Raw genomic sequence first — 115,343 nt, forward strand, 5'->3', positions numbered from 1 at the left:
AGTGGCTGGAACCATGAAAGCCGATTCCAGCAGCTGCTGTGTGTATGGATGTTGGGGAGCGGCAAAGATTGCCTCTGCCATTCCCTGTTCTACGACTTTGCCTTGCTTGACCACCATCATCTGGTGGCTCATCGCCCGTACCACCGCCAAATCATGACTGATGAACAGGTAGGTCAGGTTGTACTTGGCCTGGAGTGAGCGCAGTAGCTCCACCACTTGGCGTTGCACCGTTCGGTCCAATGCCGAGGTCGGTTCATCAAGCAGAATCAGGTCCGGCTTGAGGACCAACGCCCTGGCTATTGCAATTCGCTGCCGTTGACCTCCAGAAAACTCGTGGGGGTAGCGGTGCCGACTTTCAGGGTCGAGTCCAACCTCCACCAGTGCATCGATGATTGCTTGTGCTTGTTCCTCGGAAGAACCCAAACCATGGATGCTGAGTCCTTCCCCGACGATCTGTCCCACCGACATGCGCGGGCTCAGGCTGCCGAAGGGATCTTGAAAAACGACCTGCATTTGCCGCCGCAGTGGGCGCACCGCCCGTTGCGACATGGTTTCCAACGCCTGGTTCTGAAAACGGATTTCGCCGCTGCTCGAAATCAGGCGAAGAATAGCCAAACCCAGCGTGGATTTCCCCGAGCCGCTTTCGCCCACAATGCCCAGCGTCTGGCCTTTTGGCAGGTTGAACGTGACGCCATCGACTGCCTTGATATGGTCGACGGTGTGTCTGAAAAGTCCCTTCTTGATAGGGAACCAGACCCGAAGATCATTCACTTCCAGCAGTGTCGGCGCCGACGCTTCGACCGTTACCGGCCCGCCGCTAGGCTCTGCTCCAAGCAGCTCCTTTGTGTAGGGGTGCTGCGGTGATCGGAACAATTCCTCGCAAGGTGCTTGTTCGACGACGCAACCACTCTTCATGACACATACATGGTTGGCGATTCGGCGAACCAGGTTCAGGTCGTGGCTGATCAGTAATAGGGCCATGCCCAGGCGCGCCTGAAGCTCCTTGAGCAGCTCAAGTATTTTCAGCTGCACCGTCACGTCCAGCGCCGTTGTCGGTTCGTCGGCAATCAACAACTCGGGTTCGTTCGCCAGTGCCATGGCGATTACCACGCGCTGGCGCTGACCGCCCGAGAGTTCGTGAGGATAGGCTCGGATCCGCTTGGTGGGTTCAGGTATCCCAACCAGCTCAAGCAGCTCGAGGGTGCGGGCCGTAGCTGCCTTAGCGTTGAGACCCTTATGGATCCGCAGCACTTCGTTGATCTGCTTGCCTATGGTGTGCAGCGGGTTGAGCGAGGTCATCGGCTCCTGAAACACCATGGCGATCCGATCTCCACGGATGCCGCGCATGCGTTTCTCGGACGCCTGGAGTAAATCTTCACCTGCATAGCGAATTACACCTGCCGGGTGTTGCGCGATGGGGTAGGGCAGCAGACGCAGGATTGAGTGCGCTGTGACCGACTTGCCCGAGCCGCTCTCACCCACCAGCGCCAACGTCTCGCCTTTGCGGATATCGAAGCTCACGCCCGTTACTACGCGCTGGGCCTGCCCATTGGTGACGAACTCGACCGCCAGATCGCGGACCTCAATAAGGTTCTCGGTCATGCTATTTCCTTGGGTCGAAAGCATCGCGAGCCGCCTCGCCGATAAACACCAGAAGGGTCAGCATGACAGCCAGGACCATGAATGCGCTGATTCCAAGCCACGGCGCCTGCAGGTTCGACTTTCCCTGTGCCACAAGCTCGCCTAGTGAAGGGGCCCCGGGCGGTAAACCAAAGCCAAGAAAATCCAAGGCGGTCAAGGTGCCGATCGCTCCGGTTAGGATGAACGGCATGAATGTCATGGTCGACACCATGGCGTTGGGCAGGATATGTCGGAACATGATGGCGCCGTTGCGCATGCCCAGCGCGCGCGCCGCTCGCACGTATTCCAGATTGCGACCGCGCAGAAACTCGGCCCTGACCACGTCGACCAAACTCATCCAGGAAAACAACAGCATGATGCCTAGCAACCACCAGAAGTTGGGCTGCACGAAGCTGGCGAGGATGATCAGCAGATAGAGCACCGGCAGGCCGGACCATATTTCCAGCACTCGCTGACCCACAAGGTCGACCCAGCCGCCGTAGAAGCCTTGTAGAGCGCCGGCAATCACACCGATAACCGAGCTGATCAGGGTAAGTGTCAGCGCGAACAAAACCGAAATCCGGAAACCGTAGATGACTCTTGCGAGCACGTCGCGCCCCTGGTCATCGGTGCCCAGCCAGTTTTCCCAGGACGGCGGAGCGGGGGCCGGTACCTGCAGGTCGTAGTTGATACTGGAGTGATGAAAAGGAATCGGTGGCCAGATCATCCAGCCGTCTTTCTTCTCGATCAGTTCCTGGATGTAGGGACCTTTGTAGTTTGCCTGCAGGGGAAACTCGCCACCAAAGACGGTTTCTGGATAGCGTTTGAATACCGGGACATACCAGTCGCCGTCGAAACGAACCAGGATCGGCTTGTCGTTGGCGATCAGTTCGGCACCCAGGCTCAGGATGAACAAGGCCAGAAATACCCAAAGCGACCACCAGCCGCGCTTGTGGGCCTTGAACAGGGCGAAGCGGCGCTGGTTCAACGGCGACAGCGTCATCTCAAGCCTCCCTGCTTTCGAAGTCGATTCTCGGGTCGACGAGCGTGTAGGTCAGGTCACCGATGAGCTTGACCACCAGACCGAGCAAGGTGAACAGGAACAGCGTGCCGAACACGACGGGATAATCGCGATTGATGGCTGCCTCGAAGCTGAGCAGGCCCAGGCCGTCGAGGGAGAAAATCACTTCGATCAGCAACGATCCTGTGAAGAACATGCCGATGAAGGCTGATGGGAAACCAGCGATGATGATCAGCATGGCGTTGCGAAACACATGGCCGTACAGCACGCGATTCTTGCTCAGGCCTTTGGCGCGCGCAGTGATCACGTACTGCTTGTTGATCTCGTCGAGAAAACTGTTTTTGGTCAGCAGGGTAAGCGTCGCAAAGTTGCCGATGACCAATGCTGTCACGGGAAGTGCCAAGTGCCAGAAGTAGTCGATTATCTTGCCGGTAAGCGACAATTCATCGAAGTTTCCCGAAGTAAGTCCCCGCAGCGGAAACCAGTTCCAGTAGCTGCCACCCGCGAACAGCACGATCAGCAGAATGGCGAACAGAAACGCCGGTATTGCATAGCCGATGATGATGGCCGAACTGGTCCAGACGTCGAATGCACTGCCGTGCCGAGTTGCCTTGGCGATCCCCAGGGGGATCGACGCCAGATACATGATGAGCGTGCTCCACAGCCCCAGCGAGATCGATACCGGCATCTTTTCGATGATCAGATCGGTCACGCTGGCGTCACGAAAAAAGCTTTCCCCGAAATCCAACCGCAGGTAGTTGCTGAGCATGATCCAGAAGCGCTCGGGTGCCGGCTTGTCGAAGCCGTAAAGGCGTTCGATCTCGGCAATCAGGTCCGGGTCCAGGCCTTGCCCGCCGCGATAGCTATTGCTGCCAGTCGCGACTTCGGATCCTCCACCGGCAATCCTGCTGGTTGCGCCTTCGAAGCCCTCCAGTTTAGCGATCGCCTGTTCGACAGGCCCTCCGGGTGCGGCCTGGATGATGATGAAGTTGATGAGCAGGATGCCGAACAGAGTCGGGATGATGAGCAGAAGGCGCCGGAAAACATACGCGAGCATGCTTATTGCTCCGTCGCACGGGTGGCGCTGGTCTCTGTTTCGGCCGCTGCCCCCTCGCCGATCTGTTCTGGCTCAGGCTTGCTTACATCTGGCTTGTTCCACCAAGTCATCAGCCCGACATCGTAAAGGGGAGTGATCTCTGGATGGCCCAGATGACTCCAGTACGCAACGCGCCATGTCTTGATGTGCCAGTTGGGAATCACGTAGTGACCTGAGAGCAATACGCGATCCAGCGCGCGAGTGCGCGTAATAAGCTCGTCTCGCGAATCAGAGGCAATCAGTTTTTCTACCAGCACGTCGATGGCGGGATCTTTCAGTCCGATGTAATTGCGGCTTCCCGGATTATCGGCGCTCGCCGAGTGCCAATACTCACGTTGCTCATTTCCGGGTGAGCTGGACTGGCCGAAGCCGCTGACAATCATGTCGTAATCGCGTGAACGCAACCGATTGATGTATTGCGAGACGTCGACGCGTCGAAGCTCCAGTTCGATACCCAGGCTGGCAAGGTTTCGCTTGTAGGGCAGCAGCACGCGCTCGAAATCTGCCTGCACCAACAGGAACTCGAGTTTGACCGGCTTGCCTTCGGCGTCGACCATTTGATCATTTTCGATTTTCCAGCCCGCCGAGGTAAGCAGCTCGTAGGCCCGGCGCTGCTGCGCGCGAATGATGCCGTCGGCGTTGGTTTTCGGAAGTTCGAAAGGTTTCTCGAACACCTGATCGGGAATCTGGCCGCGCAGAGGTTCGAGAATACTCAGCTCCTGCTTGCTGGGCAGGCCTGAGGAAGCGAGCTCGGAGTTATCGAAATAGCTGGTGGTGCGTGTATAGGCGCCGTTGAACAGCTGGCGATTTGTCCATTCGAAGTCGAACAGCAGCCCTAGGGCTTCACGGACTCGGGCATCCTGCAGCCGATCCCTTCGGGTGTTGAAGATGAATCCCTGCATGCCCTGCGGATTGTGATTGGCGATATCTTCCTTGATGATCCGGCCGTCTTTGACGGCGGCGATATCGTAAGCAGTGGCCCAGTTCTTCGCGCTGGTTTCCAACCAATAATCAAAATGACCTGCCTTGAAGGCCTGAAGAGCCACGGTGTTATCGCGGTAGTAATCGATGTTGATGTGGTCAAAGTTATAGAAACCTTGATTTACCGCCAGGTCCTTGCCCCAGTAATCTTCGACTCGGGCATAGCGGACTGATCGACCCGCTTCTGCACGCTCGATGCGATAGGGGCCGCTGCCCAGCGGCGCTTCCATGCTGCCCGTGGCAAAGTCTTTTCCTTCCCACCAATGCTTGGGGAGGACGGGCAGCTGTCCGAGAATCAATGGCAGTTCTCGATTGCCGGCGTGCTTGAAATCAAATCGGATGCGCCGTGGGCTTTCGATCACGGCTTTTTCGACATCAGCGTAGTAACCGCGGTAATGCGGCGCGCCCTTGCTGATCAGCGTTTCGAAGGAGAACACGACATCTTCCGCTTCAACCGGCTCGCCGTCATGAAACCGCGCCTCTGGCCGCAAGTAGAAGCGTACCCATTCGTTGTTCGGACCCTTCTCGATCTTTTCTGCCAGCAGCCCGTAGACCGTGAAGGGCTCATCCAGGCTGTTGGTGGTCAGGGTGTCATACACCAGGCCGATATCGTCTGCAGCTACGCCTTTGTTGATAAAGGGGTTGAGCGAGTCAAAACTACCAAAGCCCGCCTGGCGCAGCGTTCCACCTTTGGGCGCATCCGGATTGACATACTCGAAATGAGCAAAGCCAGGCGGGTATTTGGGTTTCTCACCGTATAGCGTCAGCGCATGTTGTGGTGCCGCTTCAGCCAGACCTGTGAGCAGGAGGAGGGCGAAGGTGCCCGCATGTAGAAACAACCGTCGTGTGTTGCTTGTCATTGAGCCTTCTCCAGGTCCTTTAACCACCACGCTCGCAATCCTAGGGTGTAGGGCGGTGTAGTGATGTGGGCGAACCGATTGCGGTATGCCAGACGGTGGTAACTGATGTACCAGTTGGGGATGGTGTAGTGATTCCAGAGCAGCACGCGGTCGATGGCGCGTGCGGCGGCAATCTGCTCATCACGGGTCTTGGCTGCGAGTAACTTCTCGATCAGTTCGTCGACGATGGGGTTGGCAATGCCGGCATAGTTGCGACCGCCTTTTACATTCACCTGGCTGGAGTGGAAATACAGCCACTGTTCCAATCCCGGACTGAGGCTCTGCCCCAGCGTTGTCAAAATCATGTCGTAGTCGTATTGGTCGAGCCGCTGCTTGTACTGCGCACCATCAACAGTTCGCAAGCGGGCCGCTATGCCAATCCGTGAAAGGTTCTCGACGTAAGGCTGAAGTATCCGCTCCAGCCCTGGATTGACGAGCAGAATTTCGAATCTGAAGGAATGCCCGGCCTTGTCGCGAAGACCTTCGGGGGTGAGTTTCCAGCCGGCATCCTTGAGCAAAGCCAGCGCCTTGCGCAAGGTGTCGCGTGGAATCCCTCGGCCATCGGTTTTCGGTAATTTGAACGGCTCTGTGAAGAGCTGCGCCGGCAGTTGCTCTCGAAACGGCGACAGCAGTAGCCACTCACCGCCTTCCGGCTTCCCGGTCGCGGAGAACACGCTGTTTGGATAGTAGCTCTCGCTGCGCTGGTAGGCGCCGTAGAACAGCGCTCGGTTGGTCCATTCGAAATCAAACAGCAGACCGAGTGCCTGGCGCACCCTGATGTCAGCAAAGGTCGAACGGCGCCCGTTCATGAACAGTGCTTGGGTCTGGGTAGGAATCTCATGCGGAATCTCTGCGCGAATGACATCGCCGCGCAGAACAGCCGGAAACTGATAGCCGTTGGCCCAGTTTTTGGCCTGATGCTCGATATAAAAGTCGAACTCACCGACCTTGAACGCTTCGAAGGCGACCGTCGTATCGCGATAGAACTCGACGTCGACCTGGCTGAAGTTGTATTTGCCGCGATTGGCAGGCAGGTCGGCGCCCCACCAATTCTCCACCCGTTCGAAGGTAACTCGACGACCGGGTTGCACATCGCTGATTCGGTAAGGACCACTGCCGAGTGGCGGCTCGAACGTGGTTGCGCGGAAGTCTCGGTCTTTCCAGTAGTGTTGCGGCAGTACCGGCAGTTCACCAAGACGCATGATCAGCAAAGGCTGACCCGGTTTGTCGAACACGAAACGGATTCGATGACGATTGAGTATGTCGACGCGTTCGACGCCCTGCAGATCCGTGCGATAGCGAGGGTGTCCATCTTTGACCAACAGCCGATAAGAAAAGGCGACGTCGTAAGCGGTGATTGGGCGTCCGTCATGAAAGCGGGCCGAATCACGCAGATTGAAGACCACCCAGCTGTGGTTGTCGCTGTATTCAATGGTCTCGGCAATGAGTCCATAGGAGGAAGCAGGTTCATCGCCCGACGGATCGTAAACGCCGGTGCCAACCATCAGCGGCTCGTTCAGTTCGGAGATGCCGTACTGGAAGAATCCGGGTGTGGCGGTTGGGCTGGTTCCCTTGAAGGTATAGGGATTAAGCGTGTCGAACGTGCCGGAAGCCATCAGCCGCACGTGGCCACCCTTGGGCGCATCGGGGTTCACCCAATCAAAATGAGTAAAATCCTCAGCATATTTAAGGGTGCCGAACTGCGCATAACCGTGACTTTCGCTGATGGTGGCGAAAGAGGGAAAGCTCAGTCCCAGGCAGCTCAGCAGTAATAGGATGGGTCGCATCAAACGGTGAATCCGATCCATGGCGCTTTCGGTCTTTTCGGCCGGGTACAGTAACAGCTTGTATCCGCTGGAAAAAGGCCGGTTATCTGGGCAAACTGCCTTTCCCCTTCAGCCGCCCGATCATTGGGTGAGGTCTCAGATTTTGAGCGAAACCAGTTACGGTCTACAGTCCTGGATCGACCGCCTTAACCAATCCGAGCTGCCCGCATTAGCGGCGGTCGTGCAGGATTTGCAGCGCCTCACCGAGCAGGAGCACGCATCCGTTCAGCAGCTGGCCGACGTGCTCCTGCGCGACGCTGCCCTGACCTCGAAGGTACTTCGAGTCGGCAATAGCAGCTACTACAACCCCTCTCAGGAAACGATCAAGACCATCTCTCGCGCTATCGTCATGATCGGCTTCGATAATGTTCGGTTGATCAGTCTTTCGGTCAGCCTGATTGACGGCTTGCTTGATCGTGCGCCCCGCCAGCAGCTACAGGAATTGCTGGCGCGGTCTTTCCATGCGGCAGTGCAGGCTCGCAATATTGCGGGCTACGTTCTGACCAAACATGAGGAGGAGGTCTTCATTGCCGCGTTGCTCCATGAGGTTGGTGAGCTCGCGTTCTGGGGCTGCGGTGGTCAGCAGGCCGATGAATTGGGCGAGGTACTGGCGGGCAGTACGGATCATGACGAGGCTGTCGAGCAAGTGCTTGGTACAAGTTTCCGCCAGCTTAACCTCGGTCTGATCAAGAGCTGGAATATCGGTGAGCTGGCCAGCTTCGCTCACGGGGCTGGCAACCTGCGGGATCCCGCCGCGCATTCGGTCAGCCTGGGGGTTCGCATCGGTGCAGCGGCGTTGAACGGATGGGGCTGCCCGGAAATGGAAGGTCTGGTGAGAGAGCTGGCTGATTTCGGCGGTATCTCTGAAGCGGATGCGATGCAGCAGATCCTTGCCAGTGCGGATGAGGCTGTGAACGTGGCGACGACGTTTGGAGCGAGTCGACTGTGCAAGCTGATTCCATCGACTGATCCGGAGCAAGTGCAATTGCAGCAGGCACAACGCGCTGCGAGTCTCTTGCAGCCCGACCTGTTGCTGATGCAGCAGGCCATGCAGGACCTTGGGATGATGGCCGCTAGCCGGGGTGACGTCGGCTTGATTCTCGATGCGTTGCTCAAGGGGTTACACCAGGGCGCGGGGCTGGAGCGCGTAATGCTCACAGTGCTCGCCGACCAGCAACGTTCTTTTCGGGCCAAATGTGCAGCGGGAGGGCAGACCGCGACCTGGCTTGAGCAATTCGTGTTGCCCGTTGATCCGTCAGGCCAATCGCATATTTTCAGTTATGTGCTGCGCCAGCGTCAGCCACTGTGGATGGGCGTACCGGCAAGCAACAACCTTGATGAGCTGGTTACTTTGCCGCTTCGCCAGCAGCTGGGAAAAGGGATGTTCTTCATCGCGCCTTTAATGGCGGGCACGCGCGAAATCGGTGTTCTCTATGCCGACAATCGAATATCCGGCCGAGCGCTGAAGCACGAGCAATTCGTTGCTTTCCAGCGATTCACTCAATTGGCCGGGCGCTGCCTGGATGCACTCAGCAAACGCAATTGAGCAGGGCGCCCGGTCCGTTCGCGCGATGCCTCAGCGTGGAATATATAGCGTAAGGGTCTGGCCCGGCTTGAGCATCGCGCTGTCTCTGGGGTTCCAGGTCTTCAGGTTGTTGATCTGAACATTGAAGCGTTTGGCGATCACATAAAGTGAATCACCTTTCTTGACCTTGTAATAAGTCGGCGCGGGTTTGCTCTGCTGGTTATTGCCTGCAGCCTGAAGAAACAGCGCCTGGCCCACCTTGAGGTTGCTGCCAGAAAGGTTGTTCCAGCGCTGCAGATCACGGACTGAGATCTTTTGTTTTTTGGCGATATCCCAGAGGTTGTCACCCTGGCGGACCCGGTAGCTGCGCGGTGCCGGTTGGCTTCGCGCCACGGCATGCAGAAGCTCCGGTGATTGAGCTGCGCCGACCGACTGCGGAATGCTCAGAACTTGCCCGATTTGCAGGCGATCGCTGCGTAGACGATTGATGTCACGGATGATATTGACCGATAGCCGATATTTGTTGGCGATTGCGCCAAGGCTGTCGCCGGGACGTACCTTGTACTGCTGCCAGTCAACCAGATCCTGTGGCTTCATCAGCGCCAGGTTGGCTGCGAACATCTCGGCCTTGTCACTTGGCACTAGCAGGTGCTGTGGACCATCCAGTGTAATGCGCCGGGTAAACGCAGGATTCAATTGGTAGATCTCGTCTTCATCCAGGTCGGCCATGTCGGCGACCCTGGCGAGATCCATGCGTTGCTTCAGTGCGACTACTTCGAAATAGGGCTCGTCGGCGATCGGGTTTAGATTCAGCCCATATGCCTCTGGGCTTTGGATCATTTGCGAGAGGGCCAGCAATTTGGGCACGTAATCGCGTGTTTCTCGGGGCAGGGGCAGATTCCAGTAATCCGTCGGTAACCCGAGCTTCTGGTTACGCTCGATGGCGCGACTGACAGTGCCTTCGCCCGCGTTATATGCCGCCAAGGCAAGCAGCCAGTCGTCGCTGAACAAACCGTGAAGATAGGTAAGGTAGCGCAGTGCCGCGGCAGTTGAAGCGGTGATGTCGCGTCTGCCGTCATACCAGCTGGTTTGTTGCAGATTGAAATGTCGGCCTGTCGAAGGAATGAACTGCCAAAGGCCGACGGCGTGAGCTGGGGAATAGGCAAACGGGTTGTATGCACTCTCGATAATTGGCAGTAGCGCCAGTTCAAGCGGCATTTCGCGCTCTTCGAGTTGCTCGACGATGTAGTGGATGTAGGGACTGCCACGCTCGCTCGCCATTTCAATGGAGTTCGGGCGACTGGAAAAAAGCAGGCGCTGTTGCTCGATGCGCGGATTGCTGTCCAGGTGATCCTGCAGCTTGAATCCATGCCTGATGCGATCCCATATATCCGCATGGGTCGTCTCTGCCGGCGCGTTGTCCGTGAGCCAGAGGGTGTCCTGTACCGTCGGTACAGTCCGGGTCTGGGCATCGCTGTCTGCCGGAGACCGGGGAGCGGTGCTCTGGCAGCCGGTTATAGCGAGACAGATTGCCAGCGCCAGGGCCCGGCCGGAGGCTGCCAAGGCGTCCGGCTGTGGGCTATTCGAAGAGTCAGACGGCATTGGCTGATGGGCTCCCTAGGCGCAAATTCGAGCGAGTGTAGGAATGCCGTTCCGGTGGGTCAACCCAGTGCCTTGGTTTTTGGCGACTGGTCGATCTTCATCAAAAGCTGTCTTTCCACCCTCGAAGGACCGCAAACACTGCTTCCGCTGTCTCCAGCGAGCAATCTGCATGTTGACTGGCTGCAGCTATAACTGACGGCTCGCTACAACGCAGGAAGGGGTTGGTGGCCCGCTCGATGCTCAGCTCAGAGGGGAGGGTGAAGTGCTTTGCCTCGCGCTGGCGGGTGACCTGTTCGAGACGTTCGGCGATGTCAGGGTTTTCCGGCTCGACCGCCTGGGCAAACCGTAGATTGCTCAATGTGTACTCATGTGTGCAGTACACCTTAGTAGACGCAGGCAGCGCGGCAAGTCTCTGCAATGACCGGAACATTTGACTGGCGGTGCCCTCGAACAGACGGCCACAACCTGCGGCAAACAGCGTATCGCCACTTAAAAGCCATGGGTGTTGAGCATCATCATGAAAATAGGCGATGTGACCGCTGGTATGTCCTGGGACCTCGAATACGTCCAGCTCATGGTCGAGGATGCGAATGCGCTGCCCATCGACCAGCGCTTCATCCCTCGCTGGAATCTTTTCCAACGCCGGGCCGTGGACCGTGGCGGCGTATCTGGCTTTAAGCTGCTCAACGCCACCTACATGGTCATGGTGGTGATGGGTGATCAGAATGTCGGTCAGTTGCCAGTCGGGGCGAGTATCGAGCCATTTCTCAACTGGGCCCGCCTCACCCGGATCTACCGCAGCGCAGAGCCGGCGTTGTGGATCCTGCAGCATCCAGATGTAGTTGTCGGTGAAGGCGGGCAGAGCGTCTATTTTCAACATATGCACGGGTCGCCAATTCAATAGCAAAAGCGCATCCTAACAGCCGAACTGGAGAGTTGAACCGATCGGACACATTGATCGGGTCGACCCAACCGACGAATGGAGGCTAGCCATGAGTGAGTCTTGTACCAAGTCGGACGAACGCTGGCTGTCGCTGATGAATAAAGCCAGTGCCTGGTTCGACGGCCCATCAGGGCGACAACTGCTTGAGCATGAGCAGCGTGTGATCAACCAGCAGCTGTCTCGGTGTTTCGGCAGCTATCTTGTGCATTACGGGCCCTTCGCTAATGCCCCGATCGAACCGCAGAAGATCAAGCGCAGCGTTCGAGTGGGTCCGCCACTTGCGGGTGTCGACATCATTTGCGAGGAGCAGTCCTGGCCCATCGGCGAACATGCTGCAGACGTCGTTGTGCTCCAGCATGGCCTGGATTTCAGTTTGTCGCCGCACGCCCTGCTGCGTGAGGCTGCCCGCAGTGTGCGGCCAGGAGGGCATTTGTTGATCGTCGGGATCAATCCATGGAGTGCCTGGGGGGCGACTCGTCTGCTGTCACGCAAGGCGTTTCGCCATGCTCGTTGCATTCGTCCGACCCGAGTGAGCGACTGGTTGAACCTGCTTGGATTCTCGCTGGAGAAACGACAGTTCGGATGCTATTGTCCGCCGCTTTCGTCGCGCCAGTGGCGCACGCGGTTGTCCGGCCTGGAAACTGCGGGACAAAGGTCGCAGCTGCCTACCGGTGGCTTCTACATGCTTGTGGCAAGAAAGCTTATGGTAGGCCTTCGACCCGTGCGGCAAAGCCGTCGAGAGCGAATGGGGCAGCTGCTACCAATGCCCGTGGCGAAGGTCAGTCGCCGCGATGCCGAACACTAATAGTCAAAGAATTCATTATGAGTGACGAAACGGTCGAGATATACACGGACGGTGCCTGCAAGGGCAATCCGGGTCCGGGTGGCTGGGGCGCACTGCTCGTCTACAAGGGCGTGGAGCGAGAGCTCTGGGGTGGCGAGGCGGAAACCACCAACAACCGCATGGAGTTGATGGCTGCCATCCGTGCGCTCGAAGAGCTGAAGCGGTCTTGCCAGGTCAAGCTGGTGACCGATTCCCAATACGTCATGCAGGGCATCAATGACTGGATGCCTAATTGGAAGAAGCGTGGCTGGAAGACTGCCGCCAAACAGCCTGTCAAAAATGCCGATCTCTGGCGGTTGCTGGACGAGCAGGTTAGCCGTCACCAGGTAAGTTGGCAGTGGGTCCGTGGGCATACTGGCCACCCCGGAAACGAGCGCGCTGATCTTCTGGCCAATCGCGGCGTAGTGCAAGCCAAACGACAACCAGCTTGAGTGAGTTGAAACATGCGTAGCGTAGTACTCGATACCGAAACCACTGGTATGCCAGTGACCGATGGTCACCGGATCATCGAGATCGGCTGTGTCGAGGTTATCGGCCGCCGCCTAACCGGCCGGCACTATCACGTTTATCTGCAGCCGGATCGTGAAGTGGACGAGGGTGCAATCGCCGTTCACGGAATTACCAACGACTTCCTGACCGACAAGCCCCGCTTCCGGGACGTTGCCAACGAGTTCTTTGAATTCATAAAAGGCGCGCAGCTGATCATTCATAACGCTGCGTTTGACGTCGGGTTCATCAATAACGAATTCGCGCTGCTTGGCCAGCAGGACCGTGCAGAGCTGAGCGATCACTGCAGCATCCTCGACACCCTGCTGATGGCTCGTGAACGCCACCCGGGCCAGCGCAACAGCCTCGATGCATTGTGCAAACGCTATGGTGTCGACAACTCGGGCCGCGATCTGCATGGCGCGCTGCTCGATGCGGAGATTCTCGCCGACGTCTATCTGACGATGACAGGCGGGCAAACCAACCTGTCCCTCGCCGGTGACGGTGCTGATTCAGAAAGTGGTGGTCGTCAACAGGCTACGCCGATCCGTCGGTTGCCAGCCGACCGCGCCAGTACCTTGGTGATTCGCGCCAACGCGGAGGAAGTCGCTGCCCATGAGGTGCGCATGCGCGCAATCGAGAAGGCCGCGGGGACAGCGCCTCTCTGGCTTCAGTTGGAGCAGGCTGCCAGCGACGAGCCTGAAGCACTGCCAGCCTGAGGCCTTGATGTCGACGCGCACATCGGGCGCGTCGGCACTGCGTGACAATTCTCGCTTGGTGCTTGGGGGCGGAGCCTCTACGCTGGAGATGAATGTCTCCAGGAAACCCCCATGTATAAAGACCTCAAATTCCCCGTCCTTATTGTTCATCGCGACATCAAAGCCGATACGGTTGCTGGTGAGCGTGTGCGTGAAATAGCGGCCGAGCTTGAGCGGGACGGCTTTCACATTCTTCCCACCGGCAGCGCCGCAGAAGGCCGAATTGTGGCCTCCACCCATCACGGGTTGGCTTGCATCCTGGTTGCTGCAGAAGGCGCGGGCGAGAATCAGCGGCTATTGCAGGATGTGGTGGGCCTGATACGGGTTGCCCGGCGGCGCGCACCTCAACTGCCGATTTTTGCGCTTGGCGAGCAGATCACCATCGAGAATGCGCCGGCCGAGGCCATGGCGGATCTGAATGAGCTGCGGGGTTTGCTCTATCTGTTTGAAGACACCGTGCCGTTCCTGGCGCGGCAGGTCGCTCGGGCGGCCCGAAGCTATCTGGACGGTCTGTTACCACCTTTCTTTCGGGCGCTGGTGCAGCATACAGGTGATTCGAATTACTCCTGGCACACACCAGGCCATGGTGGGGGCGTCGCCTTTCGCAAAAGCCCGGTCGGACAGGCGTTTCACCAGTTCTTTGGCGAAAACACGTTGCGCTCTGATCTGTCCGTATCAGTGCCTGAACTCGGTTCGCTGCTCGACCACACGGGGCCGCTGGCGGCGGCCGAGGCTCGAGCGGCGCGCAATTTCGGCGCAGACCACACGTTTTTCGTCATCAATGGAACCTCGACCGCCAACAAGATCGTTTGGCATTCGATGGTGGCGCGGGACGACCTGGTCCTAGTGGATCGCAACTGCCATAAGTCGATACTGCACTCGATCATCATGACTGGGGCTATTCCCCTCTACCTCACACCGTCACGCAATGAGCTCGGCATCATTGGCCCGATTCCGCTCGAAGAGTTCTCACCAGAATCGATTCAGACCAAGATCGACGCCAACCCGCTTACCCGTGGTCGTTCGCCCAGGGTGAGGCTGGCGGTCGTAACCAACTCGACCTACGACGGCCTTTGCTACAACGCCAACCTGATCAAACGGACCCTTGGCAACAGCGTTGATGTTCTGCATTTTGACGAGGCCTGGTACGCCTACGCCGCGTTCCATGAGTTTTACGACGGGCGCTACGGGATGGACACCCGCGAGCAAGGGCCGCTGGTATTCACCACTCATTCGACGCACAAGGTGCTTGCGGCATTCAGTCAGGCATCAATGATTCATGTACTCGACAGTGAGCAGCGTCAGCTGGATCGTGATCGCTTCAACGAGGCCTTCATGATGCACATCTCCACATCCCCGCAGTACGGCATCCTTGCCTCGCTCGATGTCGCCTCGGCGATGATGGAAGGGCCCGCGGGGCGCTCCCTCATTCAAGAAACTTTCGATGAAGCGCTAAGCTTTCGCCGCGCGTTGGCTAACCTCAGGCAGCATCTGGCGCCCGAGGACTGGTGGTTCAGTATCTGGCAGCCAGGCGAGGCGGATGGAGCGGACGAGCTGGTCACCAGCGACTGGTTGTTGCAGCCAGAAGCGGATTGGCATGGTTTTGGGGATGTCGCCGATGATTACGTGCTGCTTGATCCCATCAAGGTCACCTTGGTGACTCCAGGACTTACCGCTGATGGCAAACTAAGCGAGCAGGGCATTCCGGCGGCTGTGGTCAGCAAGTTTCTCTGGGAGCGGGGGCTTGTCGTCGAGAAAACCGGTCTGTACTCCATCCTGGTGCTGTTTTCCATGGGGATCACTAAGGGTAAGTGGAGCACACTGCTGACCGAGCTACTTGAATTCAAGCGGCATTACGACGACAACGTACCGTTATGCGATGCGCTTCCAACCGTAGCTCAGGCAGGAGGCAATCAATACCTTGGTATGGGGTTGAGAGATCTGTGCAACTCGCTCCACGATTGCTACCGAGACAACGCCACCGCGCGGGCCATGAGGCGAATGTATACCGCTCTGCCTGCATTGGCGATGAAGCCGGCCGATGCCTACGACAAGTTGGTACGGGGCGAGGTTGAGGCCGTTCCCATTACTGAATTAGAAGGCCGTATCGCTGCAGTCATGCTGGTGCCGTACCCGCCAGGAATCCCCCTGATCATGCCGGGTGAACGCTTCACCCCGGAAACGCGCTCGATACTTGATTACCTGGCCTTCGCTCAGCGGTTCGCCGCGCAGTTTCCCGGCTTCGATGCAGATGTGCATGGGCTGCAGCACGAGGAGCAGGCTGGTGGGTACACCGTCGACTGCATCCTTGAGGGATAGCGCACCAGTAAGCTTAATCCGGCCGGTATTACGGCTTGTCAAAGAAGATCATGTGCGAGGGCGTGGGCTGCTTCACATCGTCCCGCATCGACTTTCAGTTCGCTGTTGTTATAGTTGTTCGGCTGAGTACAGTCCTCTTTCTATGGGGCTGTCGAACCCGTTAAGGCACTGAGTGCCTCGGCTGTCGAGGATGATAGCGTGACCGACTACCAAGCCTTTCGTGTGGAGTTGAAGGACAAAATCGCCCATGTGGCGATTAATCGACCTGAGAAGGTCAACGCCATGAATGCCGCATTCTGGAGCGAAATTATCGACATATTCCAATGGGTCGATGATACGGACGACATTCGAGTGGTGGTGCTGTCGGGCGAGGGCAAACATTTTTCTGCCGGCATCGACCTTCAATTGTTGGCACAGGCGGCGAGCCAGATGGGTAGCGATGTCGGGCGCAATGCCGAGCGCCTTCGTCGCCAGATTCTCAAGCTTCAGAGTTCGTTCAACGCGGTGGATAGCTGCCGCAAGCCGGTCATTGCGGCGATCCAGGGATATTGCATCGGTGGTGCGATCGATCTGATTGCCGCCTGTGATATGCGTTACAGCACGCTGGACGCACAATTTTCGATCAAAGAGATTGATATGGGCATGGCGGCGGATGTTGGCACGCTGCAACGTCTGCCGCGAATCATTGGCGACGGCATGATGCGTGAGCTTGCATACACCGGACGTACCGTTGACGGCCAGGAAGCGAAGTCCATCGGCCTGGTTAATCGAACTTACCCTGACCAGCCATCACTTATGGCTGGTGTGTTTGCTATGGCTGCAGATATCGCCAGTAAGTCGCCAGTGGCCATTCGCGGCACCAAGGAGATGATTCGTTACATGCGCGACCACCGTGTCGATGACGGTCTCGAATACATCGCCACCTGGAACGCGGCGATGCTTCAGTCGGCGGACCTGAAAGTGGCGATGGCTGCCCATATGAGCAAGCAGAAACCGGATTTCGCTGACTGATGCATCATTCAAACGTTGCGCGGGAGGCGCGCTAGGCATGGTTACCGGAGCTACTTCACTCAGCCTGGTTCGCGATGAGCTGTTCGCTACCATGGAGGAAGCCGAGCAGAGCCTCGAGCATTTCATCATCGACAGGAACAACGGCAGCTTGTTGCAACAGGCTGTCGAGAATCTCAAGCAGGTTCGCGGAACCCTGCGGCTCATCGAGCTTACCGGTGCCGAACTGCTCGCACAGGAAATTCTTCAGCTGGCGACAGACATCCCTGTAGGCGCTGGTGAGGATCGGGACACTCAGCTCGCGTCGCTGAGCAACGCGCTTTATGTCCTCGGACGCTATCTGGAAAGCGTCGACGCCAGTCGACAGGAAATGCCCGAATTGCTGCTGCCACCGATCAATGCATTGCGGTTGGTCAGTGGGCAGTCGCCACTTCCGGAGAGTTTCTTCTTTAGCGTTCGTCTCGACCATGCGCGTCCGCCGATTGAAGCCGCGGTGCGCCAGCCAACTATGCGTGCGGCCGAAGCGCGGCGGTTGCGCCAAATGTATCAGGTTGGCCTGCTCGGCTTCATTCGGGAAGATAATGCCTCGGCAAGTCTAAAGCTGATGGCGCGAGCGCTGGGTCGCTTGGATCTGCTGTTTGCCAACACGGCGGGTGGTCGCCTGTGTTGGTTAGGGAGCGCAGCGGTGGAGGCCCAATTGGATGGACAGTTGTTGCCTCGCCAATCACGTAAGCACTTATTCTCCAGGCTTGACCGAGAACTTCGACAGCTCAGCAGTCATGATGCCTATGAACCGCCACGGGTGCTGCTCAAGGAACTGCTTTATCTCGTTGCGTTGGCCGAAAGCAGTGGGCCATTAGCAAGTGAGGTCCGTGAAACGTTTTCGCTTGGTTCGTTACCCTTCACCGATCATCTTCTTGAGGACGAGTCTCAGCGTCTGGCCGGCCCGGGGCAGGCCGTAATGCGCTCGTTGTCCTCGGCGATCCGCGAAGAGCTGGCAAGTCTCAAAGACTTGCTCGACCTGATCGAGCGCCAGACCGCACCGGCTGAGTCTTATCCGAACCTGCACAGTCTGCTCGGCAAGCTGGCAAAGACATTGGGGATGGTGGGCTTGTCCTCCGCATCGAGCACCCTCCATGCTCAGCTGTCAGTGGTTTCCGGCTGGAGCGTTGAGCAGATGCCCGAGCCCCAGGCGTTGCTGAAACTGGCTGATGCGGTGCTCTACGTCGAGAGCATGGTTGCTAGCCTGGAGCGCGGCGAGCGTTATGATTCGCGGCCTCAGATAGCGCATCCGGGCCAAGAGGCTGAAGCCTTCGCCAACCATCAGCTCACCGAAGCCTGTATTGTCGTTATTGGCGAGGCGACTGCCGGCCTGGCCTTGGCCAAGCGAGCCATCACAGCCTATCTGGAATCCAATGGTGAGAAATTGCATTTGGCCAACGTCCCTTTCAGCTTGATGGCTGTTCGTGGAGGGCTGCGTTTTCTAGAGCAAGATCGCGCCGCAGACTTGATTGGCGCGTGTGCGGAGTTCATTCAAAAACAGATGCTTGAGGGCGTGCAGATGCCACCAGAGCAAATGCTAGAAACCCTAGCCGATGCGTTGACCAGCCTCGAGTATTACCTCGACGGCGGTGCGATATTGCGGCGTGATGACTCACGCGTCAGCGTATTGGATCTCGCAACCGAAAGTGTCCGCGCACTGGGCCTTCCGGTGGCCGCCTGATGAGTTTACGGTGGCAGCCGGCGCTGCTCGATACGGCAGCCGGAGGCGGATGGGCAGTCGTGCATTGCCAACAGGGGTTCCTCTGTGACTCGAATGGCGTTCTGTTTCCCAGGGATTGGTTAAAGCGCCTCGAGTTGCCGTTGCTCAGCGAGCAGGGCCTGGGTTATTTCGATGGTGACCAGGTATTTCTCATGGAGTTGGCCCACCCTGTCGAAGTGCCTGGCTCGGACTGGCAGGGGCTGCGTCAATTCATGATGCAGGATGACGATACCGAAAGGTTTCGTATGCTCGGTTTCGCTGCGCAGATTGGCACCTGGGCAAACCATCATCGCTTCTGTGGCAGCTGCGGCAACCCGATGCGCCAGCATGCTACCGAGCGCGCTATGCAGTGTGAGAGTTGCGGCATTCATCACTATCCTCGTATCTCGCCAAGCATGATCGTCTTGGTGACCCGTGGCGACGAGCTGCTCCTCGCCCGCTCACCGCGCTTTGCTCCTGGCGTATACAGCACACTTGCAGGGTTCGTTGAACCCGGAGAGTCAGTCGAGCAGTGCGTCAGGCGGGAAGTACACGAGGAGGTTGGTGTATCGATTGCTGAACCCAGATATATCTGCAGTCAGGGTTGGCCGTTTCCGCACTCGTTGATGCTCGGCTTTCACGCCGAGTACGCAGCGGGAGAGATAGTGATGCAGCCTGAAGAGATTGAGGATGCGGGCTGGTTTTCCATCCACGACCTGCCTGCATTGCCGGCTCCAAAATCCATCGCTCGTTATTTGATTGACCTCTATCTCGCTCGGCGTTTAGGCCGCCCCGAACCAGTGCTGCCAAGCTAGCCGCAGACTCAGGATAAGCACTACCGAGATAAAGATCGGCCGAATGAATTTCGACCCACCCTGAATTGCCGTGCGCGCCCCCAGGTACGCGCCGACCATCAGCGCCAGCCCCATACCGATCCCCAGCCCCCAGGCGACCTGCCCGCCGGCAATGAACACGGCAAGTGCAACACCATTGCTGACAAAATTCATGCTGCGAGCCACTCCGCTGGCTTTTAGCAAATCAAGCGGGTAGAGCAGCATGTTGCTGACGGTCCAGAAAGCTCCTGTGCCGGGGCCTGCTATACCGTCATAGAAGCCTAGTGTCAGGCCTTGTGGCCACTGTCTGCGTACGTCTACTGGCAAGGCGTCCGTTCGAGGTGTGGTCGGTACCCGCCCGAAAAGCAGATACAGGCCGCAGGCAAATACCACCAAAGGCAGCACCTGATTGAGCCAGCGCGCTGGGATCATGTGGGCCAATCCCGCGCCTAGCGCCGCCCCGATGGCGGTTGCCAAAAGCGCGAAGCGCCATTGCCGTGGATGGAACAGTTTCCTGCGATAAAAGGTGAAGCTTGCCGTAGCCGAGCCAAAGGTTGCGCACAGTTTATTGGTGCCTAGCACCAGATGCGGCGGCAAGCCCGCCGTAAGCAGCGCGGGCAGTGTCAGCAAACCACCCCCACCGGCGATGGCATCGATAAAGCCGGCAAGAAAGGCGACGGCCATGAGGGCGGCCAATACCATTGGGTCCGTCGCAAGCTCAAACATCAGCATGTTGAACACTCATAACAAAATCGGCAAAGAGGGTAAGGCATCATGCCGGCTGTGCTTCCTAAGCGCCAACAACAAGTCGCTCAGAAGGTTGCGGTATCGATCGCTTAGGCAGATGGCCAACAGCAGAATGTCGACTCGTCTCCAGTGTTCCGTTCTGGCGCTGGCTGCTCCGATTGCCCGTATCGATAATGCCCTCTTGGATTTCAGTGGGAATGTCGATCAATGCAATATGTCGGGCTTGCAGTGGTTGTTGCGTTGCTCGCAATCGTCACTGCACTTGTTGCGGTGCGGATGCTCGCAGGTGGGCAATGGTTGCTGGGCTGGCTACGCGGCACTCTAGGGATGCTGGTACTTTCGCTGGCTGGCCTAGTTGGCCTAGTCGCCTGGGACTTCACCACCTACCAGTCGCTGGGGCACAGCTCGCCGCTGGTTTCGCTGACCTTTCAGGCCGATGGTCAGCAGCGTTATCAGGTGAAGGTGAAAGAGGGACAAACTACTCGCTTCGTCACGCTGGAAGGTGATCTCTGGCAGCTCGACGTGCGAGCGCTTCACTGGAAAGGGCTGGCCGCGCTCATTGGATTGGAGCCAGGCTATCGGCTGGAACGGCTCTCTGGCCGCTACCTCGCGGTAGAGCAACAAGATCAGGCGCGCCATCCTTACGTACAGCTGGGGAACAGCTGGGTTGGGGTGGATTTCTGGGCGTGGTTGAATCAGTGCCAGTGCGCTCCGCTGATGCTTGAGGCGCAATTGCGCAGGGTTAGCTATCTGCCGATGGTAGATGGCGCCGTCTATACGGTCGAAATGGCGCCAACCGGCCTGTTAGCGAAACCGGACAGCGTAGCAGCAGAGCAGGCAATGAAGGGCTGGTAGCGGTGGAATGTTGCACAGAAGAAAGGGAACCCGAAGGTTCCCTTTTTCATGTCGGCACAAATCAGGCGAGGTAGCCACCGTCCACGTTGAGCGACAGGCCGGTGGTGTAGCTCGATGCATCGCTGGCGAGATAAAGCACAGCGCCCGCCATTTCGCTTGGGTCAGCGACACGGTGCAGCGGAATGTGACGTAGCGCTTCTTCGCGAATCGAATCGTTCTTGACCAGAGCCGAGGCGAACTTGGTATCGGTGAGACCCGGAAGCAAGGCGTTGCAACGGATGCCCTGTGGCGCGCACTCTTTGGCGAAGGCCTTGGTCATGTTGATCACCGCTGCCTTGGTGATGGAATAGATGCCCTGGAAGTTGCCCGGGGTGACGCCATTGATTGATGCCACGTTAATAATGCTTCCGCCGCCATGCTCACGCATCAACTTGCCGGCCTCGACTGACATGAAGAAATAGCCGCGGATATTCACGTCAACAGTCTTCTGGAAGGCCGATACGTCCGTGTCGAGGATGTGGCAGAACTGCGGGTTGGTAGCCGCGTTGTTAACCAAGATATCCAGCCGACCGAACTGCTCGCGGATTTGAGCGAATACGGTCTGAATCTGTTCGAGCTCACCAATATGGCAAGCGACTGCAGTAGCCTTTCCGCCGCCAGCATTGATGGCATCAGCAACCGCTTGGCAGCCTTCGATCTTGCGGCTGGAAACGATAACGTGGGCCCCTTGCTGCGCCAGCAGTTTGGCGATGGCTTCGCCGATGCCGCGGCTGGCGCCAGATACGAATGCAATTTTGCCGTCCAGGTCAAACAGGGTCGTCTTGCTCATGGAGTCGATTTCCTCTTGGTGAGCTGTGTTACAGCTTCGAGTTGTTAATAACCTGCAGGCTCACTTGCTCGAGCAGGGCGTTCATTTGTACGAATTTTGCGAATCGCTTGTCCTGGGTCTGACCGTGGAAAAAGCGGTAGTAAATTTGTTGCACGATGGCCGCCAGGCGGAACAGGCCATAGGTGTAGTAATAATCGAAGTTGTCGATGCGAATACCGGCACGCTCAGCGTAGTAATCGACAAACTGCTGGCGAGTCAGCATGCCGGGCGCATTGCTCGGCTGCTTGCGAATCAGCTGCATCGGCGGCGGGTCAGTTGCTTCGATCCAGTAGGCCAGCGTATTGCCGAGATCCATGAGTGGATCGCCCAGGGTTGTCATCTCCCAATCGAGGACGCCAATGATTTCCATCGGGTTATCTGGATTGAGGATTACATTATCAAAGCGGTAGTCGTTGTGGATGATGCCAGGCTTGGGGTGATCGGCTGGCATCTTGTCCCGCAGCCAAGCCTTGACCGGCTCCCAACCGGGCGCGTCAGCCGTGATTGCGCGCTCATACCGATCGATCCAGCCATTTATCTGCCGCTGGACGTAACCTTCTGGCTTGCCCAAGTCGCCTAGACCGCATGCGTTGTAGTCGACGTTGTGCAGGTCGACAAACTTATCGATGAAACTCTTGCACAGCGCGGTGGTTTGCTCCGCCGTGAAACCCAGCTCGGCGGGCATGTCCTCGCGAAGAATGATGCCCTTGACCCGCTCCATGACATAAAACTCTGCACCGATAACCGCCTCGTCGGTGCAGTAGGCGTAGGCCTTCGGACAGTACGGAAAGCCAGCGTTTAGCTGGTTGAGAATTCGGTATTCGCGGCCCATATCGTGGGCCGACTTGGCTTTGTGCCCAAAGGGAGGGCGGCGGAGTACGAATTCCTGCTTTGGATATTCCAGCAGATAGGTCAGGTTGGACGCGCCGCCTGGGAACTGTGAAATAGTCGGCATCCCTTCCAGCCCTGGAATTTGGGCTTTCAGGTACTGGTCGATGGCCTCGGTGGGCAGTTCTTCGCCGTCGCGTATGCGGCTGGTCTGATCGGTAAGCGCCATGCTTTTCCCTTTTCTGTAATCGATGCCTCAATGACCAGTTTCGGCTGCCGTCTAACCTCGGCGCCACTGACCATTCGACATCTCTAATCTAATGCGCCCATCTGGCATCACCAAGGGAAGTCGGCCGTTATTGGCCGGGGTGTTGCCGCGTAATCAAGGTGCCTGATGCGCGGAAAACACTAGAAAAAGCGCATAAAAAAGCCGAAGTCGCGGGACTTCGGCTTTTTCATTCCGGCAGATCAGGCCGGAAACAGTTCGCTCAGCTTCAGCGCGAGCATCATGTCACCCTCGGCGCGCAGCTTGCCTGCCATGAAGGCCTGCATACCGTCGGTTTCACCACTGATGACGCCCTGCATGGTTTCGCTATCCATGATCAGCGTAACGTTGGCGTCGGCCGATTCGCCCTTGTGGAAATCACAGGTGCCATCTTTTACGACCAGGTAGTAGTTTTCGGCATCGGTGATGTTGAACTGGAAAACCAGATCCAGACCGGCAGCAGCGCTGGGATTGAATTTGGCCTTCATGCCCTGGATGGTTTCGTCGACATTGCTCATCGGATATGACCCTTTATTGTCGTGGGAAAAGCGTGCGGCTTGAGCCGCAGGTGGCAGGAGCTTATCTATAGGTGACGAGCTCCGGATTCTTTAGCAGTTCCAGGTGTGCGTGACTATTAAACGAAGCCAGCGCTACATCCTGATCCCGATACTTCAAGCGGCTGAGCGACGTGTTGACGATCTGCCAGTTCAGTTCGAATGCCTTGATGGGCGATACGCCGATGATCAATTGCAGCAGCGCCGTGATCGTGCCGCCAGATGTGAAAACAGCGATGTTATCCTTCTTGTCTGCCTGTTCGAGTAGACGGCTCAATCCAGCCCGTACGCCGTTTACGAAACTCTGCCAGCTTTCAAGGCCCTGTTTTTCGTGGTCGCCTGAAACCCATCGCTGGATGACATATTTGAAAAGTCGTTGGAACTCGGCGCGATGATTGGCCGCATTGGCAAAGACCTGCATGGCACCCGGTTCGGCGGCCAGTAGATCGTCCATGTGGGCACGAATCACCTCATCGGCGCGAAACTCATTGAAGGCTGCGTCAATCTCCAAAGGTGGTAGCTGGCTTTCGACACGAGAACTCATCTGTTGGAGCGTCGCGCGAGCTGTATCTTGCTGTCGGTTCAACTCCCCGCTTACGCAGCGGTCGAAGCGAATGCCCATTTGGTCTAGATAGTCCCCCAGCGCTGCAGATTGCTGGAATCCGAGCGGGGACAAAACATCATAGTTTTCTGCGCCGAACGACGCCTGGCCATGTCTGATCAGGTAGATACTGCCCATGCGCTGCTCCGGGACTCAGTTTTCGCGAGCGTAGGGGGATCGTCCTAGAGTGTCAACGATAAATCATACGTTCGTTTGAATCTGCTTCTGCTGGCTCACGCGACGTCCTAATCGGTATGCTTGAGCGATTTTGCCACTCAGGTTTCTGTTGGCGGTCGTGGTTAATGAGGAGGATCTGTGGAATTTCTTGCTGACTATGCAAGCTTTCTGGCGAAGACAGTAACGCTGGTAGCCGCCGTGCTGGTGGTGCTGATTGCGCTTGCCTCGCTGCGTCGTGGCCGGTCCAAGCAGTCGGGTGGCCATCTGGAGGTACACAAGCTCAACGATTTCTACAAGTCGATGCGCGAGCGCCTCGAGCAATCGATCATCGAAAAGGATCAGCTGAAACTACAGCGCAAGCAGGAGGCGAAGGCTGCCAAGCTGGCCAAGAAACATCCAGAAAGTCGTTCGCGAGTCTTCGTGCTCGATTTTGATGGGGATATAAAAGCATCGGCCGTCGAGAGTCTTCGTCACGAAATTACCGCTCTACTGACCATGGCCACTCCGCAGGATGAAGTCGTCTTGCGCCTTGAAAGCGGCGGGGGGATGGTCCACGGTTACGGTCTTGCGGCGTCACAGCTGGTGCGTATCCGTGATGCCGGCGTGCCGCTGACGGTGTGTGTCGATAAGGTGGCTGCCAGTGGTGGCTACATGATGGCATGTATAGGTCAGAAGATTCTCAGCGCACCTTTTGCAATTCTTGGCTCCATCGGCGTCGTTGCGCAATTGCCCAATCTCCATCGGTTGTTGAAGAAGCATGACGTCGATGTCGAAGTGCTTACTGCAGGTGAGTACAAGCGGACCCTGACCATATTCGGTGAAAACACTGAAAAAGGCCGGGAGAAATTCCAGGAGGATCTTGAAACGACACATGAGCTGTTCAAGAACTTCGTTGCGCGGTATCGCCAGCAGCTAAGTATCGATGATGTCGCTACCGGCGAGGTATGGCTCGGAATTGCGGCGCTCGGCAAGCAACTGGTTGATGAGTTGCAGACCAGCGATGAATACCTGGCTTCCCGCGCACGTGAGGCCGACCTGTTTCAGCTGCATTATGCAGAGAAGAAAAGTCTGCCTGAGCGATTCGGCATGGCTGCAAGCGCCGCTCTTGAGCACGGTGTGTTGAAAGGCTGGACCCGTCTCAATGAACAACGTTTCTGGCAATAAGGGGTTTACTGATGGCTCGTTTCAAAGCACTGCAAACCAACGAGACCGACGGGCGTTTCGCAACAAGCGTGATCGAGCGGGACACCAATGATTTGCCGGCTGGAGAGGTGCTGATACGCGTCAGCTTCTCTTCGCTCAACTACAAGGACGCCCTGTCAGCGAGTGGCAACCGCGGCGTCACCCGCAATTTTCCACATACGCCGGGTATCGATGCGGCCGGGACTGTCGCCGAGTCAAGCGTCAGCGACTTTGCCGTCGGTGATGAAGTCATCGTCACCGGTTATGACCTCGGGATGAACACGTCGGGTGGTTTCGGCCAATACATTCGCGTGCCAGCTGCGTGGGTGATCAAGCGTCCGGTCGGGCTGTCTCTGCGGGAGGCCATGGCTCTCGGAACGGCCGGCCTGACCGCTGCACTATGCATAGACAAGCTTGAACAGGCAGGTCTCGAACCGACTGATTCGCCGATCCTGGTAACAGGCGCGACCGGGGGTGTCGGCAGCATTGCGATAGCCCTGCTGTCCAAGCTTGGATACAGGGTGGCCGCAGTGACGGGCAAGGCTGAGCAAGGCGACTTCCTTCGCAAGCTTGGCGCTACGGAAATCGTTGAGCGTAGTGCGCTGCAGGCCGGTACCGAGAAGCCGTTGCTCAAAGAACAATGGGCGGGAGCGGTCGATACGGTGGGCGGCGACATATTGTTCAACGCAGTGAAGTCACTGCGACGTGGCGGGAGTGTCGCCTGTTGCGGCCTAACCGCCGGAACAAATTTTCAGGCCAGCGTGCTGCCATTCATCCTGCGTGGGGTGAATCTGTTAGGGGTTGATTCGGTTGAAATCCCGTTGGTCGTGAAGGCGTCCATGTGGGACAAGCTTTCCGTGCAATGGAAGCTGCCTAATCTTGATGACCTGGTACAGGAGATTTCGCTGGATCAGTTGCCTGAAGCGATTGAACGAACCCTGGCAGGGCAACAGACTGGAAGGATATTGGTTCGACTCGACTGATGGCGGCTGCTCTGACGCCATTAGCGTTTTGCTTGTTGAGCATAGTCAAAAACGATTTATCAGCCTTTATCGATTGAGCGAAGCTAACGCCACTTCAACATAGCAGGAGCCGCTCATGAAAATACTGGCCGAGAAATTCAAGGCAGCGTTCGGTAAGCATCCGATCGTTGCCGCGGAGCGGATAGAGCATCCGAACTTCTGGATGTACCAGTAATAAAAAACCCGCCGAGAGGCGGGTTTTTTTATAGCGCAGCGTTGGCCTCAGCCTTGTCTGCGACGAAACAGCGGAAGGGGTTCGTCTGCGGCAGACTGGTAAGTAACCGAGAAGTCGTTCAACCCTTCCAGCGCATCATAAGGGTCGCGATCTGGACGCACTGCGAAGGCGTCGAAACCACAACGGCGCATGTAGAACAACTGGTCACGAAGCACATCCCCAATGGCACGTACTTCCCCTTTGTAACCGTAGCGATCACGAAGCAGGCGTGCGCTGGAGTAATGGCGGCCGTCGGTGAACGCCGGGAAGTTGAGCGCGATGACCTGAAAGTTATCCAGCTCTTCGGCGATCTCTTCTACGGCCTCGTCGGAGTCGAGCCAGATGCCAAGACCGCCATCACGAGCTTTCAGGGCATGAGCATGATCGAGCCATAGCTGGAAGGGTACGATCAGATCGTCGCAGTTGGACAGGCCGTCAAGGGTCACGTCTTTAGGCAGCAGGTGCCAGGTCTCATCAATGACCTGACCGTCCTTAATGATTCGCTGCATAGACACGCTCCTTGAAGGGGTCGATACCGATTCGGCGGAAAGTATCGAGAAACTGTTCATCTTCTGTACGGTGCTCCACATAGACGCCGATGACCTTCTCGATCACATCTGGCATGACATCCTGGGCAAACGAAGGGCCGAGTATCTGGCCGAGGCTCGCGTTACGGCCGGAACTGCCGCCGAGTGAGACCTGATAGAACTCGGCGCCTTTCTTGTCCACGCCCAGGATGCCGATGTGGCCTACATGGTGGTGACCACAGGCATTCATGCAGCCCGAAATATTCAGGTCGACATCCCCGATATCGAACAGGTAATCCATGTCATCGAAGCGGCGCTGGATCGCTTCGGCAATCGGGATCGATTTGGCATTGGCCAGGGAGCAAAAATCGCCGCCCGGGCAGCAAATGATGTCTGTCAGCAAGCCGATGTTCGGCGTGGCGACACCCAGTTCCCGCAGCTCATGCCACAATTCGAACAGACGTGACTGCTCGACATCGGCCAGGATCATGTTCTGTTCGTGTGAATTGCGTACTTCGCCAAAGCTGTATCGGTCCGCCAGATCGGCAATGGTGTCGAGCTGCTTGTCCGTCACATCACCCGGGGCTACGCCAGTGCTTTTCAGGGACAGCGTCACGGCTGCATAGCCGGGCTTTTTGTGAGCAACGACATTCCGTTCCCGCCAGCGAGCGAAGCCTGGATGCTCCGCGTCAAGCTGCGCGAGTGCAGCGCTCTGGTCATCCAGAGGCTTGTAAGCGGGATCGACGAAGAACTTGCTGACCCGGTCGACTTCGGCCTCGGTCAGTGTATTTGCGCCGTCTTTCAAATAGGACCATTCAGCCTCGACACGTTCGGCGAACACTTGCGGGGTAAGCGCTTTGACAAGGATCTTAATCCGCGCCTTGAACTTGTTGTCACGACGGCCATAGCGGTTATATACGCGCAGGATCGCATCGAGATAGGTCAGCAGGTGCTGCCATGGCAGGAACTCATTGATGAAGCTTCCTACGATCGGCGTACGGCCAAGGCCGCCGCCGACAGACACGCGGAAGCCCAGCTCGCCGGCGTCGTTGTTTACCGCTTCGAGACCAATGTCGTGCACTTCGATAGCAGCACGGTCGTTCACGGCGCCGTTGACGGCGATCTTGAACTTGCGCGGCAGGAATGCGAATTCCGGGTGGAAGGTCGACCACTGACGAATGATTTCGCACCAGGGCCGTGGGTCGATGAGCTCGTCCTTGGCAACGCCAGCGAACTGGTCGGTGGTGGTGTTACGAATGCAGTTGCCGCTGGTCTGGATGGCATGCATCTGAACAGTTGCGAGTTCGCCAAGGATATCGGGTACGTCTTCCAGTTCCGGCCAGTTGAGCTGAACGTTGGTCCGGGTGCTGATATGGGCATAACCCTTGTCGTACTTGCGAGTGATGTCGGCCAGCTTGCGGATCTGAGTAGACGACAACAGCCCATAGGGCACAGCAATACGCAGCATCGGCGCATAGCGCTGGATGTACAGACCGTTTTGCAGGCGAAGAGGCAACAGTTCTGCGTCAGTCAGTTCACCGGCGAGATAGCGGCGAATCTGGTCACGGAACTGACGCACGCGATCCTCGATGATGTGTTGGTCATACTGGTCGTATACGTACATAAATGTCCTGTTTTTTCAGGCTGTCTACAGCTTCTGCGCGCACGGCCGCGCACCCGTTGATGGGAGGCCGGCACGATACCAGCTAGCGTTTATGCGCAAAAGTGATGTTTGGGAATATGTTTAGAACGAAACGCTGCTTTTCAGGCATTTCAATCGCTGGCCTTGAGCGCTCCGTATGCATGGTCTTAACTGCAATCAATGCGATCCTCCACAACAAGGTATACCGCTGTGTCAGAGCATTTTAAACGCCATGATAATGACAGCCGCGCAGATGCCGCCGCGATCTTCTTTCTGATCCTGCTAGCGGTAGCAACAGCAGTGTTCTGGGTAAGTCACCAGTAGACGAGGCGGCTCCGGCTAACCGTGTCAGACGCCGACCAGATAGAGCACCAGTTTGACGACGCCGAGTATCACCAGAACGAACGCTACGGTGAAGCCGATGCCCAGAAGAATGAAATGGCTGGGTTTACCGTGGCTGAAGTCTCGTTCTCGATTTTTCCCGCTTTGCACGCCCAAAGCGCCGGCTAGCATGCTTTGAAGCATCTGCCGCAGCGTGAGCGATTTGGGTTGCCGGTCTTCACTCATATCTGTCTCCGCAAGGCTCGCTGCCTGAAGTCTAGTCAGCAATCCAGCTTCTGCAGACATCGATCCTATTACCAACTGAGCCGTTGTATCGTCAGGCTTGTGTTTGCTTGATCTTGCCCAGACCGGCGCGTAAGGTGCGCGGCTTGGCCGCCCAGCGGTTGAACACATGAAGTGCGTGGTGCCCGGATCATGGTCCGGGTTAAATGGGAAATCAGTGCAAGCTGATGCTGCCCCCGCAACGGTAGAGTCGATTCGACTGAGCCCGATACCAGCCCGTACTTCCCAGGAACTGTCGCGGTGGGCGACGTCCTCAGAGCGTGCCGTCTGCCTGTCTGGCAATAGCAGCTCTGTTGCCCACTGCATCCGGATGGAGTGGGCATGTCTTTCGCGTTTCGCTGCGTGTTTCTAGCGCTTCTGCTGCTGGCTCCAACGGTGCCGGCCAGTGCCAATCAGATCAATGCGATCATTTCGCAGTACAGCGCTGCCGAGTTCGCTTCGGCGGCTGCCACCTTCAAGCAACGATACCCCGACCGTACCGTCAGTGCGCGGACCCCCGAACAGCTGGCTGAGCTGGACGATGCCGAGGTCGGTCAATGGCTTGCCAGCGGAACGCGTTTGCTCGTGGTCGGCGTATTCGGGCCTGAAGCGGAGCGTCTGCGCCCGCTGATCGACCAACACAGCACTGGCGAACGCTTCATCATGCACAGTGACCAGGCGCTGGTGGCTCTAAGCCGTAGCGCTGGAAACATGCTGTTTGCCAACCGGGACCAGGCGGTACGCCTCGGTGCTGAGAAGCCCGGTGGCGATCTGGGTGACTGGGTGCAGGCGCTAGCGGCGGCCAATCCGATCCAGGCGCAATGGATAGAAGCGCGCAGCTATTGGCTGGCCGGTGGCAGCGACAACATTGCGCGTTTGCTGGCCTGGTTGACGGCTCGTGACACTTCGCGCGGCAGCGCCGAGCCTGCACAGGCGAGGCCGGCGTTGCGCTTCTATCAGGACGGAGTGGTAAAGGAGCCGTCGGAACTGGCGTGGCGCGGTGAGCGAATGGTCGCGGTGATCGACCATGGGCGCGCTGACCGACGCGGAGATTCCGACCTCAACGATGCGCTGTGTCAGACCCTGCAACAACGCGACATCGCGTGCGTCAGCCTGTTTGGCAGCTGGGGCGACGGCACGCTACAGGCGCTGCGCTGGCTCAACAGCGCAGAACATCCACCGCTGTCGGCGGTCGTCGTGCTGCAGGATTTTGTCCTTGGTGGCGGCGAGGGTCGTGAAGACGCAACGGAGCTGCTGGGTCAACTCAATGTGCCCGTGCTCAAGGCCCTGCGTCTGGATGACCGAGACGAGAACGCGTGGCAGCTGTCCAGTGATGGCCTCGCTCGTGACAAGGTGCATTACCAGCTTGCGATGCCGGAATTGCAGGGCACCAGTCAGCCGATGGTGCTGGCGGCGTGGGAATCGTCCCAGATCGACCCAAACTCAGGGATTCGGTTTGGCTTCAGCCAGCCGATGCCATCCCGTGTCGAGGCGATGGCGGCGCGCCTGGCCCGCTGGCATCAATTGCAAACCAAGCCCAATGCGGACAAGCGGCTGGCGCTCATCTACTACAACCATCCACCGGGGCGGCACAACATCGGCGCAGACAACCTGGATGTACCGCAATCGCTATTTGCCATTCTTAAACGCTTGAAAGCCGAAGGCTACAACACCGGTACCTTGCCGGACTCGCCGGAGCAATTGCTGGAACAGCTGCAGGAGCAGGGCGTCAATCTACCTGAACAGGGCGACGCGCTGGCTGCGATGGCGAAAAAGGCTGTTACCGTCAACACCCATAGCTACCGTCGCTGGTTCCGTACGCTGCCATCGGCAGTGCAGGCCGAAATGGTGCAGGGCCCGTTGGGATACTGGAACGCACAAATGCGCCGTGCGCTGCACGCTTCCCATCTCGAAAGCGTCCGGTTGACGCTGAAAACAGGTTCCAGCGAGTTGCACCATGTGCTCGACGGTGTTGTGCATCCGGCACGCGAGCGCGCGCTGGATCTACTGGCTCAACTCGAAGCGTTCTATGAGCAGGCACTGAGTCAGCCGGGCCTGGCTGATTGGGAGCAGGCCGAAAGCCTGATCCAGGCGCTGGCTGATACCGGTATCGAGGGGCTGCGTGGTTGGGGTGAGGCGCCGGGTCAGGTCATGGTGCATGACGGCCAGATGGTCTTGCCGGGGGTGCAGTTCGGCAATATTTTCATCGGGCCGCAGCCACCCCGGGGCTGGGAGGTCGATGAGGAGCTGCTGCATGCCAACCTGGTATTTCCACCGCCCCACCAATATCTGGCCTTGTATCACTGGCTGCATGACGAGTTCAGAGCGGATGCGCTGATCCACCTCGGTCGCCATTCCACCTACGAATTCTTGCCACGACGTCGAGCAGGGCTCAGCGCTGAGGACTATCCGACGCAGATCGTTGGCGACCTGCCGAGCATCTATCCCTACATTGTCGATGGGGTTGGCGAAGGGATTCAGGCCAAACGCCGCGGCCTTGCCGTCATGATCGATCACCTGACGCCGCCGCTGGTGGCTACCCCGCTATACGACGATCTGCTCAAGCTGCGCCAGTTGATCGAGAGCTTCGAGACGGGTACTGGCAGCAGCGAAGGCCCGGCGCGGCGAGCTACCATTGCCGAAATCAAGCGACTGGTCACCCGTTCCGGTCTGGAGCCAGAATTGCGCGCGTCCATGGCCGAGCCGCTGGCCGCCCGCGGAATCGATTTCGAACAGGTGGACGATGACCTGCTGGTGCATGAGGTCGGGCATTACCTGACGAATATCCAGGAGCGCTTCATGCCGCTGGGCCTGCATGTGTTCGGCAAGCCCTGGGCGTCGGAAGCCGTGGATACTTTGTTTGCATCCATGAACACTGATCAGGCGCGTTACCGACAGGCACTGGTTGATTCGCCGGCTGCAGAAATGCAGGCGCTGATTGACGCCCTCAATGGCGGATTCGTCGCGCCAGGAAAGGGCAATGACCCGATCCGTACGCCGGAAGCGCTGCCGACTGGACGAAATTTTCACGCGCTCGACAGCAGCCTGATCCCGAGTCGCATTGGTTGGAACATCGGCCACGAGTTGGCCGAGCGCGCGCGCGAACGTCCGATGGAGCAGGGTGGACGCGAAGCAGTCATTTTATGGGCGTCCGACACCGTGCGGGACGAAGGCGCCATGATTGCCTTCGGTTTGGCGTTGCTCGGAGTAGAACCTTTGTGGAACAGCCGGGGCATCGTCGAAGGCATCAGGAGGATGCCGGCAGCGGCCGGACGCGAGCGGCGCGACCTGATGTTTACCACTTCCGGGCTGTTCCGCGACCTCTACGCCGACCAGCTTGCGCTGCTTGAGCGCGGTGTACTGCTTGCGCTGGACGGCGCCAGCGAAACTATCCGGCGCGACTATCCCGCTTTGCGCACCGCACTGGATGCGGCTTTGCAGCCCCTCGGGCCACTCGCCAACGCCGGCAACGAAAGTCTGCAGCTAAACCTGGTGGCGGCCAATTGGGTCAGGGATGCCGCTCGGCGGCTCGACGCGGGTGCGGACGCCGAACAGGCAGGCAGCCTTGCTGCGCTGCGGCTGTTCGGAGTTGCACCGGGCGCTTATGGCGCCGGTGTCAATACGCTTGTCGAGCGCTCCGGCAGCTGGCAGGAACGCGGTCAGCTTGCGGGTAGTTACGTCAATCGCATGGGCCATGCTTATGGCTTGAAGCATCAGGGCGAGCCCGTTCAGGCAGTGTTCGAGGAAAGCCTTAAACACGTCACCCGCACCTACCTCGGGCGGTCCAGCAACCTGTATGGGCTGATGGACAACAATGATGCGTTTGATTACCTCGGCGGGCTGAGCATGGCCGTCGAGCACCTGAGTGGAAAAGCGCCAGAGAATTTCGTCAGCTGGCACAACGATCCGCGCAAGGTGCGCCTCGAGCCGTTGCAGGAGGCACTGCTGGCCGAACTGCGCGGGAGATTCCTGAATCCGGCCTGGATCAAGGCGTTGATGCAACATGACTACGCCGGCGCACGGACCATGGGCAGTGAGTTTCTGGAATATCTGTGGGGCTGGCAGGTCACCAATCCCGACATCATCACGGACAGTGCCTGGGAGGAGGTCAAGGCGGTTTATCTCGATGACAAGCACGCGCTGGGTATCGATGAATTTCTCGAGCAGGGCGCCAACGTACACGTCAAAAGCAACATGCTCGCGATTATGCTGGTAGCGATTCAGAAGGGCTTCTGGAAGGCCGACGAGGCGACCCAGCAAGCGCTGGCCGAGCAGTTCGCCGTCTTGGTCGCTGAGCATGGTTTGCCCGGAAGCGGACATACCCGGCCGGACCATCCGATGTTCGAATGGCTGATGCCCAAGCTCCCGGAAACACTGCGTGAACCTTTGCAGGCGCGGCTGGATTCGGCGCTGCGTAAAGCGCCGCAACCAAATACGCCGAGCAGCATTCGTGAGATACAGCCGGAGGCCGAGACGCCGCAGGCGGAGCCAGGTCAGGCTGAAACACAAGGTGATCGAAGCGCCAGCCAATATCTCTGGCTGGCAGGGTTGATCGCTCTGCTGTTGTTGGGGCTGGGGATTTGGCGTGGACGTGGGCCACGGTCGAGAGGAGCTGCATAACGTGTTCGACAATCAATTATTCAGCTGGCTGCACCTGCTGGTGGGGTGGCTTTTGCAACCGGTTACCTGGGGTCTGTTCGGGCTGTTGGCGCTGGCTATTTGCGATGCCGGAGTCGCCATGGGCGAACGGTTCGGCGGGCTGCGTCGTTGGGGTCAGCTGCCGGCAGCAGAGATCGAGCGGCGCGCGCGCCGAAGGCTTGATCGAGCCGATCTGGTGGCGCGGGTAGGTCCCATGCTGGGACTGATGGGAACGCTGATCCCGCTAGGCCCGGGCTTGGCAGCCCTGGGCGATGGCAATGTCCAGATTCTCAGCGTGGCCATGCGCGTAGCCTTCGACACGACGGTGCTGGGTTTGCTGATCGGCGTGCTGGGCTTCGCATTGGGACGCTTACGCAGGCGCTGGTACGACGAGCTGCTGGACGAATTGGAAGCCCGAACAGTCAAGGAGCGCGAAGATGAGTCGGCGCTGGCGCTCTAGTCGGTTCGCGGCTGGCGACGACGACCCGCTGGGTCCGCTAGCCAACATGGTCGATGTCGTGCTGGTGTTTGCCTGCGGACTGATTGCGGCGCTGGTCGCCCAGACGGATTTGCTCCAACAACTGAATGCAGCGAAGCAGCCGGTTGCCGTCGAGCGCGGACGGGAGCTGCCCAAACTGCCGGACAGCCTTGAGGGTGACGGCGGGAAAGGGCTGCAAAGCGTCGGTCAGGTTTTCCGTGATCCGGCTACCGGCAAGTTGATCCTGATCGGTGATTGAGGCGTGCTGTAGCCGCATCATTCTGGGGCCACATGCCGCCCTCAGCCCTTGAACCAGTCCCACAATCCCAGCGAGTAATTCGGCAGCAGGTTGATACCAAGTGCCGACTTCACCAGATACAGAGCGACCAGGCCTACCAGCGCTGAAAAGAACAGAAACGCGGTGATCGCGCCGGCCTTGGCTGCCAGTGACAGACTCCGCTGAGCACGGCTCAGGCTGCGCTTGTTTCGCCCGCCAACCAGTACGAAATAATACTGGTTGCTCCACAGATTGAAGGTTCCGCGCCAATCGAACTTGTGCCTGGCCCACGAGCGGGTAGCAAAAGCATTGCGTAACGCGTCCAGTTGCTGCGCGGTAAAGCTCTCTCGCAGTTCGGCAGGGAGCCGTTCCTTGAGTCCAACCACGAAGGGGTCGTGGTCCAGCGTGACGTTATCGAAGGCGCTGGCGTAGCGTTCAGAGGCGTTATCGGGTTTTGATTCTGGAGCGAGCATAGCGTCAGGTTGCCGTCGAAAAGCGAGAGGAGCGATGACTCATGCAACTACCCGGCCGAAAAGCTCCGTTGCGACATCATATGCTCTAACTGCTCGACCAACTGGTTGAAATCGGGGCGTTGGCTGGGGTCTTGTTGCATGCATTGACGCTGCAGGACGGCAAGGTAAGAAAGCCGTTCTTGCACGCCACTGTCATCGCAGCGCTCCAGCAGCTCCTCGAGCAAACAGCCGAACGCACGGGTTTCGAGGCGCTGCAGCGCCTGGCCCTCAGGGGTGTCTGGATCGAAGAACGAGGCCGCACCGAAATCGCTGAGCAGCGTTTGGCCACGCGAATCGACCAGCAAATTGTGCGCGTAGAGGTCGCCGTGCAGGATGCCTAGTGCATGCAAGTGACTGGCCGCCGAGGCGGCACCTGTCGCGATCCGCAGCAGTTGGTCTGCAGAAAACCGTCGCGCCGGTGCGTAGCAGTCCCGGGTGCAGCTTGCCAATGACGGTGGACCTGCGAGCACCTGATATGACGGGTCGATGAGTGCCATCAACAAACCCGGTAGCGCATCGGCGCGCTCGGCCAGTGGCCCGGCAATGTCTATCAGGTTGGGGTGTTTGCCAGCGGCGATGCAGGCTGCCATTTCGCTGTGGGGTAGCCCGTCGCTTGTCAGGCTGCCTTTGAACAGCTTGGCCGCCATGGCTTGCGCAGGCTGGCCAGGCGCCTGCCAATCAGCACGATGAACGACGCCGGACGCGCCCTGGCCAAGCACTTCTCTGAGGATGACCTGCTCGCGGTCGACCGGTGGCAGCGGGTGCTGTGCCAAGGTCTGCGCCTCCAGCGCATCGCTGAACGGGTTTCCGGCGAACGCCAGCCAGCTCAGGCGCGGCATGGACAACAGCCACTGCGGCAATGCTGGCAAGCGATTGGCTGCGATGCGCAATAATTCCAGCTGGCGGCAGTTGGCAAGCGTTTCGGGTAAGGCAGCCAGCCGATTGCCCGCGAGCATCAGCTTTTGCAGACGGCTGCAGTGGCCAATCTCGTCAGGAACCTTTTCGAGCTGGTTGTCGGTGAGAATCAGCCAGCGCAGCTTGGGAGGCAGCGCTTCGGCGGGCACGTGGCGAATGCGGCAGGCCTTGAACCCGACCATCTCCAGATTGGGACAGCGGCCGATCGAGGCGGGCAGCTCGGTGAACGGGTTGTCCGAGCAGAACAGCACGCGCAGCTTGTGCAAGCGCGACAGGTCATCAGGCAGGCTGCTGAGCTGGTTCCCGGAAAGGTTGAGCACTTCCAGACTGTCGGCCAACTCAAAAATCGCTCGGGGGAACGTCTCAAGCTGTTCGGACAGGTCCAGACGGGATGTCCCGGCGAGTTCGCCGCGTTCAAGTTGTGCCAGCGTATGCATGGGTGCTCTCGCATCCGGACGGAACCGGGGGATTGGGTCAATGCGCTAGGACAATGCCCTGTGTTGCCGGTTCAATTGCGTCTAGCACGGGCGTTTCGGCCGGTCGGGTGCGTGTGCGCACGAGGCGTTCTGCACGCGCGCGCAGTTGGCCGCAGCCGCCATCGATGTCCTGTCCTGCCGAGTTGCGCACCTTTGTCAGTACGCCGTTCTCATGCAGGTAGCGCATGATCTGGTGAATGCGATCCGCCTCAGGTCGCTGAAACTCGTCGTCATCGAGGCTGTTGTAGGGAATGACGTTCATGATCGCGAACTTGCCACGAAGCAGCCGAATGATCCCGTCCATCTCCTGCTGGCTGTCGTTGATGCCTTTGAGCAGCGTCCACTGATACTGGATTGGGTAGTCGACCAGCCGGGCGTAGGCTTCGCCGAGCTCGACGAGCTTTGCGGGGTCGAAATAGGGCGCTCTTGGTAGCAGCTCTCGGCGCAGGCTCGCATCGGTACTGTGCAGCGATAAAGCCAGCGCCGGCTTCACCTTCTGCTGAGGCAGCCGCTCGAACACTCGCGGATCGCCGACGGTGGAAAAAACGAGGTTCTTGTGGCCGATGCCGCCTTCGGTGCCGAGCAGCTCGATGGCCTCAAGTACGTTGTCCAGATTATGTGCAGGCTCGCCCATGCCCATGAACACGACTTTTTTGACCGGACGGAAGCGGCGCGCGAGGGCGACCTGCGCAACAATCTCGGCGCTGCCCAGTTGGCGGAGCAGGCCGCTCTTGCCCGTCATGCAGAACACGCAGCCCACCGCGCAACCGACTTGGCTCGAGACGCACAGGCCGTCGCGGGGCAATAGCACGCTTTCAACCATCTGACCGTCCGCCAGCATTACCAGCAGCCGCGCGGAACCATCAGTGGCTGGATGCTCGGAGCGCAGACGGGCGAGGCCATCGATTGTCTCGTTCACGCACGGCAAGCCGTTACGTACGGACAGGGGAAGGAAGTCTTCGGTTTTCTGATGACGCGTGCCGGTATCCAGCGGCCTGCCATTCAGCCAGGCGCGTGTGACCCGACCGATGTGGATGGGCTTGGCGCCAATGGAGGCGAGCTGTTGGTGAATATCTTGGATGCGCATAAGGCGCGCATTCTAGCCAAACGGCATCAACCGGTCTGTAGGCCGTTGCGCGACATTGAGGATGGTCTATGGCGTTCCGCCAGGCGGTCAGTCCCGGAACCGAGGGCTCCCCAGCGCCATGACGATCAACAGCGCTGAAAGCAGGGCGAACGCCAGCGTCAGCGATGCGTAGTGAGCAATCACGCCGATCAGCGCGGGGCCTGCAAGAACCCCTGCAAAACCGATGGTGGTCGCTGCTGTGATGGCTTGATGGACGGGCATGGTGTGCTGACGGCTCAGCGAGGAGATCAAAACAGGAGAGACGTTGGCGCAGCCAAGCCCGCAGAGCCCATAACCGAGCAGGGCCCACCCCCAATGGTCGGTGAGAACGGTCAGGGCAATGCCGAAGGCAGCCAGCAGCCCACCCAAACCAATCACCCTGGCGGTGCCCAGGCTGTTCACCACCGGCGCCCCGGCGAAGCGTCCTATTGTCACCATGAGCGCGAAACTGGCGTAGCCCAGGCCGCCTTTGGCGGTTTCCAGCGCCTTTTGCTCGGTCAGATAGAGAGCACTCCAGTCCAGCACTGCGCCTTCTGCCAGATACACGACGAAGGTCATGGCGCCCACCAGCAGCACCGCACCTGTCGGTCGGATGAAGGCGACGCCGCCAGCTGGTGCCTTGTCCCGCAAATAGCCGGGCATCACTGTGATGTTGGCCAGCGCGATGACCGCGATCATCAGCAGAGTGCCGGTAGCTGGGGCTAGGCCCAGTGTCAGTGCGCCGGTGAGGGACAGCGCGCCGCTGATCGAGCCCAGACTGAACATGCCATGGAAATTCGACATGTGACGCCTGCCAGTGTCGCGCTCGATCACCACCCCCTGAATGTTCAACACGACATCGATCACGCCAAGGCTTCCGCCAAAACAGAAAAGCGCCAGAGCCAGTACTGCTATCGATTGGGTGAAGGCAATGCCAAGCAGGGCAAACAGCAGCAAGACGACGCTGCTGAGCACAACGGGACGGATTCCGCGTCGTGTCACTAGCAGGCCGGACAGCGGCATCCAGGTCAGCGAGCCGATACCGATGCACAGCAGCAGGGTGCCGAACAGCGCGTCGCACATTTCGATGCGCTCGCGCACGTACGGCACCAGCGGTGCCCAGATGGACAGACCGAACCCGGCCATGAAAAAGCCGACACGTGTCGCACGGCGCGCGATGGGGGAGGCGGCATCGAGGGGCTTGGAAGCCGCAGGCATACTCAGGGTTCCTTGCTCTAAACGGGGGCGACGCTCACTCGTCATTGCCTGGAGGTCGCGGCGCGCATTCTGTCAAAGAAATGCAGCGAGAGCAGAGAGATAGGTGGCAGCGTAGCCGGATCTCGTCGGATGCAGTCGGCTCAAACCATCCAGCCAGCAAGACACTCATGGTAATCTTCGCGTTTGCCAATATGCGGCCCCGGAGCGGTACATGAAGTTCATTCACCAGCGCGAGCACCTCAACGAAGACGACTTCGTGATCATCGAATGCTCGCAACCTTGCAACATCCGCCTGATGAACGACAAGAATTTCCGCAGCTTCAAGAATGGCGGCCGTCATGCATATCACGGCGGCGCTTTCGACAAGTTTCCAGCGAAGATCAAGGTGCCCAACACCGGCTTCTGGAACATCACCATCGACACGGTGACGCGCAAGGCCATCAGTGTCACCCGCAAGCCGACGCTCACCCACTCGATCAAGATCGTCCGCAATTCGCCGTCCGAGCTGAAGTAACCCTTCTATCCGGTGCGCAGCGTCTGCTGCCGCCAGGTTTCTGGTTGTTCAAATGTCACTTGTCGATTAACGCACCCCCCTGCGACGTAATCGCTTGCCTTTGGTGCTTCGTTTAATTAGCTTCACATGAAGATTCTTTTCGTGGAGACAATTATGCACAAACCCAAAGGCGGTGATCACGTCGATGGCGTGCTCGCTCAGTGGCAAAGCGTGCGCCCTGAAGGCGACGCATCGCCGATGGCGATCTTTACGCGTGTGTATCGGCTGTCCAAATACCTCAACCGATGCATCGCCGATGTCTTTCGCAAGCACGGTCTGCATGACGGCGAATTTGATCTGCTTGCAACGCTCTATCGCAGCGGCGAACCGCAAGGGCTTACGCCGAACGCCTTGCGGCACGCCGCCGTGCTCAGTTCGGGTGCCATGACCAATCGGCTCGACCGCCTCGAGGCCGCCGGGCTGATCCACCGCGTGCCCAATCCGGACGATCGGCGCAGCCTGCTGATACGCCTCACTGATGAAGGGCAGACCGTATTACTCGCCTGTCTCGATGAATATCTGACGACGCTGGATGGTCTACAGGCGCCGCTCGATCAGGAGCAGAGACAGGCCTTGGCGAGCGGCCTTCGCATCCTATTGCGGTCCTTGGAGGAGCAGGGCGATGACTGAGGCAAAACGTGGCACTACAGGTGCGCACCTCGGCATGCTGCTCTGGGCGTTGTTCGTTGGCCTGTCTTTCCCCGCAGTGGGGCTGATGAGCGAAGGCCTGCCGCCGTTGCTACTGACCGCTATCCGTTTCAGCATTGCCGCCTTGGCATTGCTACCCCTGTTGTTGCGCCAGAATGAACGCTGGCCAAGCCTGCCGGGGCTACTTCTGTATGCGTTGATGGGCCTGAGCCTGGCTGGTTTCTTCGGCACCATGTTCTGGGCCGCGCACCGTATCAGCGCTCTGTCGATGGCTACGCTGTTCGTCAGTGTGCCGCTGCTGGCTTATTGCATCGGTCGCGGCTTGGGTGTCGAACAACCTACAGGCCGGCTGCTGGCGATACTGGCGCTGGGTGCGCTGGGCGCGCTGGGGCTAGCTGTAGCCGAAAGCAACGGAGACATAGCCCAGTTGGAGTTCGGCTTTGGTGAGTTGGCATTCTTCTTCGGCTGCATTGCTTCGGCGATGTACCCGGTGCTGAGCAAGTGGGGGCTGCAGCGCGGCGTACTGGCACCTCAGGCCGGCTTGCGCACGTTCTGGAGCCTGCTGATGGGGGCCATGCTGATTGGCGCGCTAGGGCTCGTCTGGGAACAGCCGATGGCTCTAACCCGGATGGACTGGCGTGATGTCGCCCTGGTGGTCTATCTGGGTGTATTTTCCAGCGGTATGACTTTCTTCCTGCAGCAGCGAGCCACGGCGGTGCTGACCCCGGGGGCGGTGACCGCGTATAGCTACCTGGTTCCGTTCGTATCGATGCTGCTGCTGTTCATCGCCCAACCACAACGAATCGGCTGGCACTGGCTGCCGGGCAGTGTCTTGGTGATCATCGCTATCGGATTACTGCTCCGGCGCGGTAAGGCTGCTGCGGCGTAGCGGCGGCGCGTCAAAGACACCTGTCAAACTGAACGGCTCGCTGCGGCCTCCGCGAGCGTTGAGTTCAAGTGCCCTTCAGTCGTCGTCAGCGCTTGCACTCACCGCACCCAGGCAGCGAAGGCGGGTTTGCGGTGCGCTGCCGAGGCTCCAGCACTGCTCATCCTCGCTGTACAGTGCTTCCATTACGCTGTTGTAGCTGAACGACCACTGCCGCCGCTCACGGCCGTCGATCGACTCGATGCGCACAACGGTTTCCTCACTGGCGAAAGGCTCGCCTGCGCTGGCGGCGGCATCGGCGCGGTCGAGCAAGTCATCGTTAAGGGTGAACTGCCAGGCGTGCAGACCGTCGACTTCAAGCATGTCAGCGGATTCCAGTTCATCGAGCAGGTAGCGGGGTTCGGTAGACATTGCACGCTTCGGGTATGGGGTGATTGAGGTAGGTTCGTGGCCGCCCCTGGATATGGGACGGCCAGAGTAGGCTCAGTTGTCGTAACCCAGGTTCGGCATCAGCCAGCGCTCCGTGACAGTGATGTCTTGGCCCTTGCGAGAGCTGTAGCGCTCGGCCTGGTCCTTGTCGATCTTGCCTACTGCGAAGTACTGCGCCTGAGGATGGGCGAAATACCAACCACTGACTGCAGCTGTCGGGAACATTGCGTAATGCTCGGTCAGGGTGACCTGACTGACGCCGTCAGCATCAAGCAGCTGGAACAGCGTGCCTTTTTCCGTGTGGTCGGGGCAGGCCGGGTAGCCTGGGGCAGGGCGGATGCCTTTGTATTGCTCCTTGATCAGCTCTTCGTTGCTCAGCTGTTCTTCAGGATCGTAGCCCCACCATTGCTTACGGACCTGCTGGTGCAACCACTCGGCACAGGCCTCGGCGAGGCGATCGGCAAGCGCCTTGACCATGATTGAGTTGTAGTCGTCGCCGGCGTCCTGATAGGCCTTAGCCACTTCTTCAGCGCCAATACCGGCAGTGGTAATGAAGCCACCCACGTAGTCGGTCACTCCGCTGCTTTTCGGTGCGACGAAGTCGGCCAGCGAAAAGTTCGGCTTGCCGTCTGTCTTCACCGTTTGCTGGCGCAGGTGGTGAAGTGTGGCGAGGGCTTCGCCGTCGTCGCCATAGACCTGGATGTCGTCTTCGTCGACTTGGTTGGCCGGCCAGAAGCCGAACACGGCGCGCGCCTTGATCAGCTTTTCATCGACCAGCTTGGTGAGCATCGCCTGGGCATCGTTGAACAGTGAGGTGGCGGCTTCGCCAACGACTTCGTCCTTAAGGATGCGCGGATACTTACCGGCGAGATCCCATGAAATGAAGAACGGTGTCCAGTCGATGTAATCGACCAGGGTACGCAGGTCGATATCTTCCAGGACCTTACGGCCAGTGAATGTCGGTTTGACCGGCGAGTACGCTGCCCAGTCGAACTGGGGTTTGACCGCAACCGCTTCAGGGTAAGTCAGGCGCTCGGTGCGGGCGCTTCGATTAGCGGTGCGCTCGCGAATCATCGCGTATTCTTCACGGGTTTTCTCGACGAAGGCCGGCTTCAGCTCCTTCGACAGCAGGGTGGTCGCCACCCCTACGGCGCGCGAGGCGTCGGTGACGTAGACCACTGCATCGTTCTTGTAATGCGGGTCGATCTTCACCGCTGTATGTGCTTTGGATGTGGTCGCGCCGCCGATCATCAGCGGCAGGTAGAAGTCCTGGCGCTGCATCTCACGAGCAACGTGGACCATCTCGTCGAGCGACGGTGTGATCAGGCCTGACAGGCCAATGATGTCGCATTTCTCGGCTATTGCTGTCTGCAGAATCTTTTCAGCCGGGACCATGACGCCCATGTCCACCACGTCATAGCCGTTACAGCCGAGCACGACGCCGACGATGTTCTTGCCGATGTCGTGGACGTCACCTTTGACGGTTGCCATGAGGATCTTTCCCTTGGCTTCCGGCTTGTCGCCTTTCTCCGCTTCGATGAAGGGAATCAGGTGCGCCACGGCTTGCTTCATCACGCGCGCGGACTTGACCACCTGTGGCAAAAACATCTTGCCCGAACCGAACAGGTCGCCGACCACGTTCATGCCCGACATCAACGGCCCTTCAATGACTTCGATGGGGCGCGCGCATTGCTGGCGGAATTCTTCGGTGTCCTGAACGATGTGTGTAGTGATGCCCTTGACCAGCGCATGTTCCAGCCGCTTCTGGACCGTATAACTACGCCATTCCTCGGTTTCCGCTTCTTTGACGCTGCCGTCGCCCTTGAACTCGTCGGCAATGGCCAGCAGCGCTTCGGTGCCGTTCGGCGTGCGGTTGAGAACCACGTCCTCGACCGCATCGCGCAGCTTTTTCGGGATCTCGTCGTAGATCTCCAGCTGACCCGCGTTGACGATACCCATCGTCAGCCCGTTCTGGATCGCGTAGTAGAGGAAGACCGAGTGAATCGCTTCGCGCACCGGGTTGTTGCCGCGGAACGAGAACGAAACGTTCGATACGCCGCCGGAGGTCAGGGCGTAGGGAAGGTTGTCACGGATATAGGCGCAGGCTTCGATGAAGTCCACGGCATAGTTGTTGTGTTCTTCGATGCCGGTAGCGACGGCAAAGATGTTCGGGTCGAAGATGATGTCTTCCGGTGGGAAGCCCACTTCATTCACCAGAATGTCGTAGGACCGCTGGCAGATCTCGCGCTTGCGCGCGGCGGTATCGGCCTGGCCGGCTTCGTCGAAGGCCATGACCACCACGGCCGCGCCGTAGCGTTTGCACAGCCGCGCATGATGTTTGAAGGCGTCGACGCCTTCTTTCATGGAAATCGAGTTGACGATGCCTTTGCCCTGGATGCACTTGAGGCCCGCTTCGATCACTTCCCACTTGGAGGAGTCGATCATGATCGGCACGCGTGAGATGTCTGGCTCACCGGCGATCAGATTGAGGAAGGTCACCATGGCCGCCTTCGAATCCAGCATGCCCTCGTCCATGTTGATGTCGATGACCTGCGCGCCGGCCTCGACCTGCTGCAGGGCAACTTCCAGCGCCTCGGTGTAATTCTCTTCACGGATCAGCCGGGCAAACTTGGCCGAGCCGGTAATGTTGGTGCGTTCGCCTACGTTGACGAATAGCGAACTACGATCGATGGTGAAGGGCTCGAGACCGGACAGCCGGCAGGCCTTGGGAATATCGGGAATGACGCGCGGCGGGTATTTCGCAACGGCGTTAGCAATCGCCTCGATATGCGCAGGCGTCGTACCGCAGCAGCCACCGACGATATTGAGAAAGCCGCTGGATGCGAATTCCTCGACCACCCGGGCCATTTCTGCCGGGCTTTCATCGTATTCACCAAAGGCGTTCGGCAGGCCCGCGTTGGGGTGCGCCGAAACATGGGTTTCGGCCTTGTTGGAAAGCTCTTCCAGATAGGGGCGCAGCTCTTTCGCACCCAGGGCGCAGTTGAGGCCGACCGAAATGGGCTTGGCGTGGCGAACCGAGTTCCAGAAAGCTTCGGTGGTCTGGCCGGACAGGGTGCGGCCCGAAGCGTCGGTGATGGTGCCGGAGATCATGATCGGCAGCTCGAAGCCAATGTCCTCGAAAACCTGTTGCACGGCGAAGATCGCCGCTTTGGCATTGAGCGTGTCGAAGATGGTCTCGATCAGGATCAGGTCGGACCCGCCTTCGATCAGGCCGCGCGTGGCTTCGGTGTAGTTCTCGACCAGCTCGTCGAAGGTCACGTTGCGGTAGCCGGGATTGTTCACATCCGGTGACAACGAGCAGGTACGGCTGGTTGGGCCGAGCACGCCGGCAACGAAGCGCGGGCGATCGGGGGTTTCGGCCGTCTTGGCATCGGCGGCTTGTCGGGCGAGGCGCGCACCTTCGACGTTCAGCTCGTAGACCAGCTCTTCCATGCCGTAATCCGCCTGGGATACGCGCGTGGCATTGAAGGTGTTGGTCTCGACGATGTCGGCGCCCGCGTCGAAGTAAGCCTTTTCAATCGCGCTGATGGCGTCCGGCCGGGTGAGGATCAACAGGTCGTTGTTGCCTTTCAGGTCCTGCGGCCAGTCGGCGAAGCGCTCGCCGCAGTAGTCGGACTCTTCCAGTTTGTAACTCTGGATCATCGTGCCCATGCCGCCGTCGAGAATCAGGATGCGCTCCTTGAGGGCCTGCTGGAGTGCCTGGAGACGGGCATTGCGGTCGAGCATGAGAACTACCTGAAGCTGGTTGCGAGGACCGCGAATAATAGCAAAGCTGCACGCTTTTTGATCATCCGCTGATTTACATGAGTAGCGCTCATGTTGATAAAGTGCTCGTAAGCGGCAGACCCCTGCGTAGACCGGTAAGTCCTACTAAAACACTAGGACTTTATCCGGGGCGGTGGTTGGCGTACACTGCCGGGCATGTATGAGAGGAGTTCCCATGAGCGCCATTACCATTACCGAAGCTGCACACGATTACCTGGCCGACCTGCTTGAAAAGCAGAACACTACCGGGATCGGTATCCGGGTCTTTATCACTCAGCCAGGCACGCCTTACGCTGAAACCTGCATCGCCTATTGCAAACCGGGCGAGGAAAAGCCGGACGACATCGCGGTCTCTCTTAAGAGCTTTACCGCCTGGATCGACGGCACCAGCGAACCATTCCTGGAAGACGCCCTGGTTGATTACGCCACTGACCGCATGGGCGGACAGCTGACTATCAAGGCACCCAACGCCAAGCTGCCGATGGTCAATGAAGACAGCCCGCTCAATGATCGCATCAATTATTACCTGCAGACCGAAATCAATCCCGGACTTGCCAGCCATGGCGGGCAGGTGACTTTGATCGATGTGGTGGACGAAGGCGTGGCAGTGCTGCAGTTCGGAGGTGGGTGCCAGGGTTGCGGTCAGGCTGATGTAACGCTCAAGGAGGGTATTGAAAAAACCTTGCTGGAAAGGATCCCGGAACTGAAGGGCGTGCGTGATGTGACCGACCACACCAATCGCGACAATGCCTATTATTGAGTGGTAACGGCCTAAACGGTGGCTGTTTCGGTCAGCTTGATGGCTGATTGCTACTATCTTTTCGCGTCGTCCCCACAGCGCCCGCTAGCTGAGATAAGCTGTCCAGGATCCAGAGGCCTGGCCAAGTGAGCGAGCGCTGCATGTCTGCCGTTTCCCTTTTGATTTGCGATGATTCCAGCCTGGCGCGCAAGCAATTGCTGCGCGCACTGCCGGCTGAGTGGCCGCTGGATATTTCTCAGGCTGCCAGTGGTCGCGAGGCGCTTGAACGAATTCGCGAAGGGGACATCGATGTCTTGCTGCTCGATCTGACCATGCCAGACATGGACGGCTATGGGTTACTGGCAGCCCTTCGCCACGAGCAGCTGGAATGCAAGGTCATCGTGATCTCGGCGGACGTCCAGGAAGAGGCCGTGCGCCGGGTGCTGGAATTGGGTGCGCTGGCATTCATTCGCAAGCCTGCCGATCCGGTACATCTGCAGCAGACCCTGGCGGGGCTTGGGGTTGTCGGCAGCGAATTGCCGGCGCTCGGAGAGCGAAACGCCGGTCCGGTTGCGTTCCGCGATGCCTTTCGTGAGGTCGTTAACGTAGCGATGGGGCGAGCGGCGGCACTGCTCGCCAAGGTGCTAGGGGTGTTCGTGCAGCTGCCCATCCCCAATGTGAACATCCTCGAAGTCGGTGAATTGCACATGGCGCTGGCTGATGCCGCTCAAGGCGACAAGCTGTCGGCGGTGTGCCAGGGTTATATCGGCGGCGGCATCGCCGGCGAGGCACTGCTGATATTCCACGATTCCGAGATTGCTGACATGGCGCGTCTGATGCGCGCCGATGATTACCTCGAACTGGAGATGCTGCTCGATCTTTCCAGTCTTCTGATCAGCGCATGTCTGAGCGGTATAGCAGACCAGATCGATGTGGTCTTTTCTCAGGGGCACCCGCAGGTGCTGGGCCAGCATGCTTCAATCGACGAACTGATACGTCTCAACCGTAAACGCTGGAAAAACACCTTGGCGGTTGAAATCAGCTACAGCCTGGAAGGTCATGACATCCATTTCGACCTGCTCTTGCTGTTCACCGAAGACTCGGTTGAGCTGCTGTCACGCAAACTCGTCCCGTTGATGAGCTGAACATGTCCGAGCCGAACGATCTAAGCGAACTTCACTGGTTACTGGCCATCATCCAGAGTATCGACGTGGGTGTCGTGGTGCTTGACCGCGAGTATCGCATCGACGTCTGGAATACGTTCATGGAAAACCGCTCCGGACGGTTGCCCGAAGAGGCGCGCAAGAAAACCTTCTTTGAGCTGTTTCCTGAAGTCGACGAGCACTGGTTTCGCCGTAAGGTGGAGAACGTCGCTACGCTCGGGACTCCGTCGTTCACCATCTGGGAGCAGCGGCCGTATCTGTTGCGATTCAAAAACTACCAGCCGATTACCGGACTGGAAGATTTCATGTACCAGAACACCACGTTGATGCCATTGAAGGCGCTCAACGGCAGAATCGAACAGATCTGCCTGATCATCTATGACGTAACCGATGTGGCTACCAACCGTCGCCAGTTACAAGCGGCGAATCAGGAACTGCAGCGCCTATCCAGCACCGACCGCCTGACAGGCCTGTTCAATCGCGGCCATTGGGAGGAGATGCTGCGTCAGGACTATGCGCGACATCTTCGCTATGAGCGCAACGCAGCGCTGGTCATGTTCGATATCGACCACTTCAAGAAGATCAACGACAGCTACGGCCATCAGGCCGGCGATGCCGTGATCCAGCAAACTGCCGAGCTTGTTCGGCAGTGCATGCGCGACGCGGATATTGCCGGACGCTACGGCGGTGAGGAGTTCGTGGTACTGCTGCCGGACACCGACAGCGAGGGCGCAGTGACCTTTGCTGAACGGTTACGGCAAACCATTGCGGCTCATGAGGTCGTCTACGACGGGCACAGCATTCGCTTCACCGTCAGTTTGGGAATTGCGGACCTTAGCCAGCCAACCAGTGGTTACGCGCAACTGATTGAGCGCGCAGACAACGCCCTGTACTCATCAAAAGCCGCAGGGCGCAATCAGGTGACGCTGTACCACTAGGCCTTCGTGCGGGCGCTCAGAAATTTCAGCAAAGTGACTTCTTCACTGCTCATCCACTTGCGCTTTCTCGCCTTGCTCAGTTGCGCCAGTTCGCCAGCGACGAAGGCGTCAAGCACGTCAGGGTGGATGTAGCACTGGCGACACACTGCGGGCGTATTACCGAGTTGGCGAGAAACCTGGGAAACCACATCGACCAGATTGCGGCGCGCCACGGTGTCCGGTTGCCATTCACGCTTGCGCAGGTATTCCAGCGCCAAGGCACTCCCTGCCCAGGTTCGATAGTCCTTGGCGGTAAAGTCGCCCCCGGTCATCTCCTGTATGAATGCGTTAACGTCACTGGAGCTGACTGGCCGACGCACACCATGTTCGTCCAGGTATTGAAACAAATGCTGACCTGGCAACTCCATGCAGCGCCGGATGATGCGCGCCAGGCGCTGGTTCTTTAGTGTCACGCGATGCTCTACACCGCTTTTGCCTCGGAACTGAAAACGGATTGCCGCGCCCCGTACATCGACATGACGGGTTCGCAGTGTGGTCAGCCCATATGAGCGGTTTTCTTTTGCGTATCGCGAGTTGCCAACACGGATCAGGGTCGATTCGAGCAACTGCACCAGCAGCGCCATTACCTTTTCCCTCGGCATGCCATGCAAGGACAACTGCTGCTGCAAGCGCTCACGCATTCGCGGCAAGGCAGAACCGAATGACAGGACACGTTCGTACTTGCTGCTGTCGCGGATCTCTCGCCAGCGAGCGTGATAACGATATTGCTTGCGACCGCGAGCGTCGCGTCCAGTCGCCTGCATATGACCTTGAGGATCCGGGCAAATCCAGACATCGGAATAAGCGGGCGGAATGGCCAGCTTGTTGATGCGGGCTATTTCCTGCACATCAAGGATGCGCTCGCCCGACGGCAGGAAATAAGCAAATTTACCTCTGAGCTTTCGGCGGCTGATGCCTGGCCCGTGATCGTCCACGTAGTGCAGATCGGTAGGTAGCTCAGGGCAGAGGGCCGTGCCGGTATCCGGCATTTCATCCGCCGGCTGCGGGCGAACGCCCTCCGCCAATTGCGGCGCCTTCCCGCTGCCCTGATCGATCAGCATGCATGCTCCTGAAAGGGCCTCTGCCCGGCGTTCTAAGCCCAGCTGCGTCAATGATTGTGCGTTGAATGCAGCCAGGCTGTCCTGGTGGTTGTTGGCGACTTGCTGGGCGAGGCCGGTGTCAGTCTTCGCTTTCCTGGCTGTTACGCATCAACAGCCGTATCGCGGCTACAAGTTCGTCGATTGCCTCGCGATAGATAGCCGGATCCGCCTTTGTTTCGGCGCTGTCCGCCAGCCGTCGTGCACTTTCCAGATGGTCATTTATCGAGGAATAGTCTCCGATCATATAAGCGCTCCTGGGTTCGAACGAGAAGGGTGCTGACACAAGCGCTGTGTCTCAATAACAGACCGGCACGGACGACAGGGGTTCTGGCTCGCGTAACGGCGCAGCATGAACAGCAATGTTGTTTCCATTTTTGCTGCCAATGCCATGCCGCTTGTCAGTAGCGGCGCCTCCACCGAGATCATTGCGGCAGCTGATCGCGGAAATATTGGCTCCGTCCGGCTCCGATACTCACTGTTCGGCGCCGTTGAATCATGCTCAGTCAGTAATCCCAGGCTGTGCAGGCATGGACCATGCACTCAATTTCACGCCATCCTTGCTCAATTCGAGTCGGGCAGCCTCCAGCAAACCGGCCAAGTGGGCCGGGTCTGCATACTGAGATCGCGCGATATGTAGGATTGATAGAACTTCGTCACCTGCCGCACTGGTTACGCTTAGCGAGAAGCTGCCGTCCGTGTGGTCGGCTCGAGTCACTGCATGACAGGGTAAAAACGCCATTTCGCAGATGCGTCTGGCTTCATCAAGGTCAAGGACTGCCGATGTCATCCTCTTGGTCCGCAGATATTGATCATTTTGCAGGTGCAACGTCGAAGATCAGATTGATCCCATCGCCGCTGCCGTCACCCACTACCGAGCCCTGTACCGGTTTGTGCGTCACCTGACGACCCTTGTAGAAGTCGCTCAGATGCTGCTGCGCTACATCGCAGACATGTGTGATCAATCCGGTGGTCTGCGTATCGCGGGGAATGATGAACTTGAGGGTGATGCAATGGCCTTGTTCACCCTCCGGCAGATTGGCCAGACCGCTGCTATGCCATTGATCATTGACGTAGGCTTCTGCACCTTTCATGGGCTGCTCCTTGTTTATTGGCTTATTGCTGGGACCGTCGAATACCCGAATGGGTCCGTCTGCTCAGCGGAGCACCTGCGCGGATCAGGCACTTGAAAGCGAAAAGGCCCGGCGCTTGCGCAGCCGGGCCTCATCTAAACGCGGACAATTTTATTCGGGCATGTGCCAAGGAGCCAAATGTACGCCTTGGCGACTCAGGTCGGCGCGTGCCTGCTCCAGTGACTGGCCGAGCTTGATCGGGTCGGAGTAGACATGGCTAGCCAGTTTGCAATGACCGACGGTGCGCGATTCGCTGCCATCCAGAACTGTGATACTGAGCTCGCCGTTGCCTTCGAGCAGCGTCCAGGCCACGCACTGGAATGGTTTGAACGCACGGTCAGTAATCAGGAGGGCGTCGTTAAAGCGAAGCGGGCTGTTCATCAGGCATGTCTCTCTGTGTGATAACCAAAAATCGGATATGAGCCTGCCGCCAAGCTGTCGGCGCTGGCCTTACATATCCATTGATGTACACAGAGGACCGATAAGTCACAGGGCTGTTTCGTGTTTTACGGTTTTTTTTGCAATTAGCCAAAGGTCTAGCATTAGCTGCAGCTTGCACTCTCGGCTTAATTGCAAGCTAAGTTATTGTTTTAGTTGAGCTAGTTTCAGGTGGCACATGTAGATTCCGGTTCAAACCTGCGTTTAATGTTGTTTCGGGTGTGGCGAAGAGCCGCAACCGGAGTAAAAAACAAAACGGCCAGATCCAAGTTCTGGATCTGGCCGATGTATACAAAGCGCTGCGCTAATTCTGCGTAGTCAGACCTTGAACTGCCTGAGCAGGCGATTCAACTGCTCGGCTAGCTCACCGAGCCGCTCTCCTGCCGCGCTCGACTGCTCGGCGGCCTGTGTACTTTGTTGCGCCAACCCAGCTGCCTGAGTGACATTCTGGTTGATGTCTTCGACTACGTGCGTTTGTTGCAATGTAGCGCTGGCTATCGACGCGTTTAATCCCGACAGGTTGCGCAGTGCCTGGGCAATTTGGCCAAGGCTTGCCCCGGCCTGACTCGCTTGCTCCACGGTGGCCTGGGAAGCTCGGCTGCTTTCCATGATCACCGTGACGGCTGCACCTGAGTTCTTCTGCAGGCGTTCGATCATTGTGTGAATCTCGGCCGTTGAGGTCTGGGTGCGTTGCGCAAGCAGGCGAACCTCGTCGGCTACCACTGCGAAGCCTCGACCTTGCTCACCTGCGCGGGCTGCCTCGATCGCGGCGTTTAGTGCGAGGAGGTTGGTCTGATCGGCGATCGATCCGATGACCTCGAGAACCGATCCGATCTTGGTGGTCTCGTCAGCTAACGACTGGATGACGCCGACCGCTTCGTTGATGGTGGTTGAGAGCTGGTCGATCTGCTGCAAGCTGGCTTCGATATTTCGTTGCCCCAAGCCTGCCTGTTTCTCCGCGTCACCTACTTCATTGGATGCCTGTTCAGCATTCTTCGCCACTTCCTGAACAGCATAGGTGACCTCGTTGACGGCTGTGGCAACCAGCTCCATTTGTTGCGACTGTTGCTGACTCTGCTTGTGCGCCTGTCCGGCCAGACCGCCGAGTGCATTAGAGGAGGTTTCCAGTGCGCCGGAGGTTTCAAACAGTTGCCCGATCACCGAGCGAAGCTTGGCCGTGAAGGTGTTGAAGTCGCGGCTAAGGGTGGTCAATTCGTCGTTGCCCGACACGTCGAGGTTCCGCGTCAGGTCGGCTTCGCCGCTGGCAATGTTGGCCATCGCCTGCATGGAGTGGCGCAATGGCTGAGTGATACTGCGGATGAGAATGGCGACCAGCACCGCCATCAGCGCAGCAATTGCCAAGCCAATGATCGAAAAACGTACTAGATAATTCTGGAACTCCGCTTCGACGTCGTCGACGTAGATCCCCGAACCTATGATCCAGCCCCATGGCTTGAACAGCTCGACATAGGAGATCTTCGGCACGGGGTCTTTCTCGCCGGGCTTCGCCCATTGATAGTCAACCAGGCCGGCACCTTTGAGTTGGGCAATCTTGACCATCTCGTTGAACAGTTCTTTGCCGTTCGGATCCTTAACCTTGGACAGATTCTGGCCCTCAAGCTCGGGTTTCATCGGATGCATGACCATGACGGGCTGCATGTCGTTGATCCAGAAATAGTCGTTCTGGCCATAGCGAATCAGACGAACCTGATCCATTGCGGCTTTCTGTGCCTCGGCCGTCGTCATGCTCCCGTTGGCTTCGAGCTGCTGGTAATAGGTCAGTACGCCTCGCGCGGTCTCGACGATGTTTTGCGTCATCACCTGCTTGCCTTTGTACAAGTCGCTACGCACCTGCTGGATCATCAGCAGGCCAAGCACGAAGAGCATGACCACCGCTACCAGCGGAATCAGCCAGAGGCGCTTACTAATCGGGAAGTTTCTTAGCAGATTCATAGGGTTGTAAGCTCCTGTTAATGTCTTGTGTTTTTTATTATTCGAATAGGGAGTGGAGCGCGGCGACACGGTCTGCCCTGAAAAACAGTTAAGGCAGCGGTTTTGGTCATGGCTCATGAATAGCGTTTCGGCTGTCAGTTGAAAAAGATGAGGGTGGCCGCGTTCACCAATGAATTTACTTGGCTAAAGCGAGTCAGAACAGCGCTCAGATGGCTATCTGACATATACCTTTGTGGCATATTCAGCCGCGATAAAATCCAGCGTTAAATTGGGGAAATAGATGGACCTATGGATTGCCTTTCAGGCGTTGCTTCTAGGGGTAGTGGAAGGCATCACGGAGTTTCTGCCTATATCGAGCACCGGGCACCAGATCATCGTCGCGGACCTGATCGGTTTCGGCGGGGAAAGAGCGCTGGCTTTCAACATTATTATTCAGCTAGGCGCCATCCTGGCGGTTGTATGGGAGTACCGGCGCAAGATAGTCGACGTGGTAGTCGGCCTGCCGAAACAGAAGCAGGCCCAGAAGTTTACCGGGAACCTACTGGTCGCGTTTTTTCCGGCGGTGGTGCTTGGTGTCACCTTCGCTGATCTCATCCATGAGTTCCTGTTTAACCCGATCACGGTTGCTGCCGCACTGGTAATTGGTGGCGTAGTGATGCTCTGGGCTGAAAAGCGAGTGCATGAAGTGCAGGCCGAAACGGTTGATGACATGCACTGGAGCCAGGCCCTGAAGGTGGGTTTCGCACAGTGCTTGGCTCTCATTCCCGGCACCTCCCGTTCGGGTGCAACGATCATCGGTGGATTGTTGTTCGGGCTGTCCCGAAAGGCAGCCACAGAGTTTTCGTTCTTCCTGGCCATGCCAACCATGGTCGGTGCTGCGGTGTACTCGGGTTACAAGTATCGAGATCTTTTTCAGCCAGCCGATTTGCCGGTGTTTGCTATCGGCTTTGTTACATCGTTCATCTTTGCGATGGTGGCTGTCAGAGCCTTGCTGAAATTTATAGGCAACCATAGCTACGCGGCATTTGCCTGGTATCGAATCATCTTCGGCATCATCATCCTTGGAACCTGGCAGTTCAGCCTGATCGACTGGAGTACGGCGGCTGGCTGAGCACGCTTGAACAGATAGCCAAGGAGCGCTTACGTGCCCTCGTTCGAACATCAGCTTCTATCAGTCAACGGCATCACACTCAGCATCTATAGCGCGGGTCCCCTGGATGGGCCTGTAGTCTGGTTGCTGCACGGGTTTCCTGAAAGTTGGTATTCGTGGCGCCACCAGATACGGCTGCTGGCGGAGGCGGGATATCGGGTGTTGGTCCCTGAAATGCGCGGCTACGGGCAGACCAGCGCTCCGGATGATGTCTCCAGCTATGACCTGATGACCGTCTGCGCAGACATCCAGGCGGCGATGGACCTGCTTGGTCAGCGTTCGGTAGCAGTGGTGGGGCACGATTGGGGCGCACCGGTCGCCTGGCATCTAGCCTTGCTTGAGCCGCAACGAGTCAGAGTGATCGCCGCCATGGCCGTGCCCTATGGTGGTCGTCCGAAACGACCTGCTATAGAGATCATCCGCAGCCAGTTCGCTGATCGGTTCAACTACATTCTTTACTTTCAGCAGCCTGGTGTTGCCGAGACCGAATTGGATCAGGACATTCCGCGCACGTTGCGGATGATGATGCACAACACTTCGGCGGCGGTCCCCAAGGATTTCTTTCTACAGGACAAGCCGGCCGGCAGCTCGCTCTATCAGGGCATGCGAGATCCCGGCGCGCCCCCAGCCTGGTGCGCTTCGGACGCGTTCGCCGTCTACCTCGCTACGTTCGAGGGGCGTGGCTTTCGTGGCGCACTGAACTGGTATCGCAATTTCGAGCGTAACTGGGAGCGCACAGCGCCGTTAGCCGAGCGAAAGGTTGAGCAGCCCGCGCTTTTCCTGCTGGGCGACAAGGACCCGGTCGGTACTCTGGAAGCCCATACGCTGCAGAAGATGCCCAGCTGGGTTTCGGACCATGAGCAGCACATCGTCGAAGACTGTGGTCATTGGATACAGAGCGAGCAGCCCGAGCAGGTCAACAGGCTTCTTCTCGGTTTTCTTGAGCGCCGCTACACCCAGGCCCGATAGCGGCTAGCTGCTCGTAGCGCCAGAGGTAAGCGGCTAGAATCCCCGGTTTTCCCGCGGGATCACTTGCCATGGAATTACGCGGTCAGCTTAAAAGCTGGAACGATCAAAAGGGATTCGGTTTCATTCGGCCGGAACAGGGTAGCGAGGAAATCTTCGCGCATATTTCGGCCATGCGCGGCGCTCGCCGTCCGGTGCAGGGCGACCGGGTACTCTACATCAGTGAACGGGACGAGAACGGACGCCTGCGCGCCACGCATCTCCGCCTGGACGCAGGGCTGTCTTTAGACGAGCCGGCCATTCGACGAAAGCCGCCTGGGGTAGCGATCCAGTCCGCGCAGAATAGAAGCACCCAACCAAGGGCCAAGTCGCAAGCAAGGCCTCGGCGCAACGGGGCGATAAGGTGGCCGCCCCTAAAACTCCTAGGGTTGATTCTGCTCTGTCTTTTACCGGCGCTCGGGCTTTTTCGTATGGCGGGGCAGGGTAGCTACTGGCCGCTCTGTGCCTATCTCTTGGGTAGCCTGTTGGCCTTTGGGCTCTACCTGCACGACAAGCGCAGCGCACTGCGTAGCGGCCGGCGTACACCCGAGGCCCGCCTGCATCTGGTTGAGTTGCTGGGTGGCTGGCCGGGTGCGTTGATCGCTCAGCAGGCATTGCGCCACAAGACCCGTAAATTCTCATTCCAGCTGGTGTTCTGGCTGATCGTTATCGTTCATCAGGCCGCGTGGCTGGACTACCTGTATCTCCAGAGCATGTATCGACTCCTGCCGCAGTTCTGAGTACATAAAACCAACGACAGCAGATCCAAAAGCGCCCCGGATTAGCGGGGCGCTTTCGTGCGTTGCGGACCTTTAGATCACGCCGAGGCTGCGCAGGTAGTCATCGTACGTTCCGCTGAAGTCGGTCACGCCCGAAGCCGACAGCTCGATAATGCGGGTCGCTAGCGACCCGACAAACTCCCGGTCATGGCTGACGAAGATAAGAGTGCCCGGATAGTTCTCCAGTGCAAGGTTGAGCGCCTCGATCGATTCCATATCGAGGTGGTTCGTAGGTTCGTCCATCAGCAGCACGTTGGGCTTTTTCAAGATCAACTTGCCGAAGAGCATGCGGCCCTGTTCGCCACCGGATATCACCCGGACGGATTTCAGGATTTCGTCGTTGGAGAACAGCATGCGACCGAGCGTGCCGCGCACGACCTGCTCGCCACCTTGCGTCCATTGACTCATCCAGTCGAACAGCGTGACATCGTCTTCGAAGTCATCGGCGTGATCCTGAGCGTAGTAGCCGAGTTCGGCGCTCTCGGTCCACTTCACCGAACCCGCATCGGGTTGCAGCTCGCCAACCAGCGTGCGCAGCAGGGTGGTCTTGCCAATCCCGTTAGGGCCGATGATGGCTACGCGCTCTCCGGCCTCGACCGTGAAGCTGAAATTCTTGAACAGCGTTTTGCCGTCAAAGCCCTTGGCCACATGCTCCACGGTCACAGCCTGGCGGTGCAGCTTCTTGGTTTGCTCGAACCGGATGAAGGGGCTGACACGGCTGGACGGCTTGACCTCGGCCAGCTGAATCTTGTCGATTTGCTTGGCCCGTGAAGTCGCCTGCTTGGCCTTGGAGGCGTTGGCCGAGAAGCGGCTGACAAAGGTCTGCAGTTCGGCGATTTGCGCCTTCTTCTTTGCGTTGTCCGACAGCAGCTGCTCGCGTGATTGGGTCGCCGCGGTCATGTACTCGTCGTAGTTGCCAGGGAACAGGCGCAACTCGCAGTAATCCAGGTCCGCCATGTGCGTGCACACGCTGTTCAGGAAGTGGCGGTCGTGGGAGATGATGATCATGGTGCTGTTACGCGCCGTGAGTACGTTTTCCAGCCAGCGGATGGTGTGAATGTCCAGGTGGTTGGTTGGTTCGTCGAGCAGCAGCACTTCAGGGTCGGAAAACAGTGCCTGCGCCAGCAACACGCGCAGTTTCCAGCCGGGGGCTACCTCGCTCATCGGGCCGAAATGCTGCTCCAGAGGAATACCCAGGCCCAGCAGCAGCTCACCAGCGCGAGACTCGGCCGTATAACCGTCCATCTCGGCGAAATCGGTTTCCAGCTCTGCCACCGCCATGCCGTCTTCTTCGCTCATTTCTGGCAACGAATAGATGCGCTCGCGTTCGGCCTTGACCTTCCACAGCTCCTCATGACCCATGATCACCGTGTCGATGACATTGAAGTCCTCGTAGGCGAACTGATCCTGCCGCAGCTTGCCGAGGCGCACGTTGGGCTCGAGCATGACCTGGCCTGCGGACGGCTCAAGATCGCCACCGAGGATTTTCATGAACGTCGACTTGCCGGACCCGTTGGCGCCGATCAGGCCGTAGCGATTGCCATTGCCAAATTTGACGGAGACGTTTTCAAACAGCGGCTTGGCGCCAAACTGCATGGTGATGTTAGCTGTAGAAATCAAGAAGCTCTATCTCGCGGGTTTCAGAGTGTTAGGTATCGGCTTGTGCATGCTTGGAGCGAGCGTTGTTGCTCGTTCGCCCAAATCCCCCTCAGCGTTGATCCGGCGGGCGTACGTTGGCAGCAGCATTCGTGCGCAAGGCCGAGCTGTTGGGATAAAGGTAGGGGTTCATGCCAGACAGTGCCGCTATTGTCGCATAGCTGCGCCGGCAGTTGTATGAGGTCCACAAAAGCAAACGCCCCGAACCAGTCGGGGCGCTCACTCATCTACCGCTTCGTCGTCAGGCTGCTCTAGACAGCCTGCGATCTGAGCGTTGTCACTGAAGCGTCAAACGGCAACCACGTCGATCTTTGCCTTCGCCGCAGACTCGCGGAATTCGGCAATTTGATCGAAGCTCAGGTAGCGGTAAACGTCAGCCGCCATGGTGTCGATCTGAGCAGCGTAGACCATGTACTCCTCGACAGTCGGCAGACGGCCAAGAATCGAAGCAACAGCTGCCAGTTCGGCAGAAGCCAGGTACACATTGGTCGCGTCGCCGAGGCGGTTGGGGAAGTTACGAGTCGAGGTGGAGACGACTGTCGAGCCGGTTTCAACACGTGCCTGGTTACCCATGCACAGCGAGCAGCCCGGCATTTCCAGTCGCGCACCGGCACGGCCGTAGATGCCGTAATAACCTTCCTCGGTCAGCTGATGCTGGTCCATCTTGGTCGGAGGCGACAGCCACAGGCGTGTCGGTAGAGCACCTTCGACCTTGTCCAGCAACTTGCCGGCGGCGCGGAAGTGACCAATGTTGGTCATGCACGACCCGATGAACACTTCGTCGATCTTCTCGCCTTGAACGGTCGAGAGCAGGCGAGCGTCGTCCGGGTCATTCGGTGCACAGAGCACAGGCTCAGTAACTTCGGACAGGTCGATCTCGATGATCTCGGCGTATTCGGCATCCGCATCGGCAGCCAGCAGCTCCGGCTGGGCCAGCCAGGCTTCCATGGCCTGTGCGCGACGCTCCAGCGTACGAGCATCGCCGTAGCCTTCGCTGATCATCCAGCGCAGCAGGGTGATGTTCGACTGCAGGTATTCGGCGATCGCCGCTTCCGGCAGCTTGATGGTGCAGCCGGCAGCAGAGCGCTCTGCCGAGGCGTCAGACAGCTCGAACGCCTGTTCTACGGTCAGCTCGTTGAGGCCCTCGATCTCGAGAATGCGGCCGGAGAAGATATTCTTCTTACCTTTCTTCTCTACGGTCAGCAGACCTTTCTGGATTGCGTAATACGGAATCGCATGAACCAGGTCGCGCAGGGTGATGCCAGGCTGCATCTTGCCCTTGAAGCGAACGAGTACCGACTCCGGCATGTCCAGCGGCATGACACCGGTGGCTGCGGCAAAGGCGACCAGACCGGAACCGGCCGGGAAGGAGATCCCCATCGGGAAACGGGTGTGTGAGTCACCGCCGGTTCCGACAGTATCCGGCAGCAGCATGCGGTTCAGCCAGCTGTGGATGATGCCGTCGCCGGGACGCAGGGAAACACCGCCGCGGGTCATGATGAAGTCCGGCAGGGTGTGGTGAGTGGTGACATCGATCGGCTTCGGATAAGCCGCGGTATGGCAGAAGGACTGCATCACCAAGTCGGCAGAGAAGCCGAGGCAAGCCAGGTCCTTCAGCTCGTCGCGAGTCATCGGGCCAGTGGTGTCCTGGGAGCCGACGGTGGTCATCTTCGGTTCGCAATAGGTGCCCGGACGGACGCCTTTGCCTTCCGGCAGACCGCAGGCGCGACCGACCATCTTCTGGGCGAGCGTGAAGCCCTTGTTGCTTTCTGCCGGCGCTTCCGGCTTCTTGAACAGGTCAGTCGGACCCATGCCCAGTTCGGCGCGTGCTTTCTCGGTCAGACCGCGACCGATGATCAGCGGAATACGGCCGCCAGCGCGCACTTCGTCGAGCAGGACGTCAGTTTTCAACTGGAAAGTGGTGACCAGCTCATCGCTATCATGGCGGCGGACTTCGCCTTTGTACGGGTAGACGTCGATTACGTCGCCCATTGCCAGGTCGGAGCAATCGAACTCGATCGGCAGTGCGCCGGCGTCTTCCATGGTGTTGTAGAAGATCGGCGCGATCTTGGTACCAAAGCAGAAACCGCCGGCACGCTTGTTCGGCACGTTCGGGATGTCGTCTCCAAAGAACCACAGTACCGAGTTGGTAGCGGATTTACGCGAAGAACCGGTGCCGACCACGTCACCAACGTAGGCGACAGGGAAGCCTTTGGTTTGCAGCTCTTGCATCTGCTTGAGCGGACCAACCGAGCCGGGAGCGTCGGGGTTGATGCCGTCGCGAGCCATTTTCAGCATCGCCAGCGCGTGCAGCGGGATGTCCGGGCGCGACCAGGCGTCTGGTGCCGGGGACAGATCGTCGGTGTTGGTTTCACCAGTAACCTTGAATACGGTCAGGGTGACCTTCTCGGCAACGGGGGCGCGGTTCTTGAACCACTCGCCTTCCGCCCAGGACTGCAGAACAGCTTTGGCGTTGGCATTGCCGGCTTTGGCTTTTTCAGCGACATCGTGGAAAGCATCGAACATCAGCAGGGTGTGCTTGAGTTGCGCTGCAGTGGTGTCGGACAGTTCGGCGTCATCGAGCAGGTCGACCAGCGTGACGATGTTGTAACCGCCCTGCATGGTGCCCAGCAACTCAACGGCGTGCTGCTTGCTGATCAGCGGCGAGGTGGCTTCGCCTTTGGCGATGGCGGCAAGGAAGCCGGCCTTGACGTAAGCGGCTTCGTCCACGCCCGCAGGAACGCGGTTGGTGATCAGATCAAGGAGAAATTGTTCTTCGCCGGCAGGCGGGTTTTTCAGGAGTTCGACCAGGCCCGCGGTCTGCTCGGCGTTCAGTGGCTGGGGCACGACGCCCTGAGCGGCACGCTCTTCTACGTGTTTGCGATAGGCTTCAAGCACAGTTTTATACCCTCATCATTGGTCCCATGGGTGTCTCGGGACGCGCATCCGGAAGCTGTTTTCAAAGTTTTACGCCGGGTTGAGAACCGGGCGCGCAGGTGAGAGGGATCTGCGCACCCGGCGGAGTAGCCGGATAACTGTGCTCGTGACGCTTTGAAAACAGCTTCTTGCGGATTGTGGCGCCTAAAACGGCGGGCCGATTCTACTGGAACGGGCCCGCAAAGTTAAGTGAAACGCCAAGGCGCGGCCGTGGCGGCGCTAACAGGAGGTCGCTGGCTGTTTCGGATGAGGCCCGTGATCCGTGGGCTGCAGGGCCTCTTTTGAAGGCGTGCCTTGGATTGGTCAGTGACCCGGCTTGGACAAAAGTCTAAGATGCGGCGCTGTTCATCGATCCATCGCCCGCCATGTCCAATCAGCGAATCAAAACACCTTGCGTCGGCCTTTGCTCCACTGTTTATGGCGATCTTGTCTGCCGCGGATGCAAACGGTTTCATCATGAAGTGGTGAACTGGAATGGCTACAGCGAAGAAGTCAAACGCTCGGTCTGGCAGCGCCTGGAGGTACTGCTTGCGCAGGTGATGGCGGCCAAGCTGGAAGTTTTCGATGCGACGCTGTTGCGTTCTCAGCTGGAAAGCCGACAGATTCGCTTCGTTGCAGACCAGTCGGCCTACTGTTGGGCGTATCAATTGATCGCACGGGGCGCGAGGGTCATTCAGCAGCTCGAAGCCTACGGCGTCGTGCTACTGCCGGAGTTTCGCGATTGGTCCTTGCCTGAACTCCGTGATGCGATCGATCGGGAGTTCTTTCTCCTGTCTGAAGCCCACTACCAGCGTTACATTGCCCCCCGGTTTCTGCAGGACATGGCGCGCTAGGGCTCGGATAGCCGAGGAAGGTGTTGGCCAACCTCGGCTTATGGCCCTAGCGGCGGGCCACGAGCTCTTCAAGGTGGTCGATGATGTCTTCTGGCTTGAGCACCAGAACATCACTTTCCAGTGTGTCGAGCACTACCTCTGCAGTGTTGCCCATCAGGGCTCCGGAGAATCCAGTTCGGGCGACAGTACCGATGACCGTGACGGCAGCCTGAAGCTGGTGGCACACGCGAGGGATCAGAGCGTCCGCAGGCCCTTCCTCGATGTGCAGCTGGCCATCAGGTATGTCGAACTCGGTCTGAAATTGCCGGCAAGCGTTGCGGTAGCGGGCTTCTATCGTTTCCTTGAGCTGAAACGCGGGATCAGCGGAGGACAGCATCGCCGACGGATGAGCGCTGATCACATGTAAAGTGCCCTCGGCGAGCGAGGCAATCTGGTAGCCATAGTTGATGATGCTGGAGTGAAGTGTCCGATGCTCGATGTCGGCATTGCCAACATCTACCGCGGCGAGAATGTTGCCGCCCGTCCACGGCGCTTCGGTTTTGACCATCAGCACCGGGCAAGGGCAATAGCGCAATAGCTTCCAGTCATCAGGCGTCAGCAGGGCGCGTTTCAGTGGGTTGTCGGCAATATGCTGTTTGATCACCAGGCCACAGCCTTCGGCTTGCTGAACGCTGATGATGGTCTGGTAAAGGTTCTCATGCCAGGCCTGGCCTGCCGTGACGGCGTGGCCCTGATCTTCAAGCTCTTGACGCAAGCGCTCGAGGTAGCTGCTGTGGTCCTGTTTGGCGTCGCAGATCAGCAAGTGCAACCGGGACTGGCTGACGCTGGAAATCAGTCGCGCTCTTTTCAACGCCAGGTTTTCGGAAAGTTTCGGGTCAATTACCACGAGGATGCAGCGTATGGCTTGCATGATCGGCTCCGTTTGGGTGATCGGACGGTTTCACTATAGACAAGGGTTGCACGACAGCCACTGATCCATATCAAGCAGCGCTGGTCGTTGATTGCCGGGCTCGTATAATGCGCGGCGGGCGAACGACTTCATGCGGTTCGCCGCTTTCATTTCCTTCATGAATACCAAGACCTCATGCTCCCTGAACTGAATGAATTCCTTGGCTGTGTGACACCTTCGGCGTGGGTCGACGTTGCGCTGCAGAACCAGGACGTGATGCTGATCGATCATGGCAACTGCGAGAAGAAGGCTGCGGGCGCGGCCTTCCAGTTGATGTTTCGCTACGTCGATAAGCCCGACTTGCAGAACAAAATGTCGCGTTTGGCCAGAGAAGAATTGCGGCATTTCGAGCAGGTGCTCTCGATCATCCGCAAGCGCGAAATCGGTTTGCGCAATATTGGCTCTTCCCGTTATGCCGCCGGTTTGCGCGAGTTGGTACGCAACCACGAACCCTACCGTCTAACCGATACGCTGGTGATTGGCGCATTCATCGAAGCTCGCTCTTGTGAGCGTTTTGCGGTGCTGGTGCCACACCTCGACGACGAGCTCGGGCGGTTCTACTACGGGCTGCTAAAGTCCGAAGCGAGGCACTTTCAGGATTACCTGAAGCTGGCCTACCTCTATGGAGAGGCAGCGGACATCGATGCAACCATCGTTCGCGTTCGTGAACGTGAGCGCGAACTGATCGAAAGCCCTGACTCCGAGTTCCGCTTCCACAGCGGCGTACCGAGCGCCGCTTGATGGTTTAGGTCAGGTCAAATGGAGCTTGGTGAAGGCTTGCCTCGTCGACCTGCAACGCCCAGCCCTGGCGATCCCAGTCACCCAACACGATGCGCGTGGCGGCTCGACCGTCGATCTGCATCGAATGGGTTGCTGGTCGGTGGGTGTGGCCGTGGATCAAGGTGCGGACTTTGTGACGTTGCATGATCTTGATGACTTCGTCTGGCGTCACGTCGACGATGTCGCTGGCCTTCATTCGCGTCTCTTCCTTGCTGCTTGAGCGCAGTTTCTGCGCCAGCTTCTGACGCTTGGCGAGGGAAAGATTATGCAGGATGAAAAGACTGACAGGATTGCGCAGCCAGCGCCGTAAGCGCATATAGCCTTCGTCACGCGTGCATAGACTGTCGCCATGGGTCAGCAGCACCCGCTCGCCACCAATTTGGGCAATATGCGGATCGGCCAGCAGTGTGCAGCCGGCCTCGCGACAGAACGCCTTACCGATCATGAAGTCGCGGTTGCCGTGCATCAGGTAGACACGCGTCCCACCCTGACTCAGCGCATTCAGCGCTCGGGCTATCTCATGCTGGAACGGCGACATGCCGTCATCGCCGACCCAGACCTCAAAAAAGTCGCCAAGGATATAGAGCGCCTCGGCTTGAGCTGCACGTGTCTCCAGGAAACGAAGAAACGCCCGGGTGATATCCGGGCGCTTTTCTTCGAGGTGCAGATCTGAGATTAACAGAATCAATGCAAGTTACTCGACGATCTCGGCTTTCTCGATCACTACGTCTTCCACCGGAACGTCCTGATGGCCGGACTTCATGGTGGTGGGTACGCCTTTGATCTTTTCGACCACGTCCATGCCTTCAACCACTTCACCAAATACCGCGTAACCCCAGCCTTGAACGGTCGGCGCGGTGTGGTCGAGGAAGTCGTTGTCCTTGACGTTGATAAAGAACTGGGCGGACGCAGAGTGCGGTTCCATCGTGCGTGCCATGGCCAGCGTGCCTGTCTTGTTGGAAAGGCCGTTGTTGGCTTCGTTCTTGATCTGGGCGCGGGTCGCTTTCTGCTTCATGCCGGATTCGAAACCACCACCCTGAATCATGAAATTGCTGATCACGCGATGGAAAACGGTGCCGTCGTAATGGCCGCTCTTGACGTATTCCTTGAAGTTGGCGGTTGTCTCGGGAGCCTTGTCTTCGAAGAGCTTGACGGTGATAACGCCGTGATTGGTATGTAGCTTGATCATTGAAAGTCGTCCTAATGAGGAAGAGGGAAGGTCGCGTCGTGCCGACAATGGGTAAGCGCTGCGGCTGAAGGGCGCTGCACGGCAGGCGCTTTGCTCTGTCAGGGGGTTGACGGGTCCGCTATGATAGGCGCTTTGATTTGGCGGGCCTACCCTGAGCCGCACACTCGCAGATCGTTAAGGACACCATGAGCAAGCCTGAGACTACCGCAGCCACCAATTTTCTCCGCCCGATCGTCCAGGCCGACCTGGAATCGGGTAAGCATGCCAAGATCATCACCCGCTTCCCGCCAGAGCCCAATGGCTACCTGCATATCGGCCATGCCAAGTCGATCTGCCTGAACTTCGGTCTGGCGAAGGAGTTTGGTGGCGAGTGCAATCTCCGTTTCGATGACACCAACCCGGCGAAAGAAGACCAGGAATACATCGATGCGATCAAGGGCGATGTTCAGTGGCTCGGTTTTCAGTGGGCAGGTGAAGAGCGCTACGCTTCGAACTACTTCGGCCAGCTGCATGATTGGGCTATCGAGCTGATCAAGGCGGGCAAGGCTTACGTTTGCGACCTGACGCCAGAGCAAGCCCGCGAGTACCGCGGCAGCCTGACCGAACCGGGCAAGAACAGCCCGTTCCGCGATCGCTCGGCGGAAGAGAATCTGGATCTGTTCGCGCGGATGAAGGCTGGAGAGTTTGCGGACGGCGCCAAGGCGCTGCGCGCCAAGATCGACATGGCCTCGCCGAACATGAATCTGCGCGATCCGATTCTCTACCGGATCCGCCATGCCCATCACCACCAGACCGGAAACGACTGGTGCATCTACCCGAGCTACGACTTCACCCACGGCCAGTCGGATGCCATCGAAGGCGTTACTCACTCGGTCTGCACCCTCGAGTTTGAAGACCATCGCCCACTCTACGAGTGGTTTCTGGAGAACCTCCCGGTGCCGGCGCGTCCGCGCCAGTATGAATTCGCGCGGCTGAACCTGAACTACACCATCACCAGCAAGCGCAAGCTCAAGCAGCTGGTTGATGAAAAGCACGTCAGCGGCTGGGACGATCCGCGCATGTCGACGCTCACAGGTTATCGTCGACGCGGTTATACCCCGGCGTCGATTCGTACCTTCTGCGACATGATCGGCGTGAACCGCGCGGGCGGCGTGGTCGATATCGGTATGCTCGAGTTTGCGATTCGTGAAGATCTGGACGCCAACGCGCCGCGGGCCATGTGCGTACTCAAGCCGTTGAAGGTCGTCATCACCAATTATCCCGAGGGTCAGACTGAGAATCTGGAGCTGCCGCGCCATCCAAAGCACGACATGGGCGTGCGCCAGCTGCCTTTCTCGCGGGAAATCTACATTGACGCCACCGATTTCGAAGAGGTGCCGCCGGCCGGGTTCAAACGGCTGATTCCGGGCGGGGAAGTGCGTCTGCGTGGCAGTTATGTGATCCGTGCCGATGAAGCGGTCAAGGACGAGCAGGGCAACATCATCGAACTGCGCTGCACCTACGACGAGAACACGCTGGGCAAGAACCCCGAGGGCCGCAAGGTCAAAGGCGTCATTCACTGGGTGCCGGCTGCTGAGAGCGTCGAGTGCGAAGTGCGTTTGTACGATCGCCTGTTCCGCTCGGCTAACCCAGAGAAGGATGAAGACGGCGGCAGCTTCCTGGATAACATCAACCCGGATTCGCTAGTGGTACTGAAAGGCTGCCGCGCCGAGCCATCGCTGGCCTCTGCCGAGGCTGAGGATCGCTTCCAGTTCGAGCGTGAAGGCTACTTCTGTGTTGACCGCAAGGACAGCCGGCCGGACGCGATGGTCTTCAACCGTACCGTAACGCTGCGTGATTCCTGGGGAGGCCAGTAATGGCGCTGGCGATCTACAACACGCTGAGTAAAACCAAGGAACCGCTCAAGCCATTGAGCGGAAACCAGGTGCGCATGTACGTCTGCGGCATGACTGTCTATGACTTCTGCCATATCGGTCATGCACGGGTCATGGTGGCGTTTGACGTCATCTCACGCTGGCTGCGTCAGAGCGGGTACGACTTGACCTATGTGCGCAACATTACCGACATCGACGACAAGATTATTCGCCGAGCTCATGAGAATGACGAAACCTTCGAGACGCTGACAGGCCGCATGATCGCGGCCATGCATGACGACGAGGCACGGCTCAACGTGCTGCGTCCAGACATCGAACCTCGGGCTACCGACCACATCGCTGGCATGCACGGCATGATCCAGACGCTGATCGACAAGGGGTTTGCCTACGCACCGGGCAATGGCGACGTGTACTACCGGGTTGGCAAGTTTGCCGGCTACGGCAAGTTGTCGCGGCGCAAGATCGAAGACCTCAAGATCGGCGCGCGTATCGAGGTTGACGAAGCCAAGGAAGATCCGTTGGATTTCGTGCTCTGGAAGGCCGCCAAGCCGGGCGAGCCGAGTTGGGGATCGCCTTGGGGCGCAGGCCGTCCGGGCTGGCACATCGAATGCTCCGTCATGTCCACCTGCTGCCTGGGCGACACTTTTGATATTCATGGCGGTGGCCCGGACCTCGTATTTCCGCATCACGAGAACGAGATCGCCCAGAGTGAGGCTGCGACGGGCAAGCAGTACGCCAATACCTGGATGCATGCCGGTGCCGTGCGTGTCGACGGCGAGAAGATGTCGAAGTCGTTAGGCAACTTCTTCACCATCCGAGAAGTGCTGGAGAAGTACCAGCCGGAAGTGGTTCGCTACCTGCTTGTCTCAAGCCACTATCGCAGCCCGATCAATTACTCCGAAGACAGTTTGAAGGAAGCCAAGGGCGCCCTGGAGCGGTTTTATACCGCCCTCAGAGGCCTGTCTGAGGCAACGGCGCAGGGTGGCGATACCTTCGCGGCTCGCTTTGGCGAGGCAATGGATGATGACTTCAACTCACCCGAAGCCTGCGCGGTACTGTTCGAGATGGCTCGCGAGATCAACCGTCTGCGCGATACGGATCTGCAGGCTGCGGCTGGCCTTGCGGCCCAACTCAAAGAGCTCGCCAACGTGCTCGGTATATTGCAGATGGACCCAGACGCTTTCCTGCAAGCGGGCGCTGAAGGCAAGGTGGATGCCGCTGAGGTAGAAGCGCTGATTGCCGCACGCCTCCAGGCTCGCGCCGATAAGAACTGGGCGGAGTCAGACCGAATTCGCGACCAACTGACCGACATGGGTGTCGTTCTCGAAGACGGGAAGGGCGGCACAACCTGGCGACTTGGCGACTAAAGCGTACTGTCAGTTACAGGCCGCATTTCAAACTGCACGCGCCTGGATGCGGACTTTTCATTCATTGTCTGCGATGTTCGCTGTGATAACCGTTCAGGCGGCATGCTGGCGCACTCGGCGCCTTGGTTAGGTCATTCTCATTTCTGTGGGAAGCTCGCCTCCCGGCAAGCTTATGTTGGATAAAGGCCTTCGGCCCGCAAGCGCTTGTATAGGGTGTTACGGCTCACGCCGAGATGCCGCGCCAGGTGCGAAACGTTGCCGCGACAGGCTTCGAACTGTGCGCGGAGCGGCTCATTCGCAGCTATCGGAAACGATGGCATCGTGCCTGTCGGCAGAGACGGCCCGGCATTGCTTTGATTCGTCGGCCTTAAGTCCGTATCAACAAGAAAATCATCCGGTAAATGTTCCATACGGATCGGTTGATCCTGAGCCAATGCCAGCGCAACCTGCACGACACTGCTTAGCTGGCGGATGTTTCCCGGCCAAGGGTGACTGTGCAGCACACGCTGCACTTCTGGACTGAACCCTGCCCACTGCTGGGGCTCCCGGTACTGCTCCCATATCTGCTGGAAAAGCGCATGCTTGTCGTGGCGCGCTCTAAGGGGTGGCAGTTCAACGCTTAGGCCGCTGACCCGATAGAACAAGTCCTGACGAAAATGACCACTCTCAACCTCCTTGCGCAGCGAACGGTTGGTTGCACAGATCAATCGAAAGTCGACTGGATAGGGCTCACCACCGCCCAGTGGCTGAACGCTTCGCTCCTGCAAGACGCGCAACAGGCGTGCCTGCAAGCTCAGCGGCATATCCCCGATCTCGTCGAGAAACAGCACGCCACCGTCTGCTTTGCGGATCAGACCGAGGCTTCCTTTTTGATGTGCGCCGGTAAACGCGCCTTTTTCGTAGCCGAAGAGTTCGGATTCGATTAGCTCGCTGGGAATCGCCGCGCAGTTAACGGCGATCAACGGAGCGTTTGCCCTTGAGCTGGCAGCATGCAGTGCTTTGACCAGCACTTCCTTGCCGACGCCCGTTTCCCCATTGACCAGAATCGGAATGTCCTTTTCCAGCATGAGCTGCGCCTGGCCAATTACCTTATGAACCTGCGGGTCGCCTTGGTCGATGCTTGCAAGGTCCAGGGTGCGCGCGGGTTTGGTTGCTGTATTCCGGAAATCACGAGGTTGGACCAAGGGCTTTTGCGGGCGTCGAACCAGGCCATGAAAACGGTGATTGCCGGTTGTTCGCAGCAGCATCGGCTGATCTTCCGGCTGACTGAGCAGCTGCTGCAGAGGAACGTCGAACAGCCTGTCGATGCGGCTCCGGGTAAGTGCTAACCCAAGCAGATTGTCTGCCCGGCGATTGGCTGAGACGATCAGCCCGGACTCGTCGAAAACCAGCAAGCCGGCCCACTGGCTATCAAGATTGTCCTGGCCGGTGTTGAAGGTCAGCTGAAAATAGTCGTCGCGGAACAGGTTGAGGATCAGCCGGTTTTCCACAGACTGACTCATCATCTTGACCATGCCCAGCGTGTGCGACGGCGGTAGGTAGCTGTCGCTGGATACGTCGAGCACGGCGATCAGCTGGCGTTGTGCGTCATAGATAGGTGACGCCGCGCCGGACAGATAACGATTGGCCTTGAGAAAGTGCTCGTCTCGCTGGATATGTACCGCCTGCCCGCTGGCCAATGCGGTGCCGATCGCATTGGTCCCGGTATCTCGCTCCATCCAGCTGGCGCCCGGCTTGAATCCTCTCTGCTGCGCAGGCTCGACGAAGCGCCGGTCGCCCCAGGACTCGAGCAGTTGACCGCCACTGTCCGCCAGCAGGATCAGGCAGCTCGAATTCGAAAGGATGTTCTCGTAATAAGGAAGTACTTCGCGCTGTGTGGTGTGGACCAGGTTTCGCTGACGCTCTAGCAGCGCACTGACGTCTCGCTCCGTCGGGTCGCCGAAGCTTGGAATGCTGAGCGGGTTCAGTCCGTAGCGTTCGCAACGGCTCCAGGAACCTTCTACCAGAGCCTGGTGTGAGATGGGCTGGGCTGGGTTGGCCATGTTGCCTCTTATCGCTGCATGTTCTTGTTGTTTTGATGTTTGCCGCAGTCGGTGCCATAAACAGTCTTGTTCATTTTTGTTCACTGTCAATGTTCAGAACTGTTCATTTTGAACACTTAACAACAGCTGTCTGCGCAGAGGGCCGCGCGCTAGAGCAGTACAGCGTAGCTGGCATGGATATCGCTCTTGATCCTTCCATAACAACCAGAAGGATGCGGCATGTCCCTCACCCTGGAACACGTCACCAAGACTGTTGACGGTCAGCTGCACATCGACGACGCCAGCCTGAGTTTCGAACCCGGCTCGTTCAACGTGCTGATCGGACGAACCCTGTCGGGAAAAACGTCGCTGATGCGACTCATGGCGGGGCTCGACAAGCCGACCCGGGGGCGAATCGTAATGAACGGCGCTGACGTAACCGGGGTTCCGGTACGCAAGCGCAATGTGTCGATGGTTTACCAGCAGTTCATCAACTACCCGACGTTGACCGTATACGAGAACATCGCGTCACCGTTGCGACAGGCCGGTGTGGGTAAAGCGGAAATCGAACGCAAGGTGCGCGAAACCGCCGAGATGTTGCACATCGAAGCCTTCCTGCACAAACACCCACTGGAGCTCTCCGGGGGGCAGCAGCAGCGAACTGCAATGGCGCGAGCCTTGGTTAAAGACGCCGATCTGGTCCTGTTTGATGAGCCGCTGGTAAACCTCGATTACAAATTGCGCGAAGAGCTCCGTCAGGAGATGCGCGAGCTGTTCAAAACTCGCCGCAGTATCGCGGTGTACGCAACCACTGAGCCGAACGAGGCTCTCGCGCTAGGCGGGACCGCAACCGTTTTGCACGAAGGTCGAGTGATACAGAGCGGGCCGACGTCAGCGGTGTATCACCGCCCCAGCCAGGTGCTCAGTGCCGAGCTGTTCTCCGAACCACCGATCAACCTGGTGCCCGGGCGGATCGCGGCGAACGAGGTGAGTCTTCAAGACCGCATGCATTTCCCGCTCAACAGCGACCTGAGTGGGTTGGACAAGGGCGAGTATCGCTTCGGGATTCGGCCCAGTCATATCGGTCTGGTGCCATCCAATGACGATGATCTGGAAGTGTCCGGCCTGGTCGAGCTGGCAGAAATCAGCGGCTCGGAAACCTTTCTACATGTGCGCAACGAACACCTCAGCCTGGTGCTGCACCTGCAAGGCGTTCACGACTATCACGTCGATTCGCCGATCCGCGTGTATATCCCTACTCATAAATTGTTCGTCTTCGATGCCTCGGGCCGGCTGGCCCAGGCACCGTCTCGACGCGGCTGAGGGCATCGTTATGGCAGAAATTCGTTTGCAGAATCTTGCGCACAGCTATAGCAGCCAGCCGCAGGGCGCTGCGGACTATGCGATCCGTGAGATGGACCACGTGTGGGAGCAGGGCGGTGCCTATGCGCTGCTGGGTCCCTCTGGATGCGGCAAGTCGACCTTGCTCAACATCATCTCGGGATTGCTCAGCCCGTCCGAGGGCGAGGTGCTGTTCGATACGCGCAAGGTGAACACCCTGACGCCGCAGCAACGCAACATCGCCCAGGTTTTTCAGTTTCCGGTCGTCTACGACACCATGACCGTCTTCGACAACCTGGCTTTCCCGCTGCGCAATCAAGGCATTGCCGAGGCTCGCATCACCAGCAAAGTGCATGAAATTGCCGAGGTGCTGGACCTCCACCCACTGCTCAAACGAAAAGCTCACAACCTGACGGCCGATGAGAAGCAGAAGGTCTCGATGGGGCGGGGCCTGGTCAGGGACGACGTCTCGGCGATCCTCTTTGACGAGCCGCTTACCGTCATCGATCCACACCTCAAGTGGAAGCTGAGACGCAAGCTCAAGCAGATTCATGAGCAGTTCAATATCACCATGATTTACGTCACCCATGACCAGCTGGAGGCGTCGACCTTCGCTGACAAGATAGCAGTGATGTACGGCGGGCAGATTGTCCAGTTCGGTACGCCGCGAGAACTCTTCGAGCGGCCCCAGCACACCTTTGTTGGTTATTTTGTAGGCAGCCCTGGGATGAACCTTATCGAGGTGGATGCCCAGGACGGAGGGGTCGGTTTCAATGGCCTGCACCTCCCGCTTTCGGGTGCGCTGGCCGCGCGCCTCCCGGGCTTGGCTACAAGTCGCCTGCAGATTGGCATCCGTCCCGAGTTCGTTCAGGTCAGCGAGGAGCCAGGTGCTGGCGCAATGCAGGCCGAGGCAGTACGCGTCGAGGATCTGGGCACCTACAAGATCCTCACGCTTCGTCTGCAAGGGCATCTGATCAAGGCGCGCTTGCCCGAGGATCAAGCGGTTCCGAAAAGGAAGGCCTGGGTGGGCCTCCCGGCGCAGTGGTTGATGCTTTACGCCGACGACAAGCTGGTGGAGGAGCTGCCATGACCAAGACTCATGACAATCGCGCATGGTGGCTGGTCCTGCCGGTTTTCCTGCTGGTCGCCTTCAGCGCCATCCTGCCGATGATGACCGTCGTGAACTATTCGGTGCAGGACATCTTCGACTCCTCGACACGCTTCTTCGTTGGCGCGGATTGGTACCGGCAGATACTCAATGATCCCCGGCTGCACGATTCGCTGCTGCGGCAGTTCATTTTTTCGGGCTGCGTGCTGTTGATCGAGATCCCGCTCGGGATTGCGGTCGCGCTGGCGATGCCGACACGTGGGCGCTGGGCTTCGCTGTGTCTGATCGTGATGGCGATCCCACTGTTGATTCCATGGAACGTGGTGGGAACCATCTGGCAGATCTTCGGCCGCGCGGATATCGGTTTGCTGGGTTACAGCCTTCGCGAGCTGGGCATCAGCTACAACTATGCATCCAATACAAGGGATGCCTGGCTGACGGTGCTGGTGATGGACGTCTGGCACTGGACATCGCTGGTCGCGCTGCTGTGTTACTCGGGCCTGCGAGCCATTCCCGATGCCTATTACCAGGCGGCTCGCATCGACCGGGCATCGAGCTGGGCGGTGTTCCGCTACATACAGCTGCCCAAGCTCAAGAGCGTGCTGCTGATCGCGGTCATGCTGCGCTTCATGGACAGCTTCATGATCTATACCGAGCCCTTCGTGCTAACCGGCGGTGGGCCGGGCAATGCAACGACCTTCCTCAGCCAGACCCTGACCAAAATGGCGGTCGGCCAGTTCGATCTGGGGCCGGCTGCAGCGTTCTCGCTGATCTACTTCCTGATCATCCTGCTGGTGTCCTGGTTGTTCTACACGGCCATGACCCATGGCGATCAAAAATGAGGGTCTGCTGATGAACCTGCGCAAGCGAGTCGTACTGATCGTCTACATCGCGTTTCTGATGGTGCCGATCTACTGGCTGATCAACATGTCGTTCAAGAGCAACACCGAGATTCTCGGTGGGCTGACGCTCTGGCCGCAGGCGTTCACGCTGGAAAACTACCGGGTGATCTTCACCGACCGCAGCTGGTACAGCGGCTATATCAACTCTCTGTATTACGTGTGCCTGAACACGATCATTTCGCTGGCCGTCGCGCTGCCCGCCGCCTATGCCTTTTCTCGGTTTCGGTTTCTCGGTGACAAGCACCTGTTCTTCTGGCTGCTGACCAATCGGATGGCGCCACCGGCCGTCTTCTTGTTGCCTTTCTTTCAGCTTTACTCATCGATCGGGCTGTTCGACACGCATATCGCCGTGGCGCTCGCGCATTGCCTGTTCAATGTGCCATTGGCGGTGTGGATTCTTGAGGGGTTCATGTCCGGTGTACCCAAGGAAATCGATGAAACGGCTTACATCGACGGCTACAGCTTTCCGAAATTCTTCGTGAAGCTCTTCATTCCGCTGATTGGCTCAGGCATCGGCGTCACGGCTTTCTTCTGCTTTATGTTTTCCTGGGTGGAGCTGCTGCTGGCGCGCACGCTGACTTCGGTTGACGCCAAGCCGATCGTTTCGGTGATGACACGAACCGTTTCGGCATCGGGGATCGACTGGGGCGTTCTGGCGGCGGCCGGTGTGCTGACGATTCTGCCCGGCATGCTGGTGATCTGGTTCGTTCGCAATCATGTCGCCAAGGGCTTTGCCCTTGGCCGGGTATAGGAGACCGCAGATGAGCTGGATGGCCTGGACCACCCCTACAGCAGCCTTCTTTGCTGTGATCGGCTTGATGCTGGCGTGCATGAGCGCATGGGAGCTGCGGCGTCCCTGTCTGCCGCGTAAAGGCTTTCTGCCGATCGTCACCACGCGCGGCGATCGACTGTTTATTGGACTTCTGGGCAGCGCCTATTGGCATCTTCTGCTAATCGGCCTGACCGACTGGAGCATCTGGATAGCGTCCGCGCTGTCTCTCGTCTGGTTGTTTGCAGTGATGCGCTGGGGCTGAGCCTTCGGGTTCATCCCTCCGAAAAACCCAAAGGAGGTGTGTATGTTCGAGAATAAAAACAACACCCGACATGGCATGGCGCTCGCGGCCCTGCTGACGTTGTCCGGCATTTCAGGATCGGCTTGGGCCGATGCCTATGAAGATGCGGCGAAGAAATGGATCGAATCCGAATTCAATCCGTCGACCCTGTCGCCTGAGCAGCAAATGGAAGAGCTGCGCTGGTTCATCAAAGCGGCCGAGCCGTTCCGCGGCATGGAAATCAACGTCGCATCGGAGACCATCACCACGCACGAATACGAGTCCAAGACCTTGGCCCGTGCGTTCAGTGAAATTACAGGCATCAAGCTGCGGCACGACCTGATGCAGGAGGGCGATGTCGTCGAGAAGCTGCAGACACAGATGCAGTCTGGCAAAAATATCTACGACGGCTACATCAACGACTCGGACCTGATCGGCACGCACTTCCGCTATGGCAAGGCCGTGGCCATCAGCGACATGATCGAGGGTGAGGCCAAGGACTACACACTCCCGACACTCGACCTGGACGACTTCATTGGTATCTCGTTCACCACCGGTCCGGATGGCAAGATCTACCAACTGCCGGTCCAGCAGTTCGCCAACCTCTACTGGTTTCGTGCCGACTGGTTCGAGCGGCCTGAACTGAAAAAGCAGTTCAAAGAGCGCTACGGGTACGAGCTTGGTGTGCCAGTGAACTGGTCCGCCTATGAAGACATCGCTGAATTCTTCAGCAAACACGTCAAGGAGATCGACGGGCAGCGGGTGTACGGCCATATGGACTACGGCAAGAAGGATCCGTCGCTTGGCTGGCGCTTTACGGATGCGTGGTTCTCGATGGCGGGTGCCGGCGACAAAGGGCTTCCAAACGGTTTGCCGGTAGATGAGTGGGGCATCCGCGTTGAGGATTGCCATCCGGTCGGCTCGAGCGTCGCGCGCGGTGGCGCCACCAATGGCCCTGCGGCGGTTTATGCAACGCAGAAATATGTGGATTGGATGCGTGAATACGCACCGCGCGAAGCTCAGGGCATGACCTTTTCTGAGTCGGGACCGGTTCCGGCACAGGGCAACATTGCCCAGCAGATCTTCTGGTACACCGCCTTTACGGCCGACATGACCAAGCCGGGTCTGCCGGTGGTGAACGAAGACGGCACGCCGAAGTGGCGGATGGCGCCGTCGCCAAAAGGGCCATATTGGGAGGAGGGAATGAAGCTCGGCTATCAGGATGCGGGCTCCTGGACCTTCCTGAACTCAACCCCGGAGGAGCGTCGTCTGGCTGCCTGGCTCTACGCGCAATTCACAGTGGCTAAAACCGTGTCGTTGAAAAAGACCTTGGTGGGGCTGACGCCGATCCGTGAGTCCGACATCAATTCGGAAGCCATGACCGAGGCCGCGCCAAAACTGGGCGGTCTCGTTGAGTTCTATCGCAGCCCGGCTCGCGTTCAGTGGACACCGACCGGGACCAATGTGCCGGACTATCCACGTCTGGCGCAGCTCTGGTGGCAGTACATCGCCGAAGCGGCCAGTGGCGACAAGACGCCTCAGGAAGCGCTGGACGGGCTTGCCGAAGCGCAGGACACCATGATGGCGCGACTGGAACGCGCCAATGTGCAACCGAAGTGTGGGCCAAAGCTGAATGAACCACGTGACCCGGAATACTGGCTGAGCCAGCCAGGGTCGCCCAAAGCCAAACTGGACAATGAAAAACCACAAGGGCAGACAGTCAGCTACGACGAGCTGATCAAGTCGTGGGAGCAGGCGCGGTAGTCGCGATCCATGGGAAAAAAACGGCACCCGAGGGTGCCGTTTTGCTCTAGACGCGCTTTATGTGAAGGCGTTGAAGGCTTCAGTCGTGCAGGTGTTCAGCGGCATGCAGCGTGTTTTCCAACAGGCACGCACGGGTCATCGGGCCCACTCCGCCGGGAACCGGGGTAATCCAGCCGGCACGTTGCACAGCCACATCGAACTCGACGTCACCCACCAGCTTGCCGTCGGCTTGGCGATTGATTCCCACATCAATCACGATGGCCCCTTCCTTGATCCATTCACCTTTGACAAGACCCGTGATGCCGGTCGCGACCACGATCAGATCGGCGCGCTTGACGTGGTCAGCCAGGTCATTGGTGAAGCGATGCGTGACGGTTGTCGTGCAGCCTGCCAGCAATAATTCCAGCGCCATGGGCCTGCCGACAATGTTGGACGCACCTACCACCACCGCGTTGAGGCCATGTAGGTCAACGCCAGTGCTCTCGAGTAGGGTCATGATCCCTTTGGGTGTGCAGGGGCGTAGCAAAGGCATCCGCTGGGCGAGACGGCCGATGTTATAGGGGTGGAATCCATCCACATCCTTGTCCGGACGAATGCGTTCGAGCAGTTGCGATGCATCCAGATGCTTAGGCAACGGAAGCTGCACGAGAATGCCATCGATCGAAGGGTCATCATTAAGCTGATCGATCAAACCCAGGAGTTCATCCTGGCTGGTCGAAGCGGGAAGATCATGAGCGGTGGACTTGAATCCTACCTCCTCGCAATCCTTGCGCTTGTGCGCCACATAGACCTGAGAGGCCGGGTCCGTGCCCACGAGAATCACTGCCAGGCCAGGTACTCGTAAACCTTGCTTGGAGCGCTCGGCAACCCGGCCGGCAATATGCTGGCGGACATTGGCAGCGATCTGTTTACCGTCGATCAGTTTTGCGGTCATGACGCGTGATTAACCATCGAGAAGGACTGAAAAAGGACGCGCATTCTCGCACGGCGGCACCGTTCGGCAAAGGCGACCCGGTGGGGGATTCCCGTAACTCCTTTACCAGGCTGAATTTTTTTTGGTTTAGCTGTTGACGAGGTGAAGTCAGGCCATTAAGATTCGCCCCGCTTGTCGAGCACAGCTTGCTGCTGGGTAAGGCGGCTTTTGAAGGTCAGTCCTTCACTGGTCGGAGCTTGAAGTCTGCGCTCAGCCGAATGCAGATATAAAGCGCCCGTAGCTCAGTTGGATAGAGCATCCGCCTTCTAAGCGGATGGTCGCAGGTTCGAGTCCTGCCGGGTGCGCCATTTTGGGCTCTGGCACAAGCAAGGCAATATGGTGGGCGTAGCTCAGTTGGTAGAGCACAGGATTGTGGCTCCTGCGGTCGTGGGTTCGAACCCCATCGTCCACCCCATATTCCGGAACGCCAGGCACTGCCTGGCGTTTTCGTTTAGAAGTTTGCGGACGTGGTGAAATTGGTAGACACACCAGATTTAGGTTCTGGCGCCGCAAGGTGTGAGAGTTCGAGTCTCTCCGTCCGCACCATCTGAAACGCGAAAGCCCCGTTAATCGGGGCTTTCGCGTTTCTGGGAAATGAGAATGCGGCGCTTCGATTTCCATGTGTCTGCGCGCGTGAATGCCGGACTGCTTTCTTCGAAATCCGCTGTGCTTCTTTACGGCTCTAAGACCATTTCTCTGCTGTAGCCGGGTTATCTATTGCCCGCTCAGCTTCCCCAGTGCTGGCCAGATGCTTCATGGCCCAGCCTTTTTAGACCCAAGCTCCTGATCGGTAAACGCTGGTCAGCTCTACACAGTGCGACGGATCGAGTCAACCGGAGCGGTTAGATGATTGTGCGCTAGTGGCATTTTGGCTCGTTGTGCAGGCGTGACGACTAATCGAGCTACCATCAAGGTGAAAATGTAGAGAGCAAATATGGCGCCGCGTCTATGGCTACAAGTGCCAATTCTGTCTAAAAAAGTCGTTGACAAGAATTGTTATGCACACTCAGGTCTGGAAAGCTCCATGCCCAACGTCTGCGCCGTTTCGTTTGTTAGGTAGATTGGTTTAAGTAACTGAATTAAAAGCCTTTTTTGGATATGGTTGAAAACTCGACGATCTGTACCAAAGCCACGTGAGCCGGGCGTTTGAGCAAGTCATCCATCATGTGTTCACAGACTTATCCACAGCTTTTGTGGATAACGCGCGCAGGGCAAGCGCGGCGGGGCTTTCACGGCTTCGCTGAACAACTCAGATGTTTATGACAGTGATTCAATTGCAGGAAGTCACCTGTGGTTGCCTTGCAGCGGACACTCTTGCTGGCAGGGCAAATGGCTTCCGATATCGCTTTTCAAAGCGCGTCCCGCGCTTTACCTCGATAGACCCGCAGTACATCAGCCATCACCGAGAGGGCAATTTCAGCCGGTGTCTTGCTGCCGAGATCCAGTCCGATAGGCATATGGATTCGCTCGATTTGCTGTTCGTCTAGCCCACCCACGCGTTGCAACCGTTCGGCTCGCTTGGCGGAGGTCTGTTGCGACCCCATAGCGCCGATGTAGAACGCTGGAGTTCGTACCGCCTCCATCAGCGCGAGGTCATCAATGCGTGGATCGTGCGTCAGCGCGACCACGGCGGTGGCCTCGTGACACGCGCCAGAAGCAATAAACACGGAGGGCAACACCGGCTGCACTTCGATGCCTTCGATCAGCGTGCCCTGCATCTCGTCTCGGGGATCACAGGCAATCACCTCGCAACCAAGCGCCCGAGCGAAACTGGCGCACGCCTGTGCAACAGGCGATACACCTGCGAGAAGCAGCCGAAGCGCGGGGCCGATGCGGATTTCGACTTGCTCACCCTCAAGGCGGGTCTGCTCACCGCCTTGGTCCGGCAGCAGTTCAGCGGCGCCAGTCGTCAGGTCTACTCGTCGCAGCAGGCGCTGTTGGCCTTGTAGAGCTGCTTGTAGCATGAGCAAGTGAGTGCGCCATGTTTCGCTCGGAGTGTGGTGCTCCACCAGCACCTGCAGGATGCCGCCGCACGGCAGCTGTAGGCGTCGCCGGTCATCATCGGTTTCGCCGTAGCGAACGATTTGGGCCGGCGCTTGTAATTCGCCTTGCGCCAAACAGGCGAGAAATTCCTCCTCGACGCAACCGCCGGACAATGAGCCAACGTGCGCACCGTCTGCCCGGGCAGCAAGGAGGGCGCCCGGCGCTCGAGGCGCCGATCCGTAGGTCGACAACACGGTACAAAACCATATGTCATGTCCTTCCGAGACCCATTTAAGCGCCTGATTGATCACCTGCAGATCAAGGTGTTGCATGTCTGTCTCCCCTGACAATTCGGCGAGGCTGAGCCGCCCGTTATGGATCGGACCCGTCCGAAGCGCGTTCTGCTGCATGGGGGCTTTGGGTTGTGCGGTACTGGGAAGACTCAGGGGGGAGGGCGCGCCGGACGCTTGAGCGGTTTTATCTACTGCTTCCGATATGATCCTATGCCCGATGCGTGCCGGTCGGTCTGCAAGGTAGCCATCTTAAGGGGCGATTTCAGATCGCGGTGATTGAACTGACGCTTGAAATGCAACCGTTCCAGACCATCTCGTAATGCTCGCTTTGAATGATCGAGGTTACCGGCTTTGGGGTCATCAATGCCCAGCAATGCTGACCCGATTTGCGTACGGAGTGGTAGCGCAAGCCGGGCTTTTGACCTTTTCTGAGCAGTCGCCCGAGGCGATGGCCGCTCGAATAGTCCTCAGGGTCGTAGAGCGGATCCGACATTGGGATGGGCATCGCATCGAGCATCCCGGCTTCGCTGAAGCGGCACGACAAGCCGCGGAAAACAAAGCGCTCATAGCTCAGGCCAACCACCTTCGACCAGTAGCGGTCCTGGTGATGGCGAACTTCAGCAAGCGCTGTATCCATTGTGCTGGCCAGATAAAGCACGCCAAAGCTACCGTCGCTGAAACGCGACCCGGCCGGGTTTACATGGGTAAACGGAGCAGTGGCATATGAGCAGCCGGGTATGCCGAAGGGTATTTCAGCGCGCGCGATCAGCTCCAGACGGCCTGTCTCGTTTCGTAACCGTGGATTGGTCAGGGCTTGAAGCTGGTAGAGCGTTTCGAACTCGTCGGCATCGGCGACATCATCGAACAAGGCAATGGGTGGAAACTTCGAGTTAACCAGCCGATAAGCCTGTTGTTCGACATTAGCCAGTCTTGGCAGCTGACTCGGGCTTACCACTGAGCGCCTCGCAGGCTATCGATGCGTCGGAACGTTTCGTACAGAGAGACCATGTCACCCTGAGCCATGATTTCCAGCGGTGAGCGCCCATTGAAGAACTCGTTATGGTTGGCCATCGCCGGGAAGCCATACATGTTCTCCGGGTTGTCGAAAACAAGCCGAAGTGCGGCATGAATGTTCAGAACGAAGCTGATGCGTTGCATCTGGTCCGGGTCGAGGCTGACCGACCAACTAGCATCGCCTGACCTGGCGCGATTATGGGTGCTACGTGATATCCGAAGAATTGTGCAGGCCTGGTCGGTGGTTGCCTGCCATTTTTCCAGAATGTTCACCGCAGCCCGTAGACCGGTTGCGCACTGGTCCTTCGTGAATGCCTGTGCTTGAAGAACTGCTGCCATAGTTAAGCTGCCTGGCTGTGTCTGTAGAATTAAAAGTAGCACATCATGTATCTACAGACAAAACTCGGCGCTATCGGACTAAGTGACAGCAAGAACTGTCGTCAGGCTTTTTTCATGGACCAGTACGCCGGCTTGAACAGGTCCCGTTCGCCGAGCAGCCCCACGCCCAGGGCGAAAGCACAGAGCACCAGGCCTATATACAGGCACAGTTGCAGTAGCCCGTGCGGGGAAGGCAACCAATGCAGTGCGGTTGCGACCACAACGGCGGTAGCGAGCCAGCGCCCGAGCACGCCGGGAGCCAAGCCTGCAGGTGACGCACGATAGACGTACAGTCCCATGAAGAGGGCCTGGAGGGTCACGCCGCTGGTAAACGCAACGGCCAGACCTTCGGCACCATATGGTCCGTAGAGCAGCGCATCGAGGCCGATCGTAAAGGCAGAACTGACCAGCATGATCACCAGAAACAACCGTGATTGATGCTGCGCCAGGAGCGCACGTCCCCACAGCAGCGCCAAGCCCATCGCGGGCAGACCGAGTGCATACAGGACCACCAGCGAGGCCGTGGCGTCGGTTTGTGTTGCGCCGAACTGCCCCCGTTCCAATAGTACTGAGACCACCGGTTGCGGAAATGAACAGAGCACGACGGACGCCGGAACCAGAAATAGCAGTGTCGCCAGCAATCCTTTGCGAATAACGGCGCCATGGCCGCTGAGATCGCCGTCGTTCCAGCTCGAGACGAAGCGGGGGAACAGCACCGAGAGCACGGACAAGGCGTAAAGCGTGAGCGGAATGGTGACGATGCGAAACGCAAACGACAGCATCGTGATACTGCCTTCCTCCAGGAAGGAGGCGAACATCCGCTCGGCAAGAATGCAGGCTTGTTGCGCCCCGGCCGCCAGCAGTACGGGTGCGAACGCGAGACCGAAGCCACCTGCATGCCCCTTTGTCTCGACTTTGTTGTCTCCGCGCAGGTATGCGATACGCTGATGCTGGACCAGAATCAGCGCCAGCTGAGGCAGCAGCATGCCAATGAAGATCACCATGCCGGTGGGTTGGAACAGCAGGATGCCGACGATCGCGCCAGCGTTGAGCAGCACCGTCCGGGTCATCGGCAGGATGAACACCTCATCCATGTTCAGCAGTGCACCCTGGCAATACAAAACCGCCTGAACGGCGACCAGTACCGCGCCTACGCAGAATACGATCTGGCCGGAAGCAACCTGAGCGTCCGTCCAGCCGGGCGCCAGCATGTTCAGAATCCAATAGCTTGCAATGATGGCGACGGCACTCACAGCTGCGCCCATGAGCATGACCCGCCAATAGAGCCAGCGGCTGACGGCTTCAAACAGGGCTTCGGATTGGCTGCGTAGCTTTTGCAGGTAAGGAATCATTGCGTCGCGCAGGGCGAGGCCGAGAAAGTTCTCGAAGAACATCGGCAGGATCAGTGCGACAAATATCAGGTCCGCTTCCCAGCTCAGTCCGAAAGACTTGGCGATAAACAGGTCGCGTAGAAAACCGAGTAGAAAGCTGGCAACTGTTAACGCCAGGATGACCAGTGATGCGTTCATTCCTTGATCCTGTGCAGGCCATTATCGGACGGCCTGAAAAATAGCGGCATGCCTCATCGAATACGGGACGATTCCGCTGAGCCACATTGGTCAGCGTCCCGGCGAACGATACATAGACTGGATGGCTCAAGCATGGTTCCTGCGCCGGCATGGAGCGTTTTGCCATCGGTTCGGGTTGCTACAAAGCCTGATACGTAAAAATGCCGTAAATCCCCTTTGCGAGCGGAGCGCGACTGCTTATGGTTCACGCTCATTTTCAGGCGAACCCAGTTCATGTCCGAGGCAACTACTTCTTCTGCGGGCTCCATGCGGCGTTGGCTAATCATCGGCGGCGTGGTTGTTGTGATTGCGTTGCTGCTCTGGTGGCTATGGCCAAGCGCGGACGAGACGCCGCCACAGCAGGCGGGTGGGCGTCCGGCTTTCGGCGCATTTGGTGGCCCCACGCCCGTGCGGGTTGCCCCGGTGGAACGAGGTGAATTCGAGGTCTACGCCAAGGCGCTTGGCACCGTTACACCGTTGAATACCGTCAACGTGCGTAGCCGCGTGGCCGGTGAACTGGTGGAGATTCACTTCGAGGAGGGCCAGCGAGTCAAGGCCGGCGATCTGCTGGCCGTCATCGATCCCCGCGCTTATGAAGTGGCACTGCAGCAAGCCGAAGGCACCCTCCAGCAAAACCGCGCTTTGTTGCAGAATGCGCAGCTGGACCTCGACCGTTACCGTGGTCTGTTCGCCGACGACAGCATTGCCAAGCAGACGCTTGATACGCAGCAGGCACTGGTCAATCAATACAAGGGAACGCTTGCAGCCAACCAGGCCGCTGTCAACGAGGCCAAGTTGAACCTGCAGTTCACCAAGATTCGCGCGCCAATAGATGGCCGCGTCGGCCTGCGTCAGCTGGATCAGGGCAACCTTGTCGCGGCCAACGACACCACGCCGCTTGTAGTGATCACCCAGACCCAGCCCATCGCAATCACCTTTACGCTGCCCGAAAATGAGCTGCCGCCGGTCATCTCCCGGTTCCGCCGCGGTGAAGAACTCTCAGTCCAGGCCTGGGACCGTGGCGAGCGATCCCTTTTAGGTGAAGGTGTACTGGAAAGTCTCGACAATCTGATCGATACGACCACTGGCACGCTGAAGATGAAGGCGCGCTTCGATAACGAGGCCGAGCTGTTGATACCCAACCAGTTCGTCAATGCTCGTTTGCGTGTGGAAACCTTGCCTGATGCGGTTCTGATTCCTTCGGCAGCACTGCAGTTCGGCTCGCGCGGCAACTACGCGTATGTCGTTGGTGAGGACTCGAAGGTTGAGCTGCGGGTGCTCGAAGTCGGTCCGAGCAATGGCGACAGGACCGTCGTGGTGAACGGTTTGAACCCCGGCGAGCGAATCGTCATGGAGGGCACAGACCGCCTGCGTGACGGCAGCGAAGTCGAAGTGGTGGATCGTCAGAAACTTGCCGACGAAGCGGCTGCGACTCCGAAGGCCGATACTCAGAGCACCAAGGAGCGTCCGGCGCGATGAACATCTCGCGGCTGTTCGTCCTTCGGCCAGTGGCCACCACCCTGACGATGATCGCGATTCTGCTGGCCGGGCTTATCGCCTACCGCATGCTGCCGGTGTCCGCCTTGCCCCAGGTGGACTATCCGACCATCCGGGTGATGACGCTGTATCCCGGAGCCAGCCCGGAGGTCATGACCAGCGCGGTGACTGCGCCGCTGGAAAGGCAGTTCGGTCAGATGCCCGGCCTGACGCAGATGTCCTCCACCAGCTCTGGCGGCGCATCGGTGATCACCTTACGCTTCTCGCTGGACGTTGAGCTCGACGTTGCCGAGCAGGAGGTCCAGGCGGCGATCAACGCGGGCAGCAATCTGCTGCCCAATGATCTGCCGGCACCGCCGGTCTATAACAAGGTCAACCCGGCTGACACGCCGGTCATGACACTGGCGGTGACCTCGGAAAGTCTGGCCCTGCCGGAGCTGCACGACCTGGTCGATACCCGCATGGCGCAGAAATTGGCGCAAATCAGCGGCGTCGGTATGGTCAGCATCGCTGGCGGCCAGCGACCAGCAGTGCGTATACGGGTCAATCCGGAGGCGCTTGCGTCTTACGGCCTGTCGCTGGCTGACGTGCGTTCCCTGGTGACCAGCTCCAACGTCAATCAACCCAAGGGTAATTTCGATGGCCCGACTCGCGTATCGATGCTCGATGCCAATGATCAGCTGAAAACGCCGGAGGAATACGCTGAGCTGATTCTGGCCTATGAGGGCGGCGCGACGCTGCGCTTGAAGGATGTCGCCGACATTATCGACGGGGCTGAGAACGAGCGCTTGGCCGCGTGGGCCAATGAAAGTCAGGCCGTGCTCTTGAACATCCAGCGCCAGCCCGGCGCCAACGTGATCGAGGTGGTCGAACGGATTCAGGAACTGCTGCCTGAGGTGACCGCCAGCATGCCGACCGGCCTCGACGTAGTGGTGCTGACTGATCGAACGCAGACCATCCGGGCTGCAATCACCGATGTCCAGCACGAACTGTTGATGGCGACCTTCCTGGTTGTCATGGTCACCTTTGTATTCCTCAAGCGCCTGTCGGCGACCATCATTCCTTCGATTGCAGTGCCGCTGTCGCTGATCGGCACTTTCGCGGTGATGCACCTTGCCGGTTTCTCGCTGAACAACCTGACCTTGATGGCGCTGACCATTGCGACGGGATTCGTTGTGGATGACGCCATCGTCATGCTCGAGAACATCGCACGCCACGTGGAGGAGGGTGAGACGCCGCTGCAGGCCGCATTGAAAGGTGCCAGGCAGATCGGCTTCACGTTGATCTCACTGACCTTGTCGCTGATCGCCGTACTGATTCCGCTGCTGTTCATGCAGGACGTGGTGGGGCGGCTGTTCCGCGAGTTCGCCATCACCCTGGCTGTGGCGATCCTGATTTCACTGGTGGTCTCGCTGACGCTGACGCCAATGATGTGCGCCAAGCTGCTCAAGCCCACCGCCGTTGAAAAGGGCAAGCCCGACTGGGTCGAGCGCCTTATCGGAGGTTACTCCCGCTGGCTGACCTGGGTGCTGGGTCACCAGACCCTGACGCTGCTGGTGGCGGTGGGCACGCTCGGTCTGACGGTGGTGTTGTATCTGGCGGTGCCGAAGGGCTTCTTTCCGGTGCAGGACACCGGTGTGATTCAAGGCATCAGCGAAGCGCCGCAGTCGATTTCCTTCCGCGCCATGAGCGAACGCCAGCAGTCCTTGTCGCGCGTGATCCTGGCTGATCCGGCGGTGGCCAGCCTGTCGTCGTACATTGGCGTCGATGGCGACAACGTAACGCTCAACAGCGGGCGGATGCTGATCAACCTCAAACCCCATGGCGAACGTGATGTCACCGCCAGCCAGGTGATTGATCGTCTACGTCCTGAGCTGGCGAAACTACCGGGAATCGAGCTGTACATGCAGCCGGTGCAGGATCTGTCGATTGAGGACCGGGTCAGCCGCACGCAGTTTCAGTTCAGCCTGGAGTCACCCGATGGTGAGCTGTTGCAGGAGTGGACGCCACGCCTGGTGGCAGCGTTGCGTGAGCGCCCGGAGCTGACCGATGTGGCCAGCGACCTGCAAAGTGATGGGTTGCAGATCTTCCTCGATATCGACAGAGATGCCGCGGCCCGCTTGGGGATCGAGATATCGGCGATAACCGATGCGCTGTATGACGCCTTCGGTCAGCGACAGATTTCAACGATCTTCACCCAGGCCAGCCAGTACCGCGTTGTGCTCGAAGCAGAGGCAGGCAACCGCCTTGGCGCGCAGGCGCTGGAGCAGCTGTACGTGCAGAGCGAGAGCGGAACCCCGGTTAGGCTGTCCAGCCTGGCAACGCTGCAACAACGTAGCGCACCCCTGCTGATCAATCACATTGGCCAGTTCCCGGCCGTCACGTTGTCGTTCAATCTGGCTGATGGCGTTTCGTTGGGTGAGGCTGTGGAAGTCATCGAAAGCGTCGAGGCGAAGATCGGTTTGCCGGCAGGAATCCAGAGTCGGTTCCAGGGCGCGGCCGAAGCTTTCCGCGCGTCGCTGTCGAGCACATTGCTGCTGATTTTGGCGGCAGTCGTGACCATGTACATCGTGCTCGGTGTGCTCTACGAGAGCTATATCCACCCGATCACCATTCTCTCGACGCTGCCGTCGGCTGCGGTCGGCGCCTTGCTGGCTTTGCTGCTGACCGGCAACGACCTGGGGCTGATTGCGATCATTGGGATCATCCTGTTGATCGGCATCGTCAAGAAGAACGCCATCATGATGATCGACTTTGCCCTGGACGCTGAGCGCAATCAGGGCATGAGTCCGCAGGACGCGATCTACCGCGCGGCGTTGCTGCGCTTCCGGCCCATCCTGATGACGACCCTGGCGGCATTGTTCGGTGCGGTGCCGCTGATGCTGGCATCAGGCTCCGGTGCCGAGCTGCGTCAGCCGCTGGGCCTGGTACTGGTTGGCGGCTTGCTGCTTAGCCAGCTGCTGACGCTGTTCACGACGCCCGTGATCTACCTGTTCTTTGATCGACTGGGCAACCGGTTCGGCCGCAAGCAGCTGCCAGTACAGGAAGCGCGTACATGACGCTGGCAGCAGAGCAGACTTCCCCAGTTTGCGGCGACCCGCAGCCATGAACCTCTCGGCCCCCTTCATCGCGCGCCCGGTCGCGACCATGTTGCTGAGCCTGGCGATCCTGCTGCTGGGCAGCGTCAGCTTTGGTCTCTTACCGGTCTCGCCACTGCCAAATATGGATTTTCCGGTGATCACCGTGCAGGCAAGCCTGCCCGGTGCCAGCCCCGAAATCATGGCTTCGAGCGTGGCGACCCCGCTGGAGCGCTCCCTCGGAAGCATCGCAGGCGTCAGCCAGATGAGCAGTCGTAGCAGCCAGGGGCAGACCCGCATCGTCATCCAGTTCGACCTGGAGCGGGATATCAACGGCGCCGCCCGCGATGTGCAGGCGGCGATCAATGCCTCGCGCAATCTGCTGCCCAGCGGGATGCGCAGCATGCCGAGCTACCGCAAAATCAACCCAGCCCAGGCACCGATCATGGTGTTGTCGCTGACGTCCGACGTGCTCGACAAGGGGCAGCTATACGACATCGGCTCGACGATTCTGGCGCAGAAGCTATCGCAGGTCCCTGGGGTGGGCGAGGTGCAGGTGGGAGGGAGTTCGCTGCCTGCCGTCCGGGTCGAGCTGCAACCACAGCAACTGGAGCAGTACGGCGTTTCACTCGATGAGGTCCGCCAGACCATCGCCAACGCGAATGTCCGGCGACCCAAGGGGATGGTCGAAGACGACGACCGCCACTGGCAGGTGCAGGCCAGTGACCAGCTGCATGAAGCCGCAGATTACCTGCCGCTGATCATTCGCTATCAGGACGGCGCAGCACTTCGCCTGAGCGATGTCGCGAAGGTCAGGGACGGCGTGGAAGATCGTTACAACGACGGCTTCTTCAACAACGACCGCGCCGTGCTGCTGGTCATAAACCGCCAGGCCGGCGCCAACATCATCGAAACCATCGAGGGGATTCGTAACGAGCTGCCGGCTCTGCAGGCGATCGTGCCGGGCAGCGTCAATATGGCCGTCGCAATGGATCGCTCACCGGTGATCCGCGCCACCCTGCATGAGGCCGAGCGGACCTTGCTGATTGCTGTCGGGCTGGTGATCGTTCTTGTGTTCCTGTTCCTGGGCAAAGTGCGGACCGCGTTGATCCCGGCGCTGGCGGTGCCGGTATCGCTGGTTGGCACCTTTGCCGTGATGTACCTGTTCGGTTTTTCGCTCAACGTGCTATCGCTGATGGCCTTGATCCTCGCCGCTGGGCTGGTGGTCGATGACGCCATCGTGGTCCTGGAAAACATTGCACGACATATCGACCAGGGTGTGCCGCCGATGCGCGCCGCCTATATCGGCACCCGTGAGGTTGGCTTCACCTTGCTGTCGATGAACCTGTCGCTGGTGGTGGTATTCGTCTCGATTCTGTTCATGGGCGGCCTTGTCGAACGGCTTTTCCGAGAGTTCTCCATCACCCTGGCGGCCGCCATTCTGGTGTCGTTGCTGGTCTCGCTGACCCTGACACCCATGCTCTGCGCACGTTGGCTCAAACCCCACCAGCCTGAGCATGACGGGCGCCTGCATCGCTGGAGTCACAATGCCCACCAATGGCTGTTAGGCCATTACGACAGGTCTCTCGGCTGGGCGCTGCGCCATCATCGGATCACCCTGATTACGCTGCTGGCGACCATCGGGCTCAACGTTTTTCTGTACATCGAAGTTCCGAAAACCTTTCTGCCGCAGCAGGACACAGGCCAGCTGACCGGCTTTATTCGCGGCGACGACGGCTTGTCGTTTCAGGTCATGCAGCCAAAGATGGAAACCTACCGCAAGGCAGTACTGGCCGACCCAGCCGTGGAAAGCGTGGCGGGCTTTATCGGCGGGCAGGGCGGCATCAACAATGCGTTCATGATCGTCCGGCTAAAGCCATTGGATGAGCGCAAGATCTCTGCGCAGAAAGTGATTGAGCGTATTCGCAAGAACCAGCCAAAAGTGCCGGGTGGTCGGATGTTCCTGATGGCCGATCAGGATCTGCAATTTGGTGGCGGTCGGCAGAGCAGTTCAGCGTATTCGTACAACCTGTTGGCCAGCGATCTGGCTGATCTGCGCACCTGGGTGCCGCAAGTGACCCAGGCGCTCAAGGCTTTGCCGGAGCTCACCAGTATCGACGCCAACGAAGGCGAGGGCGCCCAGCAGATCAGCCTGAAGATCGACCGTGACGCGGCCAAGCGGCTTGGCATCGACATGAGCACGGTGACGACCTTGCTCAACAACGCCTTCAGCCAACGGCAGATATCCACCATTTACGAGTCGCTCAATCAGTACCGGGTTGTCATGGAAATCGACCCAAGCTATGCCCAGCACCCTGAAGTGTTGGAGCAGATCCAGGTGATCACCAGCGACGGCCGACGCGTGCCGCTCTCGGCCTTTGCCCGTTACGAGCGGAGTCTTGAGGAGGACCGGGTCAGCCATGATGGGCAATTCGCTGCCGAGAGCATCGATTTCGATCTGGCGCCCGGTGTCAGCCTGGATCAAGCGACGCGGGCTATCGAGCGCGCAGTGGCGGCGATAGGGCTGCCGAGCGAAGTCCAAGGGCGCCTGGGAGGCACGGGTGATGTCTTCAAGGCGGCTCAGGAGAGCCAGCCGTTCATGATTCTTGGAGCATTGCTGCTCGTCTACATCGTGCTCGGCGTGCTGTACGAGAGTTATATCCACCCGCTGACGATCCTTTCAACGCTGCCATCTGCCGGGGTCGGGGCGTTGCTGGCAATTATCCTGACGGGCGAGCAGTTCAGTCTGATTTCGCTGCTTGGGCTGTTCCTGCTGATCGGTGTGGTGAAGAAGAACGCGATCCTGATGATCGATCTGGCGCTGCAGTTCGAACGTAACGATCACCTGCCGCCGGATGAGTCGATTCGTAGGGCCTGCCTGTTGCGTTTTCGGCCGATCCTGATGACCACCATGGCGGCGATCCTTGGTGCGTTGCCATTGCTCATGGGCGGCGCCGAAGGTGCGGAAATGCGCCAGCCGCTGGGCCTGACGATTATCGGTGGCCTGATCCTCAGCCAGATCCTTACGCTCTACACCACGCCGGTGGTCTACCTGTATCTGGACCGCGCGCGGCATCGATTCAACAGCTGGCGCGGTGTCCGCACCGACGCCGCCCTGGAAGATCCGCTATGAGTCAGTTGTTTTCGAAATACGCCCTACGCCCGCTGGCCCTTATGGGCATGGCTTTCTCCCTAGGCGCTTGCACCTTGGGCCCTGACTACCAGCGCCCAGCGCCGCCAATGGCTGCGGAGTTCAAACAGGCCGAAGGGTGGAAGGTTGCCAACCCGGCAGATGTGCTGGAGCGCGGTGATTGGTGGCGGCTATACGGTGATGTGGCATTGGATGCCTTGGTTGGGCGCCTCAATGTCTCCAACCAGAATCTGGCGGCTGCTGAAGCGCAGTACCGCCAGGCGCGGGCACTGGTTATGGGGGCACGATCACAGCTGTTTCCTACGGTAGGCAGCAGCGCTGGCGCAACACGTGCCGGGCAGGGCAGTTCGACCTCATCTACCGCATTGACTGGCAGCAGTTTCAGCGGCATCAGCGAGAGTTATAGCGTGGGGCTCGATGCGGCCTGGGAACTGGATATATGGGGTCGCCTGCGGCGCAATCTGGAAGCCAACCGAGCCAATATGCAGGCCACCGCAGCGGACCTGGCCGCTGTCCGCTTGAGCCTGCAGTCCGAGCTCGTCCAGACCTACCTTCGATTGCGCGTGATGGATGAACAGCAGCGTTTGCTGAATCAGACGGTCGAAGCCTTTGCTCGCTCGTTGAGGTTGACGGAAAACCAGTATCGCGCAGGCATCGTGCCGAAGTCCGATGTCACCCAGGCACTGACCCAACTCCGGAGTACCGAGGCTCAGGCCATCGACTTGCAGTGGCAGCGAGCTCAGATGGAGCACGCTATTGCGGTGCTGGTCGGGGTGCCGCCGGCAGAGCTGAACATTACCGAACTCGACGACATTCCGGAGCTGCCGGAAGTGCCGCTGGCACTGCCTTCGCAATTGCTTGAACGTCGCCCGGATATCGCGTCGGCCGAACGTCAGGTGATCGCGGCCAATGCACAGATCGGGGTGGCCGAAGCGGCCTGGTATCCGGACCTGACGCTGAGCGCGAGCGGTGGCTATCGAAACAGCAGCTTTACTGACCTGATCAGTCTTCCCAACCGCTTCTGGTCGCTCGGCCCGCAGCTGGCAGTCACATTGCTTGATTTTGGTGGCCGTCGCGCTGACCTCGAAGCTGCCGAAGCCAACTATGACCTGACAGTGGCCAACTATCGCCAGACGGTGCTCGACAGCTTCCGTGAGGTCGAGGACAACCTGGTGCAACTGCGTGTTCTCGCGGCTGAGGCCGTGGTTCAGCGACAAGCGCTGGAGGCCGCGCAGGAATCGCTGCGCCTGATCCAGAACCAGTACCGCGCGGGCACCGTGGACTTCCTCAGCGTTGCCACCGTGCAAACCAGTGCGCTGAACAACGAGCGGACCTATCTGACGCTGTTGGGTGATCAGCTCGCCGCCAGCGTTCAACTGATCGCGGCGCTAGGCGGCGGATGGGAAGAAGCGCAGTTGGATTTCGAGCCCGTACTGGAGGCGTCAGAGCGCTGAGACCAATGACGCGTGAGTGCAAAACGCCTTCCGGCGAGCAGGCTTCACGCTGAGGGGTTAATAGAAGGCTAAAGAACTTAGGGACTCGCCGAGCGGCGTTGGCAAACCGCGGCGTTGCTGCCGCGGCTGGGAGGAGAGGCGGGGAGTAATCAGTTGCGCTGCTTGCGATTGACCGTTTGCGCCGCCTTGATGATGTCAGCGCCAATCACTGGTTCGAATTCTTGCCACACCGGTCGCATGGCTTCGCGCCAGGCTTCGCGTTGTTCAGGCGTCAGTTCGACGATCTCCGATGTGCCCGCTTTGCGGATCCGCTCACGGTCGGCCTGGTTGGCTTCTTCCGCGGCACGGTTCACCTCGAAGGTGACCTCGTCGATGATGCCCTCCAGCTCGGTACGCAGCTGATGCGGTATGCCGAACCAGAACCGCGTATTGCTCACCAGCATGTAGTCGAGCACGCCATGGTTGGATTCGGTGATGTAGGGCTGCACCGTGTGCATCTTCTTGCTGTAGATGTTCGACCAGGGGTTTTCTGCCCCTTGGACGGTGCCGTTCTGCAACGATGTGTAGACCTCGGCAAACGGAATCTTCTTGGTGGCTGCGCCTACCTGAGCGAATTGCGATTCCAGAACGGCGGAGGGCTGGATACGGAACGCCAGCCCCATGGCATCGCTCGGCTGCAACAGCGCCTTCGTTGCCGATAGCTGCTTCATTCCGTTGTGCCAGTAAGCCAGGCCAGTGATGTTTTCCTTTTCCATCGAGCGCAGCAATTGGCGGCCCTTGGCGCGCTTCTGAAACCGGTTGACGGCCTCCAGGTCGTCGAACAGGAAAGGCAGATCGAATACTTGCACCTGCTTGGTGTACTTCTCGAACTTCGCTAACGACGGCGCCAGCAGCTGCACCTCGTCGTTGGCCAATGCCTCAAGCTCGTTGGCATCACCGAACAGTGTCGAGTTGGGATAAACCTCGACGGTCACCTGGCCGGGTAGACGCTCTTCAACCAGTTTCTTGAACAGCAGGGCACCCTTGCCTTTCGGGGTGTCTTCAGCGACGACGTGCGAGAACTTGATGACGATCGGCTCAGCTTCGACCGCGGTCGCGGTCAACGCCAGCACTAGGCCAGCGAGGGTGATGATCGGCTTGATCATGAAAAGGCTCTTTATTTTTGGTGGGTTGGCATGACATCCGGGAGACGGATGTGATTGAGCTTCAATGAAGCGTTATGCCAAATAAGCCGCACCGTAAAAAGGGCTTTCTCACAGAATTCATAATTGAGGGAGCGGGAGTTGCAACAGGTCACACTTTGGCCGCTGAGAGCGACTGCTCTGCGCCGCAATTCAACGGCGCAGAGAGGCTTCCCGTCAGTTGCTGGCGAGCTGCCACCCGCCGCCAAGTGCCTTGTAGAGGCCCACGACGCCGCGATACACCTCGACTTCGGCCTGCGCCTGCGCATCCTCCGCCGCCAGGCGCTCCCGCTCGGCATCCAGTAGCACCAGAAAGTCCACCGTGCCTTCCCGGTAGCGGATTGCCGCTTGCTCCGCTGCCGCGCGACTGGCGCCGGACTGACGCAGCAGTGCGAGCAGTCGCTCCTGGGCGCGCGCATAGTCGCTGAACGCGTTTTCCGATTCCTCCAGCGCCAGCAGGACCTGCTGCTCATAACTGGCCAACGCACCTTCGGCGTCTGCTTCTGCACCGCGCAGCCTGGCGCGAACGCTGCCCATGTCGAACGCCGCCCAGGTAATGCTTGGCGCTACACCCCAGGCCTGCGCCGCACTTGATCCGATCTGAGAACCGCGCCCGGCGATGAAGCCCAGAAAACCGCTCAGGCTTACCCGCGGAAACAGATCAGCCGTCGCTACGCCCACGTTGGCAGTTGCCGCTGCCAGCTGTCGTTCGGCCGCGAGAATGTCCGGTCGGCGACGTAGCAGCTCGGTGGGGTCACCAATCGGCAGAGCCTTGGCGATGGCAGGCAACTCGCGCGGCGTCAGGTCGACGCTGAGTGTGTCGGCGCGCTGGCCGAGCAGGGTCGCGATGCGATTGGTTGCCCGGGTCTGCTGTGCCTGCAGTTGCGGCAAGCTGGCCTGGGTCGCTGCTAGCCGCGCATCAGCACGCAGCACGTCGAGCTCGTTACCCACGCCCGCGTCGCGCAACTGCTCAGTCAAACGATGTGAGTTGCGCTGGTTCTCAAGGTTTTCCCGGGCGATGCGTTCACGCAATTGCGCGCCGCGCAGCTGGCCGTAGGCATCGACCAGTTCGGCAATCAGGCTGACCTGTAGTTGATAAAGCTCGGCTTCCGCGGCTTCGCTCTGTGCCTCGCTGGCTTCGATGCGCCGCTGAACTCGGCCGAACAGGTCGAGTTCCCAGGCCATGTCCAGTCCCAGATCGTAGCGCTCGATGCTGCTGCGCTCCTCGCCGAAGCCCGGCTGCTGAGCCTCGCCATACTCAGCACCGGCCCCTGCGGTTACGGTAGGGAAGCGATCATTGGTCACGTCATCGCGAATGGAACGAGCGGCGCGGAGCCGGGCGAATGCGATGCGCAGTTCGCGGTTCTCGGACAATGCTTCACCCACCAGAGCATCCAGCGTCGGGTCATCGAACTGGCGCCACCAAGCCGCCTGAAAACGCGACTGATCGAAGCCAGTCGCCGCAGCCCTTTCGATATGCGCCGGAGCGACGTCCGGTGCGCGGTAATCCGGCCCCACCGCGCAGGCGCTCAAGGCTATGGCGGCCGCGAGCAGAAGCGGTGTGCTAATGACAGCCTTCATGCGTGCACCTCCTTCAGTATTGCTTTTTTCTCCGCGCGCCGTTCGACGAAGGCGCGAATGACCAGGTAGAACACCGGCGTCAGCAACAGCCCGAAAAAGGTCACGCCAAGCATGCCGCTGAACACTGCTACACCCATGGCATGCCGCATCTCAGCACCGGCGCCGGAGGAGAGCACCAACGGAACCACACCCATAATGAACGCGAAGCTGGTCATCAGGATCGGGCGCAGCCGCAGGCGGCAGGCCTCGAGCACAGCGGATAGGCGATCCATGCCTTCTTCCTGTTTGTCCTTGGCGAACTCGACGATCAGGATCGCGTTCTTGCACGCCAGGCCGACGAGCACGATCAGGCCAATCTGGGTAAACACGTTGTTGTCGCCGCCCGACAAGATCACCCCGGTGATGGCCGAGAGCAGTGTCATAGGTACGATCAGGATCACCGCCAATGGCAAGCTCCAGCTCTCGTACTGCGCCGCTAATACCAGGAAGGCCAGCAGCACGCAGAGCGGGAAGACGAACATTGCAGTGTTCCCCGCCAGGATCTGCTGATAGGTCAGCTCGGTCCATTCGAAGCTCATGCCATTCGGTAGCTCAGCTTGCAGCAGCCGCTCCATCGCAGCTTCGGCCTGACCGGAGCTGTAGCCGGGCGCGGCCGCACCGTTGATTTCAGCGGTCAGGAAGCCGTTGTAGTGCATCACGCGATCCGGGCCGGAACTGTCGCTGACCTTGACGAAGGTCGACAGCGGGACCATCTCGCCACGGTTGTTGCGCACCTTCAGCTGGCCGATCTGGTCGGGCGTCAGGCGAAACTTCTGCTCGGCCTGGACGTTGACTTGATAGGTGCGACCAAAACGGTTGAAGTCGTTGGCATACAGCGAGCCGAGATAGACCTGCATGGTGTCGAAGATCTGATCGATAGCCACCCCGTGGGTCTTAGCTTTCTCCCGGTCGATGTCGGCATCGATCTGCGGCACGTTGACCTGATAGCTGGTAAACAGCCCGGCTAGCTCGGGATAGTCCGCGCTCTTGGCGATGACGTTCTGCACCTGTTTGTACAGCTCTTCGTAGCCAAGATTGCCGCGGTCCTGCACCTGCACGCGGAAGCCGCCGATGGTGCCCAACCCTTGCACCGGTGGCGGCGGGAAGATCGCGATGAAGGCGTCCTGAATTTGCGCGAACTGGCCGTTCAGATCAGCCGCGATGGCGTTGGCGGACAGTGAGGGATCACTGCGCTCATCAAAGGGCTTGAGCGGGGTGAAGACGATGCCGCTGTTCGGGCTGTTGGTGAATCCGTTGATCGACAGGCCTGGGAAGGCCACGGTGTTCTCGACACCGGGATGCTCGGCAGCGATCTGTGACATGCGTTTGATGACGTCTTCCGTGCGATCCAGCGTGGCGGCATCCGGCAGTTGCGCAAAGGCCACCAGGTACTGCTTGTCCTGCGGCGGCACGAAACCGGTCGGTGTGCTGGCGAAGCCCATATAGCCGAGTCCGACTAGGCCGAGATAAACCACCAGGGCAATGCCGCTGCCACGCAGAATGCGTTTAACCGCACCGACGTAGCCGTGGCTGGCGCGTTCGAATACCCGGTTGAAGGGGGCGAACAGCCAGCCGCCGAACAGCTTGTCCAGCAGGCGTGAGAAGCCGTCTTTAGGCGCGTCATGGCTACGCAGCAACGCGGCAGCCAACGCTGGCGACAGGGTCAGGGAGTTGAAGGCGGAAATGACCGTCGAAATCGCAATGGTCAACGCAAACTGTTGATAGAACTGCCCGGTAAGGCCCGAGATGAAGGCAGTCGGGATGAACACCGCGCAGAGCACCAGCGCCGTGGCGATGATCGGCCCAGTCACTTCCTTCATCGCCTGCTTGGTGGCTTCCACTGGCGACTTGCCGAGGCCGATGTTCCGCTCGACGTTCTCCACCACCACGATGGCGTCATCCACCACGATGCCGATTGCCAGCACCAGGCCGAACAGTGACAGCGCATTGAGCGAGAAACCCAGCATGTGCATCACGGCAAAGGTGCCGATGAGTGATACCGGTACGGCGGCCAGCGGGATGATCGACGCGCGCCAGGTTTGCAAGAACAGAATCACCACCAGCACCACGAGCACAATCGCTTCAAGCAGGGTATGCACCACCGCCTCGATAGAACCGCGCACGAAGATGGTTGGGTCGTAGACGATTTCGTAGTCCACGCCTTCAGGGAAGTCCTTCTTCAGTTCGGCCATGCGAGCACGCACTGAGTCCGAGATTTCGATGGCGTTTGAGCCAGGACGCTGGAAAACCGGGATGGCAACGGCAGGCTGGTTGTTAAGCAGTGAACGCAGTGCGTATTGACTGGAGCCCAGTTCGATACGAGCGATGTCCCGGAGGCGAGTGATCGAACCGTCTTCACCGGCGCGAATGATGATGTTCTCGAACTCTTCTTCGCTGACCAGCCGGCCCTGTGTGTTGATCGACAGCTGGAAGTCCGTCGCGCCCGGCGCGGGTGGCGCACCCAGCGAACCCGCCGCAACCTGACGGTTCTGCTCGCGGATCGCGTTAACCACGTCGGTTGCGGTGAGGTTGCGCGAGGCGACCTTGTTCGGGTCGAGCCAGACGCGCAGCGAATAATCACCCATGCCGAACAGCTGCACATCGCCAATCCCGTCCAGTCGCGCCAGCTCGTCCTTGACGTTGAGCGCCGCATAGTTGGAGAGATAGAGCATGTCGTAGCGCTCGTCCGGCGATGTCAGGTGCACCACCATCGTCAGGTCCGGCGATGCCTTGTCTACCGTTACGCCAAGGCGCTGCACTTCGGTCGGCAACGTCGGTTGGGTACGCGTGACGCGGTTCTGCACCTGCACCTGGGCGTTATCCAGATCGGTCCCCAGAGCGAAGGTGATGGTCAGGGTCAGCTTGCCGTCAGCGGTTGCCTGGGACGACATGTAGAGCATGCCCTCGACACCGGTGATGGCCTGTTCGAGGGGAGACGCGACGGTTTCGCCGATCACTTTCGGGTTGGCGCCCGGGAAGCTGGCGCGCACCACGACAGTCGGTGGCACGACTTCGGGATATTCGCTGATCGGCAGCTGGAACAGCGATATGGCGCCACCGATCAAGATGATCAGTGATAGCACCGCGGCAAAGATTGGCCGCTGGATGAAGAACTGGGAGAAATTCATGACGCACTCCGGGGGAGAGGGCACGCGCGACGTGCCCTGACGGAATTGGTTTTGTTTGAGTTGGCGCCTTGGCGCCGGTCAGTGGGACGTGCTGAACGTCAACTGCTCGGCCCTCGCGCCAGGGTCCGGTCGACCACCTGCGGGTTCATCGCTGCCGATATGGCACGGCTCTGTTCTTTCAGCGCGGCGAGGGTGTCCGCATCTGCCATCGGTACGTCCTCTGGCTGTACGGCATTACCGGGTCGCACGCGCTGCAGGCCGTTCACGACGATGGTTTCACCTTCCTCCAGACCGCTACGAACGATGCGCAGGCCCTCCAGCTTCGGACCCAGCTCGATGGCGCGATAGTTGACGGTGTCGTCCTCCCCGAGCACCAGGACGAACTTCTTCCCAAGATCGGTTCCGACCGCGACATCCTTGATCAGGACGGCGTCGTAGGTGGCGCTACCGACCAGCTTCAGGCGGGCGTAAAGACCGGGAGTGAAGCGCCCGTCACGGTTGTCGAACACGGCGCGTCCGCGAATGGTGCCGGTGCGTGGGTCGACCTGATTGTCGATGAAGTCCATGTGCCCCAGATGAGGGTGGCCTGCCTCGCTGGAGAGCCCGAGATACACCGGTGTCTCCTCGCTACGCTCACCGTTACGGGCGAGTTCGCGGTACTTCAGGTAGGTGCGTTCGTCCGCCTCGAAGTAGGCATAGACCTTGTCGGTGGAGACCAGCGTTGTCAGCAAGGCTTCGCCAGCATTGACCAGGTTGCCCGCTGTAATCAGCGCACGACCTGCGCGGCCATCGATGGGGGCGGTGACGCGGGTGAACCCGAGATCGAGCTTGGCGGCATCGAGCTGAGCCTGGATGGCGGCGACGGCGGACTTCGCTTCGCTGGCGGCGCTGGCTCGCGCGTCAGCCAGTTCGGCGGAAATGGCATTGTTGGCGCGCAGTCGCTCACCGCGCTCGGCTTCGCTTGCGGTCCGGCGCTCAGTGGCACGAGCCTGCTGCAATTCGGCCTGCAGGCGCTTGACCTGCGCTTCAAACGGGCGCGGGTCGATCTGAAACAGCAGATCGCCTTTCTTCACCAGCGAGCCTTCTTCGAACGCGACCTTATCGATGAAGCCCGACACGCGAGGACGAATATCGACCGATTCGGGCGCTTCCAGGCGGCCGGTGAGCTCGTCCCATTCGGTCACCTGCTGTTCGATGACCTCGGCAACACTGACGGCGGGGGGCGGCATGGCCGCTTCGGTGGCTTCGGGCGCTTTACCGCATGCGCCTAAAAGGGCGGCAGCAACCGCAACCAATGGGTAACGCAAGGCTTTGAGTGAACGATCCATGCTTGACTCCGCAACTCGTTTTTTTGATGGCGGAAGTGTGGCGGCAGGGCTGCTCAAGCAGAAATCGAACAAGGCGAATGTGAATATCATTCGGGATGATGTTGCAGCATTTGTCATGGATGGCGCTGCAGGTTGAGCTTCAGCCCGCCCCAAGCCCGGCCGCGCTGGCTACATTAAGGAGCAGAAGAGAGTAAAAGGCGTCATCAATTGCAGCTACAGGGGGCCTCTGCGCCCGAGCGGCAACCCGTGCTGGACATCATGGCGATCTGGGTTCAGAGACTGTCCGGATCGCCTACGAACATCTGGATGCGCGAGCGCAGCCAGCGCTCGGCCGGGTCGTTGTCCTGAGCGCCGCGCCAGGCCATGGACAGCTCGAAGTCCTGGCTGGTCTCGAATGGCAGCGGCTCGGCCCGCACGCCACCGTTGGCGGCAAGCGCTGCGGCGGCATAGTCCGGCATGGTCGCGACCAGGTCGGTTCCGGCCAGCAGGCTCGCCAACCCGTTGAACTGCGGCACCGCCAGCACGACCTTTCGCTTGCAGCCGTGCAGCGCCAACTCGTCATCGATATAGCCGTTCAGGTCGCCAGCAAAGGAAACCATGGCGTGCGGGCGCGAGCAGTAGTCTTCCATCGTCATACGGCCAGGGATGCTGTCGGCACGCAGCAGCATGGGTTTCGGTCTGCGCAATACCTTGCGCTTGGCGTTGGCCGGCAGTTCCTCGGTGTAGCAGACCCCCACCGAGATCTCGCCCGAGGCAAGCAGGCCCGGCATCAACAGGTAATTGGCACGACGCACTACCAGCACCACGCCCGGCGCTTCGGCACGGACGCGCCTGAGCAATTGCGGTAGCAGGGCAAATTCCACCTCATCGGTCAGGCCGATGCGAAACACCAGTTCGCTGGTGGCCGGGTTGAAGTCCGAGGCGCGGCTGACGGCCGTGGAGATCGAATCCAGCGCTGGCGACAGCAACCCGGCGATCTCTTGCGCGCGTGCGGTGGGCTCCATGCTGCGCCCGGTGCGCACGAACAGCGGGTCGTCAAACAACGTACGCAGGCGTGCCAGGGCGGCACTGATGGCGGGCTGCCCAAGAAACAGCTTTTCAGCGGCGCGAGTCACGCTGCGCTCATGCATCAGCGTTTCGAAGACGATAAGCAGATTCAGATCCACGCGGCGAAGGTCGTTGCGGTTCATGCCATTCACTTCAAGCTGTGGTCAGACAAAGGCGCGGCTGACCTTCTGGAGGGTTGCGGTTGCATTCTAGACAGATCGGAGTGACGCCGGCATGTCCATTTCAGCTTTGGAATTACACAAACCTGCAGTCTGTGGCGCAGGTTTACATACAGCTCATCATCATTCCCACGCATGGCGACTATCGAGCGGAATGCAGGGATCGGCGCTGGAGTTGTTCCGGCGGTGCAGATAGAGTCACTGGCACAGTAGTAATCGAGGGGTCTTTCAATGTCCCGCATCATCCGTTTCCACCAGTTCGGGCCAGCCGAAGTGCTGCGTTATGAGCAGCGCGACGTGCCAAAGCCTGGCCCGGGCGAGGTGCTTGTCGACGTGAAAGCGATCGGCATCAGCTGGAACGACGTACTCTGGCGGCAGGACTTGGCTCCGCGTCACGCCAAGCTCCCGGCAGGGCTGGGCAGCGAGATCGCCGGCGAGGTGTTGGCGGTAGGTGATGATGTAGACGGTTTCGCGGTGGGTGATCGTGTCGCCAGCTTCCCTGCGCACGATCTCAACCAGTACCCCCTGTACGGCGAGCAGGTCCTGCTGCCGCAGGCGGCATTGGTCCACTATCCAGAAATGCTCAGCGCAATCGAGGCCTGCGTCCACTACACGCCGGCACTGGTGTCTTATTTCGCCCTGATCGAACTGGCTCAGCTCGAGCCTGGACAATACGTGCTGGTCACCCAGGCGCGGCATTGCACCGGGCCTTCTGCGGTGCAGCTGGCGAAAGCACTTGGCGGACGTGTGATCGCCACCTGCGAGACGGCTGAGGATCGCGACTTCCTGCGTGAGTTGGGTGCCGAGACGGTCATCGTTACCGAAGAGGAAGATCTGGTCGGGCGGCTGCAGAAGATCACCGGTGGGGCTGGCGTGGAAGTCGTACTCGACGGTTGCGGCGGCTCGCAGATGAAGCTGCTGGGCGACGTGATCGCACCGCGCGGCAAACTGATCCTCTATGGGCTTAACGGTGGTAACGAGACCGCGTTTCCCGCCTGCGCAGCGTTCAAGAAGAACTTCAAGTTCTTCCTGCATTGCCTCTGTGATTTTACTGGCCAGCCCGAACTGGGCATCGAGCAGAACCGCGACGCAGTCGAGCGTGCCTTGCTGCACATCAACCAGCTCACGGCCGATCGTCTGGTCACTCCGCAGGTCGACAAAGTATTTACCTTCGACGAGGTGGTGGCCGCGCACGAGTATGTTGAGAGTGGTGCTCCGCGTGGGCGGGTCGCACTGCGCGTCGACTGATTGTCCGAGGCCCCTGTTCAGGGGCCTCTCATCGCTTCACAGAAACTTTTCCTTCCGCCGTCAAGTCCTCCGAATACAGCTTTCAGGCTCTTACGGAGGATCCAGCATGCCCGACGAAAACCAGACGCTCCCACCTCAACAGCAACCGGAGCCTGGCAAGGAAAGCGAGATGAGCCCTCGCCCGGAGTACCGTGGAGAGGACTACAAGGCCGCCGGCAAGCTCACGGGCAAGGTTGCGGTCATTACCGGTGGCGACAGTGGTATCGGCCGCTCTGTCGCGGTGTTATTTGCCCGCGAAGGCGCTGACGTGGCGATTCTTTATCTGGATCAGCACCAGGACGCCGAGCAAACCAAGCGCGTAGTGGAAGAGCAGGGGCGCAAATGCCTGACTTTCGCCGGCGACGTGGCGGACCGCGGTGTATGCCGCAAGGTGATCGATGAAACGCTGAGCGCGTTCGGCAAACTCGACATCCTGGTCAACAACGCAGCCGAGCAGCATCCGCAGGAAAAGCTCGAGGACATCAGCGAAGAGCAGTGGGAGAAAACCTTCCGCACCAACATCTTCGGCATGTTCCAGATGACCAAGGCCGCACTGCCGCATCTGAAAAAAGGCGCCTCCATCATCAACACGACCTCGGTTACCGCCTACAAGGGCAGCCCGCACCTGTTGGATTACTCGTCGACCAAGGGCGCAATCACCTCATTTACCCGTTCGCTGTCGATCAACATCGCCGACCGCGGAATCCGCGTGAACGGAGTAGCGCCTGGGCCGATCTGGACGCCGCTGATTCCGTCGACGTTCGATGAAGAAAAGGTGAAGAAATTCGGCGCCAACGTGCCTATGGAGCGTCCGGGGCAGCCTGATGAAGTGGCGCCGGCATACGTGTATCTGGCCAGCAGCGACTCGTCCTACGTCAGTGGACAAGTTATTCACGTAAACGGCGGCACTGTGCTCAACGGCTGACCGAACGACTGTCGACAGGAGGTAAGGCATATGCCCCGTACGATCTGGAAAGGCGCCGTCAGTTTCGGCCTCGTTCACATCCCCGTCGCGCTTGTACCGGCTACGACCCGGCAGGGTATCGATTTCGACTGGCTGGATAAACGCAGCATGGACAGGGTCGGCTACAAGCGCATCAACAAGACCACTGGGGAAGACATCGAAAGCGAGAACATCGTCAAAGGCGTGGAGTACGAAAAGGGTAATTACGTCGTCATCAGTGATGATGAAATCAAATCAGCCCACCCTGAAGCCACGCAGACGGTCGATATCGTTGCCTTTGTCGATGCCAAGGACATTTCTTTCCTGTACATCGCTACGCCGTACTACCTCACCCCGGACCGAAGGGGTGAAAAGGTCTATGCATTGCTCCGCGAAACCCTGGAGCAGACCGGTAAGGTCGGCATCGCCAATGTTGTGCTACGCAACAAGCAGCATCTGGCGGTTGTGATGCCGCTGGGCAAGGCGCTGGTCATGAATACCTTGCGCTGGGCCGATGAGGTTCGCGGCGTGGAATACCTTGAGATGAAGGACGAAGCGCTTAACCCCGACCTCAACCCCAAGGAACTCGACATGGCCAAGCGGTTGGTCGAGGACATGAGCGAAGACTGGAACCCCGAGCAGTACAAAGACACCTTTCAGGATCAGATCATGGATCTGGTGGAGACCAAGGCCCGAGAAGGCAAGCTCGAAGCCGTGGGTGGGCCGGAAGAAGCAGTGGATCGTCGCAGCGCCGATGTCATCGATCTGACCGAGCTGCTCAAGCGCAGCCTGGCCGGCAAGTCGTCAGCCAAGAAAGCTGCACCGGCGGAAGAAGTCGACGAGGATGACAGCGAAGAGGCTGCTGCCCCGGCCAAGCGGACCACGAGCAAAACCGCAGCGAGCAAATCCAAGGCTCCAGCCAAATCCACTGCCAGTAAGTCTTCAACCAGCAAAACTTCGACGGCACGCAAGACGAGTGCCAGCAAACCCGCTGCCAGCAAGTCCAGCAGCAAGAAGGCGAGCTGAGCCCATGAGGATTGCCCATGGCTGAGAAGGCGGCCAAGAGCCGCCCCGATGTGGGCGGTATCGGCATCAGTAACCCGCAGCGGGTCATCGACCCGGCCAGCGGCGCCACCAAGCTGCAGCTCGCTGAATACTACCTGGCAGTCGGTGAATGGCTGACGCCTCAGTTGGCCAAGCGGCCGCTGTCGATTGTTCGCGCCCCTGAGGGCGTGAGTGGCGATAGTTTCTTCCAGCGCCACTGTGGACGTTTGAAAATGCCCCACATGCGCGTACTGGATAAATCACTGGATCCCGAACACGCCCGTCTGATCCAGGCGGACAGCGTGACTGCGGTGGTCGAGGCGGTGCAGATGGGCACCATCGAGTTCCACACCTGGAATGCGCGTAGCGATCGGATCGACAAGCCGGACCGGGTCGTTTTCGATCTTGATCCCGACCCGGAACTGCCATGGTCGAGCATGGTGCGAGCCACCTGCATGACCCTCGACCTGCTCGACGAACTCGGTCTTCGGGCCTTCCTCAAAACCAGCGGAGGCCGGGGCGTACACGTAGTCGTGCCCATCGACCGTCGTCACAGCTGGGATTGCGCAAATGAATTTGCCCGTGGCGTTACGGTCCGGCTGGCAAAGGAGGCACCGGAGCAAATCGTCGCGAAGATGGGGCCGAAGAACCGGGTCGGCAAGATCTTCGTCGACTACCTGCGCAACCAGCGGGGCGCGAGCACGGTCGCTGCCTTTTCCGCGCGGGCAAGGCCCGGTTTGCCGGTTTCCGTACCCATCGCCCGGGAGGAATTGCAGCAGATCAGCGGCGCCGGTCAATGGAATATCCTCAACCTGCATGAGCGCCTCGACAACCTGAAGCACGATCCCTGGGCCGAATACCCTGCGACCCGCCAGATTCTCTCGGCTCAACTGTTAAAAGACCTCGCTGCGCGCCAGTGACGCGACGGGTGACCTGTTGATGGTCGAGGTCCTGAACTAGCCTTTTAAGCGTAACGACTGTGACGCCCGTCTGTCCCTCTGGAGGAACCATTCCAGAGCGGTCCAGTCGACCTGTTAGATGGACAGACACAATAAGTAACAGGAGATACCGATGACCGTGCGAGTATCCCGGCGACAGTTCCTGAAGTTCGGTGCGGCTGGTGTAGGCGCGTCGAGCATGGCCATGATGGGATTTGCGCCTGATGAAGCCTTCGCGTCGATTCGTCACTTCAAGCTGACCGGCGCAAAAATGACCCGCAATATCTGCACCTACTGCTCAGTAGGCTGCGGCATGCTGCTTTACTCCCGTGGCGATGGCGCGATCAACGTGATCGACGAGATCTACCACGTCGAAGGCGATCCGGATCACCCGGTCAGCCGCGGTTCGCTTTGCCCACGCGGCGCAGGTGTTCTCGACTTCATCAAGAGCGAATCGAGGGTCAAATACCCTGAGGTCCGTGAGCCTTACACCAATGAGTGGAAGCGCATCAGCTGGGACGAGGCCTTCGCGCGTATCGCCCGGCACATGAAAGATGACCGCGACCGGAATTTCGAGACGCATGACGAGCAGGGCCGGCTGGTCAACCGCTGGATGACCACATCGATGGTAGCGGCTTCGGCCTGTACCAACGAGACGGCCTATCTCACGCAGAAGATCACCCGAGCGCTCGGCATTCTCAAAATAGACAACCAGGCTCGCGTTTGACACGGACCAACGGTGGCAGGTCTTGCCCCAACATTTGGTCGCGGTGCCATGACGAATCACTGGACCGACATTGCCAACGCCAATGTCATCCTGTCGATGGGCGGCAATTCGGCTGAAGCGCATCCGGTGGGCTTCCGCTGGGTCATGCATGCCAAGCAGCGCAGCAATGCTGTCCTTATTTCGATTGACCCACGCTTCAATCGCACCACCGCAGTTGCGGACTATCACGCCTGGCTTCGTACCGGCACGGATATCGTGTTCCTTGGTGGTTTCATCAACTATCTGATCGAAACCGAGCGCTATGCCCATGAGTACGTTCGCGAGTACACCGACGCCAGCCTGATCGTGGCCGAGGGGTTTGGTTTCGAGGAAGGGTTGTTCACTGGGTACAACCCTGCAGATCGAACCTACGACCGGAAAACCTGGAATTTCGAGCTGGACGAAAACGGCTTCGCCCGAACCGACCCTACGTTGCAGCATCCACGCTGTGTACTGCAGCTGTTACGTCAGCATTACAGCCGCTACAGCGTCGATCAGGTGGAAAACATCTGCGGCATGCCCAAGGCAAAGGTGCTTGAGCTCTGGGACCTGATGGCGACCACTTCGGCGCCCGACAAGACCATGACCATCCTCTACGCCCTGGGCTGGACGCAGCACACCATCGGCTCGCAGATCATCCGCTGCGGAGCCATGGTCCAGCTGTTGCTGGGCAACATGGGAATGCCGGGTGGCGGCGTGAATGCGCTGCGCGGGCATTCCAACATTCAGGGGCTTACGGACATCGGGTTGCTGTCAAACCTGCTCCCCGGCTACATGAATCTTCCGTCGGTGAACCTGCAGTCCTACGAGGACTACATGAAGACCCGCATCAAGCTGCCGCTGCTCGAAGGCGAGGTTTCCTACTGGAAGTTCTATGAGCGGTTCTTCGTCAGTTTGATGAAAGATTGGTACGGCGATGTGGCAGCCAAGGAAAACAATTGGTGCTACGACTGGCTGCCAAAGCTGTCCGAACCAATCTATGACGTGCTGTACGCCATCAACGACATGACGCTTGGCAAGATGACCGGCGCATTCTGTCAGGGCTTCAACATTCTGGCGGCTTTCCCGAACAAGGCGAAGGTCATGGACGGTCTGTCGAAGCTTAAATTCCTGGTGATCATGGACCCGCTCACCGTGGAGACAGGCGAGTTCTGGAAAAACTTCGGTGAATACCACGACGTCGACCCGTCGCAGATCCCCACCGAGGTGTTCCGGTTGCCGACCACCTGTTTTGCGGAGGATGACGGCTCCATCACCAACAGTGCGCGCTGGTTGCAATGGCATGAGCGGGCCGTGCCTGGCCCGGGCGAAGCCATGACCGATACGGAGATCCTGGGTGAGGTCATGTTGCGCCTGAAGCTCATGTACCAGGAGGAGGGTGGTGCCTTCCCCGATCCGATCCTCAATCTGACGTGGAACTACAAGGTGCCGCAGTATCCCAAGGCATCCGAACTGGCCATGGAGTACAACGGTCGCGCACTGGCGGACATTACCGATGACAGCGGCAAGGTCATTCGGCGCAAAGGCGAGCAGTTGCAGGATTTCAGTGAACTGCGCTCGGACGGCTCGACCGCCTGTGGTTGCTGGATCTATTCCGGCGCCTGGCCCGAGCAGGGCAACATGATGGCCCGTCGCGACAATTCGGACCCCTACAACACCGGTAATACCCTGGGCTGGGCCTGGGCCTGGCCGATGAATCGGCGACTGCTCTATAACCGCGCTTCGGCGCGTCCCGACGGTACGCCATGGGCACCGAACAAGGCGTTCATCTGGTGGAACGGCGAGCGCTGGACAGGCGCTGATGTGCCCGACTTCCCGGTCACGTCGCCGCCCTCGCAAGGGGTGGGTCCGTTCATCGTCACCCAGACCGGACGTGGGCATTTCTTCGCCTGCGAATGGTTGAACGAAGGGCCTTTCCCCGAGCATTACGAGCCCATGGAGACGCCGATCGACCGCAATCCACTGAGCCCGGACAACCCCTTGGCGCTGCATAACCCCATCGCCCGGGTGTTCGAGCAGGACCGCGACTCGTTCGGTTCAAACACGGAATTCCCCTATGCGGCGACGACCTATCGCCTGACCGAGCACTTCCATTACTGGACCACCCATGCGCGGCTCAACGCCATCGCTCAGCCGGAGAAGTTCATCGAGATCAGCGAAGTGCTCGCCGGCGAACTGGGCATTGCGGCCGGTGATCGGGTCAAGGTCAGCTCCAAGCGCGGCTATATCACCGCCGTGGCGGTGGTCACCAAACGGCTGGTGCCGCTGGAGATCGACGGCCGCACGGTGCATCAGATCGGTATCCCGATTCACTGGGGGTTCAAGGGTGTGGCGAAGAAGGCGCACCTGACCAACACCCTGACACCCTTCGTGGGCGACGGTAATACGCAGACGCCAGAGTTCAAGTCGTTCCTGGTGAACGTGGAAAAAGTCGGAGGGATCCTCTGATGAGAGGCGACCAGATCAATCTGCAAAACATCATCGCCCGTTCGGCGACGACCACGCCTTCGCCACAGGTACGCCATGGGGGTGTGGAGAAGGTCACCAAACTGATCGACGTGTCGGTCTGCATTGGCTGCAAGGCCTGTCAGGTGGCGTGCTCGGAGTGGAACGACCTGCGCGACGAGGTTGGGGAGTGTGACGGTACTTACAACAACCCTCAGGACCTTTCGCCTGAGTCATTCGAGGTGATGCGTTTCTCGGAATACGAGGACGAGCAGGGCAACCTCGAATGGCTGATCCGCAAGGACAACTGCATGCATTGCGCCGAGCCTGGCTGTCTCAAGGCCTGCCCGTCACCCGGCGCCATCGTGCAGTACGCCAACGGCATCGTCGATTTCAATTCCGAGCATTGCATCGGCTGTGGTTATTGCGTGGCGGGTTGCCCGTTCGACATTCCGCGAATCTCGAAAAAGGACAACAAGGCGTACAAGTGCACCCTGTGTTCGGATCGGGTCTACAACGGGCTGGAGCCGGCGTGCGTCAAGAGCTGCCCGACCTCGGCCATCATGTTCGGCACCAAGGAAGACATGCTCGACTACGGTGCGCACCGAGTCGCGGATCTGCAGGGGCGTGGTTACGAAAATGCCGGGATCTACGATCCGCCAGGTGTTGGCGGCACTCACGTGGTCTATGTGCTGCAGCACAACGACAGGCCGGAGCTCTACAGCGGGTTGCCGCGTGATCCCCATATCGCGCCCACGGTCGAGCTGTGGAAAGGGGTGACCAAACCGATCATGTCGGTGGCGCTGGGCATGTCGGTGCTGGCGGGCTTCTTCCATTACGTGATGAAAGGGCCGAAAGAGGAGCCGGAGGACGATCCGGATCCGGAAAATGCGCATGACGCCCGTGAAATCGACAAGCGCGGGGAGGACCGGCTATGAGCCACTCGAATGTCAAACACGGCATCCTGCGCTATGGCTGGTGGACGCGCGTAAATCACTGGCTCATCGCGATCAGCTTCGTGCTGCTCGTGCTGAGCGGGTTGGCGTTGTTCTACCCGTTCTTCTTCGGCCTGACCGCGCTGTTCGGCGGGCCAGAGCCGACGCGCATCGTTCACCCGTACATCGGCGTGTTCATGTCGTTGTTCTTCGTCATCCAGGCGGTGCGCTTTTTCGGCGACAACCTGATCCGTCGTCACGATGTGCAATGGATGAAGCAGATCCGCGACGTGCTGGCCAACCGCGACGAGCGACTGCCGCCGGTAGGCAAGAACAACGCCGGGCAGAAGCTGGTGTACTGGATCTTCCTCGCCACTGTGCCGGTGCTGCTGATCACCGGCATCGTTCTCTGGCGCCCATGGATCGCCGATGACATGCCGGTCTGGGCGCTGCGCTGGGCGGTCACCATCCATGCATACACCGCCTTCATTGCGATCATCACACTGGTGATCCACATCTACTCGGCGATCTGGGTGAAGGGGTCGGTACGCGCGATGACGCAGGGACGTGTAAGCCACGCCTGGGCGCGTCACCACCACGGTCTCTGGTATGACGAGGTACGCCGCAAGGGAGGGCATGAGGATCCGGGCGGTCTGTCGCCCAACCGGGACGTACCCTCGAAACGAACGTAAGGAGCTGCAGTGAACCACTCTTTTGGAAGTGCGCCATCGGGAATCATGGAGGCGCCAAATGTGGTGTTGCCGAACGCCAAAGTGTTCAGCAAGCGTGCGACGAGGCTGCGGGAACTCGTCCAGCAGGTTCCACCGCTGGATGAGTTTCTCGCCTTCATGGCGCGCTTGGTGCAAGCCCAGCACCAGGTACTGATTGAGCGGGAACCAGTTTGGCGTCCGGCTGAGGACGCATTCGATCAAGCGTTGAAGCATGGGCTGCCGCCACTCGGTTTTCAGGCCTTGAAGCGTGACGTGCCCTGGAATGAAGACCTGCTGTCGATGCTTGATGCGATGGAGCTTCACGTAGGGGAGATTCAACGACCGTTGCTCAAGAGACTCCGGGAATCCTCGCGTGAGCAGCTCGATGCGTTGGCGGACGACGTTCTCGAGGCCCGACCCGGTGATGAAACTAGCCGGCCGTTGCTGCCACTGGTCGCCGCCGCCCTGCAGATCAGTTGGATGAGGCTGGCGATGGCGTTGCCTCGGCCCCCCGAAAAACCTGTGGGCGAAGCGAAAGGGCTGTGCCCGTGCTGCGGTGCCCCACCGGTCGCCAGCGTCATTCACAACGAACGTCACCGCGCGGGCGTGCGTTATCTGCATTGCTCGCTGTGCGCCACTGAGTGGCATCTGGAGCGACTCAAGTGCAGTGTCTGTGACAGCGGTGCGAAGCTGCTGTACCTGACGTTGGATGACGAGCAAGGCAAGCCTGCTATGCCGGTTCAGGCGGAGTCGTGCGGCGAATGTCACAGCTATCTCAAGGTCATGTTGCGCGAGGAGCACGGGCGCGCTGACCCGGTAGCAGACGACCTTGCCAGCCTTGCGCTCGATATGCTGCTGGCCGAACAGGGCGAATACGGCCGTAGCGGGTACAACCCGTTGCTGATCGTCGGTGGTGACTAGCGCACCAGGCGTATGTTTCAGCCGGGCACCTTTGGGGGCAGCCGCACATCAAATGCGCTTCGAATTGCCAGCAAACTGGCTCCTACTGGAGCAATGCACCCACACGCCGGCCGTTCTGTCCGGCGTTTGTCCTAAAACAACCGCAGCGCTGTCTGTGACTAGCGGTAGCGGCCTTCCTGCTGAACTTTTCACGCCTCCTTTGGTTCGGAAAGAACAGAGCCCGAGAAAGCCCGCATGAAGGGTTTTCCGCCGGTATTGCCAACCCCGCTCGATCGCCAATCACGAGCGGGGAGGTTTTGCCGTTTCGCTGTCATTTCGCCTAGGAGCCCCGTTCGATGACCGATGCAAAGCCCCATCCGGTGATTCACCCCCGACTTGAACAGGCCTTGCGGATGCCGCGCATCGCCATTGAATCTACCCAACCCGTCCTTGAAGGGGGGCGATTTGCCGCAAAGGCAACCATTGGCCACCCGATCAACGTCACGAGCAAGATCTTTGCCGATGGGCACGATCAGCTCGCTGCGACGATCTGCTGGCGGACCAAGGACGAAACCACCTGGCGCCGCGCACGGCTCAAGTTGATCGGCAACGACAGCTGGGAGGGGCAGTTCACCCCAACCCAGGTCGCATCACACGAGTTCATGATCGAAGCCTGGTGGGATATCTACGAGACCTACCGTTACGAGCTGTCGAAGAAGCACACCGCCGGCGTTCCAGTGCAGCTTGAGCTGGAAGAAGGACGACTGCTGCTTGAGCGCGCCAGCCAACGCGCGCAGGGCGAAACCAAGGCCATCCTCGATGATCTGCTGCACCGCCTGAGCGTGGCGCACCTGGACGACGAGCGCGTCTCGGTGATGCTGGCCAGTGAAACCGCCGCGGCGATGGCTGATGCAGACCCACGTGAGCATTGCAGCCAGAGCGATGTATACCCGGTGGAGGTCGAGCGACCGCTTGCACTGTTTGCCAGCTGGTACGAGTTGTTCCCCCGCTCTGAAACCGATGACCCCAACCGTCACGGTACCTTCCACGACGTACACAAGCGTTTGCCGTCGATCCGCGACATGGGCTTCGACGTGCTCTATTTCACGCCGATTCACCCTATCGGCCGGCAGCACCGCAAAGGCCCGAACAACACCCTGCATGCCGGTCCGGATGATCCAGGCAGCCCGTATGCAATCGGCAGCGAAGCCGGTGGGCACGATGCTGTTCACCCGGAGCTGGGTACGCTTGACGATTTCCGCGCACTGGTCGCTGCGGCCCGAGAGCACGGTCTGGAAATCGCACTCGACTTCGCGATTCAGTGTTCGCAGGATCACCCGTGGCTCAACGAGCATCCGGGCTGGTTCTCCTGGCGACCGGACGGGACCATCCGCTATGCGGAGAACCCGCCGAAAAAGTACCAGGACATCGTCAACGTCGATTTCTACGCCGAGGACGCCATGCCCGATCTGTGGATCGCCCTGCGCGATGTGATCTGGCACTGGGTGGAGCAGGGCGTGAAGATCTTCCGCGTCGATAATCCGCACACCAAACCGCTGCCATTCTGGGAGTGGATGATTGCCGATATCCGCGAGCGAGACCCGGATGTCATGTTCCTTTCTGAGGCTTTCACCAAGCCGGCGATGATGGCGCGCCTGGGCAAGGCTGGCTTCAACCAGAGCTACACCTACTTCACCTGGCGCAACAACAAAGCTGAGCTCAGCGAATATCTCACCGAGCTCAACGAGCATCCGCTTCGCGATTGCTACCGGCCTAACTTCTTCGTCAACACGCCGGACATCAACCCGTTCTTCTTGCACGACTCCGGGCGCGCTGGGTTCCTGATTCGCGCGGCGCTGGCGACGATGGGCTCCGGGCTGTGGGGCATGTACTCGGGGTTTGAACTGTGCGAATCGGCGGCGATTCCAGGCAAGGAGGAGTACCTGGATTCGGAGAAGTACCAGATACGAGTACGGGACTATCACGCACCGGGCAACATCGTTGCCGAGATTGCCCAGCTCAATCGAATCCGCAGGCAGAACCCGGCCCTGCAGACGCATTTGGGGTTCAAGGCATACACGGCCTACAACGACAACATCCTGTTCTTCGGCAAACGCACGCCGGATCTGAAGAACTTCATCCTGGTTGCGGTTAGCCTTGACCCACATAACGCCCAGGAAGCGCATTTCGAGCTGCCGCTGTGGGAGATGGGGCTCCCGGACAATGCCGAGACCCGAGGCGAAGACCTTATGAACGGTCATCGCTGGACTTGGTACGGCAAGACTCAGTTTATGCGGATTGAGCCCTGGCACTTGCCCTTCGGCATTTGGCGCATCAGTTCTGATGCCATGGACCCTGACTTAAAGTGATTTATTAAGAAGGGTATAAAAACGCTATTTATCAGTTGTTTATAAACATTAGCTCATCTCGTTTATAGACTAGCTGGCTTACTTTTCCGCCTCGGCTGGCCAAATGTGTGGGCCAGTCAGGAGGCAGATGAAAGGAACGAGACCATGGCCAGAGCGCGCAAACCTGCTGCCTTTATCAAGGACCCTCTTTGGTACAAGGATGCGGTGGTCTATCAGGTCCACCTGAAATCCTTCTTCGATTCGAACAACGACGGCGTCGGCGACTTTCAGGGCTTGATCGACAAGCTCGACTACATCGCCGACCTCGGCGTGAACACCATCTGGCTACTGCCGTTCTACCCATCGCCGCGTCGCGACGACGGTTATGACATCGCTGAATACCGTGGCGTGCATTCGGATTACGGCACCATGGCTGACGCCAAGCGCTTTATCTCTGAGGCTCACAAGCGTGGCCTGCGGGTGATCACCGAACTGGTCATCAACCACACCTCCGATCAGCACCCGTGGTTTCAGCGTGCGCGCAAGGCGAAGAAGGGGTCCGCGGCGCGTGACTTTTACGTGTGGTCCGACACTGACGAGAAATACGACGGCACGCGGATCATCTTTCTGGATACCGAAGTGTCGAACTGGACCTGGGACCCGGTAGCACAGCAGTACTTCTGGCATCGCTTCTATTCTCACCAGCCGGACCTCAACTTCGACAACCCGCAGGTGATGAAGGCGGTTCTCAGCGTGATGCGCTACTGGCTGGATCTCGGGATCGACGGACTGCGTCTGGACGCGATTCCCTACCTGGTGGAACGCGACGGCACTAACAACGAGAACCTGCCCGAAACCCATGTGGTGCTGAAAAAGATCCGCGCCGAGATCGACGCCAACTACCCCGACCGCATGCTGCTGGCCGAAGCCAATCAATGGCCGGAAGACACGCAGCTGTACTTCGGCGGCGAGGATGGCGGGCTCGGCGACGAATGCCACATGGCCTTCCATTTCCCGTTGATGCCGCGCATGTACATGGCGCTTGCCCAGGAAGACCGTTTCCCGATTACCGACATTCTCCGGCAAACACCGGACATTCCCGAGAACTGCCAGTGGGCGATCTTCCTGCGCAACCATGACGAGCTGACGCTGGAAATGGTGACCGACAAGGAGCGTGACTACCTCTGGAATTACTACGCCTCGGACAAGCGCGCGCGAATCAACCTCGGCATCCGACGTCGCCTGGCGCCACTGCTGGAACGGGACCGCCGCAGGATCGAGCTGCTCAACAGCCTGTTGCTCTCGATGCCCGGTACGCCGGTGATCTATTACGGCGATGAAATCGGCATGGGCGACAACATCTTTCTCGGTGACCGAGACGGTGTGCGCACGCCGATGCAGTGGTCGGTCGACCGCAACGGCGGCTTTTCCCGCGCCGACCCGCCCAGCCTGGTGCTGCCGCCGATCATGGACCCGCTCTACGGCTATCAGGCGATCAACGTCGAGGCTCAGCAGCGCGACCCGCATTCACTGCTCAACTGGACGCGACGGCTGCTTTCCATCCGCAAGCAGTTCAAGGCATTTGGCCGTGGCACCCTGAAGATGCTGGCGCCGAGCAACCGTCGCATTCTTGCCTATATCCGCGAGTTCACGACGGCAACCGGCGAGACGGAAGTGATCTTCTGCGTCGCCAACGTCTCGCGTTCGGCACAGGCCGCAGAGCTGGAGCTGTCGCATTACGCCGGCATGGTGCCGGTGGAAATGGTCGGCGGCAGTGCCTTCCCGCCGATCGGCCAACTGCCGTATCTGCTGACTCTACCTCCCTACGGCTTTTACTGGTTCCAGCTGGCAACCAGTCACCAGATGCCGAGCTGGCACCAAGAACCGGTGGAAACCATGCCTGATTTTCAAACGTTGGTGCTCAAGCGCCTGGATACGCTCAATGCGGCCAACAAACGGATTCTGGAAACCGAATCGCTGCCGGCATACCTGCCCAAGCGTCGCTGGTTCGCCAGCAAGGATGCGACGATCAACTCGATCAAAATCTGCTACAGCGTGCCGTTCGGCGACCCGCAACGCCCGGTATTGTTGAGTGAGGTGGCGGTCGATGCAGGCGGACGCAGCGACCGTTATCAGTTGCCATTGGGCTTCCTCGACGAGGGTGACTTCGATATCGCGCTGCCTCAGCAACTGGCAATGGCGCGGGTTCGTCGCGGGCCGCAAGTGGGCCTCCTGACCGATGCCTTCGCGCTCAAGCAGTTCGTACTCGGCGTCATCCAGGGGCTGCGCGAGGAGCAGGTGCTGCCGTGCGGCGAAGGCGAGATACGTTTCCAGCCCATGGCGCAGCTCGCAGAAATCGAACTGCCAGCCGAGGCGGAAGTGCGCTACCTCACTGCCGAACAGTCCAACAGCTCGGCGATCATCGGCAGCTGCATGATGATCAAGGTCTTGCGCCGCGTTTCGGCCGGGATGCACCCGGAACTGGAGATGGGCAGCTTCCTGACCGAACAAGGCTTCACCCATATCTCGGCGATGCTGGGGCAGGTGAGCCGCTTCGACAAGAGCGGTGAGCAATACGCCCTGATGGTCGTGCAGCGCTTCCTCGACAACCAGGGCGACGCCTGGGAGTGGACGCTGAACACGCTGGACCGGGCGGTGCGCGACCAGATCGCTGGCGGCGTTTCACTGCATGAAAACCAGTTCAGTGCCCTGGAAGAGCTTGAAGCCTTCAACCGGCTGCTTGGTCAACGCCTGGGCGAAATGCACATGACCCTGGCGGTGCAGACCGACAACCAGGCCTTTGCTGCCGAGCCGACCACGGCTTCGGATGCCAAGGAATGGACGCAGTTGATTTCCGGGCAGGTCGAACATGCGCTTGATCTGCTGCAGGCTCGCCGTGGCGATCTGGATCGTAAAACTACCGCACAGGTCGATCAGCTCCTTGATCAGCGCAAACAGTTGCTGGCTGAGGTCAAGCGGCTAGCCAATCGCACGCTGGGTGGGCTGCGGACGCGAGTGCATGGTGACCTGCACCTTGGCCAGATTCTGGTAGCGCAGGGTGATGCCTACTTCATCGACTTCGAGGGCGAGCCCGCACGCTCGCTTGAGGAGCGACGCAGCAAGCTGAGCCCGTTCAAGGACGTCGCCGGTGTCCTGCGCTCCTTTGAATACGCCACCGCCATGACGCTGCGTAACGCCCAGTCGAGCGACAGCTCGGAAGTTGCCGACCAGGCTCGCCGCACCATTTCCGACACCTATCAACAAAGTGCACGTGCGGTCTTCCTGAAAGCTTATCGCGAGGCGACCGCCGAGTTGCCACATGCCTGGAAGGACGCGGCCGGTGCTGATGCGGCTCTGGCCCTGTTCAGTCTGGAAAAGACCGCGTATGAAGTAGCTTATGAAGCAGAGAACCGCCCGGCTTGGCTGACCGTCCCGCTTCAG

The 115,343-nt window shown here is 59.1% G+C and carries 90 protein-coding genes, 3 tRNA genes and 1 riboswitch (2 of these 94 running past the window's edge); of the genes, 51 read left to right on the plus strand and 42 right to left on the minus strand.

Annotated elements, in window-relative coordinates:
- The 5 genes in view from ACSSNI_RS05895 to ACSSNI_RS05915 are tightly spaced (at most 2 nt apart) and all read right to left on the minus strand, a layout consistent with a single transcriptional unit that may run on beyond the window.
- On the minus strand, positions 1-1,602 hold the 5' portion of the coding sequence (locus tag ACSSNI_RS05895; RefSeq protein WP_200636910.1) for an ABC transporter ATP-binding protein. 48 nt of this gene lie to the left of the window's left edge; 1,602 of the gene's 1,650 nt are visible here — the first part of the coding sequence; the start codon lies at positions 1,600-1,602; its stop codon lies off the left edge, out of view.
- 1 nt (position 1,603) lies between these two features.
- The gene (locus ACSSNI_RS05900) at positions 1,604-2,623 is read right to left on the minus strand and encodes an ABC transporter permease (protein ID WP_148924109.1); all 1,020 of its coding nucleotides are present in this window, start codon (positions 2,621-2,623) and stop codon (positions 1,604-1,606) included.
- A 1-nt stretch (position 2,624) separates the two neighbouring features.
- A complete protein-coding gene (locus ACSSNI_RS05905; protein WP_102835354.1) occupies positions 2,625-3,698 on the minus strand; it encodes a microcin C ABC transporter permease YejB in 1,074 nt (357 codons plus the stop codon).
- Positions 3,699-3,700: 2 nt separating this feature from the next.
- Positions 3,701-5,578, minus strand: a complete 1,878-nt coding sequence (locus tag ACSSNI_RS05910) for an extracellular solute-binding protein (protein ID WP_200636908.1) — start codon at positions 5,576-5,578, stop codon at positions 3,701-3,703.
- The gene (locus tag ACSSNI_RS05915; RefSeq protein WP_200637149.1) at positions 5,575-7,404 is read right to left on the minus strand and encodes an extracellular solute-binding protein; all 1,830 of its coding nucleotides are present in this window, start codon (positions 7,402-7,404) and stop codon (positions 5,575-5,577) included. The genes ACSSNI_RS05910 and ACSSNI_RS05915 overlap by 4 nt, the downstream gene beginning before the upstream one ends.
- Positions 7,405-7,546: 142 nt before the next feature.
- On the opposite strand from ACSSNI_RS05915, the gene ACSSNI_RS05920 reads away from it, so the two are divergent.
- The gene (locus tag ACSSNI_RS05920; protein WP_200636906.1) at positions 7,547-8,989 is read left to right on the plus strand and encodes an HDOD domain-containing protein; all 1,443 of its coding nucleotides are present in this window, start codon (positions 7,547-7,549) and stop codon (positions 8,987-8,989) included.
- Positions 8,990-9,019: 30 nt separating this feature from the next.
- Here the strand turns inward: ACSSNI_RS05920 and ACSSNI_RS05925 are convergent, their stop codons facing one another.
- Together ACSSNI_RS05925 and gloB are read right to left on the minus strand one after the other, a co-directional pair.
- Positions 9,020-10,570, minus strand: a complete 1,551-nt coding sequence (locus tag ACSSNI_RS05925; protein ID WP_200636903.1) for a lytic transglycosylase domain-containing protein — start codon at positions 10,568-10,570, stop codon at positions 9,020-9,022.
- A 100-nt stretch (positions 10,571-10,670) separates the two neighbouring features.
- Complete coding sequence (gloB, locus tag ACSSNI_RS05930; protein ID WP_200636900.1) at positions 10,671-11,450, minus strand: hydroxyacylglutathione hydrolase; 780 nt, start codon at positions 11,448-11,450, stop codon at positions 10,671-10,673.
- Between the two features lie 112 nt (positions 11,451-11,562).
- On the opposite strand from gloB, the gene ACSSNI_RS05935 reads away from it, so the two are divergent.
- The 7 genes from ACSSNI_RS05935 to nudC all read left to right on the plus strand — a co-directional run bounded on the left by ACSSNI_RS05935 (position 11,563) and on the right by nudC (position 19,484).
- Entirely contained in the window at positions 11,563-12,318 is a 756-nt protein-coding gene (locus ACSSNI_RS05935; protein WP_148924113.1) for a class I SAM-dependent methyltransferase, read from the plus strand.
- A 17-nt stretch (positions 12,319-12,335) separates the two neighbouring features.
- The gene (rnhA, locus tag ACSSNI_RS05940; protein ID WP_102835349.1) at positions 12,336-12,788 is read left to right on the plus strand and encodes a ribonuclease HI; all 453 of its coding nucleotides are present in this window, start codon (positions 12,336-12,338) and stop codon (positions 12,786-12,788) included.
- 12 nt (positions 12,789-12,800) lie between these two features.
- Positions 12,801-13,562, plus strand: coding sequence for a DNA polymerase III subunit epsilon (gene dnaQ / locus ACSSNI_RS05945; protein WP_200636898.1), 762 nt, complete (start codon positions 12,801-12,803; stop codon positions 13,560-13,562).
- A gap of 111 nt (positions 13,563-13,673) precedes the next feature.
- On the plus strand, positions 13,674-15,920 hold the full coding sequence (locus ACSSNI_RS05950; RefSeq protein WP_200636896.1) for an Orn/Lys/Arg family decarboxylase: 2,247 nt from the start codon (positions 13,674-13,676) through the stop codon (positions 15,918-15,920).
- Between the two features lie 198 nt (positions 15,921-16,118).
- The gene (locus ACSSNI_RS05955) at positions 16,119-16,931 is read left to right on the plus strand and encodes a crotonase/enoyl-CoA hydratase family protein (RefSeq protein WP_200636894.1); all 813 of its coding nucleotides are present in this window, start codon (positions 16,119-16,121) and stop codon (positions 16,929-16,931) included.
- A gap of 37 nt (positions 16,932-16,968) precedes the next feature.
- On the plus strand, positions 16,969-18,651 hold the full coding sequence (locus ACSSNI_RS05960; protein WP_200636893.1) for a ferrous iron transporter B: 1,683 nt from the start codon (positions 16,969-16,971) through the stop codon (positions 18,649-18,651).
- Positions 18,651-19,484, plus strand: a complete 834-nt coding sequence (nudC, locus tag ACSSNI_RS05965) for an NAD(+) diphosphatase (RefSeq protein ID WP_200636892.1) — start codon at positions 18,651-18,653, stop codon at positions 19,482-19,484. Before ACSSNI_RS05960 ends, nudC begins: the two co-directional genes overlap by 1 nt.
- Here nudC and ACSSNI_RS05970 read toward each other — a convergent pair.
- A complete protein-coding gene (locus tag ACSSNI_RS05970; protein ID WP_200636891.1) occupies positions 19,452-20,234 on the minus strand; it encodes a TSUP family transporter in 783 nt (260 codons plus the stop codon). The genes nudC and ACSSNI_RS05970 overlap by 33 nt on opposite strands.
- A gap of 222 nt (positions 20,235-20,456) precedes the next feature.
- On the opposite strand from ACSSNI_RS05970, the gene ACSSNI_RS05975 reads away from it, so the two are divergent.
- Positions 20,457-21,104: a hypothetical protein gene (locus ACSSNI_RS05975; protein ID WP_200636890.1), complete on the plus strand. Its 648-nt coding sequence runs from the start codon at positions 20,457-20,459 to the stop codon at positions 21,102-21,104.
- A 61-nt stretch (positions 21,105-21,165) separates the two neighbouring features.
- Here ACSSNI_RS05975 and ACSSNI_RS05980 read toward each other — a convergent pair whose 3' ends face one another.
- The 4 genes from ACSSNI_RS05980 to ACSSNI_RS05995 form a co-directional block, all read right to left on the minus strand.
- Positions 21,166-21,933, minus strand: a complete 768-nt coding sequence (locus ACSSNI_RS05980; protein WP_200636889.1) for an SDR family oxidoreductase — start codon at positions 21,931-21,933, stop codon at positions 21,166-21,168.
- Positions 21,934-21,961: 28 nt separating this feature from the next.
- On the minus strand, positions 21,962-23,029 hold the full coding sequence (locus ACSSNI_RS05985; protein WP_200636888.1) for a phosphotransferase family protein: 1,068 nt from the start codon (positions 23,027-23,029) through the stop codon (positions 21,962-21,964).
- A gap of 239 nt (positions 23,030-23,268) precedes the next feature.
- Entirely contained in the window at positions 23,269-23,583 is a 315-nt protein-coding gene (locus tag ACSSNI_RS05990) for an SCP2 sterol-binding domain-containing protein (protein ID WP_045427587.1), read from the minus strand.
- A 61-nt stretch (positions 23,584-23,644) separates the two neighbouring features.
- Positions 23,645-24,358, minus strand: a complete 714-nt coding sequence (locus ACSSNI_RS05995) for a histidine phosphatase family protein (RefSeq protein ID WP_200636887.1) — start codon at positions 24,356-24,358, stop codon at positions 23,645-23,647.
- 177 nt (positions 24,359-24,535) lie between these two features.
- Between ACSSNI_RS05995 and sohB the strand changes: the two genes are divergently transcribed.
- Together sohB and ACSSNI_RS06005 are read left to right on the plus strand one after the other, a co-directional pair.
- The gene (gene sohB / locus ACSSNI_RS06000; RefSeq protein WP_200636886.1) at positions 24,536-25,561 is read left to right on the plus strand and encodes a protease SohB; all 1,026 of its coding nucleotides are present in this window, start codon (positions 24,536-24,538) and stop codon (positions 25,559-25,561) included.
- 11 nt (positions 25,562-25,572) lie between these two features.
- Positions 25,573-26,562, plus strand: a complete 990-nt coding sequence (locus tag ACSSNI_RS06005) for a YhdH/YhfP family quinone oxidoreductase (RefSeq protein ID WP_200636884.1) — start codon at positions 25,573-25,575, stop codon at positions 26,560-26,562.
- 261 nt (positions 26,563-26,823) lie between these two features.
- Here ACSSNI_RS06005 and ACSSNI_RS06010 read toward each other — a convergent pair whose 3' ends face one another.
- The 3 genes from ACSSNI_RS06010 to ACSSNI_RS06020 form a co-directional block, all read right to left on the minus strand.
- Positions 26,824-27,324, minus strand: a complete 501-nt coding sequence (locus ACSSNI_RS06010) for a DUF934 domain-containing protein (RefSeq protein ID WP_200636882.1) — start codon at positions 27,322-27,324, stop codon at positions 26,824-26,826.
- Positions 27,308-28,966 (minus strand): nitrite/sulfite reductase, encoded by a 1,659-nt coding sequence (locus ACSSNI_RS06015; protein ID WP_200636879.1) that lies wholly within the window; start codon positions 28,964-28,966, stop codon positions 27,308-27,310. Before ACSSNI_RS06015 ends, ACSSNI_RS06010 begins: the two co-directional genes overlap by 17 nt.
- 366 nt (positions 28,967-29,332) lie before the next feature.
- The gene (locus tag ACSSNI_RS06020; protein ID WP_102835334.1) at positions 29,333-29,551 is read right to left on the minus strand and encodes a DUF2970 domain-containing protein; all 219 of its coding nucleotides are present in this window, start codon (positions 29,549-29,551) and stop codon (positions 29,333-29,335) included.
- Positions 29,552-29,710: 159 nt separating this feature from the next.
- A riboswitch (cobalamin riboswitch) is annotated at positions 29,711-29,841 on the plus strand.
- Between the two features lie 88 nt (positions 29,842-29,929).
- On the opposite strand from ACSSNI_RS06020, the gene ACSSNI_RS06025 reads away from it, so the two are divergent.
- Genes ACSSNI_RS06025 through ACSSNI_RS06035 form a run of 3 tightly spaced genes read left to right on the plus strand, consistent with a single transcriptional unit; the run spans position 29,930 to position 34,962 of the window.
- Positions 29,930-34,207 (plus strand): cobaltochelatase subunit CobN, encoded by a 4,278-nt coding sequence (locus ACSSNI_RS06025; RefSeq protein ID WP_200636876.1) that lies wholly within the window; start codon positions 29,930-29,932, stop codon positions 34,205-34,207.
- 1 nt (position 34,208) lies between these two features.
- Positions 34,209-34,685 carry a MotA/TolQ/ExbB proton channel family protein gene (locus ACSSNI_RS06030; protein ID WP_200636874.1) on the plus strand — a complete coding sequence of 159 codons (477 nt, stop codon included), beginning with the start codon at positions 34,209-34,211 and terminating at the stop codon, positions 34,683-34,685.
- Positions 34,663-34,962, plus strand: a complete 300-nt coding sequence (locus ACSSNI_RS06035; protein ID WP_148924129.1) for a DUF2149 domain-containing protein — start codon at positions 34,663-34,665, stop codon at positions 34,960-34,962. The genes ACSSNI_RS06030 and ACSSNI_RS06035 overlap by 23 nt, the downstream gene beginning before the upstream one ends.
- Before the next feature lie 41 nt (positions 34,963-35,003).
- Here the strand turns inward: ACSSNI_RS06035 and ACSSNI_RS06040 are convergent, their stop codons facing one another.
- The 4 genes from ACSSNI_RS06040 to ACSSNI_RS06055 all read right to left on the minus strand — a co-directional run bounded on the left by ACSSNI_RS06040 (position 35,004) and on the right by ACSSNI_RS06055 (position 39,206).
- The gene (locus ACSSNI_RS06040; protein ID WP_200636873.1) at positions 35,004-35,453 is read right to left on the minus strand and encodes a 3-phosphoshikimate 1-carboxyvinyltransferase; all 450 of its coding nucleotides are present in this window, start codon (positions 35,451-35,453) and stop codon (positions 35,004-35,006) included.
- A gap of 47 nt (positions 35,454-35,500) precedes the next feature.
- The gene (locus ACSSNI_RS06045; protein ID WP_200636872.1) at positions 35,501-36,844 is read right to left on the minus strand and encodes a leucine-rich repeat-containing protein kinase family protein; all 1,344 of its coding nucleotides are present in this window, start codon (positions 36,842-36,844) and stop codon (positions 35,501-35,503) included.
- A gap of 37 nt (positions 36,845-36,881) precedes the next feature.
- Entirely contained in the window at positions 36,882-37,970 is a 1,089-nt protein-coding gene (locus ACSSNI_RS06050) for an RNA methyltransferase (RefSeq protein WP_200636871.1), read from the minus strand.
- A gap of 87 nt (positions 37,971-38,057) precedes the next feature.
- Positions 38,058-39,206 carry an MFS transporter gene (locus ACSSNI_RS06055; RefSeq protein ID WP_200636870.1) on the minus strand — a complete coding sequence of 383 codons (1,149 nt, stop codon included), beginning with the start codon at positions 39,204-39,206 and terminating at the stop codon, positions 38,058-38,060.
- A 211-nt stretch (positions 39,207-39,417) separates the two neighbouring features.
- On the opposite strand from ACSSNI_RS06055, the gene ACSSNI_RS06060 reads away from it, so the two are divergent.
- The 3 genes from ACSSNI_RS06060 to ACSSNI_RS06070 all read left to right on the plus strand — a co-directional run bounded on the left by ACSSNI_RS06060 (position 39,418) and on the right by ACSSNI_RS06070 (position 41,296).
- Positions 39,418-39,720, plus strand: coding sequence for a DUF1883 domain-containing protein (locus tag ACSSNI_RS06060; protein ID WP_019339196.1), 303 nt, complete (start codon positions 39,418-39,420; stop codon positions 39,718-39,720).
- Between the two features lie 153 nt (positions 39,721-39,873).
- Positions 39,874-40,389: a MarR family winged helix-turn-helix transcriptional regulator gene (locus ACSSNI_RS06065; protein WP_200636869.1), complete on the plus strand. Its 516-nt coding sequence runs from the start codon at positions 39,874-39,876 to the stop codon at positions 40,387-40,389.
- Complete coding sequence (locus ACSSNI_RS06070; RefSeq protein WP_234484335.1) at positions 40,382-41,296, plus strand: DMT family transporter; 915 nt, start codon at positions 40,382-40,384, stop codon at positions 41,294-41,296. Before ACSSNI_RS06065 ends, ACSSNI_RS06070 begins: the two co-directional genes overlap by 8 nt.
- 75 nt (positions 41,297-41,371) lie before the next feature.
- Here the strand turns inward: ACSSNI_RS06070 and ACSSNI_RS06075 are convergent, their stop codons facing one another.
- Together ACSSNI_RS06075 and metH are read right to left on the minus strand one after the other, a co-directional pair.
- Positions 41,372-41,704 (minus strand): DUF5629 family protein, encoded by a 333-nt coding sequence (locus tag ACSSNI_RS06075; protein ID WP_200636868.1) that lies wholly within the window; start codon positions 41,702-41,704, stop codon positions 41,372-41,374.
- Positions 41,705-41,776: 72 nt separating this feature from the next.
- Entirely contained in the window at positions 41,777-45,469 is a 3,693-nt protein-coding gene (metH, locus tag ACSSNI_RS06080; protein ID WP_200636867.1) for a methionine synthase, read from the minus strand.
- Positions 45,470-45,683: 214 nt separating this feature from the next.
- Here metH and nfuA point away from each other — a divergent pair, with 214 nt between their 5' ends.
- The 3 genes from nfuA to ACSSNI_RS06095 all read left to right on the plus strand — a co-directional run bounded on the left by nfuA (position 45,684) and on the right by ACSSNI_RS06095 (position 48,348).
- The gene (gene nfuA, locus ACSSNI_RS06085) at positions 45,684-46,268 is read left to right on the plus strand and encodes a Fe-S biogenesis protein NfuA (RefSeq protein WP_102835324.1); all 585 of its coding nucleotides are present in this window, start codon (positions 45,684-45,686) and stop codon (positions 46,266-46,268) included.
- A gap of 140 nt (positions 46,269-46,408) precedes the next feature.
- Positions 46,409-47,392 carry a response regulator gene (locus ACSSNI_RS06090; RefSeq protein WP_148924137.1) on the plus strand — a complete coding sequence of 328 codons (984 nt, stop codon included), beginning with the start codon at positions 46,409-46,411 and terminating at the stop codon, positions 47,390-47,392.
- 2 nt (positions 47,393-47,394) lie between these two features.
- Complete coding sequence (locus tag ACSSNI_RS06095) at positions 47,395-48,348, plus strand: sensor domain-containing diguanylate cyclase (protein WP_159968351.1); 954 nt, start codon at positions 47,395-47,397, stop codon at positions 48,346-48,348.
- Here the strand turns inward: ACSSNI_RS06095 and ACSSNI_RS06100 are convergent.
- The 5 genes from ACSSNI_RS06100 to ACSSNI_RS06120 form a co-directional block, all read right to left on the minus strand.
- Entirely contained in the window at positions 48,345-49,448 is a 1,104-nt protein-coding gene (locus tag ACSSNI_RS06100) for a DNA topoisomerase IB (protein WP_159968350.1), read from the minus strand. The two genes, ACSSNI_RS06095 and ACSSNI_RS06100, sit on opposite strands and share 4 nt — an antisense overlap.
- Before the next feature lie 118 nt (positions 49,449-49,566).
- Positions 49,567-49,731, minus strand: coding sequence for a hypothetical protein (locus tag ACSSNI_RS06105; protein WP_164863208.1), 165 nt, complete (start codon positions 49,729-49,731; stop codon positions 49,567-49,569).
- Positions 49,732-50,296: 565 nt separating this feature from the next.
- Positions 50,297-50,578, minus strand: a complete 282-nt coding sequence (locus ACSSNI_RS06110) for a hypothetical protein (protein ID WP_148924141.1) — start codon at positions 50,576-50,578, stop codon at positions 50,297-50,299.
- 150 nt (positions 50,579-50,728) lie between these two features.
- Complete coding sequence (locus ACSSNI_RS06115) at positions 50,729-50,998, minus strand: hypothetical protein (protein ID WP_102835319.1); 270 nt, start codon at positions 50,996-50,998, stop codon at positions 50,729-50,731.
- Between the two features lie 375 nt (positions 50,999-51,373).
- Positions 51,374-53,008, minus strand: coding sequence for a methyl-accepting chemotaxis protein (locus ACSSNI_RS06120; protein ID WP_319297068.1), 1,635 nt, complete (start codon positions 53,006-53,008; stop codon positions 51,374-51,376).
- Between the two features lie 280 nt (positions 53,009-53,288).
- On the opposite strand from ACSSNI_RS06120, the gene ACSSNI_RS06125 reads away from it, so the two are divergent.
- From ACSSNI_RS06125 to ACSSNI_RS06135, 3 genes are all read left to right on the plus strand, one after another.
- The gene (locus ACSSNI_RS06125) at positions 53,289-54,119 is read left to right on the plus strand and encodes an undecaprenyl-diphosphate phosphatase (protein ID WP_200636863.1); all 831 of its coding nucleotides are present in this window, start codon (positions 53,289-53,291) and stop codon (positions 54,117-54,119) included.
- 33 nt (positions 54,120-54,152) lie between these two features.
- Positions 54,153-55,127 carry an alpha/beta fold hydrolase gene (locus tag ACSSNI_RS06130; protein WP_200636861.1) on the plus strand — a complete coding sequence of 325 codons (975 nt, stop codon included), beginning with the start codon at positions 54,153-54,155 and terminating at the stop codon, positions 55,125-55,127.
- A 68-nt stretch (positions 55,128-55,195) separates the two neighbouring features.
- The gene (locus tag ACSSNI_RS06135) at positions 55,196-55,903 is read left to right on the plus strand and encodes a DUF1294 domain-containing protein (protein ID WP_200636859.1); all 708 of its coding nucleotides are present in this window, start codon (positions 55,196-55,198) and stop codon (positions 55,901-55,903) included.
- A 72-nt stretch (positions 55,904-55,975) separates the two neighbouring features.
- Here ACSSNI_RS06135 and ACSSNI_RS06140 read toward each other — a convergent pair whose 3' ends face one another.
- Together ACSSNI_RS06140 and acnB are read right to left on the minus strand one after the other, a co-directional pair.
- Entirely contained in the window at positions 55,976-57,562 is a 1,587-nt protein-coding gene (locus ACSSNI_RS06140) for an ABC-F family ATPase (protein WP_200636858.1), read from the minus strand.
- Between the two features lie 324 nt (positions 57,563-57,886).
- Positions 57,887-60,496 (minus strand): bifunctional aconitate hydratase 2/2-methylisocitrate dehydratase, encoded by a 2,610-nt coding sequence (gene acnB, locus ACSSNI_RS06145; protein ID WP_200636857.1) that lies wholly within the window; start codon positions 60,494-60,496, stop codon positions 57,887-57,889.
- A gap of 404 nt (positions 60,497-60,900) precedes the next feature.
- On the opposite strand from acnB, the gene ACSSNI_RS06150 reads away from it, so the two are divergent.
- Complete coding sequence (locus ACSSNI_RS06150) at positions 60,901-61,368, plus strand: DUF1289 domain-containing protein (RefSeq protein ID WP_159968345.1); 468 nt, start codon at positions 60,901-60,903, stop codon at positions 61,366-61,368.
- Between the two features lie 46 nt (positions 61,369-61,414).
- On the opposite strand, the gene ACSSNI_RS06155 is transcribed toward ACSSNI_RS06150, so the two are convergent.
- On the minus strand, positions 61,415-62,278 hold the full coding sequence (locus ACSSNI_RS06155) for a universal stress protein (RefSeq protein WP_200636856.1): 864 nt from the start codon (positions 62,276-62,278) through the stop codon (positions 61,415-61,417).
- Between the two features lie 174 nt (positions 62,279-62,452).
- Here ACSSNI_RS06155 and ACSSNI_RS06160 point away from each other — a divergent pair, with 174 nt between their 5' ends.
- Positions 62,453-63,058, plus strand: coding sequence for a MiaE family protein (locus ACSSNI_RS06160; protein ID WP_200636855.1), 606 nt, complete (start codon positions 62,453-62,455; stop codon positions 63,056-63,058).
- Between the two features lie 4 nt (positions 63,059-63,062).
- Here ACSSNI_RS06160 and lpxH read toward each other — a convergent pair whose 3' ends face one another.
- Together lpxH and ACSSNI_RS06170 are read right to left on the minus strand one after the other, a co-directional pair.
- Positions 63,063-63,785 (minus strand): UDP-2,3-diacylglucosamine diphosphatase, encoded by a 723-nt coding sequence (gene lpxH, locus ACSSNI_RS06165; protein ID WP_200636854.1) that lies wholly within the window; start codon positions 63,783-63,785, stop codon positions 63,063-63,065.
- Positions 63,786-63,791: 6 nt separating this feature from the next.
- A complete protein-coding gene (locus ACSSNI_RS06170; RefSeq protein ID WP_200636853.1) occupies positions 63,792-64,286 on the minus strand; it encodes a peptidylprolyl isomerase in 495 nt (164 codons plus the stop codon).
- Positions 64,287-64,471: 185 nt separating this feature from the next.
- On the opposite strand from ACSSNI_RS06170, the gene ACSSNI_RS06175 reads away from it, so the two are divergent.
- Both ACSSNI_RS06175 and cysS read left to right on the plus strand, forming a co-directional pair.
- On the plus strand, positions 64,472-66,142 hold the full coding sequence (locus ACSSNI_RS06175; protein ID WP_200636852.1) for a glutamine--tRNA ligase/YqeY domain fusion protein: 1,671 nt from the start codon (positions 64,472-64,474) through the stop codon (positions 66,140-66,142).
- Entirely contained in the window at positions 66,142-67,527 is a 1,386-nt protein-coding gene (gene cysS, locus ACSSNI_RS06180; protein WP_200636851.1) for a cysteine--tRNA ligase, read from the plus strand. Before ACSSNI_RS06175 ends, cysS begins: the two co-directional genes overlap by 1 nt.
- A gap of 170 nt (positions 67,528-67,697) precedes the next feature.
- On the opposite strand, the gene ACSSNI_RS06185 is transcribed toward cysS, so the two are convergent.
- Positions 67,698-69,569, minus strand: a complete 1,872-nt coding sequence (locus tag ACSSNI_RS06185) for a sigma-54-dependent Fis family transcriptional regulator (RefSeq protein WP_200636849.1) — start codon at positions 69,567-69,569, stop codon at positions 67,698-67,700.
- A 219-nt stretch (positions 69,570-69,788) separates the two neighbouring features.
- On the opposite strand from ACSSNI_RS06185, the gene ACSSNI_RS06190 reads away from it, so the two are divergent.
- From ACSSNI_RS06190 to ACSSNI_RS06215, 6 genes are read left to right on the plus strand one after another with little or no spacing between them, the layout of a single operon-like run.
- On the plus strand, positions 69,789-70,871 hold the full coding sequence (locus tag ACSSNI_RS06190; protein WP_200636847.1) for an ABC transporter ATP-binding protein: 1,083 nt from the start codon (positions 69,789-69,791) through the stop codon (positions 70,869-70,871).
- A gap of 10 nt (positions 70,872-70,881) precedes the next feature.
- Entirely contained in the window at positions 70,882-71,979 is a 1,098-nt protein-coding gene (locus tag ACSSNI_RS06195) for an ABC transporter ATP-binding protein (RefSeq protein WP_200636845.1), read from the plus strand.
- The gene (locus tag ACSSNI_RS06200; protein WP_148924154.1) at positions 71,976-72,839 is read left to right on the plus strand and encodes a carbohydrate ABC transporter permease; all 864 of its coding nucleotides are present in this window, start codon (positions 71,976-71,978) and stop codon (positions 72,837-72,839) included. Before ACSSNI_RS06195 ends, ACSSNI_RS06200 begins: the two co-directional genes overlap by 4 nt.
- Before the next feature lie 10 nt (positions 72,840-72,849).
- On the plus strand, positions 72,850-73,650 hold the full coding sequence (locus tag ACSSNI_RS06205; RefSeq protein WP_159969680.1) for a carbohydrate ABC transporter permease: 801 nt from the start codon (positions 72,850-72,852) through the stop codon (positions 73,648-73,650).
- 10 nt (positions 73,651-73,660) lie between these two features.
- Positions 73,661-73,933 (plus strand): DUF2160 domain-containing protein, encoded by a 273-nt coding sequence (locus ACSSNI_RS06210; RefSeq protein WP_102835302.1) that lies wholly within the window; start codon positions 73,661-73,663, stop codon positions 73,931-73,933.
- A gap of 42 nt (positions 73,934-73,975) precedes the next feature.
- Entirely contained in the window at positions 73,976-75,715 is a 1,740-nt protein-coding gene (locus ACSSNI_RS06215) for an ABC transporter substrate-binding protein (protein WP_200636843.1), read from the plus strand.
- A 79-nt stretch (positions 75,716-75,794) separates the two neighbouring features.
- On the opposite strand, the gene folD is transcribed toward ACSSNI_RS06215, so the two are convergent.
- On the minus strand, positions 75,795-76,649 hold the full coding sequence (gene folD, locus ACSSNI_RS06220; RefSeq protein ID WP_200636841.1) for a bifunctional methylenetetrahydrofolate dehydrogenase/methenyltetrahydrofolate cyclohydrolase FolD: 855 nt from the start codon (positions 76,647-76,649) through the stop codon (positions 75,795-75,797).
- Between the two features lie 270 nt (positions 76,650-76,919).
- On the opposite strand from folD, the gene ACSSNI_RS06225 reads away from it, so the two are divergent.
- From ACSSNI_RS06225 to ACSSNI_RS06235, 3 genes are all read left to right on the plus strand, one after another.
- Positions 76,920-76,996: transfer RNA gene (locus ACSSNI_RS06225), tRNA-Arg, on the plus strand.
- A 31-nt stretch (positions 76,997-77,027) separates the two neighbouring features.
- Positions 77,028-77,103: transfer RNA gene (locus tag ACSSNI_RS06230), tRNA-His, on the plus strand.
- A gap of 46 nt (positions 77,104-77,149) precedes the next feature.
- A tRNA-Leu gene (locus ACSSNI_RS06235) sits at positions 77,150-77,234 on the plus strand.
- 803 nt (positions 77,235-78,037) lie between these two features.
- On the opposite strand, the gene ACSSNI_RS06240 is transcribed toward ACSSNI_RS06235, so the two are convergent.
- From ACSSNI_RS06240 to ACSSNI_RS06255, 4 genes are all read right to left on the minus strand, one after another.
- Positions 78,038-79,003 (minus strand): XdhC family protein, encoded by a 966-nt coding sequence (locus tag ACSSNI_RS06240; RefSeq protein ID WP_200636839.1) that lies wholly within the window; start codon positions 79,001-79,003, stop codon positions 78,038-78,040.
- Positions 79,004-79,226: 223 nt separating this feature from the next.
- Positions 79,227-79,919 (minus strand): RES family NAD+ phosphorylase, encoded by a 693-nt coding sequence (locus ACSSNI_RS06245; protein ID WP_200636838.1) that lies wholly within the window; start codon positions 79,917-79,919, stop codon positions 79,227-79,229.
- Entirely contained in the window at positions 79,913-80,317 is a 405-nt protein-coding gene (locus tag ACSSNI_RS06250; RefSeq protein WP_200636837.1) for an antitoxin Xre-like helix-turn-helix domain-containing protein, read from the minus strand. The genes ACSSNI_RS06245 and ACSSNI_RS06250 overlap by 7 nt, the downstream gene beginning before the upstream one ends.
- Before the next feature lie 101 nt (positions 80,318-80,418).
- Positions 80,419-81,885, minus strand: a complete 1,467-nt coding sequence (locus ACSSNI_RS06255) for a lipid II flippase MurJ (protein ID WP_200636836.1) — start codon at positions 81,883-81,885, stop codon at positions 80,419-80,421.
- Positions 81,886-82,158: 273 nt separating this feature from the next.
- Here ACSSNI_RS06255 and ACSSNI_RS06260 point away from each other — a divergent pair, with 273 nt between their 5' ends.
- From ACSSNI_RS06260 to ACSSNI_RS06275, 4 genes are read left to right on the plus strand one after another with little or no spacing between them, the layout of a single operon-like run.
- Positions 82,159-83,403: an MdtA/MuxA family multidrug efflux RND transporter periplasmic adaptor subunit gene (locus ACSSNI_RS06260; protein ID WP_200636835.1), complete on the plus strand. Its 1,245-nt coding sequence runs from the start codon at positions 82,159-82,161 to the stop codon at positions 83,401-83,403.
- Positions 83,400-86,480, plus strand: a complete 3,081-nt coding sequence (locus ACSSNI_RS06265) for an MdtB/MuxB family multidrug efflux RND transporter permease subunit (RefSeq protein ID WP_200636834.1) — start codon at positions 83,400-83,402, stop codon at positions 86,478-86,480. Before ACSSNI_RS06260 ends, ACSSNI_RS06265 begins: the two co-directional genes overlap by 4 nt.
- 46 nt (positions 86,481-86,526) lie before the next feature.
- Positions 86,527-89,631 (plus strand): efflux RND transporter permease subunit, encoded by a 3,105-nt coding sequence (locus ACSSNI_RS06270; RefSeq protein WP_200636832.1) that lies wholly within the window; start codon positions 86,527-86,529, stop codon positions 89,629-89,631.
- Positions 89,628-91,103, plus strand: a complete 1,476-nt coding sequence (locus tag ACSSNI_RS06275) for an efflux transporter outer membrane subunit (protein ID WP_200636830.1) — start codon at positions 89,628-89,630, stop codon at positions 91,101-91,103. Before ACSSNI_RS06270 ends, ACSSNI_RS06275 begins: the two co-directional genes overlap by 4 nt.
- Positions 91,104-91,252: 149 nt before the next feature.
- Here ACSSNI_RS06275 and ACSSNI_RS06280 read toward each other — a convergent pair whose 3' ends face one another.
- From ACSSNI_RS06280 to mexE, 4 genes are all read right to left on the minus strand, one after another.
- Positions 91,253-92,245 carry a TRAP transporter substrate-binding protein gene (locus ACSSNI_RS06280; RefSeq protein ID WP_200637147.1) on the minus strand — a complete coding sequence of 331 codons (993 nt, stop codon included), beginning with the start codon at positions 92,243-92,245 and terminating at the stop codon, positions 91,253-91,255.
- Positions 92,246-92,461: 216 nt separating this feature from the next.
- Positions 92,462-93,865, minus strand: coding sequence for an efflux transporter outer membrane subunit (locus ACSSNI_RS06285; protein ID WP_200636828.1), 1,404 nt, complete (start codon positions 93,863-93,865; stop codon positions 92,462-92,464).
- The gene (locus ACSSNI_RS06290; RefSeq protein ID WP_200636826.1) at positions 93,862-97,032 is read right to left on the minus strand and encodes an efflux RND transporter permease subunit; all 3,171 of its coding nucleotides are present in this window, start codon (positions 97,030-97,032) and stop codon (positions 93,862-93,864) included. The genes ACSSNI_RS06285 and ACSSNI_RS06290 overlap by 4 nt, the downstream gene beginning before the upstream one ends.
- A 98-nt stretch (positions 97,033-97,130) precedes the next feature.
- Positions 97,131-98,360, minus strand: a complete 1,230-nt coding sequence (gene mexE / locus ACSSNI_RS06295; protein WP_200636825.1) for a multidrug efflux RND transporter periplasmic adaptor subunit MexE — start codon at positions 98,358-98,360, stop codon at positions 97,131-97,133.
- On the opposite strand from mexE, the gene ACSSNI_RS06300 reads away from it, so the two are divergent.
- Positions 98,359-98,496, plus strand: a complete 138-nt coding sequence (locus ACSSNI_RS06300) for a hypothetical protein (RefSeq protein ID WP_200636824.1) — start codon at positions 98,359-98,361, stop codon at positions 98,494-98,496. The genes mexE and ACSSNI_RS06300 overlap by 2 nt on opposite strands.
- Before the next feature lie 136 nt (positions 98,497-98,632).
- On the opposite strand, the gene ACSSNI_RS06305 is transcribed toward ACSSNI_RS06300, so the two are convergent.
- Entirely contained in the window at positions 98,633-99,550 is a 918-nt protein-coding gene (locus tag ACSSNI_RS06305; protein WP_102835288.1) for a LysR family transcriptional regulator, read from the minus strand.
- Between the two features lie 267 nt (positions 99,551-99,817).
- Here ACSSNI_RS06305 and ACSSNI_RS06310 point away from each other — a divergent pair, with 267 nt between their 5' ends.
- From ACSSNI_RS06310 to treS, 10 genes are all read left to right on the plus strand, one after another.
- Entirely contained in the window at positions 99,818-100,834 is a 1,017-nt protein-coding gene (locus tag ACSSNI_RS06310) for a zinc-dependent alcohol dehydrogenase family protein (protein ID WP_200636823.1), read from the plus strand.
- 106 nt (positions 100,835-100,940) lie between these two features.
- Positions 100,941-101,798 (plus strand): SDR family oxidoreductase, encoded by an 858-nt coding sequence (locus tag ACSSNI_RS06315; protein WP_200636822.1) that lies wholly within the window; start codon positions 100,941-100,943, stop codon positions 101,796-101,798.
- 30 nt (positions 101,799-101,828) lie between these two features.
- Complete coding sequence (gene ku, locus ACSSNI_RS06320; RefSeq protein WP_200636821.1) at positions 101,829-102,842, plus strand: non-homologous end joining protein Ku; 1,014 nt, start codon at positions 101,829-101,831, stop codon at positions 102,840-102,842.
- A 17-nt stretch (positions 102,843-102,859) separates the two neighbouring features.
- Positions 102,860-103,780 carry a non-homologous end-joining DNA ligase gene (gene ligD, locus ACSSNI_RS06325; RefSeq protein ID WP_200636819.1) on the plus strand — a complete coding sequence of 307 codons (921 nt, stop codon included), beginning with the start codon at positions 102,860-102,862 and terminating at the stop codon, positions 103,778-103,780.
- Between the two features lie 157 nt (positions 103,781-103,937).
- Positions 103,938-107,012, plus strand: coding sequence for a formate dehydrogenase-N subunit alpha (gene fdnG, locus ACSSNI_RS06330; RefSeq protein WP_200637146.1), 3,075 nt, complete (start codon positions 103,938-103,940; stop codon positions 107,010-107,012).
- A complete protein-coding gene (fdxH, locus tag ACSSNI_RS06335; RefSeq protein ID WP_200636817.1) occupies positions 107,012-107,947 on the plus strand; it encodes a formate dehydrogenase subunit beta in 936 nt (311 codons plus the stop codon). The genes fdnG and fdxH overlap by 1 nt, the downstream gene beginning before the upstream one ends.
- Positions 107,944-108,636: a formate dehydrogenase subunit gamma gene (locus tag ACSSNI_RS06340; RefSeq protein ID WP_148924174.1), complete on the plus strand. Its 693-nt coding sequence runs from the start codon at positions 107,944-107,946 to the stop codon at positions 108,634-108,636. Before fdxH ends, ACSSNI_RS06340 begins: the two co-directional genes overlap by 4 nt.
- Before the next feature lie 45 nt (positions 108,637-108,681).
- Positions 108,682-109,575: a formate dehydrogenase accessory protein FdhE gene (gene fdhE / locus ACSSNI_RS06345; RefSeq protein ID WP_200637143.1), complete on the plus strand. Its 894-nt coding sequence runs from the start codon at positions 108,682-108,684 to the stop codon at positions 109,573-109,575.
- A gap of 335 nt (positions 109,576-109,910) precedes the next feature.
- Complete coding sequence (locus ACSSNI_RS06350; RefSeq protein WP_102835278.1) at positions 109,911-111,923, plus strand: alpha-1,4-glucan--maltose-1-phosphate maltosyltransferase; 2,013 nt, start codon at positions 109,911-109,913, stop codon at positions 111,921-111,923.
- 144 nt (positions 111,924-112,067) lie between these two features.
- Positions 112,068-115,343 carry the 5' portion of a maltose alpha-D-glucosyltransferase gene (gene treS, locus ACSSNI_RS06355; RefSeq protein WP_200636815.1) on the plus strand. It continues 48 nt past the right edge of the window, so the window shows 3,276 of its 3,324 coding nt (coding positions 1-3,276); its start codon is at positions 112,068-112,070; the stop codon falls past the right edge of the window.

This window comes from Stutzerimonas tianxiuensis (assembly GCF_053470365.1).

What these genes read in the sequence shown, in the direction of transcription:
- ACSSNI_RS05960 (WP_200636893.1), top strand. Translation starts at nt 16,969, where the DNA reads ATGGTTACCGGAGCTACTTCACTCAGCCTGGTTCGCGATGAGCTGTTC.
- ACSSNI_RS06190 (WP_200636847.1), top strand. Translation starts at nt 69,789, where the DNA reads ATGTCCCTCACCCTGGAACACGTCACCAAGACTGTTGACGGTCAGCTG.
- ACSSNI_RS06075 (WP_200636868.1), bottom strand. Translation starts at nt 41,704, where the DNA reads ATGTCTACCGAACCCCGCTACCTGCTCGATGAACTGGAATCCGCTGAC.
- ACSSNI_RS06310 (WP_200636823.1), top strand. Translation starts at nt 99,818, where the DNA reads ATGTCCCGCATCATCCGTTTCCACCAGTTCGGGCCAGCCGAAGTGCTG.
- ACSSNI_RS06025 (WP_200636876.1), top strand. Translation starts at nt 29,930, where the DNA reads ATGTCTTTCGCGTTTCGCTGCGTGTTTCTAGCGCTTCTGCTGCTGGCT.
- ACSSNI_RS05915 (WP_200637149.1), bottom strand. Translation starts at nt 7,404, where the DNA reads ATGCGACCCATCCTATTACTGCTGAGCTGCCTGGGACTGAGCTTTCCC.
- ACSSNI_RS05950 (WP_200636896.1), top strand. Translation starts at nt 13,674, where the DNA reads ATGTATAAAGACCTCAAATTCCCCGTCCTTATTGTTCATCGCGACATC.
- nudC (WP_200636892.1), top strand. Translation starts at nt 18,651, where the DNA reads ATGAGTTTACGGTGGCAGCCGGCGCTGCTCGATACGGCAGCCGGAGGC.
- ACSSNI_RS05980 (WP_200636889.1), bottom strand. Translation starts at nt 21,933, where the DNA reads ATGAGCAAGACGACCCTGTTTGACCTGGACGGCAAAATTGCATTCGTA.
- ACSSNI_RS06215 (WP_200636843.1), top strand. Translation starts at nt 73,976, where the DNA reads ATGTTCGAGAATAAAAACAACACCCGACATGGCATGGCGCTCGCGGCC.
- rnhA (WP_102835349.1), top strand. Translation starts at nt 12,336, where the DNA reads ATGAGTGACGAAACGGTCGAGATATACACGGACGGTGCCTGCAAGGGC.
- ACSSNI_RS06135 (WP_200636859.1), top strand. Translation starts at nt 55,196, where the DNA reads ATGGAATTACGCGGTCAGCTTAAAAGCTGGAACGATCAAAAGGGATTC.
- ACSSNI_RS05975 (WP_200636890.1), top strand. Translation starts at nt 20,457, where the DNA reads ATGCAATATGTCGGGCTTGCAGTGGTTGTTGCGTTGCTCGCAATCGTC.
- ACSSNI_RS06255 (WP_200636836.1), bottom strand. Translation starts at nt 81,885, where the DNA reads ATGAACGCATCACTGGTCATCCTGGCGTTAACAGTTGCCAGCTTTCTA.
- ACSSNI_RS06260 (WP_200636835.1), top strand. Translation starts at nt 82,159, where the DNA reads ATGTCCGAGGCAACTACTTCTTCTGCGGGCTCCATGCGGCGTTGGCTA.
- ACSSNI_RS05970 (WP_200636891.1), bottom strand. Translation starts at nt 20,234, where the DNA reads ATGCTGATGTTTGAGCTTGCGACGGACCCAATGGTATTGGCCGCCCTC.
- ACSSNI_RS06305 (WP_102835288.1), bottom strand. Translation starts at nt 99,550, where the DNA reads ATGAACCGCAACGACCTTCGCCGCGTGGATCTGAATCTGCTTATCGTC.
- cysS (WP_200636851.1), top strand. Translation starts at nt 66,142, where the DNA reads ATGGCGCTGGCGATCTACAACACGCTGAGTAAAACCAAGGAACCGCTC.
- ACSSNI_RS06015 (WP_200636879.1), bottom strand. Translation starts at nt 28,966, where the DNA reads ATGTACGTATACGACCAGTATGACCAACACATCATCGAGGATCGCGTG.
- ACSSNI_RS06065 (WP_200636869.1), top strand. Translation starts at nt 39,874, where the DNA reads ATGCACAAACCCAAAGGCGGTGATCACGTCGATGGCGTGCTCGCTCAG.
- ACSSNI_RS05985 (WP_200636888.1), bottom strand. Translation starts at nt 23,029, where the DNA reads ATGGCGCTTACCGATCAGACCAGCCGCATACGCGACGGCGAAGAACTG.
- ACSSNI_RS06290 (WP_200636826.1), bottom strand. Translation starts at nt 97,032, where the DNA reads ATGAATTTCTCCCAGTTCTTCATCCAGCGGCCAATCTTTGCCGCGGTG.
- dnaQ (WP_200636898.1), top strand. Translation starts at nt 12,801, where the DNA reads ATGCGTAGCGTAGTACTCGATACCGAAACCACTGGTATGCCAGTGACC.
- ACSSNI_RS06125 (WP_200636863.1), top strand. Translation starts at nt 53,289, where the DNA reads ATGGACCTATGGATTGCCTTTCAGGCGTTGCTTCTAGGGGTAGTGGAA.
- ACSSNI_RS06035 (WP_148924129.1), top strand. Translation starts at nt 34,663, where the DNA reads ATGAGTCGGCGCTGGCGCTCTAGTCGGTTCGCGGCTGGCGACGACGAC.
- mexE (WP_200636825.1), bottom strand. Translation starts at nt 98,360, where the DNA reads ATGGATCGTTCACTCAAAGCCTTGCGTTACCCATTGGTTGCGGTTGCT.
- ACSSNI_RS06200 (WP_148924154.1), top strand. Translation starts at nt 71,976, where the DNA reads ATGACCAAGACTCATGACAATCGCGCATGGTGGCTGGTCCTGCCGGTT.
- ACSSNI_RS06115 (WP_102835319.1), bottom strand. Translation starts at nt 50,998, where the DNA reads ATGAACAGCCCGCTTCGCTTTAACGACGCCCTCCTGATTACTGACCGT.
- ACSSNI_RS06285 (WP_200636828.1), bottom strand. Translation starts at nt 93,865, where the DNA reads ATGAAGGCTGTCATTAGCACACCGCTTCTGCTCGCGGCCGCCATAGCC.
- ACSSNI_RS06160 (WP_200636855.1), top strand. Translation starts at nt 62,453, where the DNA reads ATGCTCCCTGAACTGAATGAATTCCTTGGCTGTGTGACACCTTCGGCG.
- ACSSNI_RS06175 (WP_200636852.1), top strand. Translation starts at nt 64,472, where the DNA reads ATGAGCAAGCCTGAGACTACCGCAGCCACCAATTTTCTCCGCCCGATC.
- ACSSNI_RS06010 (WP_200636882.1), bottom strand. Translation starts at nt 27,324, where the DNA reads ATGCAGCGAATCATTAAGGACGGTCAGGTCATTGATGAGACCTGGCAC.
- ACSSNI_RS06090 (WP_148924137.1), top strand. Translation starts at nt 46,409, where the DNA reads ATGTCTGCCGTTTCCCTTTTGATTTGCGATGATTCCAGCCTGGCGCGC.
- ACSSNI_RS06265 (WP_200636834.1), top strand. Translation starts at nt 83,400, where the DNA reads ATGAACATCTCGCGGCTGTTCGTCCTTCGGCCAGTGGCCACCACCCTG.
- ACSSNI_RS06150 (WP_159968345.1), top strand. Translation starts at nt 60,901, where the DNA reads ATGTCCAATCAGCGAATCAAAACACCTTGCGTCGGCCTTTGCTCCACT.
- ACSSNI_RS06205 (WP_159969680.1), top strand. Translation starts at nt 72,850, where the DNA reads ATGAACCTGCGCAAGCGAGTCGTACTGATCGTCTACATCGCGTTTCTG.
- ACSSNI_RS06350 (WP_102835278.1), top strand. Translation starts at nt 109,911, where the DNA reads ATGACCGATGCAAAGCCCCATCCGGTGATTCACCCCCGACTTGAACAG.
- ACSSNI_RS06185 (WP_200636849.1), bottom strand. Translation starts at nt 69,569, where the DNA reads ATGGCCAACCCAGCCCAGCCCATCTCACACCAGGCTCTGGTAGAAGGT.
- ACSSNI_RS06020 (WP_102835334.1), bottom strand. Translation starts at nt 29,551, where the DNA reads ATGAGTGAAGACCGGCAACCCAAATCGCTCACGCTGCGGCAGATGCTT.
- ACSSNI_RS06170 (WP_200636853.1), bottom strand. Translation starts at nt 64,286, where the DNA reads ATGATCAAGCTACATACCAATCACGGCGTTATCACCGTCAAGCTCTTC.
- folD (WP_200636841.1), bottom strand. Translation starts at nt 76,649, where the DNA reads ATGACCGCAAAACTGATCGACGGTAAACAGATCGCTGCCAATGTCCGC.
- ACSSNI_RS05905 (WP_102835354.1), bottom strand. Translation starts at nt 3,698, where the DNA reads ATGCTCGCGTATGTTTTCCGGCGCCTTCTGCTCATCATCCCGACTCTG.
- ACSSNI_RS06315 (WP_200636822.1), top strand. Translation starts at nt 100,941, where the DNA reads ATGCCCGACGAAAACCAGACGCTCCCACCTCAACAGCAACCGGAGCCT.
- ACSSNI_RS06045 (WP_200636872.1), bottom strand. Translation starts at nt 36,844, where the DNA reads ATGCATACGCTGGCACAACTTGAACGCGGCGAACTCGCCGGGACATCC.
- ACSSNI_RS05925 (WP_200636903.1), bottom strand. Translation starts at nt 10,570, where the DNA reads ATGCCGTCTGACTCTTCGAATAGCCCACAGCCGGACGCCTTGGCAGCC.
- ACSSNI_RS06270 (WP_200636832.1), top strand. Translation starts at nt 86,527, where the DNA reads ATGAACCTCTCGGCCCCCTTCATCGCGCGCCCGGTCGCGACCATGTTG.
- ACSSNI_RS06105 (WP_164863208.1), bottom strand. Translation starts at nt 49,731, where the DNA reads ATGATCGGAGACTATTCCTCGATAAATGACCATCTGGAAAGTGCACGA.
- ACSSNI_RS06095 (WP_159968351.1), top strand. Translation starts at nt 47,395, where the DNA reads ATGTCCGAGCCGAACGATCTAAGCGAACTTCACTGGTTACTGGCCATC.
- ACSSNI_RS06005 (WP_200636884.1), top strand. Translation starts at nt 25,573, where the DNA reads ATGGCTCGTTTCAAAGCACTGCAAACCAACGAGACCGACGGGCGTTTC.
- ACSSNI_RS06040 (WP_200636873.1), bottom strand. Translation starts at nt 35,453, where the DNA reads ATGCTCGCTCCAGAATCAAAACCCGATAACGCCTCTGAACGCTACGCC.
- ACSSNI_RS06210 (WP_102835302.1), top strand. Translation starts at nt 73,661, where the DNA reads ATGAGCTGGATGGCCTGGACCACCCCTACAGCAGCCTTCTTTGCTGTG.
- ACSSNI_RS05935 (WP_148924113.1), top strand. Translation starts at nt 11,563, where the DNA reads ATGAGTGAGTCTTGTACCAAGTCGGACGAACGCTGGCTGTCGCTGATG.
- ACSSNI_RS06240 (WP_200636839.1), bottom strand. Translation starts at nt 79,003, where the DNA reads ATGCAACACCTTGATCTGCAGGTGATCAATCAGGCGCTTAAATGGGTC.
- ACSSNI_RS05900 (WP_148924109.1), bottom strand. Translation starts at nt 2,623, where the DNA reads ATGACGCTGTCGCCGTTGAACCAGCGCCGCTTCGCCCTGTTCAAGGCC.
- ACSSNI_RS06070 (WP_234484335.1), top strand. Translation starts at nt 40,382, where the DNA reads ATGACTGAGGCAAAACGTGGCACTACAGGTGCGCACCTCGGCATGCTG.
- nfuA (WP_102835324.1), top strand. Translation starts at nt 45,684, where the DNA reads ATGAGCGCCATTACCATTACCGAAGCTGCACACGATTACCTGGCCGAC.
- ACSSNI_RS06155 (WP_200636856.1), bottom strand. Translation starts at nt 62,278, where the DNA reads ATGCAAGCCATACGCTGCATCCTCGTGGTAATTGACCCGAAACTTTCC.
- metH (WP_200636867.1), bottom strand. Translation starts at nt 45,469, where the DNA reads ATGCTCGACCGCAATGCCCGTCTCCAGGCACTCCAGCAGGCCCTCAAG.
- ACSSNI_RS06195 (WP_200636845.1), top strand. Translation starts at nt 70,882, where the DNA reads ATGGCAGAAATTCGTTTGCAGAATCTTGCGCACAGCTATAGCAGCCAG.
- ACSSNI_RS06275 (WP_200636830.1), top strand. Translation starts at nt 89,628, where the DNA reads ATGAGTCAGTTGTTTTCGAAATACGCCCTACGCCCGCTGGCCCTTATG.
- ACSSNI_RS05910 (WP_200636908.1), bottom strand. Translation starts at nt 5,578, where the DNA reads ATGACAAGCAACACACGACGGTTGTTTCTACATGCGGGCACCTTCGCC.
- ACSSNI_RS05990 (WP_045427587.1), bottom strand. Translation starts at nt 23,583, where the DNA reads ATGAGCAATGTCGACGAAACCATCCAGGGCATGAAGGCCAAATTCAAT.
- ACSSNI_RS06120 (WP_319297068.1), bottom strand. Translation starts at nt 53,008, where the DNA reads ATGAATCTGCTAAGAAACTTCCCGATTAGTAAGCGCCTCTGGCTGATT.
- ACSSNI_RS05995 (WP_200636887.1), bottom strand. Translation starts at nt 24,358, where the DNA reads ATGGGCAGTATCTACCTGATCAGACATGGCCAGGCGTCGTTCGGCGCA.
- ACSSNI_RS06340 (WP_148924174.1), top strand. Translation starts at nt 107,944, where the DNA reads ATGAGCCACTCGAATGTCAAACACGGCATCCTGCGCTATGGCTGGTGG.
- ACSSNI_RS06300 (WP_200636824.1), top strand. Translation starts at nt 98,359, where the DNA reads ATGCTTGACTCCGCAACTCGTTTTTTTGATGGCGGAAGTGTGGCGGCA.
- ACSSNI_RS06050 (WP_200636871.1), bottom strand. Translation starts at nt 37,970, where the DNA reads ATGCGCATCCAAGATATTCACCAACAGCTCGCCTCCATTGGCGCCAAG.
- ACSSNI_RS06055 (WP_200636870.1), bottom strand. Translation starts at nt 39,206, where the DNA reads ATGCCTGCGGCTTCCAAGCCCCTCGATGCCGCCTCCCCCATCGCGCGC.
- ACSSNI_RS06250 (WP_200636837.1), bottom strand. Translation starts at nt 80,317, where the DNA reads ATGGCAGCAGTTCTTCAAGCACAGGCATTCACGAAGGACCAGTGCGCA.
- ACSSNI_RS06110 (WP_148924141.1), bottom strand. Translation starts at nt 50,578, where the DNA reads ATGAAAGGTGCAGAAGCCTACGTCAATGATCAATGGCATAGCAGCGGT.
- gloB (WP_200636900.1), bottom strand. Translation starts at nt 11,450, where the DNA reads ATGTTGAAAATAGACGCTCTGCCCGCCTTCACCGACAACTACATCTGG.
- ACSSNI_RS06100 (WP_159968350.1), bottom strand. Translation starts at nt 49,448, where the DNA reads ATGCTGATCGATCAGGGCAGCGGGAAGGCGCCGCAATTGGCGGAGGGC.
- ACSSNI_RS06060 (WP_019339196.1), top strand. Translation starts at nt 39,418, where the DNA reads ATGAAGTTCATTCACCAGCGCGAGCACCTCAACGAAGACGACTTCGTG.
- fdhE (WP_200637143.1), top strand. Translation starts at nt 108,682, where the DNA reads ATGGAGGCGCCAAATGTGGTGTTGCCGAACGCCAAAGTGTTCAGCAAG.
- ligD (WP_200636819.1), top strand. Translation starts at nt 102,860, where the DNA reads ATGGCTGAGAAGGCGGCCAAGAGCCGCCCCGATGTGGGCGGTATCGGC.
- ku (WP_200636821.1), top strand. Translation starts at nt 101,829, where the DNA reads ATGCCCCGTACGATCTGGAAAGGCGCCGTCAGTTTCGGCCTCGTTCAC.
- fdxH (WP_200636817.1), top strand. Translation starts at nt 107,012, where the DNA reads ATGAGAGGCGACCAGATCAATCTGCAAAACATCATCGCCCGTTCGGCG.